Source organism: Lactobacillus sp. B4005 (assembly GCF_026536045.1).
Classification (GTDB): Bacteria; Bacillota; Bacilli; order Lactobacillales; family Lactobacillaceae; genus Lactobacillus; species Lactobacillus panisapium.
In genome coordinates this window covers 1-85620 of sequence record NZ_JAFNOZ010000002.1, presented here as the reverse complement: position 1 = coordinate 85620, position 85620 = coordinate 1, and the positions used below count along the sequence as shown (strand labels likewise).

Genomic DNA, 85620 nt, shown 5'->3' with positions numbered 1-85620 from the left:
CAAACGGTTCAGGCTCGAATGGTTCTGGCAGCAATGGCTCTGGTTCTAACGGTTCCGGCTCCAACGGCTCAGGTAGCAATGGTTCCGGCTCTAATGGTTCAGGATCGAATGGTTCCGGTAGCAATGGTTCTGGTTCTAACGGCTCCGGCTCCAACGGCTCAGGTAGCAATGGTTCCGGCTCTAATGGTTCTGGCAGCAATGGTTCCGGTTCTAACGGTTCAGGCTCTAATGGTTCTGGTAGCAATGGTTCCGGCTCTAATGGTTCTGGCAGCAATGGTTCCGGCTCCAACGGTTCCGGCAGCAATGGCTCAGGTTCAAATGGCTCTGTTTCTAACGGCTCGAATGATACTGGAACGGGTGAAGAAACTGTTGGGGTAGGTGCTAATGATGCGCAAGCAACTAATCGTAAGCTTTACCATAATGCATACTTTTATGATAAAGATGGCAAACGCGCTAACCTATTAGTAGCTAAGAAGGGATCAACAATTTCTACTTTTGGTAAAGCTATTAATATAGGTAGTCGTGAATTCTACCTGACGGATAATGGTTTATATGTTGCAGTTAACAACTTTAAAGAGCAAAGACGAACTTTAAAGCATAATGCTTTTACCTATAATCAATATGGTAAGCGTGTTGGTACTAAGCTACTGAAAAAGAATAGTAAGATTGGTACATACGGTGATCCAGTTTCAATTCATGGTAAGTCCTACTACATTGTTGGTGCTAATCGTTATGTTAAGGCAGCAAATTTTAAGGCAGCTAGAAAAGAAGCAAATAACGTTGTCGCAGATGGCGTAACCTCAAATGCTGTTCTTGAGCATGATGCTTATGTATATAATGGTGATGGCAAGCGAGTTAACCAAGTAGTTCTTACGGCTGGTTCCAAGATTACGGCTGGCGATACTAAGACAATTAATAGTCGACAGTTCGTTGAAATTGCTAACGGTCATTATGTAGCAAGTGATAATGTTACAGGAACGGCTCGTAAATTAACTACTAAGGCAGCTATTTACAATAAGTACGGTAACAAGACGAGTAAGCCTGCAATGAAGAAAGGCGAAACTGTTCAGACATACGGCGATATAGTTGTTATTAAGGGCAAAGCTTACTATGCAATCGGTAACGATGAATTTATTAAGCAAACAGCCTTTGAATAGAAAATAAGGGCTAACTAAATAACCCAAAAAGAAAGAAGCTCCTATCTCATAAGAGGTAGGGGCTTCTTTTGGTCTAATCTTTAACTTGTGATAACAGAAAAATTTACTAATCAAATAATTTGTTTTATAATCATTTTAAACATATGTTCGTAATAAAGAGAGAAAAAATGAATAAAAAATTTAATCAGGAAGAATTCGACCAGATCCTTGATGATTTTTTTAAAACTTATCAAGACCGGGGGATGAAAAAATGGCAGGGTTTCTTTTTAAGTGATCATACAGCAACTATAAACAAAGACAATCGGCAACGTTCAATTATTTATCATAAAAAAAAGCCGATGACGGTAGAAGAAGTTAGTAAAATCTTAATGAATGCTTACGCTAACCATCGCCAAGTTTCAGTTCAGCTTAAGGAACTTAATATTGAGGGGAAAGTACAACCTGATATTATCGGTTTCGTACAAGGGTATCAGATAGATGAAATAGTAATTTCTGGTATCTGGATTGATTTAAATAATATAAATAATGTTGCTTTTTATTAGATATTTATGATATAGCAGAAAAATTATATTTTATTTTACTTTCTTAGAAAAGTCCGCTTTTAGATTGCGGTCTTTTTGCTTGTTTAAATACAAATGTTTAATTAAATGAATTTGTACTAGTAAGAACTAGGGAATAATTATTATTCATGAATATAATGTTTATTGTAAATTAAATTATTAATTTTATTTTTTGATAAAAAAGTGTAATTAATAAAAAATGTGTTAAAATATATTATGTAAATATAAAATATTTTATTTATAATATATTTATTGAAAGGAGATTGCCTTGAATAAAGAAAAAAATACTAAAGCTCTTATTACAACTACATTAGTTGGATTAGTATGTGGGCTAGTCTTAACGCAACAACATGTAAAAGCGGCAACAGAAGATTCTGCTAATAATCAAAGTAGTACAGCAATTGTTCAAACACAAAAGGAAAATGGTACAAACGTTTTCCCAATAGAAACAAGTGCCTATGATAATAGTGGTACAAACGTTGATCCAAATACTAAAAATAATCCGGAAGATACTAATAATAAAGAATCGGATTCTTTTGATGATATTAAGGCAGCAAATAAACAAACTAATTCAGCAACAAGTTCTGAAGTAATGGACCAGGGAACATGGGGGACTAGCAAGTGGGAATATAAGCATGAGGGAAACGATTATGTTTTATATTTGCATGAAGGGGTCTTGGGAGTACCAGAATATGCGAATTATGCATATGAGGGTATTAAGCAATTAAATAGTACTTTTACAGATCAATTAACAAAAATTAAGATTGATCCGGGTGTAGTTGCCAATAAAGATTCAAGGGGGCTATTTTATTTCTTGAATGCTTTAACTGCGATTGATGGCTTAGAAAATTTAGATACATCAAAGGTAACCACAATGGAAGATATGTTTAGTGGCTGTTTTAGTTTAACTAATTTAGATTTAAGTCATTTTGACACATCTAATGTTACTAATATGGCTAATATGTTTTCTTTTTGTGCAAATATATCGGATCTGTGTTTGAGCAACTTTAATACTTCGAGAGTAACTGATATGGAGTATATGTTTGAAGATTGTGATAATTTAAGTAGTGTAGATTTAAGCAGTTTTGACACAAACAATGTAGCTAAATTTGACCAAATGTTTCAATTATGCATTAAACTTAATCACTTAGTTCTTGGAACAAAGTCATTGTTTTCACAATACGCTGAAATGGGATTACCAGAAGTTCCATCTGTAGGCACTCTGGTACCAGGCACTGATAAGAAAGTGACTGCTCCATATTGGGTGTCCACCAGCGGTTATGAGCAGGGTAAGCAATATACATCAGAAGAACTGATGGCAATAAAGAACCGTGATCAAGTTACTACTTACGATTGGGTTTCCGCTGCACCAGTTGCAGAAGTCTCAACTGAGTCAAAAGCTGTTAGCCGGTTAATTAATATTCATCAACCTGATAATACTACAAAGACGATAACTCAAACAGCCATGATTAAGCGACAAGTAAATACAAACGAAGATGGTTCGATTGATTATGGTGCTTGGTCAACAGCATCTTGGGATGCATATGATCTACCTGTTTTTGCTGGCTATTCAGCAAGTTCAAAGCAAATTCCTGCTGCTGTTGTTGATGGGCAAACACAAGATCAAGTAGTTGATATTTTTTACGAACCAGTTGAGCAAACAATAACTGTGCAATACTTGGATAAAGGCAAGGTCGTAGGTATACAACAGCTTACCGGTTATGTTGGTGAAACGATTACGCCAAATTACCATGTTCCTGCTGGCTACGAATTAGCTGCTTCGCCTCAGCCAACCGTCAAGGTTGATGCATCAGGTAAGCAAGTAATTAAAGTTAATGTTAACCATAAATTAGTTCAGAGTACTGAAATAAGAACTTTCACACGAACAATTAACGTTCATCAGCCAGATGGCACTATCAAGACAACTAACCAAGTGGCTGTTGTTCGTCGGACGGTGACAATCGATCAAGCTACCGGTATGAGAACCACGGGCTCGTGGCACACAGATATTTGGGAAGAATATCGTTTACCAGAAATTACTGGATATACACCAACTAAGAGTGTTATTCCAATTAAGGTAATTGACGCCAATAGTCAAAATGAACGAATTGACGTCTACTATAAGGCTAACAAGTAATATTTTTAAAATAAAGAGGACTCCGTTAATGCGGAATCCTCTTTTTGTTTAGCCAAAATTTAGACTTGGTTTAGGGTTAATTCACCATGGTCGTATCTGTTACGGGTCTGCGAGTATTCAAACGGTAGACCATTATCCAAAAAGCAAATTTGCTCAACTTCAAAAACGGGGTCGGTCTGATCACATTTCAAATACAACTGATCGTAGGCGTCAGGCTTATCGGCGCGAAAAGTGCGATTGGCCTTGCCAATTTTTAAATGCAACTTGCCCTCAATATAGCTATAAATCGATTGTTCAAGCACTGCCATTGTGATACCAGGAATGACCTTGACAGGCATAATTGTATATTCCAGTCTAACAGGAAAATTGTTTAGCAAACGTTGCCGAATGATGTCATAGACAGGATCACTAAGACCAATTTTTAAATAAGATGCTTCTTTCTCAGTCGGCTCACGGGTGGCAAAGGAAATAATGTTGCTCGTTAAGAATTCGGTATTTTTAATTCTCTCGGTAAAGCCGACATGTTCGTTAGCATTATCTTTTTTAGCAATTTCCATTTCTTTTTCAGTCAAAATGAGTGTGCCATGACCACGGATAGGCTGCACGATCCCCTTATATTGCAAGAACCTAAGTGACTTGATAATCGTTACTTTACTGGTTCGGTAAATATCGGCGAGTTGATCTATATGAGGGAGTTTCTTTTGGTATTTATGCGTTAGAATATCCTGCTCAATATGGTTAGCGATTTTAACATAAAGTGGTTTAGCTGACATAAGTGTTCCCCTTAAATTATAAGTAAACAAATAGCTTTACTTACATCTTGGCAAAGATTTACATCAAGTGCAAGATGAAATAACATTAATTATGAAAGCGTTTTTAATAAAAGAAAGAAGAAAACAAATGACAAAATTTTTCTGGGGGAATTCAACTTCAAGTATGCAGACCGAAGGTGGCTGGAATGAAGGCGGTAAGAGCTTATCCGTTTATGACATTCGTAAGCCCGGCGAGCATACAAGTGATTGGCATTTTGCTAACGATAACTACCATCATTTCACCGAGGACTTTGACTATCTGCAAGATTTAGGCATGAACATGTATCGGTTCCAGGTCTCTTGGTCACGGGTAATTAAAGACGGCGATGGTGCAGTCAATGAGGAGGGGCTAAAGTATTACGATAAGCTAGTGGATGCACTGCTTGAACGCAACATTGAGCCAATGATCTGCTTATATCATTTTGATATGCCACTTCATTTAGCTCAAAAGTATAACGGCTTTGTTAATAAGCAGGTCTGTGATGCCTTTATCCGTTACGGCAAGATTATCGTTGATCATTTTGCTGACCGGGTTAAATACTGGATTACTTTTAATGAACAAAATCTTTACCATACTTCCGAAGCCTTTAATATCGCAGGTTATCTAAAGGGTGAAAAAACGTTAAGTGAGCTTTATCAAATTGCGCATAATGTCATGTATTGTCATGCCGCAATTGCCAATTATCTTCATGAAAACACGGACGCTAAGATTGGCGGCATGCTAGCCTATAACCAAGTTTACGGTGCAACCGCAAATCCGCAGGATGCTTTTGCTGCACACCAGATTGACGAGTTTTTAAATTATGACTTGCTCGATGTGTTCAGCTATGGGAAGCACTCCGCTGCTGTATTAGCCTTTATCAAAAATCATCACTTGCAGCTTGCTGTGACAGATAAGGAAAAAGAAACGATTGCAGCAGTTAAAAGCGACTTTTTAAGTTTTAGCTATTATGCTTCCAGCACAATTGATGCAAGCAAGATTCCGGCCAACACAGCACCAAATCAATATTTAGAATTTGGCCGTAAGCTTAATCCCGTTTTGCAAACAAGTGAGTGGGGCTGGCAGATTGATCCGCTGGGTTTTCGTGATGTTTTAAATAAAATCTATCAGCGTTATCATTTGCCAGTGTTTCCCATAGAGAACGGCATTGGCGTGCGTGAAGAATGGGATGGTAAAACGCCGATTCAAGATGATTACCGGATTGATTATCATCGCAGTCACATTAAGGCTATGCAGGCAGCCATTAAAGAAGATGGCGTTGATGTAATTGGCTATTTAGGCTGGGGCCTGATTGATATTTTAAGCTCGCAAGGTGACATGGACAAACGTTATGGCGTTGTGTATGTCAATCGAACTAATCATGATCTCCGAGATATGAAGCGGGTACCCAAGAAAAGTTATTATTGGCTGAAAAAGGTAATTCGGTCTAATGGCCGTGATTTATCTTGATTTTTGGAGGAATTCGATATGAACTATTCGACTAGTACACAGGCTCATCCAAAGCTGCAACGATTTTTGGATAAATTTACCGACATATCAGTTAAGATAGGTAATCAGGTGCATTTGCGCTCATTACGGGATGCATTTGCGACGTTAATGCCGATGTTTATTTTATCTGGTGTAGCTGGCTTATTTAATAACATAGTCTTTGTATGGCTATTTAAAGGTGAGACTTTAGTGAAGTTTCAAAATTTTGGTTTGGCTCTAAACAATGGGACCTTAAATGTTGCAAGTATTTTAATTGCTCCGATGATTGCCTATTTTTTAGCCAAAAATAAGTCGTTTGATAACCCAATTTCGGCTTCTGCCGTTGCTTTATCATCGGTTTTCATTATGTTGGCTTTGCACGTTAGTGTAACTCCTATCGGTGCTAAAAAAGCGGTTGATGTTACTGGTGCAATTTTATATTCACAAATTGGTACAACAGGAATGTTTGCTGGCATAATTATTGGATTATTGGCAACAGAAATTTATATGAAACTTTCAAAAGTGAAGGCACTAAAAATTAACTTGGGCGATCAAGTACCCCCTGCAGTTGGCCAGAGTTTTTCAGTATTGCTGCCTTCATTGATTACTTTAAGCATTTTCGGCATTATTGCCGCTTTGTTTGCTGCTAATAATGCCGATCTGGTTACATTGATCTCACGACTGATTCAAGAACCGCTTCGATCCGTCAACACCTCTTTGCCTGGCTTTTTATTGATTTATTCAACTGGTAACTTTTTATATACATTAGGTATTCACCAAACAGTTATCAATGGGTCATTGCTTGATCCGTTAAACTTGGTAAATATGAATGAAAATTCACTTGCTTTTGCCGCAGGTAAGCAGCCTACTCACATTATTAATACGGACTTTGTAACTGTTTATTCTCAAATGGGCGGTACGGGGCTGACAATTGCGCTAATAATTGCCGTATTTCTGGTTTCTCATTATAAGCCTTATAAAGAGGTAGCTAAGTTGGGTATGGTTCCAGGTATTTTCGAGATTAACGAGCCAATTATCTTTGGTTTTCCAATTGTCTTTAACATCCCAATGATTATTCCATTTGTGCTAAGTCCCGTAATTGGCTCACTAATTGGTTACTTTGCAACAGCCATTGGTTTTGTTAAGCCACTGTGTATTTATATTCCTTGGACCACACCGCCATTGATTAGTGGCCTTCTAGCCAGTGCTGGTGATTGGAAAGTTGTGCTAGTTCAAATTATTATTTTGTTCGTCTGTACACTATTCTATATTCCATTTATCAAAATTTCGGAGCGTGTAGCATTAAAGCAAGCAGAATTATATAAGGCCTAATTCTTATTTAGACTCGTGAAAATAACTTTCACGAGTCTTTTTATATAATAAAATAACAATATACTTAAAATAAATAAACAAATTAAGTAATTAAACTTTGTTATAAAAATGGTTAATAATAGGTATTTGCCATGTTACAATAGTAAGAACTATTTTTTACTTATCGGAGGAAATTATTAATGAAAAAGGGCGTAAAGTTCCTTGGAATATCCGCTGCCGTAACACTATTTTCAATTGCGACTGGGGCACTTGCTACTGCGGTTGTTGATGCGTCATCTAATACTGAACAAAAGCAGGAAGGAAAGACTGATAAGCAAGCTTCAAAGAGATTGGCTAAGGCCGGTTATGTCTTTCGTCTTAATCAAGATGCCAGGATTTCTCTTCATGCTCATAAGGCAGCCACGCTGCCGAAAGAAGAAGTACAGCAACTGATTAATGACCGAGTATTATTTAAAATTGACCAAGTTAGTTCTTTACGTAATGGCGTTCAAGTTCATTTAGTAGATCAGACAGGCAAGCATCAAGGCTGGGTTAATATTGTGAGCGATCTGTACAATATTAATTCAAAGAAAAAGAGCCTGCGACCATTAATTAAAGCCGAGCTTAAGGTAATGGATTATGTTGATATTATGAATATGAAAACAGCAAAAAAGCAGATGAAAAAAGTGACTAAAATTGCTAACAAGCTAACTGGCACTGATAAGGCAATTGGCCAAACTTCTGTTAAGGAGTTGCAGAAATGGCTAGGTGCAATGGAATATAAAGACATTCCCGCCCTTTTGATCGGTGAATATCCCCGGTATTAAGGCAAAATATCTTTAGTTAGTTGCTATAAAGATAAACCAAGAGGTTTGTTCCGTCAATGGAACAAGCCTTCTTTTTTGCCTACTATTCGGTTATCATTAACATAATCACTTAATATTAAAATAATTTTAATCAAACTAACTAATTAAATAAATAAGATTTTAACGCTCTAAAACTAAAGTCACTTATGATAAATATAAATTTTATTTGTGATATATTAATTAATTTTTTAAACATGGTGAACTTATGTTAATAAAAATGCAAATCAAAAGAATGTGTTTGCGCTGGCAAATGTTACTAGCGGTTTTAATCGGCTTGTTAGTTGTTGTTATTCAAGCTTTAACAATCAATCAGGTTAATGCAACTAGGGGAGTAAATAATGCTTTTTTGCATTTAACTGGTTTCGATTTTAGTGGTTCAGGAACAACCATTTATTACTTGATCTTACCTTTGATGTGTGGTTTGGCGGCCAGTAGTACTTTTCAAGAAGACAAAAGAAATCATCGCCTATCTCAGCTTCTTTCACGAAGAACGCAAAAACAATATTTGTTTTCAACCACGGCCAGTTCATTTATCGTTGGGGGATTAGTTGGAATTTTGCCCCTTTTAATTGAAGCAGGCTATTTCTTCATTAATTTTCACGTAACTAATGCTCCTACAGGACGAGACCATCAGATAATCAGTCCTTCTGGATGGGGCTATAATTTCTTTATTCATAATACGTTACTCTTTTGGCTCTGCACAATCCTCATTGCCTTTGTCTTTAGCGGACTATTCAGTCTGATGGGCTTAGTATCGTCTTATTTTGAAATACATTCGGGTGTGGAAACAATCATTCCTTTTGTTATTAGTTTTATCACCTTATTGGCAGCAAATTTGACTGGCGAGATTGAAGCATCCCTATATTACGTTTTAACACCAACATACAGTAACAGTTATTCGTATACTCAATGGATTTTATTGGGCTACTTGCTAGTTATTCTATTAGCTGTCTTTGGCTTAACTTGGAGGCAAAGCAAACAAGATGTCTTCAATTAAGCGAACTATCAAAGCAAATAAATTAAGATTATTTGTCATTGTTATTGGCTATATTTTAGCATTAATTTTGCTATATCATTTCACAGGAATTGAACGTGGGTTAGGCAAAAGGAAAGCAATCTACCAGCTATTGATGCCAAATACTTTTTATTCCGTTACTGCTTTTGCCAATGTTTTGTTAGTAATGACTGTCAGGCCATATCCAATTTTCTTTGAAAATATTCGCATAAAGTATCAAAGTGATTGGCCGTTGTTTTTATTTTGGTGGCTTAGTATATGCAGTCTAACAACTGCATTTATAACTACTTGTGTAGTACAAGCAATACTATTGTTAGATCCCGGAATATCGCAAATTTATTGGCAACCCTTTTTGCTTGTCATACTGGTTGCATTTATCAATCTATTATTTTTTCAAAGCATAATTTTAGTCTTATTTTACTTTCTAAAGCGAATAAATTATTTTTTTATCAATTGTTTACTGTACTTTTTAGCTGATGTGACGCCTGATTTTATTCATTTTCCATTATTCAACAATTTTATTAATTCCAACTACTTAGTTGGAAATCAGCTATTCAAATTGCTATGCTCATCTATGATTTTAGTGGGAATAATACTAGTTTGCTGGTATCTTAGCTGGACTATTTATGAACGGAGAGAGCGCTTATGAAATGGAGAACATACTTACCCGAGCTCTTTTCTAATAATCGTCTAGGGAAAATTATGGTTATGTGCTTTCAAGTTTTCTCTTGGTGGCAATACTGTACCAATATTGATTTTACTTACCAGCATAATATGTTTACCACCTTTCCGATAACTGGTGCCAATTTTTTGATGGCTAATCTAGCGTGGCTTTTATATTACTTAGGTGGAGAATTTTACTTAATTAATCTTTTGCAAACTAAACTTTTGGCTGCTAATCCGTTAGTGGTTATAAGAAATGAGAAGCGAACCACTATTTTCCAAAATTGTCTGTTGACGGTCGTGCTATTTTCTCTTGTATATAATTTATTATTTATTAGTTTGATTGTAATTATGACTAAAAATAAGCTTAATTATTGGTTTTTAGTAAAATTATTCAGTACTCTTTGGCTTAGTTTTACGGTTTTTATCTTATTGGCGTTAACTTGTTCTTTAATTGAACGAATTTTAGGATGGATCATTCCATTATTGCTAAGTGTGATTTCATTGGCTTTAAAGAGCAATTATTTAATCATGGTTACTAATAGCGTAACCTGGAGTGTAAATATCAGCAATGCAATCTGGTTCATTGCTTTAATAATTTCGCTAGAGCAAATTAACCAGCGACTTGAAACAAAATAAGGAGTCAAAAATGAGCTATCTTGAATTAACTAATGTTACTAAAAAAATAAATGATGAAACTGTGTTAAATGATATCAATTTAAAAATCGATCAAGGTAAGATAATTGGTTTTGTTGGTACTAATGGTTCTGGTAAAACCATGCTATTTAGAGCAATTCTTGGCTTAATAAAAATCTCTTCGGGGCAGGTTATTCTTAAAGGCCAGGAAGTGGGCTTAAATACTGAGCGACAAGTAAATGTAGGGGCAATCATTGAAACTCCTGGATTTATCAAATCTTACACTGCGCTTAAGAATTTGCAATATCTTGCTTCAATAAAAAATATTGTGGGTAAAGATGAGATAATTGCTGCAATGAAAGTTTTTGATTTGGAAAAAGTTAAAGATAAAAAAGTCAAAAAGTTTTCTTTAGGAATGCGCCAAAAGCTAGCAATTGTTCAAGCATTCATGGAAAAGCAGGAGTTACTTGTTCTTGATGAGCCAACTAATGGTTTGGATAAAGAATCTGTTCAGATTTTTGAAAACTTGATGAAGCAATTACGTGCGCGAGGAGTTACAGTTTTGCTTGCCAGTCATGATGATCGGGTTATTAAGTCAGTTGCTGATGAATATTATCAAATTGATGGTGGCAAAATTGTAAGTGACTAGTGGGAAGTAAGCTTTAGAATATCGTAATTTCGTGATTCCACTTTATATTCATGGCAAAAAGCTATATATGAATATATTGATAATAATTAGGAATGGTAGTATGATTAAACTAAAATTATTCAGCCATTTTAAGATTGAATTTGCAATATAATTGATATTCCACTTTTGTATGCTTAAAAAGTGGAATTTTTTATTTATTGATAAGTGATAAAACATTATTATAGTAGTAACATGCTAGAATTTATTGAGGCTTGATTATGATTGATTCAAAATATGGTAAAAGATTTAAACAGCTACGTTTACAAAAAAATTTTAGTCTTGATAATGCCTCAATTGGCATAACTTCTAAGTCTTCTCTGTATTATTGGGAAAAAGGGCAACGAAACATGCCCTTTGATAAAGTGGTTGCCATGCTTAACCGTATGCGGATACCGAGTGAAGAATTATATTTTGGCTTAAATGATGAGTATCGGTATATGATCGAAATTAGTGATGCGTATTTAGAAAATGATAAACAAAAACTTAAACATCTGGCGATAATTTCTCTCAAGCAATTGCGAGAAAGTTCCCAAGATAAGAACTTATTAATAAAAGCAGCAATTTCTTGTAATTTTTTAAAGTATTCTACCAATGAGTTGCTTTTTTCGCCTAAAAATTTAGCTAACCTAGAGGAACTACTTTCAGAGATTAAGGAATGGAACTTTGAAGATATTTTTAATTTTGGCAACACTTTATCTCTTTTGCCTAATAAACGAATATTTGGTTTAGCCAAGCTTTTAATCAGGGTATATCTTGAAAATAAGCCCAAAAACTACTTTAAATGGGAACATGCAGCCTTGAACACAATTTTTAATGCATCTGTTATCTTGATTATGAATGATTGCAAATATAGTGGCAAGCTAATTTCAGAGCTTAAATTACTAAAGATTGATGATATCTTTGCTTTTGAAAAAATTCGTTTAACCTTCATTTCTGAATTGGTAAATTACTCGGAAACTACAGATGATACTGAAATAATTAACCATTTTTTCCCAATTATTGAATATTTGGGTTTTGCCGATTTGAGTATGGAAATGAAAAAGGCATTTGTTAAGGTTAAAAAGATTGTTGAAGAAAGAACCAAAAAAAATAAAATTATCTGATTCTAAAATTAGTAATGCAAATATATTTAGTACCAGTTTCTGATAATTATTTGTTTTTAACTTAGTTTAATTAGTGTATTATTAAGAGATAAATTTAAGCTATTTAATTTTTTAGATATTATTAAGGAGTCTGCCATGCTAACGGTTAATAACCTATCAATTAAGACACGTCAGCCTATTTTACACAATTTTAGTTACCAATTTGAACCAGGACAATTTTACCAGATTGTAGCAGAAAATGGCTTAGGTAAAACTAGCTTTCTAAGAGCATTGACAGATTTAATTCCTGTTTCAGCCGGAGCAATTATGTGGGATGAACAACCATATTTTAGAATTAAGAAGAAAGTATTCTTTTTTGAAAGTAATGATTGGTTTAATTCTAATTTAAATAGTTTGGATTACCTTAGATTTGTCAAGAAACAATGGGATTCGTCTGCCGATATCAGGACTGAGCTGGATTTCTTGAAAGTTAGAGAATATGCTAAGGTACCAATTAAAAAATATTCACTTGGGATGAAACAAAAGCTGATTGTGGCCATGTACTTTGTAAGCGGCGCTCAGTATTATTTAATGGATGAAATTACTAATGGGCTAGACGAAACAAGTCGGCTAAAACTCTATAGACGGTTAGATGAAGAAGTTACTCAGAATAATAAATGTATTATTCTGACATCGCATTATAGCAGTGAGGTTAGAGTTGCACATTCTCACCGTTTGGTATTAAAAGAGCAAGAAATACGCGAGGTAAGACAATGAGTTCAACCGTTTTTTTTCAATTAAAAAAAGTTTTTAAGAGTAATCTAACATTAATTTCGATATTTGTTTTGGCATTTATCACATTAGGGCTTTATTTTATGGTGTCTAATAGCCTGAATAGTGATACTTCTCTTGAAGGTAGTATTCAGGGAAATATTAAGATTCAAAAAAGTATTCTTGCTCAAGGCGAAAAGGAACTTAAGAAATATTCACCTGGCAGCAAGAATTATCAAGCTAAACAAAAAGACGTCAAGAATTTAAAAAATAAAGTACAAACCAATCTCGATTTAATAACTGATATTAAGCACAATAATTGGCGTCCGGTTTATAAAAAGCAGTTAGCCAGTTTTACAAAATTAAATGGTACTAATTTATCGTACCAGGAAAAGTACCAAACTGAAGCCTTTAAGAAACGGTTTGCCTATTTAAAAGAACACCCGATGCCATATGAAAGTGATGCACCTGTTACTGGAGTTCAGGCTCTACTTACGTTTAATACCGATTTTTGGCCGCTCTTATTTAGTTTAATTATTATGTTTATCTTAGCTTATCTTTATACAGACTCATACCGTAACAAGTTAGATATTGATTCGGTTACGCCGCAATCACCTCTTCAGCGTTTATTAGCAAGCAGTGCTGCTGGCTTTACGACGAGCATAATTATTTTTTGCTTGGTAAGCTTATTTTTATTTCTAATTGCATCACTACTATTTGGTCCAGGCAACATTCAGTATCCATACATTATTTTTCATTCTATTCACCAAAAGTTTGTTTCAGATGTTGTTCCAACCAGCAGCCTGCTTTTTAAAAACTTTATTGTTCAGATCTTTTCGTTTCTATTTATAGCTCTTTTTGTACAGCTGGTGGCTAAACTGGTCCGTCAACAGTTACCAACTTTATTGATAGTTCTTTTTTTAATGATTGGAGGCAGTCTAGCAACAACGTTTATTGAGCCATTAAGCCGAATTGCAGCATGGTTACCAAGTACGTATTTAGGTGCTCTTAAAGTCGTATCAGGTCAAATGGCTAATGAGCTAAACAATCCCGGAATAAATTTTAATCAAGGAATAGTTACTTTAACTGTGGGCACTTTATTGCTAATCATGATTTTATTGTTGATGGATCAATTACAAAAACAACGAACAGGAGCAAACTAAAGTGTCATACTGTGTTTTTCAATTAAAAAAAGTTTGTAAAAACAAACTAACTCCTTTAAGCTTTTCTTTAATTGTCATAATCTTGATAACTGTTTTTTTTATGAATAAACGGACTGAATCGTATTTTACGCTTGAACACGAAACACAAACGGCAATTACCGATTTACGTCATCAAGATAGTAAATTAGAAGCCAAATTAACGCAAATTTCTTCGAAAAGTCCACATTACCAAGAAACTCGCAGTAATTTATTAGCTAATAAGCAAACCTTAAAGCAAAATCAGACAATTTTAGCAGCGATTAAAGCTAATCATCTTGCGAAAGCTTATACACTTATCTGGTTACAGAAGAAAAAAGAGCGTCAATATTTAAATAGTTCGGAAATAGGTGATCAACAAGCCAAATTTGATGCTGCCAAAAATGTACGTTTTTATGGTTACTTAAGAAAACAACCATTGGCTTACGAAAGTCAAAAAATGCCAGTAACTGGTTGGCAATTTTGGCTTCAAATTAATGCTCAATATTTGCCGTATTTATTTTCACTAATCGCACTCTTTACTCTTACACTGCTACTAACAGATTCGTATCATCAAAGAATAAAAACTGCGCGGATATTGCCGCTCCTACCTGGCAAATTAGCTATTTATGACATAATCACTGGGGTAGTTTTAATAGTCGGTGGTTTTATTCTAATAAACCTAGTAATATTTTTGTTAGCAACGTTAGTTTCAGGATCAGGCAGTTTATCATATCCTGTTAACACTTTTCATCTAAATGACGCTCAAGTAACTATTAGTTGTGTTCCGATTGGCAATCTGATTGTACCTGTACTTTTTTTACAAGTATTGAATATGTTATTTTGGGTTGCTTTCGTGCGATTACTTGCTCAAATTATGCGTGACAAGTTGCCGACTTTGTTACTTGCGCTTCTAGTAATAATTGGTGGTAATCTGGCTATCACAGTTCTTAAGCCATTACAAAGAATTAGTAGCTTGTTTCCGATAACGTATCTTAATGCTGTTGATGTTGCCACTGGCAGTTTAAGTATGAGATTCCATAACGCACAATTGAATATTAAAAATGGCATAATCTGCCTAATTATTAGTATTGTGCTAATTTTCGTTTTAACCATGATTTTTGAACATAAGCAGGACCCGGTAAATTACAACGAATAAAACTTAATCTAAATTAAAAACCTCCCAAGTAATGATGTAAACCCCAAAATTAGGACAATCTAATAAATTTTAATTAAGGACTAATGCCCGTTATTCAATCGGACTTAGTCCTTTTAATTTTACTTTGATTCTTTGCTTATTATAGTAACTGATATATTTTGGAATTGCTTCTTTCAGTTCGTTTAGATTCTTAAACTGGGTTTCAAAGCCATAGAACATTTTCCGTTTGAGTATGCCAAAGAGGCCTTCTATCAATCCGTCATCTAACGAGTTGCATTAACGCGACATGGACTTCTTGATTTCCAGGGTCTTTTAGCAATAATAAAAACTCAAAGTTGTCCTAACTTCAGGGTTTTTATTAATTGCATTGGGCTATTTTGGTCTGTATTAGCTCAATTTACTGGTTTAGAGCCATTTCAGGCACACTGATAACATGTTTAGTTACTAGTTTTATGACATAATAATTAGTTAGGAAAAACTTTTAAAGCAATTAACTTATTGATGTAATTACAAAAAAACGATTCCATAAGTTAACGGAATCGTTTTTTTGTACTAAATTTAATTAATGTCTGATTTTTCTATTTATACTTCAAAGGTAATTCCAAAAGGCTTATTGTTAGTACATAAATGGCCTTAACAATGGCCTTAACATTGTTGAAAAAAGATATTAGCTTGAATTAGCCTAAGAAAATATTGCTAGTTGCGATTGCATGCATAATTAATGCCGGAATCGTAACAACTGAGTCACCAATTAAAATCGTCATTACAAATTTTTTCAATAAGTTCTTTTTCATCTGAGGTCCCTCTATGTACGATAAAATATACGGTAAAAAATTTAAACAATTACGTGAAGAAAAAAGATCTAGTTTAGAAACTACTTCTCGAGGTATTACTTCAAAATCATCACTCTATTATTGGGAAAAGGGAATGGGTGATATGTCGTTTAGTAAAGTTATCAAAATGCTTGAACGGCTGCATATTAAACCGGAGGAGTTCTTGGCAAATAGCTTGAACGCATACTTGGATATCAGCGATATTAGCACAGCTTATCTAGAAAATAATTATGATGTCCTAAGGTCACTTGCTAAAAAATATTTAACCATAAGTCGTCAAAGCCCAACAAGTCGACGTGAGTTAATTCGAGCTGCAATTGCCTGCCATCATCTAATGGCAGCTACAGGTGAGAATCTGTTCTTATCCCAAGATTTGGAGAAACTCGAAGAGTTGCTGTCACAAATTGATGAATGGTATTACGAAGACGTTTATAATTTTGGCAATACTTTAAGCTTGCTGCCCAGTAACCGCATATACGGTTTGACCAAGTTACTAATCAAGAAGCTTAGCCAAAACCAGCAAAAAGCCTATGACCAGTGGCAGCATTCGGCATGGAATACATGCCTAAACGCTGTTTTCACTTTGTTTTATCGAAAATTTGCCAAGGTAAAGAAATTAGTTACAGAACTTGATGCCATCGAAATGGGCTATTCCTTTATTTTTGAGAAGGTTCGGCTAAAATTTGCTCATGAAGTTATGCTTTACATCCAAACTGGTGATGAAACAAGAATGCTGCAAGTTTTCTTTCCTTTCTTAGATTATCTTGGTACTGGACAACTTGCTGCCGACTTAAAAAAAAGCTTTAAACGGATTAAAAAGATTTACACCAAAAAAGTAATCTAAACCTTTGTTAATGGTACACTTTAAAACTGCTAATGCCAAACCTGTTCAATAGGTTGAACGATTTTTTTTGAAACTTAAAATTTTGATATTCTAGTATCATAAGCTATTCCTACTAGTTATAACTAATTAATTTAATTTATGATTAGCGGAATAATAATATCTTAATAAATTAAGCAGTTAATAAACTACTTCAAAGTAATGTATTTTTAAGTTATATAGCAGCTTAAGCATGTTGAGAATATTCAGACAGATATTATTCCTGTTATTTTTAAGGAGTTTTAAATGCTAACGATTAATAACTTATCTACTTCTTATCAGTTTCATAAAGAGCAGATCTTTCGAATATTATTTGAAAATTTTAGTTACCAAAGAGTTTTTTTGCGAACAATCATTATTTTGGCCGCTTTTGCAAAAGTAAAAGTTTTAATTGCTGAACAGCCTTATTTTGGAGCAATAAAAAAGGAAATATTCGCCAAAAGGTACGACCATTTAAATTTAAGCTTTAATAGCTTAAATTATTTGAAGTTTGCTGAACGTCAGTGGAAATTTTATGCTAATTCGACAGGTGAATTAGTTTTTGGGGTGATATATGAATATGCCAAAGTACCTATTTATGCCTATACAAAAATAGCTAAACACAAATTACTAATTATACTGTATTTTATTAGTAATGTAACTTATTCTTTAATAGCTGAAAACACTAATCACCTTCATCAAGAAAATTGCCTAAAAGCTTCTGCGCGGCTTAAAGAAAAAGTTAGTCGACGAAATAAGTGTATTATTGGCATCTCATATAAAAATAACAGCATAGAAGTTTCTAACTTGCATAAGATGGTATTACAAAAACAAATGATTTACGGGGTGGTGCAGTGAACTCGTACTTTTCATTTCAGTTTAAAAAGATCATTAAACAAAATTTCAAAACAATCATTATATGTGTCTTGTTTATTGTATTATTTGGCTTTCTTGATCTTGACTCGAATTTTCTGGTAAATGGCACTTTATTTGAAGGACAAAATAACTGCTTTATCAGTGCTAATCACGTTGTAGTTCAGGGCTATCATTCAAAATCTGAAACCAAAATTAAGTCTCAACAAGCTAAAACTGGACTCCAGTCAAAGACTAAAGCTATGAATTCGACTAAGGATTCCGGACTAGCTGGTGATGTGAAGGTTAAGCAATGGCACCAGGTTTATGAAATATCGAATAATAATTCTGATAAGTTAAAACTTAGTGAAAACAATTATGAGGAAATAGACTGGTTTAAGCAAACCAAACAATTTCTTGAAAATTTAATTAAACATCCAATTCCATATGAAGATTTAAGTGCCATGACGGGTATTCAGCTTTTAATAGAATTAAATAATAAGTTCTGGCCTGTTTCATTTAATTTAGTCATTATTCTTATTTTGTCATATTTGTTTACTAGTTCATATAAAAATGGTGATGACATTTCCGCCATTATTCCTATTAGTTCTGGTAAGAAAATCTTAACCAATATTGGAATAGACCTATTACTTGTTAGCTTGATGTATCTTGGCCTGAATTTTGTGGTGTTTTTAGTTTCGTCTTTAATTTTGGGAATGGGTAATATAAATTATCCTTATATTGTTTATAAAATAACAAGCAGGCAAGTTATACTGGATGTTATTCCGGCAGTTGAATTAATTCCGCAGACGATTATTATTCAATTACTTGAATTTTTACTGATTACTGTTTATGTCAACTTACTGGCACGAATTTTTCGGCATTTATTCCCGACAATGCTGGTGGCGACTTTCCTCGTTGCCGTGGGGAGTTTAGCGACGGTAATTATTGAGCCAATTAGGGCGCTTGCAGCTTGGTTACCTACCACTTACCTTAACTCGCTCAGAGCTATTTCTGGCTCTACAGCTTACGATCTTAATAATATGCAGGTTAATTTTGCTCATGGCTTAATCACTTTGCTTCTTGGTACTTTAATTCTGTTTGTAGCTACCTTATTTCTTGATTGGTTCCAACAGAAAAAGTCTGAAACAATAATTCGTAGTTAATGGGGCAAGTTTATTACTTGCCTAAAAAGCGTTGTAAATTAGCGGCGACTTGCTTTGCCAGCATATTTTTATCAACCTGACGCAAGTCCGCTAAGGCCGATAGTGTTTGGTCTAAAATAAGAGGGTAGTCTTCGACTTTTACCGGTTTATTTTCCAACCACTCAACCGAACTTAAGCCATCTGTCTCAATTAGCAAGCGATTTAAGGGGACCTTTTTTGCCAGCTTAATTACGTTAGCATCGTCTAAAATAGCTAGGCAGAAGCTGAAATAACAGTTAAGATCGACATATTCCCGCTGGTAATTACTGCAATCGTACCAATGAATTAAATAGCGATTGGGAAATTGCCTGATTGTAGCTAAAATGGTCTTTTCGCAGCCCTTAGTGTGTAAAATAACTGGCCGATTAGATGCTTGGGCCCACTCAATTTGTGCAGTGAAAACTTCCTTTTGGCAGTCCAAGCTATTTTCTGTCCAAACGGAATCGAGCCCGATTTCACCTACAACGTCAGCTTGCTCAAGATAGGGCAATACCTCTTGCAGGGTTAGTCTGTTAGCATCCCATGGATGTATGCCAAAGCTAAGGGGCTCCATGTTCCGGGTCAGTTTTTGGTTAATGTGCCATTCCTCTGGTGTCTGGCAATTAACGATTGTTGTAATCTGTTTTTTGACGAGCAAATTTGCCAGTTCTTGATTATTTTCTAAATGGCAATGAGCATCTGTTAGCATAAAATTAGCTTCTTTCCGTTAATTAAAAGTAGACGGTTAACTAATAATATAGCTGGTCATTAATTATTATGCAATTAATTTTTAGCAAGCAAAAAAGGATTAGTATTTAGTCAATTGCGACTACTAATCCTTTTTCTTTTGCTATTTTTGGGGTTTAGCGATTATTTTTTAGCTTCTAAAACCTGGAAATCATGTTGAATAGGCTCAGTTACCTTAGTGGTGATTGTTGGATCCAGGGTAAACTTTGTCATTGTAGGGCAGTCTTCAGGTTGGACATATAGACTTCTGTTAGTGACGTCGTAACCTGCCCAGTAACCCGTATAATCACATTTAGCGCTATTTTCTTGTAGATGTTCAATTCCACGGGGAATCATCACCGCTTTAAAGACATTGTATAGCTGGGTAATGCCCTGATCAGAATGAAATGGCGCTAAAAACTTGGAAAGATAGGTTCCGCGTACAAAACGCGATGGCGCAGTATAATCGCCGGGTAAGCCGATTAAGCCGGAACCACTCTCAATTTGCTTAATATTTAGCTTTTCAGTCAGTTGTTGGTGGCCCAAATTATGGTTGGTCAACTGTAAATAATTACGTAAATTATCCAGGTGCCACGAATATTCTGGGCTGTTAGTCATGACCCCGATACCATCATAAATCTTAAATGCACCTTGTTTTACCGGTTCTAAAATAACGCTATGGCCTTCAGCATCGCTAAAAGTATAGTGCATTGGAATTGGGGTAGGGATGCCGGTATCGGCTTCTTCCCAATCAGGATAAGTTGTTTTTTCCTGACCTAAATGAGTGAAAGCCTCTTTTATTTCGGCAATAGAGCCAAAATTACTTAAGACGTAGCTCACGACTTCTTCACCAATAATAGGTTTTAAACCACGTTTTTCAAGGTTTGAAGCCGTGTCCCAGGAAGCTTCTTCCAAGTACTGGGCATCGCCAACAATACCGGCACTGTTAATCCCATCGTTAAAAAAGAGCGAGTTATTAACATTAATGCCCATGAACGCATATTTAGTTGTCCAACTTTGGTGCAATCCTTTTAATTCATATTCTGAGGGATAAGCCGTCATTTTGCTATCAGCACTTGGCTTAAATGGATCAAAGGTAAAATCCATTGTTCTTCCCCAAAATACATCTCCGTTATCTGCCGTCACAGCAATACTCGTACACATTTTATTACCTCCTGCTTAGTTATTTGCATTTTTACGTGCAAGTAAATCTTAGCATATTTTAACGCTAGCTCTGAAAATAAATTGCGGTTATTAATTACTAAACAGTTAGAAAGTAGGGCGCTTGGCAATTTTATTATAAAAAAAGACGGAGCTATTCAGTTCCGTCTTTAACTAGTCGCAATTTTAAATATTTGCAGCTAAATAGTTATACAACATGCCTTCTTTGATCTCCTGGGTATCAATTCCCAGTGCTTCAGCAATCGCATAGGCATATGCCCAGGCTGTTGCTGGACCACGACTAGTAATAACTTTGTGCACATTATCTGTCACCGTGATCGTTTCTTTAAAATGTCCAGTTGGGGCATCTTTTTTAGTTTGCTCATCAAAACCAGGATAGCAAGTATAATCTGCATCATCCAAGACACCATATTTTGCGAGAGCTATGGGAGCGGCACACATTGCTGCATCCCACATGCCATTTTCGTGCCGTTTAACCATTAGGTCGCGTAATTGTTCGCTAGCCCGTAAGTTTTCAGCACCAGTTTTACCACCCGGAAACGCAACTACATCATAGTCAAGCAGGCGCTCGTCCACAACTTGATCACAAGTCAATAGAATATGATGATCACCATTAATTTGTTTACTGGTAAGTCCAACCATATCAGTTTGAACGCCTAGTCGGCGCAAAACATCAACGACACTCAAGCCTTCGACTTCTTCGCAGCCATCGGCAAAAACTACAGCAGCTTTTTTCATTTTTCGCAACCTCACAATCCGTTTTATTGTTTATTATAAACTAGCTTAGTTCAAGGTAAAACAACAAATCACTTAATGTGGTTAAGTGAATAGTAGGATTAGGATGAATTGGCGTTTTAATATTTCTTGGTGCAATCCAAAGAGAAGCTAAACCAGCATTTTCTGCGCCTTGGATGTCATCAGCAAGATCAGTTCCAATAACCAAACAAGTAGCTGGATCAACATTTTGCTCTTGAACAATTGTGGTTAGAATCTCCTTATTCGGTAACCTTTCCTTAAAATCATCTTGAGTGTAAACTGCTGAAAAATAACTGAGCAATTCACTTTCATCTAAGCGCGAGGAGATTGTTTCCCGGTCTTCCTTGGAACACAGAATTAATTTGATTTGGTCATCCATATCACTTAATTCTCCAAGAAATGGCCCAACGTCTTTGACTAATTGCTTTTGCTCTTTCATCTTCTGATAAAAGATTTTTCTTGCTGAATACAATTCGTGGCGACAAAAAGTCTGTAAAACTAGTTCAATCCGATCACTGAAAGTTAAAAACTTGATCTGGCTGAGCAGGTTAGCATATTGTATTCGTTCTTTTGGTCCAAAACCGCTAGCGACTTCATCTAATGTTTGCCGGAGAGCATTCCTTTCAGCAACTCCTTCATTAAGGATAGCTCCCTCAGGTACGAAGATTAAAGACTGAAATTTTGCCATATGTAAAAATCCCTTCTTAATTTGATACTAATTGCATTATAATAGATATTATTGCTAAAAAGGAAGTCCTAATTTAAATGTTATCTTTTTTTACCATAATTTTTATCTTTTTTGGCGGAATTGCCGGTGGCCTATTATCATCAGTTGCATCCATGGCCTCACTGGCTTCATATCCCGTGCTGCTTGCGGTGGGGATTCCGCCGGTATATGCCAATGTTACTAATGATGCCGCCTTGATTTGGACCGGAATTGGTTCAACAATTTCTTCTCTTAAAGAACTCAAAGGTCATTGGAAACAAGTTGCCTTTTACGCCATGTTTACCGTTTTAGGGTCAGTTTTGGGCTGTTATTTGCTATTGTCCTTTCCCTCCAAAGTATTTGAAAAAGTCGTTCCGTTTTTTATTGCTGGTTCTGGTGTTATGGTCATTGTTTCTGCCAAGCACCATAATTTAGAACCGCACAAACGGCCACTTTGGCAAGAGATTTTTTATATTGTTGCTTTGCTGGCAATGGGCGTATATACGGGCTATTTCGGAGCTGCTGGTGGCGTAATCGTCCTAGTTTTGCTAACATATATCACTAATGAAAAGTTTATTGTGGTAAACGCAATTAAAAATGTGGTGTGTGGTCTAGCTAACTTGGTCGCTTTAATCGTCTTTGCCTTTACTTCACATATTTATTGGCTGCAGGCAATTCCACTTGCAGTTGGTATGTTTATTGGCGGTTATTTAGGCATGGATATTTTAAAGGTTGTTCCGGCCAAATATGTCCGTGTCTTTATTGCTGCACTGGCTTTCATTCAGGCTGCCTATTTCTTTTATAAGGCATATATGTTATAGTTTATGCACATTATTTAAATGGAAGGAGAATGCAAGTTGGCAACAGAGATTTATTTAGTACGTCATGGCGAAACAATGTTCAACCAATTGGACAAAGTGCAGGGATGGTGTGATTCCCCGTTAACGATTAAGGGTATTAACGACCTGAAGGTAACAGCGCGGGCGCTTAGTCAAGTTCGTTTTGACAATATGTATTCTTCCGATTTAAAACGTGCGATTGATACAGTCCACTTGATGAAGGATGCCAATCAAGTATCAGAAATCGGTAAAATAAAAAAGTTACCCGAATTTCGGGAGGTTTTCTTCGGTTCTTTTGAAGGCGACGATATTCAAAATACCTGGAAACAGGTTAGTTTAGCTGCCGGAATTGGTCCCGAAAATGATGTAACCAAGATTATTAACCAAGTTGGAATCTATGAATTCCGGGAAGCAACTAAAAAGGCTGATCCCCGTCATTTAGCTGAAAACAAGGAAGAACTTGATGACCGCATGGTCAGGGCAATTTCGGTTTTGGGTGATTTAACTAGGAATGAACAGCGAGTGCTAATTGTTTCGCACGGTGATTTCATTAAAACCTTAGCAATTAAATATTGGAACCAAAGTGATGGGCTCCATGATATTATTTTCCCTGATAACGGTAGCGTTACTAGGGGCATACTCTATAATAATGGCAAATTCGAAATAATCGATTATAATGTTGCCGCAGAAGATATGTAAGGTCCTACTGTCAAAAGTAGGACTTTTTGTTACACTATTACATGAGGAAAAAACATATGAAAGATCACACAACTAAGCGTTATGCCTACGTTACGGCACTTAATGTTATTATCACTGCCGCGGAATTTATCGGTGGCTTTGTTTCTGGGTCACTTTCACTGTTATCTGATGCGGTGCATAATTTAAGTGACGTCGGTGCAATTATCATTTCCTTTGTGGCGCATTTAATTAGTAATCGGAGTAGCAACAAAGAAAAGACCTTTGGCTATGATCGTGCTGAAACGCTCGCCGCTTTTACCAATGGAATCGTTTTACTGCTCATCAGCATTGTTTTATTTATTGAGGCAATCGAACGTTTTTGGAGTCCAACGGAAATTAGTGGGCAAATTATGTTGGTTGTGGCCATTATCGGTTTAGTGGCCAATGTGATCTCGATGCTCGTTATGCACCAAGACGGTCAAGAGAATCTTAATGTCCGCTCCACCTTTATTCACATGATGAGTGATGCTTTATCTAGTGTTGCGGTCGTTGTCGGCGCAATTTTTATTTACTTTTGGCACATTACTTGGATTGACCCGTTAATGACTTTACTAGTTTCTCTCTTTATTTTTCATGAGGCTTGGGAATTAACTATGAAGGCTGCTAACGTCTTGATGGAATCTAATCCTGATATTAATCTTGACCAAGTTAATAAGATTGTCCTGTCTTTTCCCGAAATCAAGAACATTCATCACGTTCATTTGTGGCGTTATAGCGACCGTTACGTTATGCTAGATGCTCACGTAAATGTTGCTCCTGACTTAACGGCTAAGCAGATTGAACAGATTAACCAGCAGATTAGCCGAAAATTGCAGGTTTTGGGCATTAATCACACTAACTTTCAGGTTGAATGTGAGCGTGGGCGTAACAACAAGATGATTGTTTCGGATCGCAATCAAGAAGAGGAAGAATAACAAATGAAGTTTGAAGTGAGTTTATTTACGGCGATTATTGTTTTGATCGTTGGGTTATATGATATGGCTTATGCCTTTAATCGCCGGTATAAAAATAATGGCCGTAGTTTTGGCCCCTTTATGATTTTAGGCATTATCTTTACGGTTTTCGGTATTTTTTTATTAATTAGACATTGGATGGGCTAAAATGGTCAAATTGGTGCTTCTTAGACACGGTGAAAGTACCGCTAATTTTGCTAATGTTTATACGGGCTGGAATGATGTTGCATTAACTGCCAAGGGGCGGATTCAGGCTCAGACGGCGGGAGAATTGCTTAAGCAGGTTCCCGACTTTTACCCCACCCACATTCACACCTCGGTTTTGCAAAGGGCAATTATTACCGCTAATATTGTGGCGGAAACTTGTCATTTTTTATATTTGCCAATTACCAAGACTTGGCGGTTAAACGAACGGCATTATGGTAAATTGCGGGGGATCAATAAAGATCTTTCCCGGGCAATCTTTGGCGAAGAACAAGTGCGAAGGTGGCGCCGCGGGTTTTATGAAGTTCCGCCAGCAGGTGATGAGGTGACAGCGGCTTGCTATGATCAATGCGATCGGAAATGGTTACCGCGGGCTGAAAGCCTTTACCAGACGCAAAAGCGGTTGCTGCCTTATTATCATGATCAAGTTGCAAGTCGATTGTTAAAGGGTGAGGATCAATTAATTGTTGCTCACGGATCAAGTTTACGGGCGTTAATCAAAAAACTTGAGCACATTGACAATTATGACATCCTTAAGCTTGAAGTACCTAATGCACAGCCAATTATTTACACCTTTGATGAGCATTTACAGATCACGAAAAAAGAAATTTTGCGCTAAAATTCTCACGCATTTTTAGTTAGATGTGAGGAATCTTCTAGATGTATGTTAAAATTTATTACGATACTAAATAGAGTTTTTACATTCTTAGTTTGGAGAATAGGTATGCGTAAAATATTTTTATTACGAGGCGCACCCGGCTCCGGAAAATCTTCATTTATTGCTCGTCATCACTTGCAGCCTTATGCAATTAGTCGTGATCAAATAAGGCTATTATTGGCGAATTTAACTTACTATTATGAAGAAGATACCGATTGCTTACATCAAGTAATTCCGCGATATGCAAATGAACAAACGGAAAAAGTGGTGGACTACCTCGTAGAAGAGAAGATGAAACGTGGCGAAACAGTAATTGTCGATAGTACCCACATCGTTGAAGAAAGCATTGAGCATTATAAGCCGTGGGTTGAGTGCTATCGCTATGAATTGTTTATCGTTGATTTGATGTATCATAAGAACTTGCGCAATTTGTTGAACCGCAATGAAATTCGCAGGCAATATGATTGGGTTAAGCCTGAAGTGGTCAGGCAAATGTATATTAATTATCAGGAAAATTTGGCGGTTCCGGAGTGGGCACACGTTATTAGTCCTAACCAGTTGGGGAAAGCATTGTCACAGCGTGAAAGTAATTTAGATCATTTTGCTCATGTTGTTGCAGTTCCTGACCAGGTAGCGGAAGAAGATTTTCCCCATGTTCACATTTCAAATTTTTATTTTTCGTTTAATGACCGCTTTACTGAAATGTATGGTACATACCGAAATGTGGTTACGATTGGTAAGACAAAAGAAGAAATTATTAATGACTTTCGGTTACCGTATTTTGTTTTTAAATTTCATCACAAGCATTTCTTAATTTCTGCTTGTCCGATCAGGAACGAAATGCTTGATCCAATAAAAAAGGTAAAGGGCGTGTGGACATATTCGACCGGCTTAGTGAATCTGGCCGATTTTATGGAAATATTTCCGCAAAGTAAACCGCAGCATGTTCACCAGTTTAATTTAACCAAACTGCAGCCCGACCGGCTGTTACATATTTGGTAAAAACAAGAAGAAACGATTTTGCAACTTACAGCAAAGTCGTTTTTTTATTTGGTATTTGAGTGGTGAATAAATGAAAATGTTGTGCTAATTAATTCACTTGTTGAGCTCAACGGAAAACCGTATAATTAGAATGTAAAAATGATAACGCTTTATTTTCTGGGCGAAGGCGGTAGCAATGAAACTTGAAGAATTAAAACAAGATTTTGCCAATATTTATCATGACCAACCCTCAGGGTGTTATTTTTCTCCTGGGCGCATTAATTTGATTGGCGAGCATACTGATTACAATGGCGGCCATGTTTTTCCGTGTGCGATTTCGTTAGGCATCTATGGCGCAGTTAGTCCGCGAACAGATCAACAGTTTAACTTTTATTCGGCTAATTTTGCTAAAACTGGTATTGTACCGGTCGATTTGGCACAGCTAAAATACGTCAAAAAGGATTCCTGGGTTAATTATGCCAAGGGAATGATGCATTATTTGCTTAAAAGTGGTGCACACTTTGATCACGGATTAAACATTTACATTAGTGGCAACATCCCTGATGGTGCCGGTCTTTCTTCGTCGGCAGCGCTGGAAATGTTAATTGGTCTCATAATGAAGGATCAGTTTAATTTAACCATTGACCGTTTAGAGCTAGTCAAGCTTGGCGTAAAAACCGAAAATAATTTTATCGGGGTTAATTCAGGTATCATGGATCAGTTTGCCGTGGCAATGGGCCAGCGTGATCAGGCTATCTTGCTTGATACTGGTAAATTGCATTATAAAATGGTGCCCTTAAAGTTAAATAACAATTTAATCGTTATCATGAATACTAACAAGAAGCGGGAATTGTCAGATTCCAAATATAATGAGCGGCGTAGGGAAAGTGAAGAAGGATTAAAAATATTCCAAACAGAGCTTAATATCAGAGCCTTGGGGGAACTTACCGGTCATTTACTTGATGAATACGGCTACTTGCTACCTAATGAAATGCTGTTAAAGCGGTGCCGACATGCTGTATGGGAAAATCAGCGGACACTGGCAGCAGAAAAGGCTTTACAAAAAGGCAATTTAGCTCAATTCGGCCGGTTAATGAATGCTTCGCATCTTTCACTCGAATATGATTACGAAGTTACTGGCAAGGAACTGGATACGCTGGTTCACACTGCTTGGAAGCAGCCTGGCGTGTTAGGTGCGCGTATGACAGGAGCCGGCTTTGGTGGTTGTGCGATTGCACTCGTAGCTAAGGAGCAAGTGACAGCCTTTCAGGAAAATGTGGCAGCGGTCTACCAGCACCAAATTGGTTATGCACCGTCATTTTATTTAGCTGCCACCTCTGATGGCACCAAGATTTTACATGAATAGGATAAAAAATGGCTGAACAAAAGCTAGTTGAAGCATTTATTACGCAGGTAATTGCCAATAGCGATTACACTGACTTAGATCGAATATATTTGCGAAACCAAATTTTAAGTATGGTGGGCGATTCTGCTGTCAGCGCGGTAACTAGTAAAAGTGACTTGCTCGATTTAAAAGATGAATTAGTTCAAATTACACAGGCAAATGGTAAATGTAAAGGGGATAGCGCTGAACGGGCAATTATTGGCGCCGATCTAATGGCTTTGCTTACACCACGACCTAGCGTCGTTAATAAGCGCTTCTGGCAGACTTACCAAAAATCTGCCAGTAAAGCCATTAACAATTTTTACGAACTGAGCAAACGCTGCGACTATATTAAGACGCGAGCAATTGCTAAAAATATCTATTTTGTTACGCCCAGTAAGTATGGCAAGTTAGAGATTACCATTAATTTGGCTAAGCCTGAAAAGGATCCGAAGAAGATTGCGCAAGCGGCTAAAACACAATCAACTGGGTACCCGTTATGTCAATTATGTCTGGAAAATGAGGGTTATGAGGGCCGTGCGGATTATCCGGCACGCAGAAATCACCGCGTTATTCGCTTTAAGCTTAATGATGAATTATGGGGCTTCCAGTATTCACCGTATGCATATTTTAACGAACACTGTATTTTTCTTTCAGCCAAGCATGAACCGATGACAATTGCGCGATCAACTTTTAATAACTTATTGACAATTGTTGATGAGTTTCCCGGATATTTTGTCGGTAGCAATGCCGATTTGCCGATTGTGGGCGGTTCGATACTGTCACATGAGCATTATCAAGGCGGCAAGCACCGTTTTCCTATGGATGGGGCTCCAATTGCGACTAAGTTGCAGTTTGCCGGCTTTCCCACCGTCAAAGCTGGACTAGTTAAGTGGCCCATGTCGGTGATTCGTTTGCGCGGCGCAGAAAAGGAAGCACTGGTTTCTTTAGCTGCCAAAATTCTTTCTGCTTGGCGAACATATTCCGATGAAACAGTTAATGTGCGTGCCGTTAGTGCTGGCGAAAAGCATCACACCATTACGCCGATTGCGCGTAAAGAGGGCAGTGATTATGTCCTTGACCTCGTTTTACGTGATAACCAAATTTCAGCTGCCTTTCCGGCTGGGATTTTTCACCCGCATCCCGATGTGCAGCACATCAAAAAAGAAAATATTGGTTTAATTGAAGTATTAGGACTAGCGATTTTGCCACCGCGCCTAGTACCAGAGATGAACGAGGTTAAGAAATTTCTTTTAGGGCAGCCTAATGCTATTAAGCAGATTCACCTGCAGTGGGCCCAAGAAATTAAAGAACGGCAGCCAATTCAGGCTGCTAACGTAAACCAGATATTGCAAGATGAATTAGGCCAAGTTTTTGCTCGCGTTTTAGAAGATGCAGGTGTTTTTAAGCAAACACCAGCTGGGCAGGCCGCATTCATGCGTTTTGTTAATGAGGTTGGCTTAGCATGAATTAAGCTTTTATGGTAAATAAAAAATGCGTTACTAATTGCAGTAACGCATTTTTTAGCCAATTATTTTACTTAAAAGCTAAAGCACCCATTGGGTCCCAAGGAAGAAGTTGAATTGGGTTCTTAGCACCATCGTCAAATTCTTTCTTCATGTCATCTGGCAAGAATTTCTTGTTGATAACAGCTTGGTAAACGAAGGAGTCAAACCATGAGTCGCTCATAACGAAGTAACCCTTAAATCCTGGCTTTTCACCCCATGAATTTTCGATTTTCCACTTAGTTGGCTTGTCATCAGCCAAGTCGACACCTGTGATGACCATAGCATGATCCATCATGCTTTCAGTAGAATCAAGTCTTTCGGCCTTAGTCATTGAGAAATCAACGTCGAACAATTCATCGCGCTTGTAAATGTTAGTGTCGAGTAAACCGAGTTGTCTTTCGGAATCCTTACCAACATTTGAACCAAACCAAACAACTTCACCAGCTTTTAATTGCTTGATGATTAAGTCTTTCATTTCGTTAATGGTTAAGTTAAGGTGACGAACTTGTCTGCCGCCAACAACATTGCCCAGGTATTCAACAGAAAAGACCTTGTGGTATGGCTTATCGTCTGTTGGTGAGTTGATAATTGAAACGTGGTCTTCTAGGTTCATGCCAACGTATTTATCAAAGAATTCTTTTGGTGTAATTCCAGCTTCACGGTGGTAGTTGCCATCGTCATCTTTGTATTCAAAGTCAAATTTCTTTGGTGGAACGCCAAGTGAAATTGCTAAGATCCGGAAAACATCGTTTAAGAATTCATTCTTGCGTGCTTCAACTTCATCTTCGGACTTGCCACTGTTAACTAAATCGCGCAGTTCTAACCCATCTTTACGCAATAAAGTGTTTAAAGTGTCATTTAAAGCGCTAGAGTTTGTTGCGTTAGCAGTTTCTGGATAAACAGATTTTGGCACAATTCCATATTTTTCAATTAAACCGCATAGCATGTCCCATTGACCACCATCTTGTTGTGGGGTAGCGAACAAAAAGCTAACTTTACGGTCACCAAGTGGCTTATCAGCTGAAGCGATCACATTTTCAAAGAACCAGTTGGATTTTTCGAATTTATCCCAGAAGTTGGTGTAGTTCTGCGATAATTCAAAGTCCTTAACTTTATATTCCTTTTGTAATGGGTGGCGCATGGTGTTCAAGGCAGAGAACATCCAGCAACGACCGGATTGCTTTTGATCAGCTGGCTTACCAGTTTCAATTTCTACAGAAAAAGTTGGGTTTAAATCAATCTTTGATTGCAGGTTTTGACTTGCCTTGTAGATGCCGTTTTCTTGGGCAGCATGACTGGCAATATTAAAACTAGGATGCTTAGCCAAATCAGCGGTGTAATTGGCAATAGCGTCATTGGTAATTTCTTTAGTCATTATATATTCCTCCTTAAGTTAATAACTACCATTTTAGCTTAACTAAGTAGAGTAGTCTAATTAAGATTAGTAAAAAGTGCACAGTTTTGGCTTGTTCAACTTAATTTTTCTGGCATTGATTAGTTAGCACAAGGCCGGTGATACCAAATTTGGTCAAATGCGGGATGCTCAGCAAAATATGCGATGATTAAAGGATCAAGTGGCCAGATTTTTAAGTTGGATTCTTGCGCAACAAGCTTTGCGACGCGCATTTCTTGATTTAAGACTTCAGCTTTATTTGCACTAGGATTGATAAAAAAGTGGTTCATTAACCAGAATTTGCCATCTTTGCGCTTGATTTTGTCCATCGTCCAGCGACATACCATAACGCCGTTATCATCATCGGTTTGAAAGAATTGGTGCGGGTTATTAACATTAAACATAAATTTTCCTTTTAAAAAAACAACCATATTTTTTTGCGTATCTTATTATAGAATATCTGCATTAAAATAAAGCAAAAAGTTTAGGTGGACAGCCTCAACTAGGTGGGTAAAGAGTAACTAACGGATTATTTAAAATAGCTAGGTACCACTTTTTAAAAAATAAGTTAATAAATTCTTTGAACTTACGCAAATTAAGGATAAATCATTGCGATTAAGGTAAAATAGTTCTTGTTGATTAAAAGGAGATAAAATGACTAAATTACGTGGCTTTGAAGTTGTATCTAAGTATCAAGATCAAAATATTATTTTGCCTAGGCGGCAGACAATTGCGAGTGCTGGGTATGATTTTGCGGCGGCTAAAGACATGGTGATTCCCAGCATTTGGCGGCTGAATTTTGTGCGGATTTTTCGTTTAATTAGAAACGGGCACCAATTATATGAACCAGATTATGAAATGGCGGAGCAGGTTTTAAAACCATTTCTTATTCCGACTGGGGTCAAAGCTTACATGCCAGAAGATGAGTTTTTGCTGCTGGCAAACCGCTCATCGAATACTTTTAAGCGTAGCTTGAGTTTGCCTAATGGCATTGGTGTGATTGATTCTGATTATTATAATAATGAAGCTAACGAGGGCGAAATTTTTGCACAGCTCATTAATTATGGGGTTAGGCCGATTAAAATTCATAAAGGCGACCGGATTGCCCAAGGGATTTTTATGAAATACCAAAAAGCTGATGATGACCTTCCAGTTAGCCGGATTAGAGCAAACGGATTTGGTTCAACAAACAAGGAGGACTAATGGCGAAGATTAAAACTAAGTACAAATGTCATTCCTGTGGTTATATTTCTGCCAGTTATTTGGGCCGCTGTCCTAATTGTGGTGCTTGGAATCAGTTTGAAAAAGAGACTGAAACAGTCCAAGCTCGTTCCACTAAGGGCAGTCCGAGCCGCTTAATTAAGAAAACTGGGATTAATGAACCAGTTAAGATTACCGCTGTTAAGGCTGAAAAAGAAGAGCGGATCAAAACGAGCATGGGTGAATTAAACCGTGTTTTAGGCGGTGGAATAGTACCAGGCTCATTGGTCTTAATCGGTGGAGATCCCGGAATCGGGAAATCAACTTTAATGTTACAAATCATGAGTGAATTGTCCGCAACCTACCGGGTTTTATACGTATCCGGTGAGGAATCTGCCAATCAGATCAAATTGCGCGCGGACCGGTTGGATCTTAGTGGTAATGAGATGATGCTTTATCCAGAAACTGATATGGAGGATATTAGGCAACAGATTGACACCCTTAAACCCGATTTTGTCGTAATCGATTCGATTCAAACAATGAACGAACCTAGTCTTGATTCAATGACCGGTTCGGCCTCACAGGTACGTGAAGTGACCAGTGAATTAATGAAAATCGCGAAAATGGATGCGATTACGGTTTTTGTGATCGGGCACGTTACTAAAGAAGGTGCCATTGCGGGTCCCAAGATTCTTGAGCACATGGTTGACACGGTTCTGTATTTTGAAGGCGATGAGCATCACGCTTACCGGATTCTCCATTCGGTTAAAAATCGTTTTGGTGCTGCCAATGAAATCGGGATGTTTGAAATGGTCAATAAGGGTCTGCAAGAAGTAACCAACCCGTCAGCAATCTTTCTTGATGAGCGCTTGCCAAATTCAACTGGTTCGGCCATTGTCGTATCACTAGAAGGTACCCGCCCAATATTAGCTGAAATTCAGGCACTGGTTACACCAACAGCCTTTGGCTATGCGAAAAGAACAACTTCTGGAATTGACTTTAACCGCGCGGGCTTATTATTAGCGGTGCTAGAAAAAAGGGGCAATTTAATGCTCCAAAACCAGGATGTCTACTTAACAGCTACTGGTGGTATTCGGTTAAATGAACCGGCTGTTGACTTAGCAGTAGTAATGGCAATTGCTTCCAGCTATAAAAATGAAGAAATTTTACCGACAGATTGTTTTGTCGGTGAAGTTGGTTTAACAGGTGAGGTGCGCCGGGTCAATCAAATCGATGCCCGCATTAAAGAAGCTGCTAAAACAGGTTTTAAGCGCATTTTTATCCCTAAACACAACATGCGGGCTAGCCTGCAGAACCTTGGCATTGAAGTGATACCAGTGGCTAGCATCCCGCAGGCATTGAAATTGGTTTTAGGATAAGCAACCATTGAACTTTTATGGTTCAACCGTTAAACTTAGTTTATTGAGATTTACTTTTTGAAAGAGGCATGAATTTTGGCAAAACAAAAAATTCGGGTAAGATATGCCCCAAGTCCAACGGGACATTTGCATATCGGTAACGCGCGTACTGCATTATTTAATTATCTATTTGCGCGCCATAATAAAGGTACTTTTGTATTAAGAATTGAAGATACCGACCAAAAGCGGAACGTTGAAGGTGGTTCTGAGTCTCAGATGGATAACCTTCGCTGGCTTGGAATTGATTGGGATGAAGGTCCTGATAAGGGCGGTGACTTTGGTCCTTACCGGCAATCAGAACGTAAAGATATTTACAATAAGTACATCAAGCAATTAATTGATGAAGGTAAAGCTTATTATTCATATAAAACTGAAGAAGAGCTTGAAGAGCAACGTGAAGAACAGCGTGCAATGGGGATTGCACCGCACTACACCTATGAATATGAGGGCCTGACAGCTGACGAAATTGCGCAAAAGCAAGAAGAAGCTAAGGCCAAGGGCTTGAAGCCAGTTGTTCGGATTCACATTCCTGAAATGGAAACTTATTCCTGGGAAGATATTGTTAAGGGACATTTGAGTTTTGAATCAGACACGATCGGTGGCGATTTTGTTATTCAAAAACGTGATGGTATGCCAACTTATAACTTTGCAGTTGTTATTGACGATCACTTGATGGAAATTACTCACGTGCTGCGTGGGGATGACCATGTTTCCAACACGCCAAAGCAATTAGCAGTTTATGAAGCGCTTGGCTGGGAACCACCAAAATTTGGTCACATGACATTGATTATCAATTCTGAGACTGGTAAGAAGCTTTCCAAGCGTGATGAATCAGTTTTGCAATTTATTGAGCAATACCGTGATATGGGCTATTTGCCAGATGCCATGTTTAACTTTATTACTCTTCTTGGTTGGTCACCTGTGGGCGAAAATGAGATTTTCACTCAACGTGAATTGATTAAACAATTTGACCCAGCTCGGTTATCAAACTCTCCTGCTGCTTTTGACCAAAAGAAGCTTGAGTGGATTAATAACCAATACATTAAGAAGGCCGATCGTGACACCTTGCTTGATTTGGCTTTGAATAACTTGCAAGAAGCTGGGCTAGTGGAACAAGATCCAAATCCAGAAAAGATGGAATGGGTTCGGCAACTGGTAAATATTTACTCAGTGCAAATGTCATACACTAAGCAAATTGTTGATTTGGCCAAAATTTTCTTTGATGCACCGAAGAACTTGAGTGAAGAAGAAATCGATGAAATTCGCAAAGACGAAGCTAGACCTGTAATCGAAGAATTTAAGAAGCAAGTTGATCTGATTCCACGGTTTACTTCTCCCCAAATCATGAATGCTGTTCAAGCAACACGTCAAGAAACGGGCATTAAGGGTAGAAGACTGTTTATGCCAATCAGAATTGCAACCACTAGATCAATGGTTGGCCCTGGCATTGGTGAAGCAATGGAACTTTTAGGTAAGCAAAGAGTGATGCAGCACTTGGACTTAACCTTGAAGCAAATGAGCGAAAACGGCTTATAATACCATCTTATAGTGGAAATAAAAAGCACATCATCTCGAAACGAGGTGGTGTGCTTTTGCGTTTTAGCGGCAAATTGGTTTTCGACTGAAATTATTTGTCAGTTTGCTGACCATAAAAGTAATTTGCCGTAGCTCCGCCATCAATTAGAAAAGTTGAGCCGGTAATAAATGCACCTTGCTGTGTCATTAACAACTCCGCTACATTCGCTACTTCATCTGCAGTTCCTGGACGTCCAGCAGGGGACTGGCAAACATTTTTCGGTAAAAGTCGCCTCTGATGCCGTTAAATTCATCTAGAGCAAGAGGCGTTACGATGATTCCGGGAGCAATTGCATTCAGTCGTGCTCCTCTTTTAGCCCAGTTGATTGCTTCTGCCATCACTCTTTTTTCATTACACCTTTTTGCTAACTGGTATGCTTGGAGCGTATCGGCGATGTTTTCTGGTTGCAGAATTGGCAATTGCAATAATTTACTGGTTGGAGTGGTAGCGAGTTGACGATCTTGCTCAGTTGTTAAGGCGTGAAGACGGTGACCAGATTGACTAGAAATAGTAATCCCAACGCCACCTTTCGCAATAACTTTGCCCACTTCCTCGAGTAGGACCGCTGTGCCGTACAAGTCTACTTTTAAAATATCTTCGGTTTTGGCCTGACTTGGTGATAATCCAGCACCATTAACTAAAGCTTTAATCTCACCAAAGGTCGTAGCAAATTTAATGGTTTCTTTGATTGAATCTCGTGATGCTAAATCCATTTCGCTTGCTTTAGCATTAAAGCCGGCTTCTGTTAAAGTTTGTTCGAACTTTTGGTTCTTGTCACCAACAATAATTTGGTAATCAGCCCCTAATCTTCGTGCAATCGCAAGACTGATTTGCCCTGCACCAACAACTAGCATTACTTGTTTTTTCATCTTAACTCCTTCAAATATTCACAGCGTAGCATGTGAAATGCTACTGCTAGTTTAGTATCTTTAATAATTTGATTATTTTTCATTTTATGACTTATACCATACTCGAAGGCAAGAACCATTTGTCTAATTTAGCAAAAAATAGGTTGGTAAAAGAAGGGTGGACATTATCAAATTTGTGTGCAGTGCGCCGATTTATGGTTACCACGTATTTTTTGAAGGTAAAAAAGCTAAGCTGGACAGGCACAATCCGCTATTTTCTCATAGTCCATGCTAGAATATGCGCCACTTTCTGTTAAAATGAAGATAAATGTTTTTTAGAAAGGCAAGCTGGCCATCGTGAAAATTTATAATACTCTGACCAAAACAAAAGAAGAATTTCAGCCGATTCGCCCTGGACAAATTACGATGTATGTCTGTGGCCCCACTGTCTACAACTACATTCATATTGGGAACGCTCGTAGTGCCATTGCATTTGACACTATCAGACGCTATTTTGAATATCGGGGTTATCACGTTAACTTTGTTTCTAACTTTACCGATGTGGACGACAAGATGATTAATGAAGCACGGCGCGAAAAGACCACGGTGCCTGAATTAGCAGAGCGGTATATTAAAGCCTATCAAGAAGATACTGCAGCCTTAAATATTGAGCCAGCAACCAAAAATCCGCGTGCCACTCATGAAATAACGGCAATTATCAATTTTATTAAGCAACTGATTGCTCAAGGTTATGCCTATGAAGCCGACGGGGATGTTTATTATCATGCTAAAAAATTTGCGCATTATGGCGAATTAAGCAGTCAGAATATCGCTGAACTGGAAGAGGGTGCCTCCGAGCACATCAACGAAGAGGAACAAAAAAGAAAGCAGGATCCAATCGATTTTGCATTATGGAAAAAGCAGAAGCAACCAGATGAAATTGCGTGGAATTCGCCTTGGGGCAAAGGCCGACCAGGTTGGCACATTGAGTGTTCCGTGATGGCTACAAAGTACTTAGGCGAGACAATCGATATTCATGGCGGTGGGCAAGATTTAGAATTTCCGCACCATGAAAATGAAATCGCACAAAGTGAAGCCGCAACTGGCAAAAAATTTGTTCATTATTGGATGCATAATGGGTTTGTAACTGTTGGTGCAGAGGCAGAAAAAATGTCGAAATCGCTGCATAATTTTGTGACGGTACATGATTTGCTGAAAACAGTTGACCCGCAAGTTCTGCGCTTCTTGATGGCTAGCGTGCAATATCGCCGCCAAATCAATTATTCCAAGGAAAACCTGCAGCAAGCAGAAATTATTTTGCAACGCTTCAAAAACACATTGAATAACTTGGAATACCGACTTAGCGATCAGACGAGCAGTGTTCAGGCAGCTGCTTTAGAAGAAGCAATTAAGAAAACGAAAACGGCATTCATCACGGCTATGGATGACGATTTTAACGTGCAAAATGCGCTAGCTGCAATTTATGATTTATTGCCAGTTGTTAATGCTAATATTGCTGCAGAAAATGCTGATAAAGAGGCTTTAAAAGAAGTAAAACAATTGCTGCATGATTGGCTGGCGGTTTTTGGTATTGAAACGACGCAGTTAACCGCAACAACAACTGCTGAAGACGAAGATGAGATTACCGCGTTGATTAAAGAACGCGAACAAGCGCGGAAAAATAAGGATTGGGCTAAAAGCGACCAATTGCGCGCGCAATTAAAAGAAATGGGAATTACAGTGGAGGACACCCCACAAGGAACAAGGTGGATACGTGAATAAAGTAAAGAAGTTAGTCGAAAGTGCTGTGAATCCGGATACGTTAAATGGCCAAACACTGGCTTATTTAGGGGATGCAGTTTATGAAATTGCAATCCGCCAGCACCTAATTAAAGGTGGAATTGTTAAACCGCAGGTTTTACAACGGCAGGCAACGCACTATGTTTCTGCGAAAGCTCAGGCAGCATTAATTACAAAACTGCAAGATGAAAATTTACTTAGTAGCGATGAAATTGCTACATTTAAGCGGGGACGCAATTCGAAAACGTATACTAAAGCCAAAAATACTAGTTTAGCCACATACCAATTGTCCACGGGTTTTGAAGCAGTTTGGGGCTACTTGGAATTATTGAATAAAACGGACCGCATTGCCGAATTAAATGCATGGTGCATTAAGACAGTAGAGGAAGGTGGCATTGATCAGTATGACTTCAAATGATAAAGATTTTGTTTTTGGTAAGCATGCAGGGCTTGATTTTCTCAAAACGCAAGACGCTGACCGCATTAATAAGGTGTTTTTACAGCAGGGAGTCCAGGAAAGTTTTGCTAATGAAGTTTTTGGGTTAGCGAAAAAGAAGGGCATTATTGTCCAAACAGTCCCTAAAAATAAACTTGATCGGTTGGTTCAAGGTGGCAATCACCAAGGTTTGGTTCTAACTGTTGCTAGCTTTGAATACGCGGCTTTAGATGATTTGCTTGCTCAATTTGATCGTGACGAAAAAGAGCCGTTTCTGTTAATGCTCGATTCAATTGAAGATCCGCATAACTTGGGCTCAATTTTACGGACGGCCGACGCTACCGGAGTTGACGCTATCATTATTCCTAAACGGCATGCGACTGGGTTAACTTCGGTTGTAGCCAAGACTTCAACTGGGGCAATTGATCACGTGCCAGTTGCTCGCGTTAATAACCTAGTTCAGACAAGTCAAATGCTAAAAAAACGTGGTTACTGGCTTTTTGGAACAGATATGAAGGGAACGGATTATCGTCGGTGGGACAGTAACGGTAAGACTGTGCTTGTCATCGGAAACGAGGGTAAAGGAATTTCGCGTCTGCTTAAAGAACAGATGGATCAAATGTTAACTTTGCCAATGGTCGGCCATGTCCAATCGCTCAATGCCAGTGTCGCAACCGGTGTGCTGCTCTACCAGATGCTCAATAGTCGTAATCCGCTTAATTAATTAAAAAAACATTCTACTGAGATAGTAGAATGTTTTTTTGTTTATTTTTACTTAGCAAATGACAGAATGATTTTTTTGCAATACGCCTTTTCGACATTTCAACTTGCTCGTGCCAAATAAACATAGGTTCTATCAAGTTTATGACCATTTTTTTCTATTCTTGAACTTGGGCATAACTAAATGCTCTGAAAATAGAATCAAAATGAAGGTTGAGCAAGTAAAATGAGACAGGAAGCAATTTTAATTAGAAAAATCAAAGCGGGAGACCAAGATGCATTACCAGAACTCTACAATTTGTATCGCCCATTAATAAACCATGTTAAGCAGCAATATTATGTTCGTTATTATGATGAGCAGGATTGGAACCAGGAAGCCTTGATTGTGTGTCACGAAGCAGCACTAAAATATCAAGAAGGAAAAGGGACATTCGGCAGTTATTATAAAGTTCGTCTGCTTAACCGTGTTCGCTCTGTCTTACGTTATCACATGGCATATCGTAGACGAGCTTCGACACAAGCAATTTCACTGGAAACGGCAATTACCAATGGGCTGAAGCCTGTTCGCCGTCCAGCAGTTTTAGTTTCTTGTGTGCCATTATCTGAAAGCGTAGAGGAAGCCATTAGTAATCTCTCGTTGTTAGAAATATGGACTTTATTAATTATTCTTGGCGTTTATCGGCAAGAAGAAGTAATCAACTATCTAAAAGTAAGTCAGCTTACCTTAGTTCGGGCGCGTTCGCGCTTGGTCAGAAAAATGCGCGCAAGCCTATTAAAATAATATTTTAATAGCTATGGCTTTGGAAATAGGATATAATCTTTAATGTAGAATAATTTTAGGAGGTAGATTAAGATGGCAGAAGAAATAAAGACTGCATTGTTAGATCGTCACATGAAAGAAGTTTTTGACTGGAGTGATTCAGATATTCCAGTTAGAGATGCCCTTTGGGACTACTTCATGGAAAAGAATGGTAGAGATACCATGAAGACGGAAGAAGAAATGCTTCCGTTTCTCGATTATTCTGACGATAAAATCGAATCCTTCGTAAATGAAAATCTTAAGAAGTAAATCCGACTATACAATGTTCTACGCCCAGTGGTCACGCTTTGTTTGACCACTTAAAAGCAGTTGTCCGATGATGGGCAACTGTTTTTGTTTAATTGCATTAAAAGCAGATATCTTGACTAAATGGCTAGTTAATTATTTAATTTTAATTCGTACTTAATTGCGTACATTATCTTTTTTTGTTAAAATACAATAGTTTGGAAGTGAGATTATGGCAGTGAAAAAAGCATCATTAGCCTGCAGCATTTGCGGCTCGCGTAATTACTCAATCACCGCAAGCAAGAATCGCACCCAGCGGCTTGAATTAAAGAAATTCTGTAAGCATTGCGGTAAAATGACGGTGCATAAGGAAACGAGGTAAAGATTAATGATTAAGTTTTTTAAGAGTGTAGGACATGAAATGCGGTTAGTCACTTGGCCAAGTGCTAAGCAAAACCGTCATGATACAGGCATTGTAATTACTACCTCTGTCTTATTCGCTTTATTCCTTGGATTACTGGACTACTTGTTCAGTATTTTGACGCAGATGTTTATGTAAATAGCAATGATTTTCTATTCGTGATATAATGAAATTAATTAAGAAGAACCTCTTACTTGGAGGTTTTTTTGTTTGCCAAATTTAAAAGGAGAATTTATGTAATGGTTGAAACAACTAAAAAGCAATGGTTTGTACTTCACACTTATTCAGGCTATGAAGACAAGGTTAAATCTGACCTCTTATCTCGTGCTCAAAGCATGGGGATGCAAGATTACATTTTTCGGGTAATGGTTCCTGAACAAGAGAAAATCGAGAAAGTTAACGACAAGAAAAAAGAAGTCGAAGAAAAAATCTTTCCTGGTTACGTTTTAGTTGAAATGGTCATGACCGATGAAAGCTGGTTTGTTGTTCGTAATACACCTAATGTAACTGGCTTTGTTGGCTCACATGGTGGTGGTTCCAAGCCTTCGCCGCTATTAGATGAAGAAGTTAACCGCTTATTGCGTCAACAAGGTGAGCCAGCTAAACGGCCACAAATTGACTATGAAGTTGGTGAAACTGTGACAATTATTGACGGCGCCTTTAATGGTGTTGAAGGTAAAATCACGGAAATTCAACCAGATAAGTATAAGTTGTTTGTTTCTGTTGATATGTTTGGCCGGGCAACCACTACAGAACTTGATTACGATCAAGTAAAGAAAATTAGCTAAAATTTCGTCGGATATTGCAAATCTAATTAATCGATGGTACCATATTAAGGTACTTTTATTATTGTGGGAGGAAAAGTAGGTAACTTTTCCATTCTAACCACGCACGGAATCAAGGAGGTTTTGACCGTGGCAAAAAAAGTTATTAACGTTGTCAAATTACAAATACCAGCTGGTGCTGCAACACCCGCACCTCCAGTTGGTCCTGCTTTGGGTCAAGCAGGTATTAACATTGTTGGTTTTACTAAGGACTTCAATGCTAGAACCGCTGACCAAAAAGGCATGATTATTCCTGTAGTCATTACAGTTTACGAAGATCGTTCATTCGAATTCGTTACTAAGACTCCACCAGCTCCAGTACTTCTGAAGCAAGCTGCTAAAATTGACAAGGCTTCTGGTGAACCTAATACCAAGAAAGTTGGTAAAGTAACCAAGGATCAAGTTAAGGAAATCGCTGAAACTAAGATGAAGGACCTTAACGCTGCTGATGTCGAAGCTGCTATGCGGATGATCGAAGGTACTGCTAGAAGCATGGGTATCGAAGTCGAAGACTAATCCTGTTATTTATAACAATTTAGGTGGGAGAGCCATTGGCTCGCTTGACCACATATTAAGGAGGAAATCACATGCCAAAGCATGGTAAAAAATATGTAGAAGCTGCTAAAAAAGTAGATTCAAAGAAATTATATTCAGTTGCTGAAGCAATGAAGCTTGTTAAAGAAACTTCATATGCTGGCTTTGACGCATCAGTTGAAGTTTCTTACAACTTGAGCGTTGATCCTAAGCAAGCTGACCAACAAATCCGTGGCTCAATTGTTTTGCCAAACGGTACTGGTAAGACCCAAAAGGTTATTGTCTTTGCTGAAGGTGCACAAGCTGAAGAAGCTAAGGCTGCCGGTGCTGACGAAGTTGGTTCAGACGAATTAGTTGAAAAAGTTCAAAATGGTTACTTAGACTTTGACGTTGTTGTTGCAACACCAACAATGATGGCTAAAGTTGGTCGTTTGGGTCGTGTATTAGGACCTAAAGGTTTGATGCCAAACCCTAAGACCGGTACTGTTACAATGGACATTGAAAAGGCCGTTAAGAATGTTAAGGCTGGTCAGGTTGAATACCGTGTTGACCGTCAAGCTGCTATTCATGCTGCTATCGGTAAGGTTTCGTTTACTGATGAACAATTAATTGAAAACTTTGATGCACTTCGTGACGTTATTTTACGTGCACGTCCATCAGCAGCTAAGGGTCAATACATTAAGAGTGTTGCAGTTGCTGCAACCTTTGGCCCAGGGATCAAGCTTGATCCATTAAACTTGGACTAATAAATAACAATTAAAGAGCAACTCTGCCGTTTAGGCGAGTTGCTTTTTTTATCGACTTTTTGATGTTTATTATTTATCAATTGCAAAAGATTTGTTAAACTAAAGCATAATCCAATTGTCTAATTGAGGGAATTATCATGCGTAAAAATAATGTGGGCAAATTGCTGGCAATCCTTTTGTTTGTGCCGCTTTTTTTAGTTGGTTGCAGTCAAAACCGCCAAAAAATCACAATCGTAGGCTCAAGTGCTTTGCAGCCGTTAATTGAGCAAGCTGGCAATGACTATCATTTAGCCCATCTTGACAGTAATATTGTTGTCCAAGGTGGTGGCTCTGGTACCGGACTTAGTCAAGTACAAGCGGGGGCCGTCCAGGTTGGTACGTCGGATGTTTTTGCTGAAACGCAAAAGGGAATCGACGAAAAGAAACTGAAGGACTATCAAGTTGCAATCGTTGGGATTGTACCTATTGCTAATAAGGGTGTAGGGGTTAAAAATTTAACTAACCAGCAATTAGCAGATATCTTTACCGGTAAGATTAAAAACTGGCGCCAGGTTGGCGGTAAAAATCTGCCAATCATTGTCATCAACCGTTCTCGTGGTAGTGGTACTAGAACTACCTTTGAAGATTTGATTTTAAAGGGCAAGGATGCCATTAATTCACAAGAACAGGATTCTAACGGTACGGTTAAGAAAATTGTCAATTCGACACCGGGAACCATCTCTTATATTTCCTTCCCGTATGCTAATGATGAAAATATTCAAAAAATTAGCATTAACCATGTACAGCCAGTTAATAAGAACATTCCTACTAACAAATGGCCATTATGGTCATATGAGCATATGTACACTAAAGGAGAGCCTAACAAAGCAACGGCTGCCTTTATTAAATATGTATTGAGCAAAAAGGTCCAAAAAGATTTGGTTCCAAAGATTGGCTATCTTAGTATTCATGAAATGAAAGTTTATCGTGATAGTCAAAATAAAATTACGAAATTAGGTAATTAATATGGCTAAAAAAGAACAAGATTTGCAAGAGGTTGTTGAACAAGCGATTGCTCAGCAAAAAGTTCCTCATGTTAAGATTAAGGGCATTAATCCCCGTAACATCGATATTGCTCGTTTGACTAAGCCGTCCAAAGAAACTAGGCAGGAGCGCTGGGGCAAAGGCTTGACCGCTTTGGCAATCGTCTTAATCGGAGTCTTGATTGTGGCAATTATCGGCTTTGTTGGAATGCATGGTCTTGCCACTTTCTTTACAGATAAAGTAAATATCTTCCACTTTTTATTTTCTTCGGATTGGAATCCTAGTGCCGGTCCTGAGCACGTGGGTGCGGCAGCAATGATTGTTACTTCATTTGCAGTAACTTTACTGGCAGCAATAATTGCGACGCCTTTTGCAATTGCCGTTGCTTTATTTATGACAGAATATGAATCTGGTAAAAAGGCTAACTTTCTTCAGTCCGTGATGGAATTACTAGTTGGAATTCCATCAGTTGTTTATGGCTTTTTGGGATTAACCGTGGTCGTACCAGCTATCCGGACAATTTTTGGTGGAACTGGATTTGGTATTTTAACGGCAACATTAATCTTATTCGTAATGGTTTTACCAACGATTACGTCATTAACTGTTGATGCTTTTAAGGCAGTGCCAAAAGAATTGCGCAAATCATCCGCTGCACTTGGTGCAACCCAATGGCAAACCATTTTTCACGTTGTTTTAAGGGCTGCTCGCGCACGAATTATGACAGCGATTATTTTTGGAATGGCACGGGCCTTCGGTGAAGCTTTAGCAGTTCAAATGGCAATCGGAAATGCCGTGTTAATGCCATATAACCTAGTGAGTCCAGCTGCCACTTTAACCAGTCAGCTGACTAGTCAAATGGGTAATACCGTTATGGGCACTTTACCTAATAATGCTTTGTGGTCACTGGCATTGCTGCTTTTGATTATGTCGTTAGTGTTCAACTTTTTAGTACACTTAATTGGAAAGAAGAGTTAGTGGCATTATGAATTCAAAAAGAAATGATCGGATTGCTACCTGTGTAATTTACTTTTTAGTAGGCATCGTAATCTTGCTTTTGGCCGGTATTATCGGAAATATTTTAATTTCTGGTGTTCCGCACCTATCGTGGCACTTTTTAACTTCCGTTTCTTCATCGTTTGAAGCAGGCGGTGGGATTAGAGACCAATTATTTAATTCACTTTATTTGTTATTGCTGACGCTAATAATTTCTCTTCCCATTGCTTTGGGAGCAGCAATTTACCTGGCCGAATATGCAGCTGATAACTGGTTAACGCAACTAATCAGAACAACAATTGAAATCTTGAGCTCACTGCCTTCAATCGTTGTTGGGTTATTTGGTTATTTACTGTTTGTAGTTCAATTCGGCTTAGGCTTTTCGATTATTGCTGGGGCCTTAGCACTAACTTTTTTCAATTTACCTATTTTAACTAGCAACATTGAAGAAGCCATAAAAGGTGTGCCACAAACGCAGCGTGAAGCTGGCTGGGCACTGGGGTTGTCTAATTGGAAAACAATTCGTGGAGTTGTTCTACCTGCTGCTCTTCCAGGGATCATTACTGGTGTAATTCTTAGTGCTGGTCGTGTCTTCGGTGAAGCGGCTGCCCTAATTTATACGGCAGGTCAAAGTGGCTCAACGGTTGATTATTCTAATTGGAATATGTTCAGTCCAACTAGCTTTTTAAACGTAATGCGTCCTGCTGAAACTCTAGCTGTTCATATTTGGAAAGTTAATACGGAAGGAATTATTCCCGACGTTAATGTTGTTTCAGCCGCTACCTCAGCTTTGCTCGTAATTGTTGTAATTATTTTTAATTTTGGCGCACGGGCTCTTGGTAATTGGCTCTATAATCGGTTAACGGCCGCTAAAATTAAATAAGGGAATTTTTTATGGAAAATTGGCAAACGCAAAAGACTTACATTAAGACTTTTCCTGAAGAAGATTGTGCCGTGTACACAGAGGACTTAAGTGTCTTTTATGGCGGTACAATTCAAAAGTTGTTTGATGTTAGTCTTGGATTTAAGAAAAATACCATTACTGCTTTAATTGGTGCCTCGGGCTCTGGTAAATCAACATTTTTACGTTCTCTGAACCGGATGAATGACCGGGTTGCTCGGGTAGACGGCAAGATTATGTTTCATGATCTTGATGTTAACCAGAAAAAGATTAATGTTTATGAATTACGTAAGGCAATCGGGATGGTTTTCCAAAAACCAAATCCATTCCCAAAATCAATCCGGGAGAATATTGTTTACGCGTTAAAAGCAAATGGCCAACAGGACAAGCAAAAGTTAGACCAGATAGTTGAAGAAAGTTTGCGGGCTGCTGCTTTATGGGACGAAGTTAAAGACAAATTGGATAAAAGTGCCTTAGCTTTGTCAGGTGGACAGCAGCAGCGACTTTGTATCGCCCGTGCAATTGCGTTAAAACCAGAAATTTTGCTTTTAGATGAGCCAGCAAGTGCGCTTGATCCGGTCTCAACTGCTAAGCTTGAAGATACGTTAAAGCAGTTGCGGAAAAAATACACAATGGTGATGGTTACGCATAATATGCAGCAAGCTTCTAGAATTAGTGAGTATACCGCGTTTTTCCATTTGGGACATGCACTGGAATACGATACGACTACTAACATTTTCACTAATCCGCAAGGCGAGATCACTGAGAAGTATATTCAGGGTAGTTTTGGCTAAAGGAGCGGTAAAATGACAAATATCATGGAAGCCGAGAACGTTAAATTAAGTTACGGCGATTTTGAAGCATTGCACGGAATTACGCTTGCTTTTCCAACTAAGAAACTGACGGCACTGATAGGCCCATCGGGTTGTGGTAAGTCAACTTTTTTACGGTGCTTGAACCGGATGAATGATGATATTGAAAATATTAAGATCACTGGCAAAATTTTGCTGGAAGGGCAAGATATTTATCGAACTCATTTGGATTTAGTGGCTTTAAGAAAAAAAGTAGGCATGGTTTTTCAACAACCAACACCGTTTCCGTTTTCGGTGTTTGATAATGTTGCTTATGGCTTGCGTGTCGCTGGCGTCAAAGACAAAGAGCTGATTGAACAGCGAGTAGAAGAAAGCTTGAAACAAGCAGCCATTTGGGAGGAAACCAAAGATAGCTTGCAACGAAATGCTCTTGCATTTTCTGGTGGACAGCAGCAGCGAATCTGTATTGCGCGCGCTTTAGCGGTAAGACCAGAAGTGGTTTTACTCGATGAGCCTACTTCGGCACTAGACCCAATTTCTAGCTCAGAAATTGAGGAAACCTTGATGGGGTTAAAGAAAAAATATACCTTTATCATGGTTACGCACAATTTGCAGCAAGCCAGTCGGGTATCTGATCAAGTTGCTTTTTTAATGAATGGTGAATTGATTGAATCTGGTACAACTGAGCAAATGTTCCTGGCCCCAGAAAAGGAAATAACTAGTAATTATCTTAACGGCCGTTTTGGCTAATTATGGAGGTGGATTATGCACGAAATATTTTTAGACGAACTGAAAAAGCTAAACACGCAATTTATGGAAATGGGTGTCCAAGTTAATGATTTAATTGACCAGGGAACCCGGTCATTCGTCGATCACGATAAAAAGATGGCGCAGGAAATGATTGAAGAAGATAAGGTTGTAGCCAAAGAAGCAATTAAGATTGAGAAAAAAGCACTCGACTTAATGGCATTGCAACAACCTGTCGCTACAGATTTTCGGGTTGTAATTAGTATTTTAAAGGCTACAACTGATTTGGAAAGAATCGGTGAAAATGCCAATAGCATTGCGGTTGAAACTGTTCGCGTTAAAGGAAACCCGCGAATTTCCGAAGTTGAAAAACTCATTTCTGGCATGACTCATCAAGTTCGGACAATGTTAATTCAAGTTTTGACCGCCTATGTTCAAGATGATGAAAAGACTGCTCGGTCAATGCTTAATGGACATGAAGATGTTTACCAAGATTACCGCAAAGCCCGGCAAATGATTATTGATGGTGTTGAGCAAGATCCAAATGTTGCCGTTGCCTCAGCCAGTTACTTTGTCATTATTAGATTGTTAGAGCGGATTAGCGATCACATTGTCAACTTAGCAAGTTGGGTAATTTACAAATCATCCGGTGAACTTTTTGAACTAATTAGTGCTGATAAGAAAAAAACACAAGTGAAAAAAAAAGCAAAAACTGCTAAGGCTAAAGAAACGACTAAGAAAAATAGCAAGACTAAAAATAAATAATTGTCTTGCAATTAAATATTAATCCTGTTATAGTTATTAAAGTAAATTCTACCTAAGACTCGGGTGGCACAACGCCTTAATTTCCCGCCGAGGCCGGAAGATAATGAAGATTTTAATGCTCCATGTCTTGCTTGGCATGGAGTTTTTTTAAGGCCTTATGGAATTTATTAATGAATTTTATGGAGGTGAATTCGATTGAGTAAAGCTGCTATTGCTGAAAAAGAAAAGTTTGTTGACGCATTTGCTGAAGAACTTAAATCTGCAAAAGCTATCTTAGTAATTAATTACCTTGGTTTGACTGTTGAAGAAGTTACTAACATGCGTAAGGAACTTCGTGAAAACGACGTTAAGATGAAGGTTGTTAAGAACACATACTTAAGACGTGCTGCTGCTAAGGCTGGCATTGAAGGTCTTGATGACGCTTTTGTTGGCCCTACTGCTGTTGTTTATACTGATAATGCTGATGATATCACAGAACCAGCTCGTATTGTTTCAAAATATGAAGATGATTTTGATGTAATCGACATTAAGGGTGGTATGCTAGAAGGCAAGTTGACTTCTAAAGAAGACATTAAGTCTCTTGCTGCTATTCCTGGACGCGAAGGTTTGCTATCAATGCTTGTTTCTGTATTACAAGCTCCTGTACGCAACGTCGCATACGCTGTTAAAGCTGTTGTTGATTCAAAAGATGAATCTGCTGAATAAAATATAGTAATTTATATCTAATAAAAATATTTCGGAGGATATATAAATATGGCTTTAGATACTGAAAAGATTATTGAAGACTTAAAGAATGCTTCAATTCTTGAATTAAATGACCTTGTAAAGGCTATTGAAGACGAATTTGGCGTTTCTGCTGCTGCTCCAGTTGCTGCTGCAGGTGCTGCTGGTGGTGACGCAGCTGCTAAGTCAAGCTACGATGTAGAATTGACTGAAGCTGGTCAAGAAAAGGTTAAGGTTATTAAGGTTGTCCGTGACATCACTGGACTTGGCCTTAAGGACTCAAAAGATCTTGTTGATGGCGCTCCTAAGAACGTTAAGGAAGGCGTTTCTGAAGACGAAGCTAACGACATTAAATCTAAGCTTGAAGAAGTTGGCGCTACTGTAACCTTGAAATAGTTACGGTCCAACTGGACAAGCTAAATAAAAAGACGCGTATCTGCGAATTGCAGATGCGCGTTTTTTGTATTAATAATTATTATTAAAATAGTCTGGACGTAAATCAGATGCATTAATCCAACATTCTCTTCTATTTGGTAACTTAACTAATCAAGTCTTTCGCCAAGCTTTATCAGGATAATAAAATTGGTCTCTTGTCATTGAAGATAGCAGATTGATTATTGCTTTTCTCTTTTTTCTTTGCCATACCCAGTATCTAAGGTAATATTCTTGTCCACCTCCAATTGTATTAGCTATTAGCACTAGTCCTTTTTTTAATTTTTTTAAATAATTTGTTGTTATCATAGGTTGTATTATGATCAATAATAAAGCCGATAAAAAATAAGAACTAGCACAATTAGTACAAGTAAAATGATGTGAAGTAATAAATCTATATTTATGTATATATGTATATCATCAATAGTTGTTTTCATCCTAATATTTCTCCTTAAACGGTATTTATTTAAAAGTGTTTAACTAATGTTTATAAATAACTATAAATAATAGAGCAAATAAATCAATTTGAGTAACAGGCAAAATTACGTTTTTTATTTACATAGCTACAATTACTATTGGTCATGCTTTATAATGTAAGTAATTTAGATAAATAGAAAGCGTAAACAAATGAAAAAAGGATTTTGGCTACTATTATTAACAGCAATTACGACGTTTGAGTTTGGTACGGCTAACTCTGTAAATGCCGCAACAAATGAGCCTCAGGCGCCAAAAACGCAAGTAGTTGCTAATAAAACGCAAAAAAACCAAGCTAATTTAAGTTCAAAGTCATCTAAAACTTTAGAAGGCTGGGTAACGGAAAATGGTGCAACATCTTATTATCAAGATGGCAAAAAGGTAACTGGACAAATTAAAATCGGTAATTCATATTATTTGTTCGATAAAAACGGTCAGCGGTTGAGTGGTGTAAGAAAGACACCACATAAAGCAAGTTACAGTTATTATTTAGATGATGGCAAAAGAAGCGAGACGTCTATTGCAACACCTAAAACCCAATATTTGATTAAAAACGGCAAAATTATTGGTGTAAAAAACAAGACAGCTGCGATATCGCAGAGACCACAATTACCAACTGGGTGTGAAATGACTGCTGTTACAATGATGCTTAATTTTGCAGGTGTTCCCGTTTCGAAAACTGAGGTCGCTAATGTAACACCGAGAAGCAGTAATCCAAATAAAGGGTTTATCGGCTCACCATATAAAAAATATCCAGCAGGATATTGGGTAGCGCCTAATGGTATTAAAGGAGTTGTTAAAAAATATCTTGGAACGGCAAATGTAATGACTGGGACAAGTTTAACAGCAATAAAGAATAAGCTTTTGTGCTCACATTTAGTCGTCGTTTGGGTTAGTGGCATTGATGGTTTTTCCAATCACGCATTAACATTAACTGGATATTATAAGAAACGACTTTATTACAATGATCCATGGACTGGAAAAAAAGCATCAATTAATACAAGTAATTTTATTAAACATTGGCGTGGTGATGGTTATCGGGCATTAAGTTATTAAAACCATAGCTTATAAATACTTAATTTATGATATGATAGGTTTTGGAAAATGTTAGAGTAATGAAATAAAAAGAGGAAAAAATGAAAAATAAAAGACGTATTTTTGCCAGCCTAGCCGCCATTTTTTTAGTAGCAAACTTGACTACAAGTACTGTGATGGCGGCGGATATTGAAAATGCCAATGATCAGCCGTCCGCAACGCAGTCAAACAATAATCAGGAAACTAACAAAGAGACTGAGTTTAAGCAGTTAGCAACTAAGTATAAGTGGACTGCCGGTGACAACATCACTGATCAGGTTATGCTAAATACACCAGAAAAAAGAACGGTTTATTTACAAAAATGGAACGGCAAAAAATACGTTAATTGCCAAACTTTTACAACTGATGAAACCGGTAGTTTTAAGTTAACTTTTCCTTCTAACTGGTATCGTAAATTGAAGACAACTTGGCGTTTATATGCTCCTGCAACAAATGATGCAACTGCAGCGACAAGTGATAAAATTACGATTTCGACAGTTCGCCGTTATCAAATTCCAGCTAAATATCGCCAATTGCATATGAAAGATCTCCACATTAAAGGCTTTTACTCAAGTCCCCTTGATAAAAGCCTCAATTATGCTTCAACTAGAGAGGATTACGTAAAGGCATTTATTAAGCGCGGATATCAGTATAAGAAGGCGAAAACTGCGTGGGTTAATTTCACGACTAAACAGCCAGGTACTTCCGTTGATTGCTCTGGATTGGTTATGCAATGCATGTACGCAACCGGAATTGATCCGTCGCCAGCTAATCCGCGGTGGCATGCAACACATGAATGGGGTTGCCGTTCCTTCGTTAAAAGCAAGACTTTGCAAACAGTGAGTTTAAAGCACTTAAAACGTGGAGATTTGATTTTCTACGGTCGGCCAAAGCCAGCTTGCTATCATATCGGGATTTACCTTGGTAAAAATAAAGTTCTTCATTCTTGGCCAGGGGCTGGGGTAACGGTTTGGCCAGCTAACTTTAAACGGTATTACTATGCTAAACGGGTTTTCCCAATAACTAAAACCGTTAGTGTTCATGAAAAAAATTAAAAAATTAGCTAGTTTGCTTAGGCGTAGAACCATAAGTCAACTAGTTTTTTTATTATTGATCAAGTAAACCTGTTTGCAAAAAGCGTTGTGTTCGCTAAAATTATCTAGAACAGACTGTTTTAGGAAATGAGAAAATTATGACTGAGCAAAAAAATCAAATGTATTATGCGGCTAATCCAACTACGGAGCATGATGAACACGTAGTTGACTATCATGTTGCTGGAATAGACCTAAAATTCACAACTGATGCAGGTGTTTTTTCAAAAATGCGGGTTGACTATGGTTCAGGCGTTTTAATTAAGCAGATGGCCCAAGTTTCTTTTCCCGCCAAAGGAATTTTAGATGTCGGAGCAGGTTATGGTCCCTTGGGTCTTTTTGCTGCGAAATTTTGGCCAGAGCAAACCGTGGAGATGACCGATGTCAATGAGCGCGGTTTGGCGCTAGCAAAGAGAAATGCCACCATGAATCAAATAAGCAATGTGGCAATTTATCAGTCTAATGTTTATGAGAAGATAGCAGATGACAAAAAATTTGGGCTAATTGTGACTAATCCACCAATTCGTGCTGGTAAAAGTGTTGTTACCAGTATCTTATCGGGTGCTAAAAATCACCTGGTTAAAGATGGCAAAATTCTTGTTGTCATCCAAAAAAAGCAGGGTGAGCCAAGCGCACGTGAGCTTTTAAAAGCTACTTTTGGCAATTGCACTATCTTAGACCGGGACAAGGGTTACTATATTTTGCAGGCGGTGAATAATTAATGTCTTTTTCGAGTGAAGAAAAGAAAAAGTACATGCAATTAGCCTTTGAGCAGGCGAATAAAGCGCAAGAAAAAGGTGAAGTTCCGATTGGTGCAATTTTGGTGGATCCAGATGGTCGAGTTATTGGTAGAGGGTATAATCGGCGCGAACTCGATCAAGATGCTACGCAACATGCCGAAATGATGGCAATTAGACAGGGATGCACTGAGCTAAATACTTGGCGATTAATCGATTGTAGCTTGTTTGTCACGCTCGAACCGTGCCCAATGTGTGCTGGAGCAATTATCAATTCCAGAATAAAAAACGTCTACTTTGGCGCCTTGGATCCCAAAGCTGGTGCGGCAGGCAGTGTGGTTGACTTGTTTAGCGTCAGTAAATTTAATCATCATCCCCAGGTTATTCGCGGCTTGTACCGCGAAGAAGCTAGTCAAATATTAAAGGATTTTTTCCGGGCAATTCGTCGTAAACAAAAATTAGCCAAAAAAGCTTTAAAAAATGAGCAGGAAATCGGAAAAGATTCCGCAAATTAGTGGAAAAATTTTGCAAAATAAGTTAGTATATCTATTGGGCAATGTTTGACCTCTGAAGCGTGTCAGGACCGGAAGGTAGCAGCACTAAGGTCGCTCAGGCATGTGCCTTTTATTAGACATTTACAAACTCTTAACTCTTTCGAAGAGTTAAGAGTTTTTTACTAGGAAAGAAATATTAATGGCTTATCAAGCGTTATACCGCAAATGGCGGCCGCGCACTTTTGACAGTGTTGTCGGCCAGGAAGATATTACCAATACTTTAAAAAATGCGATTAAGCGCGGCACTATTTCTCATGCTTTTCTTTTTGCAGGTCCGCGTGGTACCGGTAAGACATCTTGTGCTAAAATTTTTGCCAAGGCCTTAAACTGCACCAACTTGCAGGATGGCGAACCATGCAATCAGTGCGCAAATTGTCTTGCTGCCGATAAGGGTGCAATGTCAGATATTATGGAAATTGATGCTGCTTCTAATAATGGTGTCGATGAGATCCGGGAGATTCGTGATAAGGTCAAATATGCACCCACGCAGGGTAAATACAAAGTTTACATTATTGACGAGGTACATATGCTCTCGATGGGTGCCTTTAACGCTTTACTGAAGACGCTTGAAGAACCGCCAGAGCATGTGGTCTTTATCTTGGCAACTACCGAATTGCAAAAGGTGCCAGCGACGATTATTTCGCGAACACAACGTTATAATTTTAAACGTATTTCGCAGACTGACCTTGAGAAGCGAATGAAGTATATTCTAGATCAAGAAAAAATCAGCTATGACGACAAGGCGATTGCGGTCATTGCGCAAGTTGCCGATGGCGGAATGCGTGATGCGTTAAGCATCCTTGATCAACTGTTAAGTTATGAAAAAGATAAGGTCGAATACGATGCTGCGCTTGAAATAACTGGCTTTGCGGCCAAAGAAAAAATTGAGCAAATATTATTGGCGATTTTGGATAGAGACGCTGGCCAAGCCTTAACTTTGGCGCAGGCGGAGCTTAAAAATGGCGCTAGTTCAAAAAATATTTTGGATGAATTAATTGATATGGCAACGGCAGCTTTAATGATCGTTAAAGCTGGCAGTGACAATCAAAGCAATTTTCTAACAGAAGATTTTATTGCTAAAATTAAGGACGTGCCTGATCAGCGTTACTTCCAATTAATTGCTTCTGCCAATACCGCTTTGAATGATTTGCGGTATACTAACCAGCAGCAGATTCCGTTAGAGGTCTTTTTGGTTGAAAGTACGGATAGCCAGCAATTAAGTGTGCCAACTATTCAGGAAACTGAACCGGCTTCAGCATCTAATGATAATAAGCAAGCTAAAAACGGTTCTGACTTACAGGCCGAAGTTACGGCTTTAAAGAAGCAAATCGTTAGTTTAACGGAAAAGGTTACTCGTTTAGGTAAAAAACAAACAAGTAATAGTGACCGCATTTTTCATCTTGATAACGCAGTTTCTGGTGGCAAGATTGCTAAAGCTACGCAAGAAACTGCTAAAACTAAAAAGAAACCTAAGAAAGTCAGAAATAATAAGCATGCTGATGAACAAAATCGCAAACAGGTTTATCATGTGCTTGAAAATGCCACCAAGAAGGATTTACAGGCAATTAAAGATGTTTGGCCTGATTTACAGTCAGTTTTAGCTGTTTCGCAACGGGCATTGCTAGACGTTTTAGAACCAGTTGCTGCCAGTTCCGATCAGGTTGTAATGAAGTGTAAATATGCTTTGTGGTTTGAAAAAGCTAGTTCTGATGAGGATTTATTAGGTATACTGACGGATCAGATTGCTAAATTTACCAAGCGTGACTACCAAATTGTTTTGGTACCAGATAGCGATTGGTTTACGGTTCGCAAAGAATTTTTGCAAACACACCGTGAAGAAATGTTAAAGCGTAAACAGGACTCTAGTGCTGACAACCCAGCAGACGACAAGGAAAACGAGGTTGTTAAGAAAGCGAAAGACCTATTTGGTGATACAGTAAACGTAAAGGATTAAAATAAAGAGGAGAAAACAATGAGTAAAAGACCTAATTTTGGTGGAATGGGCGGCATGAATATGCAACAGATGATGAAGCAGGCTAAAAAGTTACAGGAGCAAATGGCGCAAGAGCAAGAAAATATCACTGCGCAAGAATTTGTTGGCAAGTCTGCCGATGATTTAGTTGTTGCCACATTCAGCGGAGATCGTAAACTCAAGGGGATCGATATTAATAAAGAAGCAATTGATCCTGATGACCCAGATATGTTGCAAGATTTAATTATTGATGCGGTTAATAAAGGTTTGTCAGAAATTGATCAAGCAACTCAAGCAAGTTTAGGTAAATATACGAAGGGTATGATTTAATTGCAATATCCAGCACCAATTGCGCACTTAATTGATTCATATATGAAATTACCTGGTATTGGTGAAAAAACGGCTACTCGCTTGGCTTTCTACACTTTGGATATGCCAGACACAGATGTTCATGATTTTAGTACTGCTCTTAATGAAGTAAAAGAAAAGCTTCACCGCTGCTCTGTTTGCGGTAATATTACTGAGCAGGATCCCTGCGTAATTTGTAGTAATCCAAGTCGTGAACAATCAACTATTATGGTTGTTGAGCAGCCCAAAGACGTCATGGCCTTTGAAGAAATGGGTGAGTACAGTGGCTTATATCACGTTCTGCACGGTGTTTTATCACCAATGGATGGTATTGGTCCAGAAGAAATTAACATTAAGTCACTAATTGTTCGTTTACAAAAACAGGATAAAGTGAAAGAAGTAATTTTGGCATTGAATTCTACTCCGGAAGGTGAATCAACGGCAATGTATATCAGCAAGTTGATTAAGCCTGCTGGAATTAAGGTAACCCGTTTAGCTGCGGGACTTGCTGTGGGTAGTGATATTGAATATGCAAATTCAATTACGTTAAAACGTGCAGTGCAAGGGAGAACTTCGATCTAATGGCGCACAATCAAGTTAAAAAAATGGGCGATGAGTGGCTAACAGAAACGATTGAAAAATTGCAAGAAGAGATTGCAATTGAAAAAAATCTTAATTCTACCACGCTCGACATGTCAGAAGAAAATATTATTGCAAATGAAATTTTGCTAGCCAAGTATGCTTTTTTGTATCAAGAAGCCCGTCACCGACATACAAGATTTAGTGGTTTTACCAATGCAATTTCAGAATAAAAAGCTCTTATTTAAGGGCTTTTTTATTTTCACTAAAAATTAAAAGTACGTTGGGGTGTTCATATAGGACGAACTCTTGTAAAATAGACTCATGGAGAGTTTTATGAAGAGTTATTTTATTAGTTTCGAAGGGCCAGACGGGTCCGGTAAAAGCACAGTTTTAGAACAAGTGGTTGCCCAAATTGCACCACAATTGAAAACACAATATCTAGTGACTCGTGAACCAGGTGGTTCAGTAATCGCTGAAAAAATTCGGCAGTTTATTTTAGATCCTGCTAATGAAAAAATGAGTGCAAAAACTGAAGCATTATTGTATGCTGCTTCGCGAAGCCAACATATGAAGGAAATTATTATTCCTGCTTTAAAGGCTGGTAAAGTCATCTTTTCTGATCGCTTTGTCGATAGTTCTTTGGCCTACCAAGGGGCAGGCAGAGACCTAGGGATTGCGGCCGTGAAGCAGATTAATGAGTTTGCTACCAACGGGATTGAGCCCAATTTGACCATCTTTTTGGATATTAAGCCTCAAGTCGGGTTAGCGCGGATTTCTAAAGAGCGAGCTGGTCAAGAAGACCGTTTGGAGCAAGAAAAACTAGCTTTTCATCAAAAAGTTTACCAGGGTTACCAAGAAATTAATCAGAGTCATTCTGACCGGATCAAAGTCGTGGATGCCAATCAACCGGTTAATGATGTGGTAAAAGCATGTGTTAGAATTATTGAAAATTGTATACCAAGAGAATTGCTAAAGGACTGATTTAAAATGAAGTTGATAATTGCGATTGTTCAAAAAGAAGATGCTAACCGTTTGCAGCACGCTTTTGCCAAAGAAAGTATTCGTGCAACGAAGTTAGCAACCACTGGTGGATTCTTAAGTGAAGGAAATACTACCTTTTTAATTGGAATTGAAGATAAATTTGTCAAAAAAGTAATGCGAATTATTAAGGGTGAATCACAGGGGCGTGAGGAATACTTAAACCCTAACTTGGCAATGACTGGCTTTGATGTCAGCAGTCAGCCCGTTAAGATTACCGTTGGGGGAGCAACCTGTTTTGTGCTATCAGTGGAAGAGTTTAAACAGTTTTAATGAAAATTGATATTTCACAAAGAGGCGTTAAGCAGGCCGAATTTTTACGGCATGCATTCGAACAAAAAAAATTAGCGCATAGCTACCTATTTGTCGATGCTAACGAATTGCAGGCTCTAAATACAGCATATTGGCTAGCCTGTCTATTTAATTGTACTGGTGAAAATAAGCCAGATGGTTCGTGTCAAAATTGCCAGCAAATTATTTCTGGCAATAATCCTGACGTCTTATTAGTTACAACTGAGGGCAAACAAAGCCTAGGGATTGATCAGATTCGTGTTTTAAAAGAAGAATTAGCCAAAAGTCCCGTGCAAAGCAGTGTCCGCTTTTTCATAATTAATGATGCACAAAAATTAACGCTATCTGCTGCTAATGCTCTGCTTAATTTGCTAGAAGAGCCCATTGCACCGGTGGTAACAATTCTGATTACTAATAATGCAGATCAAATATTACCGACCGTGCGGTCACGAACACAGATTATTAATTTTTCTGCTGGGCAAAAAGCTGATGGCAGGACGGCGGCTTTATTAGCAAATGGCTTTAACCAGGAAGAAATTGCTGAATTAGGTGATACAACCAACTTGGATAAAGCAGGTAAGTATTTTTACCAAGAAATGCTTGAATATAATTCTTTAGCACTTGTTAGCGCGCACAAGCTCGCTGATTTAGCTAAGGGGAAAGCGGAGCAAAATTATCTCTTGCTTTTGTTAAAAAAGATGGCTCAACAGGATTTAAATAATGGTAGCCAGCAGGCGGGGGCAAGAATGTTGAAGCATTTACTGGAAGTTGACAAGATGCGCTATAGCAATGTTGGTTTTCGCAATCTGCTTGATTATCTTGCTCTGCAATGGAAAAGGTAGGTGTTTTTATGGTAGATTCTTATTCAAAGTTAGAGCAGCTCCATGATTCAATGGTCAGTATGACCAAGACAATCGAGAGCTTAGAAAACAGTATTTTAGAAACGCTCAAAGAAAATACAGAGCTGAAAGTTGAAAATCAGTTATTACGTGAAAAAATGGATAAGATGAATAACGCACATAATAACGCAATCAAAACGCAGAGCGGTCTTGAGTCTTTACGCAAAATATATAATTCGGGCTATCATATTTGCAATATGTATTACGGTTCACACCGTGATCCAAGTTCGGATTGCATGTTTTGTTTGGATATTCTTGATAATTTTGGCGAAAAAAAGAAAGCACATTAAGGGAATGATATAATGCAGCGGCAAAGTAGTTATGCTCAAAATGAGGGGAAACTTTATTTAGTACCGACTCCGATTGGTAATTTGGAAGATATTACAATCAGGGCAAAAAGAATTCTGCAAGAAGCAGATTATATTGCGGCTGAGGATACTAGAACTAGTGGTATTCTGTTAGAAAAAATCGGTGTCCATAATCATATGCTGTCGTTTCATAAATATAATTCCAAAGAGCGCGCTCCGGAGTTAGTTAAATTAATGCAGGATGGGGCCGTCATTGCTGAGATTAGTGATGCCGGAATGCCGGTTATTTCAGATCCCGGATTTGTATTGGTTCAGGAATGTATTAAAAATGACATCCCGGTTGTCCCGTTACCGGGGGCATCAGCTTTCACAACTGCACTGATTGCTTCCGGTTTTGACGCGCAGCCTTTTACTTATTATGGTTTTTTACCGCGAAAAGCTGGAGAACAAAAACCGTATTTTGTTCAAATGGAACAAGCTCATGGCACCTCTATTTTTTATGAAGCACCGCACCGATTAGTTAAAACTTTAAGTAATATGGCAACTGTTTTTGCACCAGAACGTGAAATTGTTGCTGCCAGGGAGCTGACTAAAATTCACGAAGAATTTATTCGGGGAACTGTTCAAGAGGTAAGTCAATATTTTTCTGAAAACCAGCCACGGGGAGAATTCGTTATTTTGGTTTCGCCCAATACTGAGGAAACTGAGCAATTGTCTTGGCCTGAATTAATTGAACTCGTTGATGAGCGTGTTGATCAGGGTGAAAGTAAAAAATCTGCCATTAAAGAAGTAGCGCGGGCAAACCAAGTTTCTAAAAATGAATTATATGATCGTTATCATCAGAAATAATGGGGATGCAAAAAATGAAGTATAGTGAACAACATCAAGTAAATTTTTATGAATGTGATGAAAATCAGCATTTAAAAATACCCGCAATGATTGATCTAATGATGAGCGTGTCCGAGCATCAATTGGATAATGGTGCGGGTAGTACTGAAGAGTTGAATAAACGTGGACTCGGATGGGTAGTTACCCAATATCATATTGATATCAAGCGCTGGCCGAAGCCAAATGAAAACATTACCTTATCAACTGATCCGGTTGGCTATAATCGTTTTTTGGAATATCGTGATTATTCGTTCAGTGATCAAGAAGGTAATGAATTGATCACTGCTCAGAGTGAATGGGTCTTATTTGACTTAGCTAAGCGGAAGCTAGTTTCGACAGACAAGGAAATGATGGCTAAAATTGGGGTTCCATTATTAAAGAAACTGCCCCGTTTTCCGCGGATTCGGTTGCAAGAAGATTATCCAATTAAGAGACAGTACCGTGTTCGTTATGATGACCTAGATACTAACCATCATTTGACTAACGGCCATTACTTTAACTGGTTTATTGACACGCTTGATCGTGATTTTCTCAAAAATCATGTAGTCAGTGCAATTGACATTAAGTTTAATCTTGAAGTTCGTTACGGTCAAAAGCCGTTTGCCTGCGTTAAGCTGGTTGAAACTGATGATGAGATTAAGTCTTACCACACAATTGCCGATGAAGATAAAAAGGATAAAGCCGTTTGTGAACTAACTTGGCGCAAGTTATAATGAGATAATGGTATACTATTACCAAGTTTATTAATGAAAGAAAGTGCTGCAAATGACTACAAAGGAAATGTTTAAGGTCGAATTGCGTGATCTAGTCCTTTTGGGATTTGTTGTTGCCATTAAAATTGTGCTAAGTCGGTTCACGATTGGTACAACAATTGTTCATATTGGTTTGGGCTTTATTGGTAGTGTTTTATTAGGTTATATGTTTGGTCCCGTTTGGGGTGCAGTCGGTGGCGGAATTAGCGATTTAGTTTCATCGGCCTTATTTGCTAACCAGGGGGGCTTTTTTATTGGCTTCACTTTAAGTGCTATGGTTGGCCCGCTTATTTACGGTTTAATTCTGTATAAAAAACCGGTAAAAATTTGGCGGATTATATTGGCGACATTGCTGGTAACGGTAATAGTTAACTTAGGGATGAATACTTTATGGTTGCACTTTTTGTATGGCATGGACTTCAAAGTGGCTTTGATTCAGCGAGTTCCTAAAGAAGCAATTGCACCTTGGCTAGAAATGATTATTACCTACTTTGTTTTACGGGCTCTTTCTCGTGTTAAAATTAGAAGGTAGTTTTGAGAAAAGGATAAATGATCTGAAATGAAAATTTTAAGTGTATCAACAGCAACTAATCAGTTAAGTGTAGCTTTAAATGAAGATACTACTGTGATGGTTGAAAAAAGTGAACACGATAAACGAAATCATAGTGAACACCTTGATCCGTTAATTGCTGAAATTTTAACCGAGAATCACCTTAAGCTCAAAGACATTGACCGCTTTGCGGTGGCAATTGGACCAGGCTCTTATACAGGATTACGGATTGGGGTTACAACAATTAAGATGTTTGCCAGCATTTTGGCCAAACAAGCAGTTGGTGTATCAACTATGAAGGCTTTAGCGGCAAATTGTCAAGACACAGATACGTTGATTGTAGCAGGTATTGATGCCCGAAATGACAATTTTTTTGCAGGGGCTTATTTAAGAGAAAATGGTCAATTAGTTAATATTATCGAAGACGGTCACTATCATATTGATAAATTACTAAAAGCCGTTAAGGATTATGCTCTAACTCATAAACTGGAAAAGGTGGTCTTTGTCGGGACGGGCTTTGAAAAGCAAGAAGAAGCTATCAATAAGTTAGATTTACCGGTTAGTTTTGGTACTGATGAGCAAAATGTAATCCATGCAGGAGTTATCGGCAAATTGGCAATTGATGAGCAGCCTGTTGAGCCAGATCAGTTGCTACCAAGGTATTTGCGGCGTACGCAAGCCGAAGTAGATTGGCATAAGAAAACTGGCAAGCCGTTTGAAGCAGACAGTAACTATGTGGAAGAGGTTTAAGCAATTTTGCCATTTTTCTCGTGTAGGCAATAAATTGGTTCAACCTACATTTAGACCGTTTATGTTTACACTAGATAAACATGTTTTGCAGGTAATGCGTGCTAAAGAAAGTGATATTGCCAACCTTCTTTTTTTAGAGACTAAAACTTACGAAGGTCGTACGCCGTGGGCAGCTGAAATTTTTCAACTTGAATTGCAAAAAAAGGACTCTTTATATTTAGTCGTCTACCATAAGACGGCACTGATTGCGGTCATTGGGATGAGGCTAAATTTGGTTGAAGCACATATAACCAATCTTGCTGTTGATCCCGCCTGGCAGAAAAAGGGTCTAGGTACTTATTTGATGCAATTAATGATTGATTATGCTCGCAAATTAGGATGTCATTCGATTTCTTTAGAAGTTCGGATTGATAACGAAGTGGCTAAAAAGTTGTATCAAGGTCTTGGCTTTACCGTTAATTTTGTTAGACCAAATTATTACCAAGATTTACATAAAGATGGGTTAAACATGGTGCTTACTTTGGCACCTGATGATAAAGAAAGTGATTAGTTTTGGACAGTAAAAAAGATATCCGTATTTTAGCTTATGAAAGTTCATGTGATGAAACTTCAACTTCAGTGGTTAAAAATGGTCGTGAAGTAGAAAGTTTAATTGTGGCTACTCAGATTAAGAGTCACCAACGTTTCGGCGGGGTGGTTCCCGAAGTTGCGAGTCGCCATCACATTGAAGTAATCAGCCAGATTACGAAAGAAGCGTTGCAAAAAGCAAATGCAACTTGGAATGATATTGATGCGATTGCTGTCACTTATGGTCCAGGACTAGTTGGTGCGCTACTTATTGGTGTTAGCGCAGCAAAAGCGGCCTCAATGGCAACGGGCATTCCTTTGATTGGTGTTGATCATATAATGGGGCATATAATGGCGGCACAGTTAACTGCTGAGATTGAATACCCAGCGCTTGCACTGCAAGTTTCTGGTGGTCACACTGAAATCGTCTTATTGAAAGATCCGACTCATTTTGAAATTGTTGGTGATACCCGTGATGATGCTGCCGGTGAGGCTTATGATAAAATCGGCCGTGTTTTAGGCGTGAATTATCCAGCTGGCAAAACGATTGATGAATGGGCTCACCAAGGTAATGACACTTTTCATTTTCCCCGTGCAATGATGGAAGATGATGATTATGATTTTTCTTTTTCCGGTTTAAAGAGTGCCTTTATCAACACTTGTCACCATGCTGACCAAATTCACCAAGAATTAAATAAATTTGATTTAGCCGCAAGTTTTCAGGCTGCCGTTGTTGATGTTTTGGCACATAAAACCATCCGAGCAATTAAACAGTATCAGCCACGTACCTTTATTATGGGTGGCGGTGTTGCAGCGAATCGCGGATTGCGGGAGCGGATGGAGGAAGAAATTGCTAATTTACCTCATAACATCAAGCCGAAAGTAATCTTGCCGGACTTAAAGCTCTGCGGTGATAATGCGGCGATGATCGGTGCTGCAGCTTACAACTTATACCAAGATCATCAATTTGCAGACTTGACTTTAAATGCTGATCCGTCATTAGAATTGCCGTATGCTGACAGTATGTTAAATTAAAAGGGCTGACCATAAATGGTCAACCCTTTTTAGTTTAAAATTCTTGATAAAAAGCAACTAGCTGCCCTTGATCGCACGATCTAAAACCACATTTTTCATAGAAAAAGCGTGTTTCTGGTTCGTCGATAGTCAAGAGTACTTTTTGCCGAACTGCTTGAAACTTAGTAAGAATCAACTTGACTAAGTGTGTGCCAATACCTTGTTTTTGGTATGATGGCTGAACAAGCAAATCTTGGATGTAGATAATTGAGACACCATCACCAACAACGCGAATTAGTCCGACAAGTTTGTCTTCATTAATTGCTGCAATGGTTAGTAGCGAGTTGTTAATCGCTGCCTCTAGCTCAGTTGGGTTTTTAGTGTATGCGGTCCAACCAACGCTGTTATATAAATTAATTAATTGTTTTTGGTTAATATTTTGTGTTGTAATGTACTTCATTTTTATCCTCCTCAATTTATTTAAAATTTGGGAGTATAACGTAATTTTTCCATTGAAACACCTTCTTTGAATTGAGTTAATGCAATTATAAATGAAATAAGTTAAATAGCAATAAGTGCTGAACTATTTTTAAAATAAAATCGAATAAAACCAGGTATATTGCTAGTCAAACACAGAAAATGGGGCAAGCTATGCTAGTTTACGTTAATTTAGATTATCATGGTTAAATTTTAATAGGCGGTGATGCAGCAGAATGCATTTCCGGTCATTCCGTTTGGCCGTTAACATAAGAAAAAATCCTAATTCTTTCTTGCGAATTGAATTAGGATTTTTTTATTAATTGAATTCATCTAAATCTGTTAATGCTGTTTCCCAGTCATTATTGGCTTGCTCCAAATCAGTTTGAACATTGGTTAATTCTTCTTGTAAGGGACCAAGTTTATCAAAATTTGTCGCAATTTCTGGGTTAGCCATTTCCGTTTGAATTTGCTCTTGCTTTTGTTCAAGCTGATCAATCTTGGTTTCGATCTCTTCAACTTGACGTTCAAGCTTACGTTTTTGGGAGTCTCTTTGCTTTTGTTCTTGATATGACAACTTATTAGTTTTTGGCTCTGCACTGCCAGTTTCATTCTCATTCGTAGAAACTTCAGTCGTAGCATCAGCAGCAAACTTATTTTTCTCGTCTAAATAATAAGTGTAGTCACCCTCATAGACTTTGGCATGCTTTTCTTTGATTTCGACAATTTTATTGGAAAGCTGATTGATAAAATACCGATCGTGTGAGACAAAGAGCAGTGTGCCGTCAAAATGCTGTAACGCTTGTTCCAAAACTTCCTTTGCTTCTAGGTCTAAGTGGTTCGTGGGCTCGTCCATTAGTAAAAAGTTGTTGTGCTCAAGCGACAAGACCGTCAAAGTTAACCGGGCTTTTTGGCCACCGGAAAGCTGCCCAACAGTTTTATCAATATCTTTGGCGGTAAAGAGAAAACTTGCCAGAATTGATCTAACGTCCCGTTCAGGCATTGTTTTGTGACGGTCCCAAACGGTATCAATCACTGTTTTGCTAGGATCGAGCAGTTGGAGTTCTTGATCATAGTAGCCGATATCAAGCGAAGCACCATACTTAATTGAGCCACCTTTAGGCTGTAAGTCCTTCATAATCGTTTTTAATAAAGTTGATTTACCAATGCCATTGGCACCAATAATAGCAACACGATCACCTTTGTTAACTTGCAGTGAAATGTCTTGAACCATTGTCTTAGTCGGGTAGCCAATCGTTAGATCCCGTAAGATTAATACTTCTTTACCTGAGGGTCTTTCACTCTTGAACTTAATCCGCACCTTATTTTTGTGCTTAGGTGGCGTGATTCGTTCCATTTTCTCAAGTTGCTTGCGCCTGCTTTGCGCTCTTTTAGTCGTTTTTGCCCGAACTAAATTCTTTTGAATAAATTCCTCGTCTTTTTTAATTTTTTCTTGCTGCCGTTCGTAAGCTTCTTCTTGTTGCTGATCACGTTGCTTTCGCTGGGCAACATAATCGGAATAGTTTCCTTTAAAAGCTGTTAGTTTGCCAAATTGTAATTCAAAAATTTGGTTAGCAAGATGATCTAAAAAGTACTGGTCGTGAGAGACAACTAAAATTGCTCCGGAATATGTTTTAAGAAAACCTTCTAGCCAGTCAAGTGTGTCCAGATCTAAATAGTTGGTCGGCTCATCGAGTAAAAGTAGCGGTGGCTTGCGTAAAAGCAGTTTGACAAAGGCAAGCCGGGTTTTTTCACCACCAGAAAGATCACCAATAATTTTAGTCCAAGTATTTTCAGGGAAGTTAAAACCATTCAAAATACTTTTAATATCCGCCTGATAGGTATATCCACCTTGTTGTTCAAAATCAAATTGCAACTGGTCATATTGTTTTAAAAGTTGCTTATCTTCCGGATGTTCGGCAATTGCTTGTTGCAAGCCGCGGATTTTTTGTCCTTTTGCAATTAATGGCGCAAAAACGGTCAGCATTTCATCCCAAATGCTCTTACTTTCATCTAAGCCATTTTCTTGCGCGATATAACCCACATCGATCCCTTTATTAATGGTAAATTCGCCGTGGGTAGCTTCTTCTTCACCCGTCATAATTTTAAGGAGTGTGGTTTTACCAACTCCGTTTGGTCCTACAAGGCCAATTCTTGCATTTGAATCAATCGAGAAATTAACGTGATTGAATAGCGTATTGGCACCAAATTGTTTTTCTAAATCGTGTCCTTGTGCAATTATCATATTTTTCACCTAAAGTCTATTTTAGCATATGTGGCAAGACTGCTGGCAACTGCATGAGAAATAAGCCTTTTTTAAGTAAAATTATTTTTTCATCATTAGTAAATTGATTACGAGTATTTGCTCAGTTATTTACAAATAATTTTTTAATTACCATGTAAAGCGGGTTAATTAACAGTAAAATCGTGTTTTGTGATTGTGTTAGATTGTGAAAAAACATTTGCAAATATCAGTAAGTTATAGGTAAAATAATATTAATTGATGAGTGAATTCACAAAAAAGCTCACTAGTGATATTAAGTTGGAGGCTTTTTAAAATGGAAAAAATAAAAATACCTACAGCGACAGCGAAGAGACTGCCGCTTTACTATCGTTACCTAATTATCCTGAATGAAGCTGGTAAAGAAAAAGTTTCATCTACTGAATTATCAGAAGCAGTTCAGGTTGATAGTGCATCAATCCGTCGTGATTTTTCATATTTTGGTGCTTTGGGTAAGCGTGGGTATGGCTATGATGTCAAAAGTCTCCTATCCTTTTTTAAAAAGATTTTAAATCAAGATACTTTAACTAATGTTGCATTAGTTGGTGTAGGTAATTTGGGACACGCCTTGCTCAACTATAACTTCAAACGAAGCAATAACATCCGAATTTCCTGTGCTTTTGATATTAATCCTAAAATTACGGGCAAAATTTTGAGTGGCGTTCCTGTTTATGAAATGAGTGAATTGCAAAAGCAGCTGAGTGACCAACAGATCACCATCGCTATTTTGACAGTGCCGTCAGATTCTGCACAAAAAACAGCGGATGACATGGTCGAAGCTGGCATTAAGGGCATTATGAACTTTACGCCAATTCGGTTATCAGCTCCAACCGGGGTTAGAATTCAAAATGTTGACTTGGCGACTGAATTACAAACCCTCATTTATTTCCTTGATTCGGATAAAGATAAGAATAGATAAATTTATAAAGCCGCCGCTGCAATGGCTAAAGAAAATTAGCACTTTAAGTAAAAAAGTGCTAATTTTTTCTTGCTTTTTTCATTAAAAGGGGGTATTATCATATTTGTAAGTTAGCACTTGGTTAATAAGAGTGCTAACAAATAACAAAAATGATTTTAAATTAAAATTAGGAGGGACAAACGTGTTACAACCAATTGGTGATCGCGTGATCGTAAAAGTTAAAGAAGAAGAAGAAAAGACTGTAGGCGGAATCGTCCTTGCTTCAAATGCTAAAGAAAAGCCAACAGAAGGTGAAGTTGTTGCTGTCGGTGAAGGCAGTTATGCAGAAAACGGCAACAAGATCCCAATGTCAGTTGAAAAGGGCGACGTTGTTCTATATGACAAGTATTCTGGCACTAACGTTGAATACGAAGGTGAAAAATTCTTAGTCCTTCATGAAAAAGATATTTTGGCAGTGGTTAAGTAATTAAGGAGCGAAAATTATGGCAAAAGATATTAAATTCTCAGAAAAAGCAAGACGTTCCCTATTAAAGGGTGTTGATAAGTTAGCTGATACTGTTAAGGCAACAATCGGTCCTAAAGGTAGAAACGTTGTCTTAGAGCAATCTTATGGCAATCCTGAAATTACTAACGATGGTGTTACCATTGCTAAGTCAATTGAATTAAAAGATCACTACGAAAACATGGGTGCTAAGCTAGTTGCCGAAGCTGCACAAAAGACTAACGACATTGCCGGTGACGGTACCACTACTGCAGTTGTGTTAACTCAAGCAATCATCCGTGAAGGAATGAAGAATGTAACTGCTGGTGCTAACCCCGTAGGTGTTCGTCGCGGAATTGAAAAAGCTACCAAGGCTGTTGTTGATGAATTACATAAAGTAAGTCACACTGTTTCTTCAAAAGATCAAATTGCGCAAGTTGCTTCAGTTTCATCTGCTTCAAAAGAAGTTGGTGACTTAATCGCTGATGCAATGGAAAAAGTTGGTAACGATGGTGTTATCACAATTGAAGACTCACGTGGTATTGAAACTGAATTATCAGTAGTTGAAGGTATGCAATTCGATCGTGGTTACTTATCACAATACATGGTAACTGACAACGACAAGATGGAAGCAGATTTGGACAACCCATATGTTTTAATTACTGACAAGAAGATTTCTAACATTCAAGACATCTTGCCATTATTGCAAGAGATTGTTCAACAAGGTAAATCATTATTGATTATCGCTGATGACGTTTCTGGTGAAGCACTTCCTACTTTAGTATTGAACAAGATTCGTGGTACTTTCAACGTTGTTGCTGTTAAGGCTCCAGGCTTTGGTGACCGTCGTAAAGAACAATTACAAGATATTGCCGCTCTTACTGGTGGTACAGTTATTACCGAAGATCTTGGTCTTGAATTAAAGGACACAACGATTGATCAATTAGGTAAAGCACGCCGCATCACTGTTACTAAGGACTCAACAACTATTGTTGATGGTGCTGGTTCAGATGAAGCAATTAAAGAACGTGAAGACTCAATCAGAAGTCAAATCGAAGAAACAACTTCAGACTTTGACAAGAAGAAGTTGCAAGAACGTCTTGCTAAATTAACTGGTGGTGTAGCTGTTATTCATGTTGGTGCTGCTACTGAAACTGAGTTAAAAGAACGTCGCTACCGGATTGAAGATGCTTTGAACTCAACTCGTGCCGCTGTTGACGAAGGCTACGTAGCTGGTGGTGGTACTGCATTAGTTGACGTTATCAAGAATGTTGAAGACCTTAAAGGCGACAATGCTGATGAGCAAACTGGTATCAACATCATTTTACGTGCATTGACTGCTCCAGTACGTCAAATTGCTGAAAACGCTGGTGAAGATGGTTCAGTTATCTTGAACAAATTACAAAGTCAAGACCCTGAAGTTGGTTACAACGCTGCTAACGGCGAATGGGAGAACATGGTTGAATCTGGTATTATTGACCCAACTAAGGTTACCCGTACTGCACTTCAAAACGCTGCTTCAATTGCCGCATTATTATTAACAACTGAAGCTGTTGTTGCTGATATTCCAGAAGACAAACCAGTAGCTGATCCTAATGCTGCCGCTGGTGCCGGTGCTCCAGGAATGATGTAATTTTAAAAAGATTAAAAAAATCGCTCGGTTGGGCGATTTTTTTGTGTATTTGTTAATTTTATCTACTTAAATAAATATAATAACAATGCTGTTTAAAGTACCTTTACAATAAAAGGACAAAGAATTAATATTAAGTAAACTTTAATGCGATTTGTTTATTTATTGTAGGAGAAGATTAATGCTAAGCAAAAGAATATTAGTAAAAAAATCTCAAAAATGGCCTTTGTGTGGCATAGTAAGTACTTTGATGGCTGTTTGCCTTTTAGGCTTAAGTGGCCAGGTAAAAGCAGATAGTAATATTACAGCTTTACCTAAAAACCAAAATGCGCTGACCGAATCAAAGTATGAGGATCCACAGCCTCAACCAGCAGGCCATGAAGTGATTATTCCCACTAATACGAATCTAGCGCATGACACTAGCTATGCAAAACAGTGTGTTTTCAACAGTCAAAATTATCCCGATACTGCTAAATTTTATTGGATAGTGAAACCACAAACTCTTATTAATGGCCAAACAAAGGGGATTGTTGGCATTTGGATATCAAATGAAAATATATTACGTCTGAATGTGGTAGTAAAGATTGCTGGTCAAAAGCAAGCTAAATTAATGCATAACGCTTATTTATATGATCATAATGGCAAAAGAAAAAATGATTTAATCTTGCGTGCAGGTTCAATTTTGAATCTCATGGGTAGTAAAAAAATTAAACAGCGAAAATTTTGCTTGCTTGATGATGATAATTACGTTGCTCAAAATAATGTCTTCGGCGTTAATCGTAAATTGCGGCATAATGCTCGCACATATAATCAACTGGGCGAACTAATTAATAAGAAAAGCATTAAAAAGGGTACTGTTGTTAAAACTTATGGTAATCCGGTTAAAATTCGAGGTTTAAAACTATATCCAATTGCTACTGATCGCTATTTGTTAGCTGCTAATTTTAAGGCCAACAACGCAAAACATGTTGCATCCCAAAAGCAGGTATCTAATAAGCAGGAAAAACGGCTCATGCACAGTAGCTACTTATATGATGAACATGGTCGACGCGTTAATGGCTTAATTTTAGCTACCGGTTCGCGTGTTAAAATTAGTAAATACCATCATTTGGCGGCTGGTCGCTTCTTCTATGCCATTGGCAATGGCTATTATGTTCCTGTTCGCAACGTCACTGGTTTAAAAATGGAAAGGGTAAAAGTAGACCATCCTGTTACAGTTTATAATCGTTATGGCCGCAAAATAGGGACTATTCCGGTTAATAAGAAGATCCAAACTTACGGTGATCCCTTTAAATTAAAAGGACAACACTATTACATTGTTGGTAAAGGAAAATTAATTCGTTCACGCGAAATAACTGGGTTTGATTAAAAAACGATCGTTAAATTTTATATAAACATGAGCAATTCTACTTGGGAATTGCTCTTTGTTTTGCAATATATTGGTATATACAATTAGCTTTCTTTATAAGAAAAATTTATTAAACTGATTTGACAAGAAATTATAATAATATTAGTATGTTTAATTATTATAATTTCTCACAAGGAAGGAATGCTAATGGAATATTTAAGTTTACTTGGCGTTTTAGTGATAGTCGTAGGCTTTGCCTTAGGACTTGACACTGTAGCCGTAGTCATTATTTCGGCTTTGGTCACTGCTTTAGTTTCAGGGATTGATTTCGTTAAATTTTTACAGATTTTAGGTAAAGGATTTATTGATAACCGGATGGTGTCGCTCTTTTTCTTAACTTTACCGACAATTGGAGTTATTGAAAGGCACGGTTTAAAAAAGGCTGCAACTAATTTAATTCAAAAATTAAATAATTTAACTCCTGGGCGTATCTTTGATATCTATACTGGAATTCGTGGTTTAGCAAGTATTTTTGGTATTTCCTTTCAAGGTCAAATCCAATTTATTGCACCTTTAATTAATCCTATGGCTCAGGCTGCAGGCTCAATTAAAGGAGAATTAACAGAGCTAGAAGTAGATCAGATTAAAGGACGTGCTGCAGCTAGTGATAACTTTGGTAATTTTTTTGCTCAAAACTTATTCTTTGCTTCTTCGGGAGTTCTAATGATCACTAGTTCAATGAAATCTTTAGGTCATCCAATTGAAGCCTCAAATGTTGTTTTAAACTCAATACCAATCACTTTAATCGCATATGTTTTATGCTTAATTTACAATCATATGTTTGATCAAAAGTTAAAAAATAAGAAGGTGAAATAAATGACAGCTTTAGTTAATAATCTTCTATTGGCCTTTTTTGTAATAATCGGACTATTCTTTTTAGCAGCTGCCATTGAATCTTGGCGTGACCAAACTAATCCGGCTCGCTGGGGGACAGGACTTTTCTGGTTTATTTTTGCAATCATCTTTAGTGTTGGCCAATGGATTCCATATGAAATTAGTGGCGCTTTGCTTTTGGTAAACGGATTGTTATCATTATTAAAGCAAGTCAAAGTTGGTAAAATTAAGGAATTACCCGAAAAGGTTGCGGATAAGACCGTTAAGCGAATTGGTAATTGGATTTTTTTCCCAAGTATTTTGCTGGCAGTCTTAGCTCTTTTACTTGCCAAATTTACTCCTTTAAGTAAAAGCAAATTAGGAGGACAAGTTGCAATTGGTATTGCTGCGATGGTATCTCTAATTGTTGCAATGATTTTAACTAAATCGAATGGCAAGGTTGCTTATGAGGATACCCAACGAATGGTTCGTTCAGCTGGTTCAGCTGGTATCATACCGCAATTACTTGCCACACTTGGTGTAGTCTTCACTGCTTCAGGTGTTGGCCAAGTAACTGCCAAAGCTATCTCAGGTCTTTTTCCAGTTGGAAATCGTCTGCTTGGTGTTATCCTATATTGTTGTGGAATGGCGATTTTCACTGCAATTATGGGTAACGCATTTGCTGCTTTTGCCGTTATTACTGCTGGTATTGGTATTCCATTTGTTGTAGCCCAAGGTGGTTCACCAGTGGTTGTTGCTGCTATAGGAATGACAGCCGGTTATTGTGGTACGTTATTGACACCGATGGCTGCTAACTTTAACTCACTACCAGTTGCTTTGATGGAAATGAAGGATTCTTTAGGAGTTATCAAGCAACAATTTCCGATTGCAATTATTATGCTGCTCGTACACATCGTTTTGATGTATTTCTTAGCTTTTTAGTTTTTAGAAAAGAGAAAAACAATGAAAATTTTAGTAACAGGTTTTGATCCTTTTGGTGATGATAAGATTAATCCAGCTATTGAGGCTGTTAAGGGCTTACCCGATCAGATTGCTGGAGCCGAAATCGTTAAGGTAGAAATTCCAACAGTGTTTGGTGATTGTGCAACTGTTGTTCATGATGCCATTGTGCGGGAAAAGCCAGATTATGTTTTAAATATTGGCCAAGCTGGCGGTCGGTTTGCCTTAACTCCTGAACGGGTAGCCATCAATTTTGATGATGGTCGAATTGCTGACAATAAGGGTTATCAGCCCATTGCTACGCCAATTCATGAAGACGGACAGAATGCTTACTTTACACAATTGCCAGTTAAAGCAATGGTTAAGGCTATTCGTGAAGCAGGCTTGCCAGCACTTGTTTCAACAACAGCTGGGACATTCGTTTGCAACCATATTATGTATCAAGTTCAATATATGATTGACAAAGAATTCCATGACTTAAAAGCAGGTTTCATGCACATTCCGTTTTTACCAGAGCAAGTCGTTGCTCGTCCTGAAACACCAAGTCTTAGTTTAGCAGATGATGTTAAGGGAATTACGGCCGCAATTACTGCAATCGTTGAAATGGACGGCAAACCTGATTTGCAAAGTGTTGAAGGTCATATTGCTTAATTCTAATCTTACTTTGTGAAAGCTAGAAGATAGCCATTTTGCATTTTTAATTAATAGAAAAAATAAGATCGTTTAATTGCGGTCTTTTTTCTTTTGAATCGGTGTTTAGCGTATAATGATAAAAGTAAAGTAGAAAAAAAGAGGAATAAATGGCGAAAGCAAACTTAACTCCAATGATGGAGCAATATCATGAAATTAAAAAGCAATATCCCGATGCTTTTCTTTTTTATCGCGTCGGTGATTTTTACGAATTATTTGAGGATGATGCGGTTAAGGGTGCCCAGATTCTTGAGCTGACTTTAACTCACCGGTCTAACAAAACTGAGAATCCAATCCCAATGGCTGGAGTCCCTCACGTTGCGGTTGATTCTTATGTGGACACCTTAGTTGAAAAGGGCTATAAAGTTGCACTTTGTGAACAATTAGAGGATCCCAAAGAGGCTAAGGGAATGGTTAAGCGGGGAATTATTCAGCTAGTAACCCCTGGAACCTTAATGAACGATAAGCCAAGTGAGGCCAAGGAATCTAATTACTTAACTTCCGTTGTAACCACCAAGAACTGCTTTGGCTTAGCATACAGTGACTTATCAACCGGTGAAATCTTTGCTACCCACTTAAAAACTTTTGCAGCAGTTTCTAATGAATTGTTGTCGTTGAGGACGCGAGAAGTTGTCTATAATGGTCATCTTAATGCATCTGACAGTGATTTTTTACATAAAGCTAATATTACTGTTTCAGAGCCAGCAGAGTTGACCGGTAAGCATGCGGAAATATCTTATGCCCAGCAAAATTTGACTAATCAGGCTGAAAAAGATGCGGTTAAGCAGCTTGTAGGCTATTTACTCCAGACTCAAAGACGTAGCTTAGCGCACTTGCAAATTGCTAAAAGCTATGAAGTAAGCCAATATTTACAGATGTCGCATACTGTACGCGATAATTTGGAACTGACTGCTTCAGCTAAGACTGGTAAGAAGATGGGCTCGTTATTTTGGGTGCTCGATAAAACGCATACTGCAATGGGTGGGCGGCTATTAAAGCAGTGGCTTGCTCGACCATTATTATCTGTAGAGGAATTAACTAAGCGGCAAGAAATGGTTCAGGCCTTGCTTGATGGCTACTTTACCCGTGAAAATGTGAATGACGCGCTAAAGGGTGTTTATGATCTAGAGCGTTTAACTGGTCGGATTGCCTTTGGTAATGTCAATGCCAGGGAATTATTACAGCTTGCTCATTCACTTCAAGCCGTACCGTCTATTTTAAGTTCGTTAAAAGAGTCTGATAGTGCTATTTTGCAAAAATTTGCGTCAGAGATTGACCCTTTAAGTGGAATTGCCGATTTGATCAGTTCTACAATTGTGGATCAGCCACCAGTTTTAACAACTGAAGGGGGACTTATTCGCAATAATGTTGACCAACAACTAGATCGTTACCGGGATGCCATGAATAATGGTAAAAAGTGGCTAACTGAGATGGAGCAAACCGAACGACAAAAAACGGGAATTGATAACCTTAAAGTCGGTTACAACAAGGTTTTTGGCTACTATATCCAAGTAACAAATTCGAATAAAAATAAGGTACCACTTGATCGCTATACCAGAAAGCAAACCTTGACAAACGCTGAGCGCTACATTACGCCTGAACTTAAGGAACACGAAAACTTAATTTTAGAAGCCCAAACTAAGTCAACTGATCTGGAATACGAGTTATTTGTTAAATTGCGTGAGGAAGTAAAGAAATATATTTCTGCTCTGCAAAAACTAGCTGGTCAAATTGCTGCTTTAGATGTTTTTTGTTCCTTTGCCCAAGTAGCTGAAGAAAATAATTATTGCCGACCAAAATTTCACACATCTAATCAGGATGTTAAAGTTGTTTTAGGCAGGCACCCAGTTGTTGAAAAGGTAATGAAGGCTGGTTCGTACATCCCCAATGATGTCAGACTTGACCAAGATACGGATATTTACTTAATTACTGGTCCTAATATGTCCGGTAAAAGTACATATATGCGGCAAATGGCTTTAATTGCAGTGATGGCCCAAGTAGGCTCTTTTGTTCCTGCCGATAGTGCTGAGCTGCCAATTTTTGATCAGATTTTTACCAGAATTGGTGCTGCTGATGACTTAATTTCTGGACAAAGTACTTTTATGGTTGAAATGACTGAGGCAAACGAAGCTTTACAAAATGCCACTAAGAGAAGTCTGGTCTTATTTGATGAAATTGGTCGTGGGACAGCCACCTATGATGGAATGGCTTTAGCTGGCGCAATTGTGCAGTATTTGCATGATGAAGTAGGGGCAAAAGTGTTATTTGCAACGCACTTCCATGAACTGACTGATCTTGAACAAACATTGCCAAGGCTAAAGAACATTCATGTTGGTGCAACTGAAGAAAACGGTAAACTAATTTTTCTCCATAAAATTTTGCCAGGCCCAGCTGACCAAAGTTACGGTATTCATGTTGCTCAACTTGCTGGCTTACCCCGCAAGGTTTTACGCAAAGCAACAAAATTGTTAAACCGTCTAGAAGCCCAAGGCAGCAATTTAGGACCGACCTCGGCACAGCTTGATTTATTTAGTAGCAATGAGAAGCCAGAAACTGTGACAGATCAGGAGCTGGCACCAAGTACTGAAACTGAATTGTCGGACAAGGAAAAAGATGTTTTGGATGAAATATCTAATCTGTATTTAGCTGATCAAACGCCGCTTCAAGTTATGCAACTGGTGAAAAACTGGCAAGATGATTTAAAGGATGAGAAATAATCATGGCCCAAATTCACGAATTATCGGTTAATCTGTCTAATCAAATCGCGGCTGGAGAAGTAATTGAACGTCCAGCAAGTGTAGTTAAGGAATTGCTGGAAAATGCAATTGATGCTAAAAGTACTCGAATTCGGATTGATTTTATTGATGCCGGTTTAAAACAAATTATTGTTCAGGATAACGGAACGGGGATACCAAGTGATCAGATTGATCTTGCTTTTACTCGGCATGCTACAAGTAAAATAAGTAATGAGCATGATTTGTTTAATGTTGGCACACTTGGCTTTCGGGGTGAAGCCCTGGCATCAATCGCAGCCGTAAGTCATGTTGAGATCTTAACTAATTCCGGTGGAGCTAGTGGCACGCGGGCTGAATTTGCGGCTGGCGTTAAAAAAGCACAAGAAGAAGCGGCAGCTACTAAGGGCACGCAAATCACAGTTAAAGATTTATTTTACAATACGCCCGCTAGGCTTAAATACCTGCGTAGCCCCAGAACCGAAATTATGAAAATTGTTGATATCGTCAACCGCATAGCTTTGGGTTACCCTGATATCGCGCTAACGCTAATGAATGAAGGGCGTGTATTGCTGCGAACAGCGGGCAATGGCAATCTGCAACAAACTGTTTCAAGTGTCTATGGGCGTTCAATTGCTGAAAAAATGCTGCCATTTAAGAGTAGCGACAATGATTTTGAAGTAACCGGATTAATTTCCAAGCCGGGTTTAACGAGATCGACACGCAATTTTATCTCAATTTTGCTTAACGGCCGCTATATCAATAATTTTCAGCTAGCTACCGCGGTAATGGATGGTTATGGTACTAACTTGGCGGCAAAGCATTATCCAATCGCTGTGATCAAGATTAAAGTTGACCCATTATTAGTTGATGTCAACGTTCATCCTACCAAAAAAGAGGTGCGCTTATCTAAGGAAACCGAACTCAGTCGGTTAATCACTAATGCAATTAGTAGCGCTCTTTTAGCCAAGGATGTTCAAGCCGATGCCATTGGCAATTTGACTAACACCAAAGAAGAAACGCGAATGGATCAGTTGAAATTCAACCTCAATAAAAATGTGGTTGAAACAAAGAGACCTGACCAGGCTGAAAATACTCGCGATGAAGTTCATGAAACTGAACCGGCTGCGATTGAGTCAGTTGCACCATCAAAGTATGTCGACTTAAATATTCCCCGAGAAGATGATCGTTATTTAGTTACGAAAACGTGGCCAGAAAATGTGAACCAGCAAGTACAACTTACGCCTTTTTCACATTCAGATTTACACGAGGATGTAATTTCTACCGGGGATGAATTACTTGCTAGCAGCTTACCCGAGCTAAGTTTAGTAGGTCAAACTAATACTTATTTGATTGCTGTCAGTGGGGAAGACCTTTACTTAATTGATCAGGTTGCAGCACGAAGATTGCTTGCTTTTAAAAAAATAAGCCGTGAAATTGCAGGACAAAAAATTAACCAACAAGGTTTGCTAACGCCAATGATTCTGGAATTTGGCAGTCTAGATTTTATTCAGATCAAAGATCAATTAGAAGAAATCAAGCAAATTGGGCTGTTTCTTGAGGAATTTGGCCAAGATACCTTTATTCTACGTTCATATCCTACTTGGCTTGAAGGCGATATTGAGCATTCTGTCAGGGCAATTTTGGACAGTTACCTCAACGTTGATCAAACTGATTCGGCCAACTTGATTAAACGAATTGCCAGTGAGCAGGCACAGAGGATTGTTCCGGGTAAAAAGAAACTATCAAGTGCTGAGTGTGGCGATCTACTGACCAATCTGCGTCAGGTCAATGACCCATATCATGATGCTAAAGGAAATGTGGTTATTGTCCGGTTACGCGAAAATGACTTACGCAAAATGTTTAAAAAGGATGAATAAAGCATGTACGAATATTTGGCAGGAATAATAACGGTGATTAAACCTGACTACATTGTTATTGACGTTAATGGTGTGGGCTATAAAGTGTATAGTCCGACACCTTTTGCATATCAGGAAAAGCAGAAGGCCCGTGTTTACATTGAGCAAATTGTGCGGGATACCGGCATCACCTTATTTGGTTTTCAAACCGAAGAAGATAAAGGTTTATTCTTAAAATTACTGAGTGTTAGCGGGATTGGACCTAAATCGGCGTTGGCAATTATGGCTGCCGAAAATAGCAATTCGCTAGCTGAAGCAATTGAACAAGGAGAGGTTAAGTACCTGACCCGCTTTCCTGGTGTTGGGAAAAAGACGGCCTCGCAGATTGTGCTAGATCTAAAAGGAAAACTGGGCGATTATGTTCAGCGCGTTGACCAACTTCCTGATCAAGAAATCTCACCAGAGTTAAATGATGCCTTATTGGCCCTTCTGGCTCTGGGCTATACTAAAAAAGAAGTCGATCGCATTACGCCGCTTTTGGCTAAAGAACAAGCGACAACGGCTGATCAATATATTAAAAAGGGTTTGGCCCTTCTCTTAAAGAAGTAATTCTTGTTATAATGGACTTAGTGTTTACTTAAAGGAAGTGAAACAGGTAGTGGACGAAGATAATTCAATTGTTTCTGGCCAAATTCAGGGACCCAAAGAAGAACAGACAGAATTTTCATTACGCCCGCAGAATCTACAAGAGTATTTGGGTCAAGAGCGGGTTAAAAAAGAAATGGCAGTTTATATTAAAGCTGCCAAAAAGCGTGATGAAGCCCTCGACCACGTTTTACTTTATGGCCCACCGGGATTGGGAAAGACGACTCTGGCTTTTGTAATTGCGAATGAATTGGGCGTAAAGTTAAAAAGTACCAGTGGACCAGCAATCGAAAAAGCTGGCGATTTAGTGGCGCTTTTAACCGACCTTGATCCGGGCGACATTTTATTTATTGACGAAATCCACCGCTTACCTAAACCAATAGAAGAAGTTTTGTATTCAGCGATGGAAGACTTTTACGTCGATATCGTGATTGGTGAGGGACAAACAACCCATGCGGTTCATGTTCCGCTACCGCCATTCACATTAGTTGGTGCAACTACACTAGCCGGCCAATTATCAGCACCATTAAGAGATCGTTTTGGGATTGTCGAGCACTTACAATATTATAATGTGACGGAACTTGAAAAAATTATTCAGCGCTCCAGTAGTGTTTTTAATATTGAGATTGCTTCACAAGCTGCACATGAACTGGCAAGAAGGTCACGGGGAACGCCGCGGGTAGCTAACCGCTTATTACGGCGCGTGCGTGATTTTGCACAGGTCAAAGGTGAAGACGTGATTTCTTATGAGACAACAAGAGATTCCTTAAAGCAGTTGCAAGTTGATGATGAAGGATTAGATCAGACAGATCGTAAAATTTTACGGGTAATTATTGAAAATTATCATGGTGGTCCAGTTGGCGTGCGCACAATAGCTGCCAATGCGGGCGAAGATGTCGAAACGGTCGAATCACTATATGAACCTTATTTACTGCAACATGGCTTTTTATTAATGACGCCACGTGGACGAATGGTCACTGAAAAAGCTTATGTGCAATTAGGATTACCAATTCCCGGGCAGTAGTGCAATTCTGCGCTAGTTTTTGTATAATTAAGTAATTGATATTTTTAAGACAATGAGGTGTAAATTTGAATACTTTATTTTTAGCGGCCAATAATGGTAATGGCATGGGTAACATGTGGACAATTATTATTTTTGTTGTGTTAATTGCCCTAATGTACTTCACAATGATTAAGCCGCAGAAAAAGCAACAACAAAAGAAAATGGAAATGATGAATGAGCTTAAAAAAGGCGACAATGTCATCATGATTGATGGTCTGCACGGTAAAGTTGACTCCGTTAATTCTAAGGACAAAACAATTGTTTTGGATGCAGACGGAATTTACCTAACATTTAGCCGGATGGCAGTTCAACAGATAATACCTGCTGCGTCAGAAGCTGAAGAAGCTGCACCAGCTAAAGAAACTGCGGCAGAAGAAAAAACTGCTGCACCTGCCGATAAGCCCGCTCAAAAAGAGCCTGCTGATACGCCAAGCAGTGAAAACAAGGATGATCACTCATCTGAAGAATAATAACTAACAAGATGTCTATAAAAAGGCATCTTTTTTATTGCAGTCGTTTTTTGACTTAAGTTCCACTTATTTTTCTAATAAAGGTTGTTTAAAACTAAAGTTTGACTGGAAAATATTATAAAATAGAGTTAACATACCTGATTTTGGAAAGGATTTTCTCATGAAAAATATACCTGTTATTATGATTATCTTCGGTGGAAGTGGTGATTTGGCCCACCGTAAACTTTACCCTGCGCTGTTTAATTTGTATGAGCAAGGCTTAATTCACGATAACTTTGCTGTTGTTGGTACGGCTAGGCGCCCTTGGTCACATGAGTATCTTCGGCAACAGGTCAGCGATGCCGTTCATGAGACACACGATGAGGTTAATGAAAATGATCTAGCTGCTTTTACTAGTCATTTTTATTACCAGTCCCATGATGTTACCAATGTTGAACACTATGAAACGCTGAAAAATTTAGCTGGCGACCTTGATAATCGATATAGTGCTCAGGGAAACCGCATTTTCTACATGGCAATGGCTCCCCGCTTTTTTGGTACAATTGCGCAGCATATCAACGATCAGAATTTGACTAGCACTGGTTTTAACCGAATAGTAGTAGAAAAGCCATTTGGTCGTGATTTAGCCTCTGCAGAAGAATTGAATAAGCAGATAACTGCTTCATTTGATGAAAATGATATCTTCCGAATTGATCATTATCTTGGTAAGGAAATGGTTCAAAATATTTTGCCGCTTCGTTTTACCAATCCGTTGATAAAAAACATTTGGAATAGTGCCACAATTAAGAATATTCAAGTGACTCTGGCAGAGCATTTGGGAGTTGAGGCCCGTGGTGGCTATTACGAAACCTCTGGTGCTTTGCGTGATATGGTCCAAAACCATATTTTCCAAATCATTACTTTACTAGCGATGCCTGAACCAAAGGATTTAACTTCTAAAAGTATCCATGAGGCTAAGCAGGAATTGCTTGATAGCATGATTGTGCCTGATGAACAAGAGATTGCGCAGCATTTCGTCCGGGGACAATATTTAGGTAGCGATATGACTTTTGGTTACCGGCAAGAACCTAATGTAGCGGAAGACTCGAATACCGAAACTTTTGTCGCTGGCGAAGTGAAATTTAAAAAGGGTCCAGTTGCCAACATGCCAATTTATTTTAGAACTGGAAAAGAATTGCGTGAAAAAACTAACCGAATTGATATTGTGCTCAAACACATCTGTACACCATACGGACAAGCGCACTCCAATAACATTTCGATTATTATTGATCCCGATATGCAGATTTTTATAACGATTAATGGCAAAAAAATCACGGAGCCAGGCATTCGACGTGAAAACCTAGATTACCTGTTTTCCAAGCAAGAGCAAGAAAAGGTACCTGATGGCTATGAACGTCTTCTTCACGACGTTTTTGTCAACGATTCCACCAACTTTACGCACTGGAGTGAATTAAAAAATTACTGGAAATTTATTGACGTTGTTGAAGAAGCATGGCAAAAAGAAAATGAAGAAGGTAAGCAGATAAACCAGTATTTACCGTATCGGATGGGGCCAAAGGCCGCAAATGAGATTTTTGAATCGCCAACTGAACGTTGGATTTATGAATAATTATAGCGACGGCTTGTTGCCGGAAAATGATTTACATCGAAAAATTATTCACGTTGATATGGATGCTTTTTATGCCTCAGTTGAAACACGTGATCATCCTAATTTAAAGAATAAGGCGCTCGTAATCGGACAAGATCCGCGGCAAAATCATGGTCATGGAGTAGTAGCTACGGCCAATTATGTTGCCCGTAAATATGGCGTTCATTCTGCAATGCCATCAATTAAGGCCTTTAGGCTAGTACCGAAAAGCAAACTAGTATTTATGAAACCAGATTTTGCCAAATATCGCCGTGTTTCGGCAGAAATCCATGAAATGATGCATGAAGTTACGGACGTAGTTGAATCAATTGCTCTGGACGAAGCATATCTTGATGTGACTGAGAATAAAATGGGGCAAGATTCCACCGTTCAAATCGCTATTGATTTACAAAATAGAATCAGAAAAGAAGTTGGCCTAAATTGCTCATTCGGGGCAACTTATAATAAATTTCTAGCTAAAATGGGTTCGGAATATTCTAAGCCATTTGGACGGACAATTATTTTGCCTAGTGAGGCACGTGGCTTTTTGGCTCGGCAAAAAATTAGCCGTTTTCATGGCATTGGACCAAAAACAGAGCAGAGACTGGCTGAGCTGGGCGTGTACAATGGCCAAGGCTTGCAGCAAATGCACGTGCGTGAATTAATCAAACATTTTAACCGAATGGGTTATCAGATGGCAAAGCATGCTAATGGGATTGATTTGTCACCTGTTGTGCCCGATGATGAGCGTAATCGAAAATCAATTGGGGTCGAGCGAACATATGAGCCATGTGTATATAATGAGCAGACAGCTTTGACCAATATCAGAAATTATGTTAATGAAGTAGCTAAGAAATTGCAGGAGCTTAATCTGTTTGCTAGTACCGTTGTTTTAAAAATTCGTAATAACGATTTTGAAACTGTTACAAAGAGGCAGAAATTAGAGCATGCAACTAATAATCCATTGGATATTTATGAATCTGCCCGAGACTTATTCAATCCGCTTTCTGAGTCATTTTTAAATGATGGAATAAGACTTTTAGGTGTTACCGCTACCGATTTTACCGAGGCTGAATTTGAAAATATTGCTCTGGATTTATTTTCAAATTAACGAAAAATATCTGTTAAACTAATTGAGTACTTTGAAAATTGTGAAGGAGACAAAATGAACACTTTCCCAAAAATATATGAAAAAATTGAGCAGTATCCGACTATTATTCTGCACCGTCATACTAGTCCAGATCCCGATGCGTTGGGATCACAAGCCGGGCTTGCACGTTCTTTAAGACTTAAATTTCCAGACAAGAAGATCTTGTGTGCAGGTGAAAATGATGAGGGTGATCTAGCTTGGATTAACACCATGGATAAGGTGACTGAAGAAGATTATCAGGGGGCTTTAGTCATTACTACTGATACTAGTAATACGGCTCGAATCGCTAATAAAATGTACAGCAAGGGTGATTTTTTAATTAAAATTGATCATCACCCCGATGTTGAACCATATGCCGATCTAAGTTTTGTTGATGATGAGGCTCCAGCAGCTTCCCAAATCGTGGCCGATTTTATTCTTGAAGAAAATTTGCCGCTGACTGCGGAGGTTGCATATCCGCTATATGCTGGCATTGTCGGCGATACTGGCCGCTTCATGTATCCTGAAACATCGGTGCATACTTTTAACGTTGTTGCCAAACTGACAGCCACTGGGATTAATATTAATGAGATTGCCCGCAATATTAGCGATGTAACCTTTGCGCAGGCAAAACTGCAGGCGGAAGTACTTGAATACATGAAAGTTGATCCGAGTGGGGCAGCATATGCAATATTGTCACGGGATGCATTGCATAAATTAGGCGTGGATTCCGACCAGGCGTCCTGTACGGTATCTACCCCAGGAAGAATTAAAGACATTATTGCTTGGAACGTATTTGTTGAAAAGCCTGATGGCACTTTTAGAGTACATTACCGTTCTAAGGGTCCAATTATTAATGAATTAGCTGCAAAGCATGACGGTGGTGGTCATGCCTTGGCCAGTGGCGCAAATGCTAAAGACATGGACGAAGTTAAGCAAATCTTTGCAGAATTAGTTCAGGTAACTAAGGAATATCAAGAAAAAAATGAATAATATTTTTACCAATGAAAACATTAAGCCAGCGATTAGGCAGGGGTTAGCCAAGATACATTTCACTGAGCCAACAAAGGTGCAGGAAAAGGTAATTCCTGTTTTATTAGCACACAAAAATGCCGTTGTGCAGGCCGTAACCGGTTCAGGTAAGACCCATTCCTTTTTAATTCCGGTTCTAAATGAGATTGACGAAAAGCTTGAGTATCCTCAGGCTATTTTGACTGCACCAAGTCGTGAACTGTCTGAGCAGCTTTACCAAGTTGCCCGTGAGTTACGTGATGCTGCTGGGCTAAATATTTCAATTGCTCATTTTGCCGGCGGCAGTGATCGTGAGCGGCAGCTTAAAAAAATTGACAATCATAAACCGCAAGTAGTTATTGCGACTCCTGGACGTTTACATGATTTTGTTGAAAAGAAAATCTTACTTTTAGATTATGTTAAAGACTTTGTCATTGATGAAGCAGATATGACCTTAGATATGGGCTTTTTAGCCGATATTGATTTTATTGCGCAAAGATTGCCAAAAGACACCACTTTGGCTGCCTTTTCAGCAACGATCCCGGTAAAACTAGCAAACTTCTTGCGCAAATATATGTCTAAGCCGGAGCAAATTGTAATTGATAACCCAGCAGTAATTTCGCCAACCATTAAAAATGATTTACTTGATATTGGCTCCAAAAATAGAAAAGCAGTCCTGCATCAATTGTTAACTTTGGGTCAGCCCTATTTGGCTGTTATTTTTGCTAATACAAAGCAAACCGTTGATGATTTAACCCGCTACTTGCAGGATCAGGGACTAAAAGTGGCGAAAATTCATGGTGGAATCACTGAACGGGAAAGAAAACGGACATTGCGAGAGGTTGAAGCAGGTCAGTATCAGTACGTGGTCGCAACTGATTTGGCTGCACGTGGTTTAGATATTGCTGGTGTCAGCTTAGTCGTTAATTATGAAATTCCCCGTGATTTAGAGTTTGTCATTCACCGTATCGGACGAACTGGCCGGAATGGGTTAGCTGGACATGCCGTTACTTTGATTAAAGTCGAAGAAATGAATCGCATTGCTAGTCTAGAAAGAATGGGGATTCACTTTGATTTTGTTGAAATAAAAAACGGAGAGTTGGTTCCTCGTAAGCATTATCACAGTCGTAATGAGCGAAACAATTCCTCGTACGCAATTGATAATCGGGTAAACGGCTACGTTAAAAAAGCAAAAAAGAAACGTAAACCTGGTTATAAAAAGAAGATTAAACGAGTTATTCAACAAGATAAGGCGCAAAAAAATAAAATTGAACAGCGTCATAAAATTCGAAAAGCAAAAAAGCAACGGAAGAAGCGACGTGAAGATCGCTCATAAAAATAAAAGGCACAATCATCGAAAGACGATTGTGCTTTTTATTATACATAATTATATTTTTTTCTAGCGCTATTAACGGACAGAGAAAGCTTTTTGTCTAAAATTTATTAGTAAAAAGCAATTTTACAATAATTTTTTAATAAAACATATTGTATGATAGCGTTTTTATTGCTATATTATTTATCGTACCATAAGAAAAAGGAAGGACAGAAATGATAAAAAATAAATCTGAAGAAGTTTTATTAGCTAAACTTTCAGGTCACATTGTTAAGAAATATACCGTAGTTGAATTTTGCAAGGAGGCGAAGATTGAGCGAAGCTATTTTTATACACGGTATGAGAATATTTGTGACCTGTTTGCTTCAGTTATGGCCTTGCAGCTCAGACGGGAATTACGTGGCGAGAAAAATGATAAATTAAATAGTATCTTTTTTCAAATGTTAGAAAAAATAAAAAAAGATAAGTATTTTTTCCTAAACATCATCCTTATTTCCAAGGATTCAAATACTTATTTTGAAATCTTACAAAAGGAAATGGCTAACGCAATCGAAAATTACATGCGTCCACGTGGACCTTTTTCCGTAAGACAAGTTAATTTGGTAGCTAGTGGAATATATGCAATTATTTATAATTGGGTATTACATAGATGTAAATACGATATCAGGGATGTGTACCAATGCATTAACTTGCTTTTAAAAAATATTGATCGAACGGAAATAAATCCTAAAAAATAAATTGTAAAGAAAGAATGTTAGCAATAACATTCTTTTTTTTTGTAAAAAAGACTTGCAAAAGTAAAAAAGAGTTGCTAATATTAATAACTGTCGTCGGGCGCAAGGCAAGAGCCAAGCGGAAGAGGGCAAAAAAAATCCGAAAAAACTAGTTGACAACTAAGAGCTAGTTTAGTAAGATAATAAACGCTGTTGTAAAAAAAGCAACAGCGGGGTCAGAAAAAAGTTCTTGACAAGAGGACAAAG

Annotated in this window: 89 protein-coding genes, 1 other RNA gene, 2 pseudogenes and 1 other annotated feature; of the genes and pseudogenes, 81 read left to right on the top strand and 11 right to left on the bottom strand. The window is 38.1% G+C overall.

All coding sequences use genetic code 11. The features are described 5' to 3' along the window. From J3U73_RS04835 to J3U73_RS04825, 3 genes are all read left to right on the top strand, one after another. Positions 1 to 1157, top strand: a 1157-nt coding sequence (locus J3U73_RS04835; RefSeq protein ID WP_267409754.1) for an SLAP domain-containing protein, incomplete at its 5' end; no start/stop codon positions are given. A gap of 167 nt (positions 1158 to 1324) precedes the next feature. Next, the gene (locus J3U73_RS04830) at positions 1325 to 1699 is read left to right on the top strand and encodes a hypothetical protein (protein WP_220268350.1); all 375 of its coding nucleotides are present in this window, start codon (positions 1325 to 1327) and stop codon (positions 1697 to 1699) included. A 286-nt stretch (positions 1700 to 1985) separates the two neighbouring features. Continuing rightward, complete coding sequence (locus J3U73_RS04825; protein WP_267409753.1) at positions 1986 to 3854, top strand: BspA family leucine-rich repeat surface protein; 1869 nt, start codon at positions 1986 to 1988, stop codon at positions 3852 to 3854. 59 nt (positions 3855 to 3913) lie between these two features. Here J3U73_RS04825 and J3U73_RS04820 read toward each other — a convergent pair whose 3' ends face one another. Beyond that, the gene (locus J3U73_RS04820; protein WP_220268348.1) at positions 3914 to 4627 is read right to left on the bottom strand and encodes a GntR family transcriptional regulator; all 714 of its coding nucleotides are present in this window, start codon (positions 4625 to 4627) and stop codon (positions 3914 to 3916) included. 127 nt (positions 4628 to 4754) lie between these two features. Here J3U73_RS04820 and J3U73_RS04815 point away from each other — a divergent pair, with 127 nt between their 5' ends. The 10 genes from J3U73_RS04815 to J3U73_RS04770 all read left to right on the top strand — a co-directional run bounded on the left by J3U73_RS04815 (position 4755) and on the right by J3U73_RS04770 (position 15503). Beyond that, the gene (locus J3U73_RS04815; protein WP_267409752.1) at positions 4755 to 6116 is read left to right on the top strand and encodes a glycoside hydrolase family 1 protein; all 1362 of its coding nucleotides are present in this window, start codon (positions 4755 to 4757) and stop codon (positions 6114 to 6116) included. Between the two features lie 18 nt (positions 6117 to 6134). After that, on the top strand, positions 6135 to 7466 hold the full coding sequence (locus tag J3U73_RS04810; RefSeq protein WP_267409751.1) for a PTS sugar transporter subunit IIC: 1332 nt from the start codon (positions 6135 to 6137) through the stop codon (positions 7464 to 7466). Positions 7467 to 7645: 179 nt separating this feature from the next. Then, complete coding sequence (locus J3U73_RS04805; RefSeq protein WP_267409750.1) at positions 7646 to 8272, top strand: hypothetical protein; 627 nt, start codon at positions 7646 to 7648, stop codon at positions 8270 to 8272. 244 nt (positions 8273 to 8516) lie between these two features. Next, positions 8517 to 9308: a hypothetical protein gene (locus tag J3U73_RS04800; RefSeq protein ID WP_267409749.1), complete on the top strand. Its 792-nt coding sequence runs from the start codon at positions 8517 to 8519 to the stop codon at positions 9306 to 9308. Between the two features lie 663 nt (positions 9309 to 9971). Next, positions 9972 to 10628 (top strand): hypothetical protein, encoded by a 657-nt coding sequence (locus tag J3U73_RS04795; RefSeq protein ID WP_267392303.1) that lies wholly within the window; start codon positions 9972 to 9974, stop codon positions 10626 to 10628. Positions 10629 to 10638: 10 nt separating this feature from the next. Next, positions 10639 to 11274, top strand: a complete 636-nt coding sequence (locus J3U73_RS04790; RefSeq protein ID WP_267409748.1) for an ATP-binding cassette domain-containing protein — start codon at positions 10639 to 10641, stop codon at positions 11272 to 11274. A gap of 257 nt (positions 11275 to 11531) precedes the next feature. Next, the gene (locus tag J3U73_RS04785) at positions 11532 to 12416 is read left to right on the top strand and encodes a helix-turn-helix domain-containing protein (RefSeq protein ID WP_267409746.1); all 885 of its coding nucleotides are present in this window, start codon (positions 11532 to 11534) and stop codon (positions 12414 to 12416) included. Positions 12417 to 12551: 135 nt separating this feature from the next. Then, positions 12552 to 13172 (top strand): ABC transporter ATP-binding protein, encoded by a 621-nt coding sequence (locus J3U73_RS04780; protein ID WP_267409745.1) that lies wholly within the window; start codon positions 12552 to 12554, stop codon positions 13170 to 13172. After that, on the top strand, positions 13169 to 14329 hold the full coding sequence (locus tag J3U73_RS04775; RefSeq protein WP_267409744.1) for a hypothetical protein: 1161 nt from the start codon (positions 13169 to 13171) through the stop codon (positions 14327 to 14329). Before J3U73_RS04780 ends, J3U73_RS04775 begins: the two co-directional genes overlap by 4 nt. A 100-nt stretch (positions 14330 to 14429) precedes the next feature. Continuing rightward, positions 14430 to 15503 carry a hypothetical protein gene (locus J3U73_RS04770; RefSeq protein ID WP_267409743.1) on the top strand — a complete coding sequence of 358 codons (1074 nt, stop codon included), beginning with the start codon at positions 14430 to 14432 and terminating at the stop codon, positions 15501 to 15503. Between the two features lie 90 nt (positions 15504 to 15593). On the opposite strand, the pseudogene J3U73_RS04765 reads toward J3U73_RS04770, so the two are convergent. Next, positions 15594 to 15776: pseudogene (locus J3U73_RS04765) on the bottom strand (IS3 family transposase); the annotation flags it as partial. 534 nt (positions 15777 to 16310) lie between these two features. Between J3U73_RS04765 and J3U73_RS04760 the strand changes: the two are divergent. The 3 genes from J3U73_RS04760 (at position 16311) to J3U73_RS04750 (ending at position 19213) form a co-directional block, all read left to right on the top strand. Next, entirely contained in the window at positions 16311 to 17180 is an 870-nt protein-coding gene (locus J3U73_RS04760) for a helix-turn-helix domain-containing protein (protein WP_267392297.1), read from the top strand. 282 nt (positions 17181 to 17462) lie between these two features. After that, positions 17463 to 18053: a hypothetical protein gene (locus J3U73_RS04755; protein WP_267409742.1), complete on the top strand. Its 591-nt coding sequence runs from the start codon at positions 17463 to 17465 to the stop codon at positions 18051 to 18053. Then, positions 18050 to 19213 carry a hypothetical protein gene (locus tag J3U73_RS04750; protein ID WP_267409741.1) on the top strand — a complete coding sequence of 388 codons (1164 nt, stop codon included), beginning with the start codon at positions 18050 to 18052 and terminating at the stop codon, positions 19211 to 19213. Before J3U73_RS04755 ends, J3U73_RS04750 begins: the two co-directional genes overlap by 4 nt. Positions 19214 to 19226: 13 nt before the next feature. Here J3U73_RS04750 and J3U73_RS04745 read toward each other — a convergent pair whose 3' ends face one another. The 4 genes from J3U73_RS04745 to J3U73_RS04730 all read right to left on the bottom strand — a co-directional run bounded on the left by J3U73_RS04745 (position 19227) and on the right by J3U73_RS04730 (position 22583). Beyond that, on the bottom strand, positions 19227 to 19940 hold the full coding sequence (locus tag J3U73_RS04745; protein ID WP_267409740.1) for a TatD family hydrolase: 714 nt from the start codon (positions 19938 to 19940) through the stop codon (positions 19227 to 19229). Positions 19941 to 20101: 161 nt separating this feature from the next. Beyond that, a complete protein-coding gene (locus J3U73_RS04740; RefSeq protein WP_267409739.1) occupies positions 20102 to 21121 on the bottom strand; it encodes a linear amide C-N hydrolase in 1020 nt (339 codons plus the stop codon). 183 nt (positions 21122 to 21304) lie between these two features. Next, on the bottom strand, positions 21305 to 21877 hold the full coding sequence (locus tag J3U73_RS04735; RefSeq protein ID WP_220268331.1) for a DJ-1 family glyoxalase III: 573 nt from the start codon (positions 21875 to 21877) through the stop codon (positions 21305 to 21307). Positions 21878 to 21917: 40 nt separating this feature from the next. Beyond that, complete coding sequence (locus tag J3U73_RS04730; RefSeq protein WP_267409737.1) at positions 21918 to 22583, bottom strand: HAD family hydrolase; 666 nt, start codon at positions 22581 to 22583, stop codon at positions 21918 to 21920. A 77-nt stretch (positions 22584 to 22660) separates the two neighbouring features. Between J3U73_RS04730 and J3U73_RS04725 the strand changes: the two genes are divergently transcribed. The 8 genes from J3U73_RS04725 to galT all read left to right on the top strand — a co-directional run bounded on the left by J3U73_RS04725 (position 22661) and on the right by galT (position 29827). Beyond that, positions 22661 to 23422: a sulfite exporter TauE/SafE family protein gene (locus J3U73_RS04725; protein ID WP_220268329.1), complete on the top strand. Its 762-nt coding sequence runs from the start codon at positions 22661 to 22663 to the stop codon at positions 23420 to 23422. Positions 23423 to 23458: 36 nt separating this feature from the next. Continuing rightward, the gene (locus J3U73_RS04720) at positions 23459 to 24139 is read left to right on the top strand and encodes a histidine phosphatase family protein (RefSeq protein WP_267392289.1); all 681 of its coding nucleotides are present in this window, start codon (positions 23459 to 23461) and stop codon (positions 24137 to 24139) included. Between the two features lie 56 nt (positions 24140 to 24195). Then, positions 24196 to 25092 (top strand): cation diffusion facilitator family transporter, encoded by an 897-nt coding sequence (locus tag J3U73_RS04715; protein WP_220268327.1) that lies wholly within the window; start codon positions 24196 to 24198, stop codon positions 25090 to 25092. 3 nt (positions 25093 to 25095) lie between these two features. Continuing rightward, positions 25096 to 25278 (top strand): DUF308 domain-containing protein, encoded by a 183-nt coding sequence (locus J3U73_RS04710; RefSeq protein WP_103752432.1) that lies wholly within the window; start codon positions 25096 to 25098, stop codon positions 25276 to 25278. A 1-nt stretch (position 25279) separates the two neighbouring features. Continuing rightward, positions 25280 to 25954: a 2,3-bisphosphoglycerate-dependent phosphoglycerate mutase gene (locus J3U73_RS04705; protein ID WP_267409736.1), complete on the top strand. Its 675-nt coding sequence runs from the start codon at positions 25280 to 25282 to the stop codon at positions 25952 to 25954. Positions 25955 to 26059: 105 nt separating this feature from the next. Beyond that, positions 26060 to 26995, top strand: a complete 936-nt coding sequence (locus tag J3U73_RS04700; RefSeq protein ID WP_220220012.1) for an AAA family ATPase — start codon at positions 26060 to 26062, stop codon at positions 26993 to 26995. Between the two features lie 175 nt (positions 26996 to 27170). After that, the gene (locus J3U73_RS04695) at positions 27171 to 28340 is read left to right on the top strand and encodes a galactokinase (protein ID WP_267409735.1); all 1170 of its coding nucleotides are present in this window, start codon (positions 27171 to 27173) and stop codon (positions 28338 to 28340) included. A gap of 8 nt (positions 28341 to 28348) precedes the next feature. Next, on the top strand, positions 28349 to 29827 hold the full coding sequence (gene galT, locus J3U73_RS04690) for a UDP-glucose--hexose-1-phosphate uridylyltransferase (protein ID WP_267409734.1): 1479 nt from the start codon (positions 28349 to 28351) through the stop codon (positions 29825 to 29827). Between the two features lie 67 nt (positions 29828 to 29894). On the opposite strand, the gene pepC is transcribed toward galT, so the two are convergent. Then, on the bottom strand, positions 29895 to 31241 hold the full coding sequence (gene pepC / locus J3U73_RS04685; protein ID WP_267409733.1) for an aminopeptidase C: 1347 nt from the start codon (positions 31239 to 31241) through the stop codon (positions 29895 to 29897). Between the two features lie 119 nt (positions 31242 to 31360). Beyond that, a complete protein-coding gene (locus J3U73_RS04680; RefSeq protein ID WP_267409732.1) occupies positions 31361 to 31663 on the bottom strand; it encodes a hypothetical protein in 303 nt (100 codons plus the stop codon). Positions 31664 to 31913: 250 nt separating this feature from the next. On the opposite strand from J3U73_RS04680, the gene J3U73_RS04675 reads away from it, so the two are divergent. The 3 genes from J3U73_RS04675 to gltX all read left to right on the top strand — a co-directional run bounded on the left by J3U73_RS04675 (position 31914) and on the right by gltX (position 35413). Beyond that, on the top strand, positions 31914 to 32462 hold the full coding sequence (locus J3U73_RS04675; RefSeq protein WP_220220007.1) for a dUTP diphosphatase: 549 nt from the start codon (positions 31914 to 31916) through the stop codon (positions 32460 to 32462). Further along, on the top strand, positions 32462 to 33838 hold the full coding sequence (gene radA, locus J3U73_RS04670) for a DNA repair protein RadA (RefSeq protein ID WP_220268322.1): 1377 nt from the start codon (positions 32462 to 32464) through the stop codon (positions 33836 to 33838). The genes J3U73_RS04675 and radA overlap by 1 nt, the downstream gene beginning before the upstream one ends. A gap of 75 nt (positions 33839 to 33913) precedes the next feature. After that, on the top strand, positions 33914 to 35413 hold the full coding sequence (gltX, locus tag J3U73_RS04665; RefSeq protein WP_103752441.1) for a glutamate--tRNA ligase: 1500 nt from the start codon (positions 33914 to 33916) through the stop codon (positions 35411 to 35413). A 91-nt stretch (positions 35414 to 35504) separates the two neighbouring features. Here gltX and J3U73_RS04660 read toward each other — a convergent pair. Continuing rightward, positions 35505 to 36322, bottom strand: a pseudogene (locus J3U73_RS04660) (SDR family oxidoreductase). 336 nt (positions 36323 to 36658) lie between these two features. Between J3U73_RS04660 and cysS the strand changes: the two are divergent. From cysS to tsaD, 37 genes are all read left to right on the top strand, one after another. Further along, positions 36659 to 38083: a cysteine--tRNA ligase gene (cysS, locus tag J3U73_RS04655; protein WP_267409731.1), complete on the top strand. Its 1425-nt coding sequence runs from the start codon at positions 36659 to 36661 to the stop codon at positions 38081 to 38083. Continuing rightward, positions 38076 to 38519, top strand: a complete 444-nt coding sequence (locus tag J3U73_RS04650; RefSeq protein ID WP_103752444.1) for a Mini-ribonuclease 3 — start codon at positions 38076 to 38078, stop codon at positions 38517 to 38519. Before cysS ends, J3U73_RS04650 begins: the two co-directional genes overlap by 8 nt. Next, on the top strand, positions 38506 to 39261 hold the full coding sequence (gene rlmB / locus J3U73_RS04645; RefSeq protein ID WP_220232189.1) for a 23S rRNA (guanosine(2251)-2'-O)-methyltransferase RlmB: 756 nt from the start codon (positions 38506 to 38508) through the stop codon (positions 39259 to 39261). The genes J3U73_RS04650 and rlmB overlap by 14 nt, the downstream gene beginning before the upstream one ends. A gap of 222 nt (positions 39262 to 39483) precedes the next feature. Next, the gene (locus J3U73_RS04640) at positions 39484 to 40038 is read left to right on the top strand and encodes an RNA polymerase sigma factor (RefSeq protein WP_103752446.1); all 555 of its coding nucleotides are present in this window, start codon (positions 39484 to 39486) and stop codon (positions 40036 to 40038) included. Positions 40039 to 40110: 72 nt separating this feature from the next. Next, positions 40111 to 40326 carry a hypothetical protein gene (locus tag J3U73_RS04635; protein ID WP_103752447.1) on the top strand — a complete coding sequence of 72 codons (216 nt, stop codon included), beginning with the start codon at positions 40111 to 40113 and terminating at the stop codon, positions 40324 to 40326. Positions 40327 to 40534: 208 nt separating this feature from the next. Beyond that, positions 40535 to 40684: a 50S ribosomal protein L33 gene (gene rpmG, locus J3U73_RS04630; protein WP_103752448.1), complete on the top strand. Its 150-nt coding sequence runs from the start codon at positions 40535 to 40537 to the stop codon at positions 40682 to 40684. Positions 40685 to 40690: 6 nt separating this feature from the next. Then, complete coding sequence (gene secE / locus J3U73_RS04625) at positions 40691 to 40861, top strand: preprotein translocase subunit SecE (protein WP_103752449.1); 171 nt, start codon at positions 40691 to 40693, stop codon at positions 40859 to 40861. A gap of 101 nt (positions 40862 to 40962) precedes the next feature. Then, on the top strand, positions 40963 to 41511 hold the full coding sequence (gene nusG / locus J3U73_RS04620) for a transcription termination/antitermination protein NusG (RefSeq protein WP_103752450.1): 549 nt from the start codon (positions 40963 to 40965) through the stop codon (positions 41509 to 41511). A gap of 126 nt (positions 41512 to 41637) precedes the next feature. Continuing rightward, positions 41638 to 42063: a 50S ribosomal protein L11 gene (gene rplK / locus J3U73_RS04615; protein WP_034980336.1), complete on the top strand. Its 426-nt coding sequence runs from the start codon at positions 41638 to 41640 to the stop codon at positions 42061 to 42063. 71 nt (positions 42064 to 42134) lie between these two features. After that, complete coding sequence (gene rplA, locus J3U73_RS04610) at positions 42135 to 42827, top strand: 50S ribosomal protein L1 (RefSeq protein WP_103752451.1); 693 nt, start codon at positions 42135 to 42137, stop codon at positions 42825 to 42827. Positions 42828 to 42964: 137 nt separating this feature from the next. After that, positions 42965 to 43831: a phosphate ABC transporter substrate-binding protein gene (locus tag J3U73_RS04605; protein WP_103752452.1), complete on the top strand. Its 867-nt coding sequence runs from the start codon at positions 42965 to 42967 to the stop codon at positions 43829 to 43831. A gap of 1 nt (position 43832) precedes the next feature. Then, entirely contained in the window at positions 43833 to 44825 is a 993-nt protein-coding gene (pstC, locus tag J3U73_RS04600; protein WP_103752453.1) for a phosphate ABC transporter permease subunit PstC, read from the top strand. A gap of 7 nt (positions 44826 to 44832) precedes the next feature. After that, positions 44833 to 45726 (top strand): phosphate ABC transporter permease PstA, encoded by an 894-nt coding sequence (gene pstA / locus J3U73_RS04595; protein WP_103752454.1) that lies wholly within the window; start codon positions 44833 to 44835, stop codon positions 45724 to 45726. Between the two features lie 11 nt (positions 45727 to 45737). Next, positions 45738 to 46538, top strand: coding sequence for a phosphate ABC transporter ATP-binding protein PstB (pstB, locus tag J3U73_RS04590; protein ID WP_103752455.1), 801 nt, complete (start codon positions 45738 to 45740; stop codon positions 46536 to 46538). A 12-nt stretch (positions 46539 to 46550) separates the two neighbouring features. Further along, positions 46551 to 47306: a phosphate ABC transporter ATP-binding protein PstB gene (gene pstB / locus J3U73_RS04585; protein WP_103752456.1), complete on the top strand. Its 756-nt coding sequence runs from the start codon at positions 46551 to 46553 to the stop codon at positions 47304 to 47306. A gap of 15 nt (positions 47307 to 47321) precedes the next feature. After that, a complete protein-coding gene (phoU, locus tag J3U73_RS04580) occupies positions 47322 to 48068 on the top strand; it encodes a phosphate signaling complex protein PhoU (RefSeq protein WP_267392280.1) in 747 nt (248 codons plus the stop codon). A 33-nt stretch (positions 48069 to 48101) separates the two neighbouring features. After that, positions 48102 to 48226: a sequence feature (ribosomal protein L10 leader region), on the top strand. Between the two features lie 37 nt (positions 48227 to 48263). After that, positions 48264 to 48773 carry a 50S ribosomal protein L10 gene (gene rplJ, locus J3U73_RS04575; protein ID WP_267409730.1) on the top strand — a complete coding sequence of 170 codons (510 nt, stop codon included), beginning with the start codon at positions 48264 to 48266 and terminating at the stop codon, positions 48771 to 48773. Positions 48774 to 48821: 48 nt separating this feature from the next. Then, positions 48822 to 49187, top strand: coding sequence for a 50S ribosomal protein L7/L12 (gene rplL, locus J3U73_RS04570; RefSeq protein WP_220268316.1), 366 nt, complete (start codon positions 48822 to 48824; stop codon positions 49185 to 49187). A 663-nt stretch (positions 49188 to 49850) separates the two neighbouring features. After that, on the top strand, positions 49851 to 50753 hold the full coding sequence (locus tag J3U73_RS04565) for a C39 family peptidase (protein ID WP_267409729.1): 903 nt from the start codon (positions 49851 to 49853) through the stop codon (positions 50751 to 50753). A gap of 80 nt (positions 50754 to 50833) precedes the next feature. After that, complete coding sequence (locus J3U73_RS04560; protein ID WP_267409728.1) at positions 50834 to 51826, top strand: C40 family peptidase; 993 nt, start codon at positions 50834 to 50836, stop codon at positions 51824 to 51826. 137 nt (positions 51827 to 51963) lie between these two features. Beyond that, positions 51964 to 52584: a class I SAM-dependent methyltransferase gene (locus J3U73_RS04555; protein ID WP_267409727.1), complete on the top strand. Its 621-nt coding sequence runs from the start codon at positions 51964 to 51966 to the stop codon at positions 52582 to 52584. Then, positions 52584 to 53114 carry a tRNA adenosine(34) deaminase TadA gene (gene tadA / locus J3U73_RS04550; protein WP_267409726.1) on the top strand — a complete coding sequence of 177 codons (531 nt, stop codon included), beginning with the start codon at positions 52584 to 52586 and terminating at the stop codon, positions 53112 to 53114. Before J3U73_RS04555 ends, tadA begins: the two co-directional genes overlap by 1 nt. Positions 53115 to 53139: 25 nt before the next feature. Beyond that, positions 53140 to 53239, top strand: an RNA gene (ffs, locus tag J3U73_RS04545) — signal recognition particle sRNA small type. A 53-nt stretch (positions 53240 to 53292) separates the two neighbouring features. Beyond that, a complete protein-coding gene (gene dnaX / locus J3U73_RS04540; protein WP_267409725.1) occupies positions 53293 to 55107 on the top strand; it encodes a DNA polymerase III subunit gamma/tau in 1815 nt (604 codons plus the stop codon). Between the two features lie 18 nt (positions 55108 to 55125). Then, entirely contained in the window at positions 55126 to 55455 is a 330-nt protein-coding gene (locus tag J3U73_RS04535) for a YbaB/EbfC family nucleoid-associated protein (RefSeq protein WP_103752466.1), read from the top strand. Then, the gene (gene recR, locus J3U73_RS04530) at positions 55456 to 56055 is read left to right on the top strand and encodes a recombination mediator RecR (protein ID WP_220268310.1); all 600 of its coding nucleotides are present in this window, start codon (positions 55456 to 55458) and stop codon (positions 56053 to 56055) included. It begins immediately after the preceding gene. Continuing rightward, positions 56055 to 56285: a YaaL family protein gene (locus J3U73_RS04525; protein WP_103752468.1), complete on the top strand. Its 231-nt coding sequence runs from the start codon at positions 56055 to 56057 to the stop codon at positions 56283 to 56285. Before recR ends, J3U73_RS04525 begins: the two co-directional genes overlap by 1 nt. A gap of 103 nt (positions 56286 to 56388) precedes the next feature. Next, complete coding sequence (gene tmk, locus J3U73_RS04520) at positions 56389 to 57036, top strand: dTMP kinase (protein WP_267409724.1); 648 nt, start codon at positions 56389 to 56391, stop codon at positions 57034 to 57036. 6 nt (positions 57037 to 57042) lie between these two features. Beyond that, positions 57043 to 57366, top strand: coding sequence for a cyclic-di-AMP receptor (locus J3U73_RS04515; RefSeq protein ID WP_103752470.1), 324 nt, complete (start codon positions 57043 to 57045; stop codon positions 57364 to 57366). Continuing rightward, complete coding sequence (locus J3U73_RS04510; RefSeq protein WP_220232181.1) at positions 57366 to 58226, top strand: DNA polymerase III subunit delta; 861 nt, start codon at positions 57366 to 57368, stop codon at positions 58224 to 58226. Before J3U73_RS04515 ends, J3U73_RS04510 begins: the two co-directional genes overlap by 1 nt. A gap of 8 nt (positions 58227 to 58234) precedes the next feature. Beyond that, entirely contained in the window at positions 58235 to 58573 is a 339-nt protein-coding gene (gene yabA, locus J3U73_RS04505) for a DNA replication initiation control protein YabA (protein WP_103752472.1), read from the top strand. A 12-nt stretch (positions 58574 to 58585) separates the two neighbouring features. Next, entirely contained in the window at positions 58586 to 59440 is an 855-nt protein-coding gene (gene rsmI / locus J3U73_RS04500; protein ID WP_267409723.1) for a 16S rRNA (cytidine(1402)-2'-O)-methyltransferase, read from the top strand. Positions 59441 to 59454: 14 nt separating this feature from the next. Further along, positions 59455 to 60192: an acyl-[acyl-carrier-protein] thioesterase gene (locus tag J3U73_RS04495; RefSeq protein ID WP_220219991.1), complete on the top strand. Its 738-nt coding sequence runs from the start codon at positions 59455 to 59457 to the stop codon at positions 60190 to 60192. A 52-nt stretch (positions 60193 to 60244) separates the two neighbouring features. Next, positions 60245 to 60763: a folate family ECF transporter S component gene (locus tag J3U73_RS04490; RefSeq protein WP_103752475.1), complete on the top strand. Its 519-nt coding sequence runs from the start codon at positions 60245 to 60247 to the stop codon at positions 60761 to 60763. 27 nt (positions 60764 to 60790) lie between these two features. Next, positions 60791 to 61531, top strand: coding sequence for a tRNA (adenosine(37)-N6)-threonylcarbamoyltransferase complex dimerization subunit type 1 TsaB (gene tsaB / locus J3U73_RS04485; RefSeq protein ID WP_103752476.1), 741 nt, complete (start codon positions 60791 to 60793; stop codon positions 61529 to 61531). Then, a complete protein-coding gene (rimI, locus tag J3U73_RS04480) occupies positions 61515 to 62081 on the top strand; it encodes a ribosomal protein S18-alanine N-acetyltransferase (protein ID WP_220219989.1) in 567 nt (188 codons plus the stop codon). The genes tsaB and rimI overlap by 17 nt, the downstream gene beginning before the upstream one ends. A gap of 2 nt (positions 62082 to 62083) precedes the next feature. Next, entirely contained in the window at positions 62084 to 63133 is a 1050-nt protein-coding gene (tsaD, locus tag J3U73_RS04475) for a tRNA (adenosine(37)-N6)-threonylcarbamoyltransferase complex transferase subunit TsaD (RefSeq protein WP_220219988.1), read from the top strand. 34 nt (positions 63134 to 63167) lie between these two features. On the opposite strand, the gene J3U73_RS04470 is transcribed toward tsaD, so the two are convergent. Together J3U73_RS04470 and J3U73_RS04465 are read right to left on the bottom strand one after the other, a co-directional pair. Beyond that, positions 63168 to 63572: a GNAT family N-acetyltransferase gene (locus tag J3U73_RS04470; protein ID WP_267409722.1), complete on the bottom strand. Its 405-nt coding sequence runs from the start codon at positions 63570 to 63572 to the stop codon at positions 63168 to 63170. Between the two features lie 336 nt (positions 63573 to 63908). Next, complete coding sequence (locus tag J3U73_RS04465; RefSeq protein WP_267409721.1) at positions 63909 to 65834, bottom strand: ABC-F family ATP-binding cassette domain-containing protein; 1926 nt, start codon at positions 65832 to 65834, stop codon at positions 63909 to 63911. A gap of 313 nt (positions 65835 to 66147) precedes the next feature. Here J3U73_RS04465 and J3U73_RS04460 point away from each other — a divergent pair, with 313 nt between their 5' ends. The 17 genes from J3U73_RS04460 to J3U73_RS04380 all read left to right on the top strand — a co-directional run bounded on the left by J3U73_RS04460 (position 66148) and on the right by J3U73_RS04380 (position 85377). Continuing rightward, on the top strand, positions 66148 to 66789 hold the full coding sequence (locus J3U73_RS04460; protein ID WP_103752480.1) for a redox-sensing transcriptional repressor Rex: 642 nt from the start codon (positions 66148 to 66150) through the stop codon (positions 66787 to 66789). Positions 66790 to 66970: 181 nt separating this feature from the next. Continuing rightward, positions 66971 to 67255: a co-chaperone GroES gene (groES, locus tag J3U73_RS04455; RefSeq protein WP_103752481.1), complete on the top strand. Its 285-nt coding sequence runs from the start codon at positions 66971 to 66973 to the stop codon at positions 67253 to 67255. Positions 67256 to 67271: 16 nt separating this feature from the next. Next, entirely contained in the window at positions 67272 to 68903 is a 1632-nt protein-coding gene (gene groL, locus J3U73_RS04450; RefSeq protein WP_220268302.1) for a chaperonin GroEL, read from the top strand. Between the two features lie 178 nt (positions 68904 to 69081). Further along, on the top strand, positions 69082 to 70269 hold the full coding sequence (locus tag J3U73_RS04445; protein ID WP_267409720.1) for an SLAP domain-containing protein: 1188 nt from the start codon (positions 69082 to 69084) through the stop codon (positions 70267 to 70269). A 186-nt stretch (positions 70270 to 70455) separates the two neighbouring features. Beyond that, positions 70456 to 71124: a DUF969 domain-containing protein gene (locus J3U73_RS04440; RefSeq protein ID WP_220268300.1), complete on the top strand. Its 669-nt coding sequence runs from the start codon at positions 70456 to 70458 to the stop codon at positions 71122 to 71124. After that, positions 71125 to 72063, top strand: coding sequence for a DUF979 domain-containing protein (locus tag J3U73_RS04435; protein WP_267409719.1), 939 nt, complete (start codon positions 71125 to 71127; stop codon positions 72061 to 72063). It abuts the gene before it with no gap. A gap of 21 nt (positions 72064 to 72084) precedes the next feature. Beyond that, complete coding sequence (gene pcp, locus J3U73_RS04430) at positions 72085 to 72732, top strand: pyroglutamyl-peptidase I (RefSeq protein ID WP_220219982.1); 648 nt, start codon at positions 72085 to 72087, stop codon at positions 72730 to 72732. Between the two features lie 173 nt (positions 72733 to 72905). After that, positions 72906 to 75488, top strand: coding sequence for a DNA mismatch repair protein MutS (gene mutS / locus J3U73_RS04425; protein ID WP_267410000.1), 2583 nt, complete (start codon positions 72906 to 72908; stop codon positions 75486 to 75488). 2 nt (positions 75489 to 75490) lie between these two features. Further along, positions 75491 to 77383 carry a DNA mismatch repair endonuclease MutL gene (gene mutL, locus J3U73_RS04420; protein WP_220219981.1) on the top strand — a complete coding sequence of 631 codons (1893 nt, stop codon included), beginning with the start codon at positions 75491 to 75493 and terminating at the stop codon, positions 77381 to 77383. A gap of 3 nt (positions 77384 to 77386) precedes the next feature. Then, positions 77387 to 77971 (top strand): Holliday junction branch migration protein RuvA, encoded by a 585-nt coding sequence (gene ruvA / locus J3U73_RS04415; RefSeq protein ID WP_267409718.1) that lies wholly within the window; start codon positions 77387 to 77389, stop codon positions 77969 to 77971. Between the two features lie 49 nt (positions 77972 to 78020). Beyond that, complete coding sequence (gene ruvB, locus J3U73_RS04410) at positions 78021 to 79031, top strand: Holliday junction branch migration DNA helicase RuvB (RefSeq protein WP_374106767.1); 1011 nt, start codon at positions 78021 to 78023, stop codon at positions 79029 to 79031. 65 nt (positions 79032 to 79096) lie between these two features. Then, positions 79097 to 79540, top strand: coding sequence for a preprotein translocase subunit YajC (gene yajC, locus J3U73_RS04405; protein WP_267409717.1), 444 nt, complete (start codon positions 79097 to 79099; stop codon positions 79538 to 79540). A 160-nt stretch (positions 79541 to 79700) separates the two neighbouring features. Next, on the top strand, positions 79701 to 81149 hold the full coding sequence (gene zwf / locus J3U73_RS04400) for a glucose-6-phosphate dehydrogenase (protein WP_220219978.1): 1449 nt from the start codon (positions 79701 to 79703) through the stop codon (positions 81147 to 81149). After that, positions 81142 to 82278: a DNA polymerase IV gene (gene dinB / locus J3U73_RS04395; protein WP_267409716.1), complete on the top strand. Its 1137-nt coding sequence runs from the start codon at positions 81142 to 81144 to the stop codon at positions 82276 to 82278. The genes zwf and dinB overlap by 8 nt, the downstream gene beginning before the upstream one ends. 54 nt (positions 82279 to 82332) lie before the next feature. Continuing rightward, positions 82333 to 83289, top strand: a complete 957-nt coding sequence (locus J3U73_RS04390) for a DHH family phosphoesterase (protein WP_267409714.1) — start codon at positions 82333 to 82335, stop codon at positions 83287 to 83289. Then, complete coding sequence (locus J3U73_RS04385; protein WP_267409712.1) at positions 83282 to 84643, top strand: DEAD/DEAH box helicase; 1362 nt, start codon at positions 83282 to 83284, stop codon at positions 84641 to 84643. Before J3U73_RS04390 ends, J3U73_RS04385 begins: the two co-directional genes overlap by 8 nt. A 212-nt stretch (positions 84644 to 84855) precedes the next feature. Next, positions 84856 to 85377, top strand: coding sequence for a hypothetical protein (locus tag J3U73_RS04380; protein WP_220268295.1), 522 nt, complete (start codon positions 84856 to 84858; stop codon positions 85375 to 85377). The last annotated feature ends 243 nt before the right edge of the window (positions 85378 to 85620 follow it).

What these genes read in the sequence shown, in the direction of transcription:
- rplL (WP_220268316.1), top strand. Translation starts at nt 48,822, where the DNA reads ATGGCTTTAGATACTGAAAAGATTATTGAAGACTTAAAGAATGCTTCA.
- J3U73_RS04780 (WP_267409745.1), top strand. Translation starts at nt 12,552, where the DNA reads ATGCTAACGGTTAATAACCTATCAATTAAGACACGTCAGCCTATTTTA.
- pepC (WP_267409733.1), bottom strand. Translation starts at nt 31,241, where the DNA reads ATGACTAAAGAAATTACCAATGACGCTATTGCCAATTACACCGCTGAT.
- nusG (WP_103752450.1), top strand. Translation starts at nt 40,963, where the DNA reads ATGGTTGAAACAACTAAAAAGCAATGGTTTGTACTTCACACTTATTCA.
- pstA (WP_103752454.1), top strand. Translation starts at nt 44,833, where the DNA reads ATGAATTCAAAAAGAAATGATCGGATTGCTACCTGTGTAATTTACTTT.
- J3U73_RS04515 (WP_103752470.1), top strand. Translation starts at nt 57,043, where the DNA reads ATGAAGTTGATAATTGCGATTGTTCAAAAAGAAGATGCTAACCGTTTG.
- J3U73_RS04795 (WP_267392303.1), top strand. Translation starts at nt 9,972, where the DNA reads ATGAAATGGAGAACATACTTACCCGAGCTCTTTTCTAATAATCGTCTA.
- secE (WP_103752449.1), top strand. Translation starts at nt 40,691, where the DNA reads ATGATTAAGTTTTTTAAGAGTGTAGGACATGAAATGCGGTTAGTCACT.
- dnaX (WP_267409725.1), top strand. Translation starts at nt 53,293, where the DNA reads ATGGCTTATCAAGCGTTATACCGCAAATGGCGGCCGCGCACTTTTGAC.
- rplA (WP_103752451.1), top strand. Translation starts at nt 42,135, where the DNA reads ATGCCAAAGCATGGTAAAAAATATGTAGAAGCTGCTAAAAAAGTAGAT.
- J3U73_RS04815 (WP_267409752.1), top strand. Translation starts at nt 4,755, where the DNA reads ATGACAAAATTTTTCTGGGGGAATTCAACTTCAAGTATGCAGACCGAA.
- J3U73_RS04460 (WP_103752480.1), top strand. Translation starts at nt 66,148, where the DNA reads ATGGAAAAAATAAAAATACCTACAGCGACAGCGAAGAGACTGCCGCTT.
- J3U73_RS04700 (WP_220220012.1), top strand. Translation starts at nt 26,060, where the DNA reads ATGCGTAAAATATTTTTATTACGAGGCGCACCCGGCTCCGGAAAATCT.
- J3U73_RS04605 (WP_103752452.1), top strand. Translation starts at nt 42,965, where the DNA reads ATGCGTAAAAATAATGTGGGCAAATTGCTGGCAATCCTTTTGTTTGTG.
- J3U73_RS04445 (WP_267409720.1), top strand. Translation starts at nt 69,082, where the DNA reads ATGCTAAGCAAAAGAATATTAGTAAAAAAATCTCAAAAATGGCCTTTG.
- J3U73_RS04755 (WP_267409742.1), top strand. Translation starts at nt 17,463, where the DNA reads ATGCTAACGATTAATAACTTATCTACTTCTTATCAGTTTCATAAAGAG.
- dinB (WP_267409716.1), top strand. Translation starts at nt 81,142, where the DNA reads ATGAATAATTATAGCGACGGCTTGTTGCCGGAAAATGATTTACATCGA.
- J3U73_RS04535 (WP_103752466.1), top strand. Translation starts at nt 55,126, where the DNA reads ATGAGTAAAAGACCTAATTTTGGTGGAATGGGCGGCATGAATATGCAA.
- J3U73_RS04555 (WP_267409727.1), top strand. Translation starts at nt 51,964, where the DNA reads ATGACTGAGCAAAAAAATCAAATGTATTATGCGGCTAATCCAACTACG.
- radA (WP_220268322.1), top strand. Translation starts at nt 32,462, where the DNA reads ATGGCGAAGATTAAAACTAAGTACAAATGTCATTCCTGTGGTTATATT.
- J3U73_RS04790 (WP_267409748.1), top strand. Translation starts at nt 10,639, where the DNA reads ATGAGCTATCTTGAATTAACTAATGTTACTAAAAAAATAAATGATGAA.
- J3U73_RS04440 (WP_220268300.1), top strand. Translation starts at nt 70,456, where the DNA reads ATGGAATATTTAAGTTTACTTGGCGTTTTAGTGATAGTCGTAGGCTTT.
- J3U73_RS04760 (WP_267392297.1), top strand. Translation starts at nt 16,311, where the DNA reads ATGTACGATAAAATATACGGTAAAAAATTTAAACAATTACGTGAAGAA.
- J3U73_RS04705 (WP_267409736.1), top strand. Translation starts at nt 25,280, where the DNA reads ATGGTCAAATTGGTGCTTCTTAGACACGGTGAAAGTACCGCTAATTTT.
- J3U73_RS04775 (WP_267409744.1), top strand. Translation starts at nt 13,169, where the DNA reads ATGAGTTCAACCGTTTTTTTTCAATTAAAAAAAGTTTTTAAGAGTAAT.
- J3U73_RS04715 (WP_220268327.1), top strand. Translation starts at nt 24,196, where the DNA reads ATGAAAGATCACACAACTAAGCGTTATGCCTACGTTACGGCACTTAAT.
- J3U73_RS04785 (WP_267409746.1), top strand. Translation starts at nt 11,532, where the DNA reads ATGATTGATTCAAAATATGGTAAAAGATTTAAACAGCTACGTTTACAA.
- pcp (WP_220219982.1), top strand. Translation starts at nt 72,085, where the DNA reads ATGAAAATTTTAGTAACAGGTTTTGATCCTTTTGGTGATGATAAGATT.
- J3U73_RS04390 (WP_267409714.1), top strand. Translation starts at nt 82,333, where the DNA reads ATGAACACTTTCCCAAAAATATATGAAAAAATTGAGCAGTATCCGACT.
- J3U73_RS04830 (WP_220268350.1), top strand. Translation starts at nt 1,325, where the DNA reads ATGAATAAAAAATTTAATCAGGAAGAATTCGACCAGATCCTTGATGAT.
- J3U73_RS04525 (WP_103752468.1), top strand. Translation starts at nt 56,055, where the DNA reads ATGGCGCACAATCAAGTTAAAAAAATGGGCGATGAGTGGCTAACAGAA.
- J3U73_RS04435 (WP_267409719.1), top strand. Translation starts at nt 71,125, where the DNA reads ATGACAGCTTTAGTTAATAATCTTCTATTGGCCTTTTTTGTAATAATC.
- J3U73_RS04680 (WP_267409732.1), bottom strand. Translation starts at nt 31,663, where the DNA reads ATGTTTAATGTTAATAACCCGCACCAATTCTTTCAAACCGATGATGAT.
- J3U73_RS04560 (WP_267409728.1), top strand. Translation starts at nt 50,834, where the DNA reads ATGAAAAATAAAAGACGTATTTTTGCCAGCCTAGCCGCCATTTTTTTA.
- rpmG (WP_103752448.1), top strand. Translation starts at nt 40,535, where the DNA reads ATGGCAGTGAAAAAAGCATCATTAGCCTGCAGCATTTGCGGCTCGCGT.
- galT (WP_267409734.1), top strand. Translation starts at nt 28,349, where the DNA reads ATGGCTGAACAAAAGCTAGTTGAAGCATTTATTACGCAGGTAATTGCC.
- J3U73_RS04490 (WP_103752475.1), top strand. Translation starts at nt 60,245, where the DNA reads ATGACTACAAAGGAAATGTTTAAGGTCGAATTGCGTGATCTAGTCCTT.
- J3U73_RS04725 (WP_220268329.1), top strand. Translation starts at nt 22,661, where the DNA reads ATGTTATCTTTTTTTACCATAATTTTTATCTTTTTTGGCGGAATTGCC.
- J3U73_RS04385 (WP_267409712.1), top strand. Translation starts at nt 83,282, where the DNA reads ATGAATAATATTTTTACCAATGAAAACATTAAGCCAGCGATTAGGCAG.
- J3U73_RS04745 (WP_267409740.1), bottom strand. Translation starts at nt 19,940, where the DNA reads ATGCTAACAGATGCTCATTGCCATTTAGAAAATAATCAAGAACTGGCA.
- mutL (WP_220219981.1), top strand. Translation starts at nt 75,491, where the DNA reads ATGGCCCAAATTCACGAATTATCGGTTAATCTGTCTAATCAAATCGCG.
- mutS (WP_267410000.1), top strand. Translation starts at nt 72,906, where the DNA reads ATGATGGAGCAATATCATGAAATTAAAAAGCAATATCCCGATGCTTTT.
- J3U73_RS04810 (WP_267409751.1), top strand. Translation starts at nt 6,135, where the DNA reads ATGAACTATTCGACTAGTACACAGGCTCATCCAAAGCTGCAACGATTT.
- J3U73_RS04380 (WP_220268295.1), top strand. Translation starts at nt 84,856, where the DNA reads ATGATAAAAAATAAATCTGAAGAAGTTTTATTAGCTAAACTTTCAGGT.
- J3U73_RS04565 (WP_267409729.1), top strand. Translation starts at nt 49,851, where the DNA reads ATGAAAAAAGGATTTTGGCTACTATTATTAACAGCAATTACGACGTTT.
- J3U73_RS04735 (WP_220268331.1), bottom strand. Translation starts at nt 21,877, where the DNA reads ATGAAAAAAGCTGCTGTAGTTTTTGCCGATGGCTGCGAAGAAGTCGAA.
- yabA (WP_103752472.1), top strand. Translation starts at nt 58,235, where the DNA reads ATGGTAGATTCTTATTCAAAGTTAGAGCAGCTCCATGATTCAATGGTC.
- J3U73_RS04820 (WP_220268348.1), bottom strand. Translation starts at nt 4,627, where the DNA reads ATGTCAGCTAAACCACTTTATGTTAAAATCGCTAACCATATTGAGCAG.
- J3U73_RS04740 (WP_267409739.1), bottom strand. Translation starts at nt 21,121, where the DNA reads ATGTGTACGAGTATTGCTGTGACGGCAGATAACGGAGATGTATTTTGG.
- J3U73_RS04800 (WP_267409749.1), top strand. Translation starts at nt 8,517, where the DNA reads ATGTTAATAAAAATGCAAATCAAAAGAATGTGTTTGCGCTGGCAAATG.
- J3U73_RS04470 (WP_267409722.1), bottom strand. Translation starts at nt 63,572, where the DNA reads ATGAAGTACATTACAACACAAAATATTAACCAAAAACAATTAATTAAT.
- tadA (WP_267409726.1), top strand. Translation starts at nt 52,584, where the DNA reads ATGTCTTTTTCGAGTGAAGAAAAGAAAAAGTACATGCAATTAGCCTTT.
- J3U73_RS04730 (WP_267409737.1), bottom strand. Translation starts at nt 22,583, where the DNA reads ATGGCAAAATTTCAGTCTTTAATCTTCGTACCTGAGGGAGCTATCCTT.
- J3U73_RS04710 (WP_103752432.1), top strand. Translation starts at nt 25,096, where the DNA reads ATGAAGTTTGAAGTGAGTTTATTTACGGCGATTATTGTTTTGATCGTT.
- pstB (WP_103752455.1), top strand. Translation starts at nt 45,738, where the DNA reads ATGGAAAATTGGCAAACGCAAAAGACTTACATTAAGACTTTTCCTGAA.
- J3U73_RS04495 (WP_220219991.1), top strand. Translation starts at nt 59,455, where the DNA reads ATGAAGTATAGTGAACAACATCAAGTAAATTTTTATGAATGTGATGAA.
- J3U73_RS04635 (WP_103752447.1), top strand. Translation starts at nt 40,111, where the DNA reads ATGGCAGAAGAAATAAAGACTGCATTGTTAGATCGTCACATGAAAGAA.
- J3U73_RS04465 (WP_267409721.1), bottom strand. Translation starts at nt 65,834, where the DNA reads ATGATAATTGCACAAGGACACGATTTAGAAAAACAATTTGGTGCCAAT.
- pstC (WP_103752453.1), top strand. Translation starts at nt 43,833, where the DNA reads ATGGCTAAAAAAGAACAAGATTTGCAAGAGGTTGTTGAACAAGCGATT.
- tmk (WP_267409724.1), top strand. Translation starts at nt 56,389, where the DNA reads ATGAAGAGTTATTTTATTAGTTTCGAAGGGCCAGACGGGTCCGGTAAA.
- phoU (WP_267392280.1), top strand. Translation starts at nt 47,322, where the DNA reads ATGCACGAAATATTTTTAGACGAACTGAAAAAGCTAAACACGCAATTT.
- J3U73_RS04805 (WP_267409750.1), top strand. Translation starts at nt 7,646, where the DNA reads ATGAAAAAGGGCGTAAAGTTCCTTGGAATATCCGCTGCCGTAACACTA.
- rlmB (WP_220232189.1), top strand. Translation starts at nt 38,506, where the DNA reads ATGACTTCAAATGATAAAGATTTTGTTTTTGGTAAGCATGCAGGGCTT.
- J3U73_RS04675 (WP_220220007.1), top strand. Translation starts at nt 31,914, where the DNA reads ATGACTAAATTACGTGGCTTTGAAGTTGTATCTAAGTATCAAGATCAA.
- J3U73_RS04695 (WP_267409735.1), top strand. Translation starts at nt 27,171, where the DNA reads ATGAAACTTGAAGAATTAAAACAAGATTTTGCCAATATTTATCATGAC.
- J3U73_RS04770 (WP_267409743.1), top strand. Translation starts at nt 14,430, where the DNA reads ATGAATAAACGGACTGAATCGTATTTTACGCTTGAACACGAAACACAA.
- ruvA (WP_267409718.1), top strand. Translation starts at nt 77,387, where the DNA reads ATGTACGAATATTTGGCAGGAATAATAACGGTGATTAAACCTGACTAC.
- J3U73_RS04510 (WP_220232181.1), top strand. Translation starts at nt 57,366, where the DNA reads ATGAAAATTGATATTTCACAAAGAGGCGTTAAGCAGGCCGAATTTTTA.
- rsmI (WP_267409723.1), top strand. Translation starts at nt 58,586, where the DNA reads ATGCAGCGGCAAAGTAGTTATGCTCAAAATGAGGGGAAACTTTATTTA.
- pstB (WP_103752456.1), top strand. Translation starts at nt 46,551, where the DNA reads ATGACAAATATCATGGAAGCCGAGAACGTTAAATTAAGTTACGGCGAT.
- J3U73_RS04640 (WP_103752446.1), top strand. Translation starts at nt 39,484, where the DNA reads ATGAGACAGGAAGCAATTTTAATTAGAAAAATCAAAGCGGGAGACCAA.
- rimI (WP_220219989.1), top strand. Translation starts at nt 61,515, where the DNA reads ATGTGGAAGAGGTTTAAGCAATTTTGCCATTTTTCTCGTGTAGGCAAT.
- groL (WP_220268302.1), top strand. Translation starts at nt 67,272, where the DNA reads ATGGCAAAAGATATTAAATTCTCAGAAAAAGCAAGACGTTCCCTATTA.
- zwf (WP_220219978.1), top strand. Translation starts at nt 79,701, where the DNA reads ATGAAAAATATACCTGTTATTATGATTATCTTCGGTGGAAGTGGTGAT.
- tsaB (WP_103752476.1), top strand. Translation starts at nt 60,791, where the DNA reads ATGAAAATTTTAAGTGTATCAACAGCAACTAATCAGTTAAGTGTAGCT.